The organism is Pseudaminobacter soli (ex Zhang et al. 2022) (assembly GCF_014595955.1).
GTDB lineage: Bacteria > Pseudomonadota > Alphaproteobacteria > Rhizobiales > Rhizobiaceae > Kumtagia > Kumtagia pseudosoli.
In genome coordinates, this window is record NZ_JABVCF010000013.1 from 62,676 (window position 1) to 176,079 (window position 113,404).

The window sequence follows — 113,404 nt, forward strand, 5'->3', positions numbered from 1 at the left end:
ACATCCGTGCCCATCACCACCGCCGTATAGTAGGCGAGCATTTGGATCGGCAGCGCATAGATGATCGGCGCGATGATCTCCGGGGTGTCGGGCAGCACGATCGTTTCCAGCGTATTGATCGTGGCGTTCTTGGCGCCCTTCTCGTCCGTGATCAGGATGACCTTGCCGCCGCGAGCCGCGACCTCTTGCATGTTCGAGACCGTCTTCTCGAAGATGTGGTCGTGCGGCGCAATTACGATCACCGGCATGGTTGCGTCGATGAGGGCGATCGGCCCGTGCTTCAGTTCGCCTGCGGCATAGCCCTCGGCATGAATGTAGGAGATTTCCTTGAGCTTGAGTGCGCCTTCCATGGCGAGCGGGAAATTGGTGTCGCGGCCGAGATAGAGTACGTGACGGTAATTGGAGAGTTCGCGCGCCACCTTCTCGATCTGCGGCGCGAGCTTCAAGGCCTGACTGGCGAACCGAGGCGTTTCGGCAAGCTCGCGAACCAGTTCCTTCTCCCGTTCCGGCGAGATCGTCCCGCGCTCCACGCCTGCCCGTACGGCGAGCGATGCGAGGACCGAGAGCTGGCAGGTGAAGGCCTTGGTCGAGGCGACGCCGATCTCCGGCCCGGCCAGCGTCGGTAGCGTGACGTCGGATTCGCGGGCGATCGTGGAGCCTCTCACATTGACGACCGCACCGATTGGGAGTCCCTCCCTGCGGCAATAGCGCAGCGAGGCCAGCGTGTCGGCCGTCTCCCCCGATTGCGAGATGAAGAGTGCCGCGCTGTCCTTCGAGAGCGGCATCTCGCGATAGCGGAATTCTGAAGCGATATCGATATCGACCGGCAGGCGCGCGAGCCGTTCGAACCAGTACTTGCCCACGAGCCCGCTCAGATAGGCGGTGCCGCATGCCGAGACCGCCAGGCGATCCAGAGCCTTCCAGTCGAAAGGCAGGTCGAGCGCCCGCGTCGTCCCGGAGTTGAAGTCGAGATAGTTCGACAGCGTATGAGCGATGACCTCCGGCTGCTCATGGATCTCCTTCTCCATGAAATGCCGATGGTTGCCCTTGTCGACCATCAGGTTGACGCCGAGCGAGGTCTGCCGCTCGCGCTGCACCTCGCGGCCTTCCATGTCGTAGACGACAAAACCATTGCGCCGCACGACCGCCCAATCGCCATCTTCCATGTAGGTGATCGAATCGGTGAACGGCGCCAGTGCGGTCGCGTCGGAGCCCAGGAACATCTCGCCCTCGCCATGACCGACCGCGAGTGGCGGACCATTGCGGGCGCCGATGATGAGGTCCTCGTCCTTCTCGAACATGACCGCGATGGCGAAGGCTCCACGCAGCCGCTTCAATGCGCCGTGGGTTGCCGCGACCGGGTCCTTGCCCAGCGCCGTCTCGCGCGCGATCAGATGCGCGACGACTTCGGTGTCGGTCTGCGACGAGAACGTGTAGCCGTCGGCGATCAGTTCCTCGCGCAATTCGGCAAAGTTTTCGATGATGCCGTTGTGGACGATCGCCACGCCCTCCGAGAAATGCGGATGCGCATTGGTCTCGTTCGGGACCCCGTGGGTTGCCCAGCGGGTATGGCCGATGCCTATGCTGCCGCCGAGCGGTTCGGCCTGCAGCTTGCGCTCGAGATTGACGAGCTTGCCTTCCGCGCGCCGGCGGCCGAGCCGGCCTTTCTCAAGGGTGGCTACGCCGGCCGAGTCATATCCCCGGTATTCGAGCCGCTTGAGCGCGTCCACGATGAGGGGCGCGACCGACGACTGGCCCACGATCGCTACGATGCCACACATCTCCCACCCCCTGACCTCTTCCGGGCATTCCAAGATGCACCCATAGGCGGTTCAAGCAAACCACCCAAAATCAAATTCAGTATACGAAGATTGCAGCCGAAAGGTCTGCGACGGCCCTGCCGCTTCTAGCGCCTTCTACTCCGCCGCGTCCCGCTGCTTCTTGGCCGAAGAAAGGCGCGCCCTCAGCCTCGGCGCGTATTCCGGCAAGGTCTTCTGCCGCGCCCTGCCGAAGGCGAGCCCATCTGCCGGGACGTTGTCGGTGATCACGCTGCCGGCTGCGATATTGGCCCGGTCCCCAATCGAAACAGGGGCGACCAAGGCGGTGTTGGAGCCGACGAAGACGTCCCTGCCAATGTCGGTATAATGTTTTCCGAAGCCGTCATAGTTGCAGGTGATCGTACCCGCGCCGATATTCGATCCGGCTCCGATCCGCGCATCGCCGATATAGGTCAGGTGGTTGACCTTGGCGCCGGGCTCCACCGCCGCCTTCTTGATCTCGCAGAAGTTGCCGACCTTGGCCTTCTCGCCGATATCGGCGCCGGGCCGCAGCCGCGCGAAGGGCCCGATCTCGGCCCGCGGCCCGACCTCCGCGCCCTCAACGTGGCTGAAGGCGTGGATGATGGCGCCCTGTCCGACGCTGACACCGGGCCCGAAAAAGACATTCGGCTCAATCAGTGCGTCGGCGCCGACCTCGGTGTCGTGCGAGAAGAAGACCGTCTCCGGCGCAAGCAGCGTCACACCGGCGAGCATCACCTCGCGACGGCGGCGGCGCTGCCAGATCGCCTCGGCTTCCGCAAGCTCGACCAGCGTGTTCACGCCGAGCGTGCTTTCGAACGGAGCTTCGGTCGCCGCCACCTTGAGCCCGGCTTTTCGCGCGATCTCGACGATGTCGGTCAGATAGAATTCGCCCTTGGCGTTGTCGCTACCCACCTGATCCAGTAGCGCCAAAACATGCTCGCCGGAAATCGCCATCAAGCCGCTATTGCAGAACGTGATGAGCCTTTCGGCCGGAGAACAATCTTTCTCTTCCCTGATCGCCTGAAGCTGACCGTTTTCCTCGATCAGGCGACCGTAGCCGGTGGGCGCATCGGTGCGGAAGCCGACCACGGAAACGGCATTGCCTTCCGCAAGCCGGCCGCGCGCCACCAGCAACGAGCCTGCATCGACCAGCGGCGTGTCGCCGAACATGATCAGCACGTCCTGGTAGCCGCGCGCGATCGCTTCGCGTGCGGCGAGCACCGCATGCGCGGTCCCCAGCCGGCGCTCCTGCACGAACACTTCAGCGTGGGACGAGTACTTGGCCGCGGCCGCCCTCACAGCATCGCCTTCATGCCCCACCACGACCGCAATGCTGTCCGCACCGGCTTCATCAGCCGCGCGGAAGACGTGAGCGAGCATTGGAAGGCCAGCGATCTTGTGCAGCACCTTCGGCGTGCTGCTTTTCATCCGCGTACCCTCACCCGCGGCAAGGATAATGGAGAGGCAGGTTCTCGAGGTCATGGAACTCCGGGGCAGAGGCAAGGGATTCGGGCTGTTCTAGCACTGTAGAGGCGCGGGTCCAATGTGCGTCCGCGTTGCGGCCGTCATCCTTCTCCCCGCGTGCGGAGAGAAGGTCCCGGCAGGGGGATGAGGGGCAGCACAAACCTCCTTCATCCTGAGGTGCGAGCGCTCTTCGCCATCGAAGTTGCTCGTAAGGCGTTCGTGCGCGAGCCTCGAAGGACGCACCAAACGTGCCGAGCCCCCGGGTCCTTTCAGACCCACCCCATTCAGGCGTTCAGCACCCGGCCGTAGGCGTCGAGCACGCTCTCCTTCATAGTCTCCGAAAGCGTTGGGTGCGGGAAGATTGTGTGCATCAGCTCTTCCTCGGTGGTCTCCAGGTTCATGGCGACGACAAAACCCTGGATCAGTTCGGTGACCTCCGGCCCGACAAGATGCGCGCCCAAGAGCTGGCCCGTCTTTGCGTCGAAGATCGTCTTGGCGAGACCCTGATCCTCGCCGAGCGCGACCGCCTTGCCGTTGGCTGTGAACGGGAACTTTCCGACCCGCACCTCGTAGCCTGCTTCCCTGGCCTTCGCCTCGGTAAGGCCAACCGACGCCACCTGCGGGCTGCAATAGGTGCAGCCAGGGACCTTAAGCTTGTCGAGCGGGTGGATATTGGGCAGCCCAGCGATTTTCTCGACGCAGACCACGCCCTCATGCTCTGCCTTGTGGGCGAGCATCGGCGGCCCGGCGACGTCGCCGATCGCGTAGACGCCCGGCACAGTCGTGCGGCCGTAGCCGTCGATCGCGATGACGCCGCGGTCGAGTTCGACGCCGAGCGCCTCCAGCCCGAGCCCTTCGACATTGGCCTGCACACCGACCGCCGAGATTAACCGATCCGCGGTGATCTTCTGGACCTTGCCGTCCTTCGTCTCGACATGGGCCGTCACTGAGTCCGCAGACTTGTCGACCTTGGTGACCTTTGCCTCGAGCAGGAACTTCATCCCCTGCTTCTCGAACTGCTTCTTGGCGAAGGCCGAGATCTCGGCATCCTCGACCGGCATGACCTGTGGCAGTAGCTCGACCACAGTCACGTCGACGCCCATGCTGCGGTAGAAGGACGCGAACTCGATGCCGATGGCACCCGACCCGATGACCACCAGCGATTTCGGCATTTCCGGCGGAACCATCGCCTCGAAATAAGTCCAGATGAGCTTGCCGTCCGGCTCGATGCCAGGCAGAGCGCGCGGCCGCGCACCGGTGGCGATGATGATATGCTTGGCCGTGTAGGTGCCCTCGCCCAACGCATTTTTCGGAATCGGCCCCTGCGGCTCCATCGGCTTCTTCGAGGTGCTGGAGACGACGATCTCATTCGGCTTGGTGAACTTCGCCTCACCCCAAATGACGTCGACCTTGTTCTTCTTCATCAGGAAGCCGACGCCGTTGTTCATGCGCACGGCGATGCCACGTGAGCGGTCGACGATCGCCTTCAGATCCGGGGCGACGCTGCCTTCGAGCTTCAGGCCGAAGTTCTTGAAGTGCTGGGCGTACTGGAAAATCTCCGCCGACCGCAGCAGCGCCTTGGTCGGAATACAGCCCCAGTTCGAGCAGATGCCGGCCAGATGCTCGCGCTCCACAATGGCCGTCTTGAGGCCGAGTTGGGCGGCACGGATCGCCGCTACATAGCCGCCGGGTCCGGCGCCGATGACGATGACGTCGTAGGAATTCGCCACGTTAGCTCCTCGGTGATGTCGCTGAAATCGGATCGGCGCGCAGTTGCCCGGGTCACAGTGCCAGGGTGGCTCGAACCAGCGGCGCTATCCCCTGCCCGATGGCGCGCGTGTTCTCCGCGTCGAGATGGATGCCGTCCAGAGGCGTCGTCCGCGCCACGCTGCCCGCATCGAAGAAGCCGCAGCCGATCTCCTCGGCAAGCGCCGTGTAGTGACGCGCCAGATGGACGGAAGCCTCAATTGCCCCGGCGAATGCCGCTGCGAACTCGGCGTCGTTAGTCGGCGTGACCGGCGGAGGCGAGACGATGATGAGTTTTGGCGCGGGCGCATCCAGTTGGTAGGGATGGGTCCGAACGATCTGCGCAAGCCGCTTCATGCCGTTTTTCGAAACGAAGGCATTGCCATGGATCCAGGGCTTCATGTCGTTGGCGCCCAGCATGATGATGACCAGATCGAGCGGCGAATGGGTGCCCAGGACCAACGGCAACGTCCGGGCGCCGTTCCGGTCCTCGCCTGCAAGACCGTCGTCATAGGCCGTCGTGCGCCCGTTCAGCCCGTCCGCGATGACATGGGCCGCCGACCCGAGCTCCGCCTGCAGCACGCTCGGCCAGCGGTCCTCCAGCCGATGCCGCGACGGTCCGTCCGCATTGTAGCCCCAAGTCAGCGAGTCGCCGTAGCACAGTATGTTCTTCAAGCCTTGTCCCCCCAAGAAAGTCGAAGCGCGTTCAGGTGCTGCGCAGCCCGAACGTGATGAGCAGCAGGGAAATCCCGTTCGAGATGAGCTCGACAGCCAGTAGGATGCCGAGGATCGACGCCGCGGAAACCGGATAGTCGGCGAGGATCAGCACCCCGAGCAGCAGCGAGATCGCGCCCGAAAGGATCACCCAGCCCCATCCTTTCACCGGCCTCAGCGAGATGGCGTACATGATCTTCACGACGCCCAGCACCAGGAAAAGGATGGCCACCACCAAGGTGAGTGTGAGCGCGCCGGCCAGCGGGTTGTAGAGGAGCGAGACACCCACGGCCGCCGTGAGTACGCCGAGCAGCAACGCCCAGAGAAAGCCCGACCACGCACCGATGCTGAATGCCTGGATGACCTGCAGGATACCGAATAGCAGGAAAGTCCAACCTGCGAGAAGGACGGCGGCGAAAGTCGCAGCGAAGGGGTTGAACAGCGCGAACACGCCCCCGACCAAAGAAATCACTCCCAGGATTGCAAGCCATATCCACGACGACTTCAGTCTCTGAACCTGTTCAGCCGTAGCCATTTCAGCCTCCTGGCATGGGATCAGTGAAGTTACACCAGCATTGCGAACGGATTCTCCACGATGCGCTTGAACGCGCCCAACAGTTCCGCGCCGAGCGCACCATCGACCACCCTGTGGTCCGTCGAAAGGGTCACCGACATAATCGTCGCGACCTTGATCTCGCCGTTCCTGACCACCGGCCGCTGCTCGCCCGCCCCTACCGCGAGGATTGTCGCGTGCGGCGGATTAATGACGGCCGAAAAATCCTTGATGCCGAACATACCAAGATTTGAGACGGCTGTCGTGCCGCCCTGATACTCTTCCGGCTTGAGCTTGCGGTTGCGGGCGCGCGCGGCAAGATCCTTCATCTCGTTGGAGATCACCGACAGCGTCTTCTGCTCGGCCTTGCGCACGATCGGCGTGATCAGTCCGCCGGGGATGGACACCGCTACGCCGACGTCGGCGTGACGGTGCTTTACCGTCGCGCTCTCGGTCCACGAAGCATTGGCGTCCGGCACTTCCATCAGCGCCAGCGCCATCGCCTTGATAATCATGTCGTTAACCGACAGCTTGTAGGCAGGCTGCTCGCCATTGTCGGTCTTCTTGATCGGGGCGGCCGCGTTGAGGTCGCTCCGCAGCTTCAGAAGCGCGTCGAGCTCGCAGTCGAGCGTCAGGTAAAAATGCGGGATCGTGCTCTTCGCCTCAACCAGCCGCCGGGCGATGGTCTTGCGCATATTGTCGTGAGGGACGAGTTCATAGCTGCCCTCCTCGAACAGTTTCAGCACCGCCTCATCCGAAGTCTTCGCTACAGCAGGCGCAGCCGGCTGGGCGGCCGGGGCATGCATCGGCGCCCTTGCAGCAGGTTGCACGCCACCGCTCGCAGCGGCCTCGACATCGGCCTTGACGATTCGGCCATGCGGGCCGGAGCCCTGGACGGCCGAAAGGTCGATGCCGGCCTCCTTGGCGATGCGGCGTGCGAGCGGCGAGGCGAAGGCGCGTGCGCCGTTCGGCGATTGGCTGATTTCCCCATTTGAGGGGGAGATGGCCGGCACGCCAGAGGGGGGCAGCGATTGACGCTCACTTGTTGATTGGCCGTTGCCCTTTTGCGGAAATGAGGACGCAAGAGCGCCCTCCTGTGTCGGCTTGCCAGACCCCGCCGCCGTGGAGGCAGACATTGGCGCCGGACTTTGCGTCTTGGCAGCAGCCCCGGCATCCTCGCCCTCGCCCGCGAGCACTGCGATGACGGCATTGACCTTCACGCCCTCGGTACCGGCCGGCACGACGATCTTGGCCACTGTGCCTTCGTCGACCGCCTCGACCTCCATCGTCGCCTTATCGGTCTCGATCTCGGCGATGACGTCACCGGGCGCGACCTTATCGCCTTCCTTGACCAGCCACTTGGCGAGGTTGCCCTCCTCCATCGTGGGCGACAGGGCCGGCATGGTGATGTTGATGGGCATGCTATCGATCTCCGGCGTAGAGGGCCTGGGGGTCTTCATTGAAGCCGAGCGGCCTGTCGAGAGGCCAAAGATCGGCGAGCGAGAAGGAAATGGCGTCGAATGGCGGGGCTCGGACCTGATCGTCGGAGTTCCAGGCTCCGAATTTTGTCCAGCGCCCCTCGAGCAGTTCGAAGGTTTCCAGAATCTGCTGGCGAGGGTCGATAATCCAGAGATATGGAACCCCGGCCTCCGCGTAGATCCGCATCTTCACCGTTCGGTCGCGCCGCTCCGTTGAAGCGGATAGAACTTCGCAGACCCAGTCGGGGACAGTCTCGACATAGTTGGTTTTCGGATAGGTCGTCAGGCGATCACGCCGCCATGCAGCAATGTCGGGCACAAGGATTTGACTGCCCAATTTAAGTTCAGGCTCGGCGACGAAAATCCATCCCCCTGGACCGCCCGCACCCCCAAATTGGAAGGCATTGCCGAGCCGAATATTCAGCGCGCTCGCCGTCCCGCCGTGCCTGAACGACGGCCTTGGATGCGTCATCAACTCGCCGTCGATGATCTCGGCGACGAGATGCGGCGGCACCGCCTCGAGGTCGGCATACGTCGCAGTCTTCTTGCCTTGCTCCGCCATGGCGCCGTCGTCCTCCAGCCGCGCCTTCAGTTCACGATCGAACCCGAGCCGAGATCGGTCGGGTCGTCAAGCTCCGCCCGCATCAGCCGGACGATTTCGGACATCGCCTCGTGCTCGGAGCAGGCACTTCCATACTGTGCCATCGCGCGGGCAAGGTGGCGAGCGATGTCGACCACCATGATGCCGGCATGGGCAGGCAACTCGACCTGCGCAGGATCGATCCGCACGACCAGGCCGTCGTCCTCAGTCCTGAAGCACTGGATGAATGGCGCGCGCTCGGACGAGGGAGCCGCCGGCGACGCCTTCCTCCCGAACAGCGCCATGCCTCACCCCCGATACGTCACTGCCTTCACGGCCTCAACCACTTCCGCCACATTCGGCAGAGCGAGCTTCTCGAGGTTGGCCGCATAAGGCATCGGCACATCCTTGCCGGCGATCGTGATCACCGGCGCGTCGAGATAGTCGAACGCCCGCTGCGAGACTTGGTTGGCGATGAAGTCGCCTACCGACGACTGCGGAAAGCCTTCTTCGACGACGACCAGCCGGTTTGTCTTCTTGACGGACTCGATCACCGTCTCCAGGTCCATCGGCCGGATCGTCCTGAGATCGATGATCTCCGCGTCGATTCCGAGCTTGGCCAATTCCGGCTCGGCCTTGGCCAGATAGGTCATGCCGATGCCGAAGGAGACGAGCGTCACGTCCTTGCCGGCCTTGTGGACACGCGCCTTCCCGATCGGCAGGACGAAATCGTCGAGCTTGGGAACCTCGAAGGACTGGCCGTAGAGGATCTCGTTCTCGAGGAAGATCACCGGATTGCGGTCGCGGATCGCCGCCTTGAGCAGGCCCTTGGCGTCGGCGGCCGTATAGGGCTGTATGACCTTCAGCCCCGGGATATGGCTGTACCAGGCGGCATAGTCCTGGCTGTGCTGCGCGGCGACGCGCGCAGCCGCGCCGTTCGGGCCGCGGAAGACGATCGGCGCGCCCATCTGGCCACCGGACATATAGAGCGTCTTCGCCGCCGAATTGACGATCTGGTCGATCGCCTGCATGGCGAAGTTGAAGGTCATGAACTCGACGATCGGCTTCAACCCGGCCATCGCCGCACCGACGCCGACGCCGGCAAAGCCGTGCTCAGTGATCGGCGTGTCGACGACGCGCCTGGCGCCGAACTCCTGCAGAAGCCCCTGGGTGATCTTGTAGGCGCCCTGGTACTCCGCGACCTCCTCGCCCATGATGAAGACCTCCGGATCGCGGCGCATCTCCTCGGCCATGGCGTCCCGCAGCGCCTCGCGAACGGTGATCGTGACCATTTCCGTCCCGGCAGGTATGTCCGGGTCGGATACGGCTGCGGCTTTCGGGGCGGCCGGAGCTTTCGCGGTCTCGGTCTTCGCGCTTGGTTCTTCCCTCGATTCGCGCACCTTGCCGCCGGCATCGTCGGCAGCCTGCCTCGGGGTCTCGGAATCATTCGCTTTCTCGGCAACCGAAGCGGCAGCGGCGTTCGATGCATCGCCTCCCTTGCCGAGGTCGCCGGCGCTCTCGCCGTCCTGCAGGAGCATCGCGATTGGCGTGTTCACCTTCACCCCTTCACTGCCTGCCGGGATGAGGATCTTCCCGAGCGTGCCCTCGTCGACGGCCTCGACCTCCATCGTCGCCTTGTCGGTCTCGATCTCGGCGATCACATCACCCGGCGCGATCTTGTCGCCCTCGTTCTTCAGCCATTTGGCAAGGTTGCCCTCTTCCATGGTGGGCGAGAGGGCGGGCATGAGAATCTCGATCGGCATGTCCGTTCCCTTCTCAGTGCACCACGTCCGTCCACAACTCGGACGGATCCGGCTCCGGATCGGTCTGGGCGAAATCTGCCGAGTCGGCGACGATGTCGCGCACCTCCTTGTCGATCGCCTTCAACTCGTCCTCGCTGGCCCACTTCTTCTCCAGCACGCGCGCCCTCACCTGCTCGATCGGATCGTGCTCGGAGCGCATCTTCTGCACCTCTTCCTTGGTGCGGTATTTCGCCGGGTCGGACATCGAATGGCCACGGTACCTGTAGGTCATCATCTCCAGGATGATCGGCCCATTGCCGGAGCGCGAATAGTCGAGCGCCATCTCGCCCGCCGCCTTCACGGCGCGCACGTCCATGCCGTCGACCTGGATGCCCGGGATGCGGAAAGACACGCCGCGATGGGAGAAGTCGGTCTCGGCGGACGAGCGCGCGACCGAGGTGCCCATGGCGTAGCGGTTGTTCTCGATGATGTAGACGACCGGCAGCTTCCACAGCGAGGCCATGTTGAAGCTCTCGTAGACTTGGCCCTGGTTGGCGGCGCCGTCACCAAAGAAGGTCAGCGACACGGCGCCGTTTTCCCGGTAGCGGTTGGCGAAGCCGAGGCCAGTGCCGAGCGACACCTGCGCACCGACGATGCCGTGGCCGCCATAGAAATTCTTCTCCTTGGAGAACATGTGCATGGAGCCGCCCTTGCCCTTGGAGTAGCCCCCGCGGCGTCCGGTCAGTTCCGCCATCACCCCGCGCGGCGACATGTCCATCGCCAGCATGTGGCCGTGATCGCGGTAGGCGGTGATCATCTGGTCGCCTTCCACCATCGCCATCTTCAGGCCGGTGACGACGGCCTCCTGGCCGATATAGAGATGGCAGAAGCCGCCGATGAAGCCCATGCCGTAGAGTTGGCCCGCCTTCTCCTCGAAGCGGCGGATCAGAAGCATGCTGCGATAGGCGGAAAGCTCTTCTTCCTTGCTGAACTCCGCCGGCTTTGGCGTGGTCAGACCTTGGGCTTTGCCGTCCGCCTTGGATTTGGCGGACGCTTTGCGGGCGGCGGCCTGCGCCATGAACTCACTCCCTCGAACTGTCTCTTGCCGGACATGGTGGGCCGACTGGCTCCGATGATTAGCTAGGCTAGCATGCGGCTTTGGACAGGGCCATGCGCAAAATGCATGGCAGGCATGAAAGTAGATGAAGATGATTTCTGTTAATGTGCTGTTTTCGCTAGGCTTTTTGTTGTTAACTTGAATTGAGTTAACCACCTGATCGCAGCATGATCGTCACTTCGTCGGGATGCGAGAGATTGAGCGCGCGGCGCGCCTGCTCGTCCAGCATGTCCTTGTCGATGGTGCCGTCGCGCAGCATCCGCACCCGCCCCTCAAGATCGGTACGCTGGACGCGAACCTTGTCCAACTCGGCCTGAAGCACCACGGCGCGCTCGCGAAGCTGCGCCTTCGAATCGATGCCGAATTCGCCGTGGTAGACATGATAGCCGAAATAGGAGAGCACGACGGCGGCAACGGCCGGCACGATCAGGCGGCCGGTCTTGCGAGGGCGGTGCTGGCGTGTCCACATCGGGCGAATCCTCTAAGCCGGATCATCTCGCCCGATTGTGCTTAACAGCCGGTTACAGGGCCGGCGAAGTCGCTGTCAGGCCTTGAGAATCCCTTTGCCCGCATAGCGCGCCTGCTTGCCCAGTTCCTCCTCGATGCGGATAAGCTGGTTGTATTTCGCTGTGCGGTCGGAACGGGCGAGCGAGCCGGTCTTGATCTGCCCGCAGTTGGTGGCGACCGCGAGGTCGGCGATGGTCGAATCTTCCGTCTCGCCGGACCGGTGCGACATCACCGCGGTGTAGCCCGCCTTGTGCGCGGTCTCGACCGCGTCCAGCGTTTCCGACAGCGAGCCGATCTGATTGACCTTGACCAGGATGGAGTTCGCCACGCCCATCTTGATGCCGTCGCGCAGTCGGGCGGTGTTGGTGACGAAGAGGTCGTCGCCGACGAGTTGGACCTTGCCGCCGATCAGGTCGGTGAGCGTCTTCCAGCCTTCCCAGTCGTCCTCGGCCATGCCGTCCTCGATCGAGATGATCGGATAGTCGGCCGCGAGCTTCGCCAGGTACTTCGCCTGCGTCTTTGGATCGCGCGTCTTCCGCTCGCCTTCGTAGACGTAGTTGCCGTCCTTGAAGAATTCGGTGGCGGCGCAGTCGAGTGCCAGCGCCACCTCGTCACCCGGCTTGAAGCCGGCCTTCTCGATCGAGTTCATGACGAAGTCGAGTGCGGCCTGGGCGCTCTTGAGATTCGGCGCAAAGCCGCCCTCGTCGCCGACATTGGTGTTGTGCCCGGCTTCCTTGAGGCCCTTCTTCAGCGTGTGGAATATCTCGGATCCCCAGCGCACCGCTTCCTTGAGGCTCGGCGCGCCGACCGGCATCACCATGAACTCCTGGAAGTCGATCGGATTGTCGGCATGGGCGCCGCCATTGACGATGTTCATCATCGGTACTGGAAGGACGCGCGCATTGACGCCGCCGACATAGCGGTAGAGCGGCAGGTCGGCAGCCTCCGCGGCGGCCTTGGCGACGGCGAGCGAAACGCCGAGGATCGCGTTGGCGCCGAGGCGGCCCTTGTTCGGCGTGCCGTCGAGCTCGATCATGGTGGCGTCGATCGCCGCCTGATTCTCGGCCTCCATGCCGCCGATCGCCTCGAAGATCTCGCCGTTGACGGCCTCGACAGCGCGTTCCACACCCTTGCCGAGATAGCGCGGACCGCCGTCGCGCAGTTCGACCGCTTCGTGCGCGCCGGTAGAGGCGCCGGACGGGACGGCGGCGCGGCCCATCGAGCCGTCCTCCAGCACCACGTCGACCTCGACGGTCGGGTTGCCGCGGCTGTCGAGAATTTCGCGCGCAATGATGTCGACGATCGCGGTCATGGGCTGCCCTCTTCCGTGGATTGTTTGAGATCGCGATCGTCTTAGCCAAAGCGGGCGAAAAGGCAATCCGCCGAGCCGCGGTTGAGTACTCAAGCGTGTAGCAAGCGCCCACATTCAGGCGATCAGTATGATGCCGGTGACCACGAGGGCCGCGATCCAGATGAGATCGAAATTGATCCAGCCCCGGCGCAGATTCGAAAGGCCGACCCACTCGTAAACGGAAACCGAGATGACGAGGATCACCGCCAGCATCGCCGCCATATGCGTCCCGATCGCAGCGAACACGACTGGCAGCGAACCGGAAGCCGTGAGTTCCCGAGCGGGCGTAGCGGCGAGGCAGAGCGGGATGAGCACGGGCACCAGCATCAGGCCCGCGCCATGAGCGGTGGCCATTAGGAACGACCAGGCGCCCAGCCCGACCATTCCCGTGGTCATACCGACGCGGACACGATGACGGTGGCCATAGGCGGCGTGGTAGGCCGCCCAACCTATCAGCAGCAGGCCGGCCGCAATCTCCAGCAGGCGCTCATCGACGACAAGGCCGAGCAGCAACACCGTCGCCGCCACGATGGCGATCGAGACGGCATGCCCGATCGCAATCGGAAGGAGCGAGCGCACGACGACCGCGCGGCTCTTGCGATGCAGGCCGAGCGCGACCGCGAACAGCCAGCCCATCGCGGGATTGACGCCGTGGAAAGCGCCGAGGCCCGCAAGCACCAGCCAGGGCGAAACGGACATCATTGCGCCCGGCTGGCCGCCTCCGCCCTGGTCGGCATCACGGATAGCAGTAGGAATCCGACGAGCAGTCGCCTCCCTCCAGCCGCACCTGGTGGGGCCGATGGCCCTTCGGCCAGTCGACGAAGAACTTTTCGTCGAAGGCGATGCCTCCATTCTCGCCAACGTCGAGCTTCACCATCCAGCCGTCGATCCCTTCCGGATAGAATTGCTGGTCGATGGCTCCATAGAGGGAGTTGGTGAAGTAGACGCGCTTGCCGTCGCGGCTGATCTCGACCATCTGCGGCCCGCCTCTAAGCGCACCGTTCCTTGCGCCGGGATGCGTCGCGCGCGAGACGATGCCGCCGATCCGCACCCGGCCCGTCTCAAGCGGCTTGAACGGGTCGGACACGTCGTACTGGATCATGTCGCCGGTGCCCCAGCAGGACACGTAGAGGAAGCGGTCGTCCATCGACAGGTCGATGTCGGTCACCAGCGGGGCAACCGCACCAAAACCCTTCAGTACCGGCGGCAAGAGGTCAGGATCAGCGGGCTCGGCCGGGATCTCGATCACCTTCTTCACCGCCCACTGGCTTCCGTTGCGGTACCAGGTCCAGATCGAGGCCGACAGGTCCTTGAGGCTGACGACGCAGCCGACGAAACCGTAGGCCTTGGTCGGATCATGTGCGGGCCTGAGTTCGAACACGAGTTGGTGCTCCTCGCCGAGATCGATCTCCTGCAGATGCTTGCGCTTCTGCAGATCCCAGAAATGCAGCCGGCGGCCGTACTTGCTGCCGAGGAGGACCTCCGGGACCAGGCCGTTCTCGAAGGTGTCGGCAGTGCCCCACTCGCTCGTCACCATGGTGTCGTGGCCGAGGTGCCACCAGAAGTCATAGGCGAGCTTTTGCGGACCGCGATCGATTTCCCATTGCCCGAGAACCTCGAAGCTCTCGGGGTCGAGCAGGAAGATGCCGCCGGGCGCATTGCCCTCCGCATCACCAAGCGCGTTGACGTAGATGCCCTCGGGCCCGCAATGTACCGTGTGCAGTCGCGAATAGCCGGCTCTTTCGGCAATCTCCTCCGGCTCGATGACCTTGACGATCTCGGGGTTCCTGGGGTCCGACTTGGTGTCGACGATGTGAAGCCGCGACGACCTTAGCCCCGGCACGACGAGATAGCGGCGCTCCATGTGCGGATGCGGCGCATTGGGGCACAGGCACGAGGAACAGGCGTTCCAGCCGAAGTGGTGCAGTTCGTCGCCGGTGTTCGGCATCTCGGTCCGGCCGACGATCTGCGAATAGGTGGAAGATTTCGGATTGAGGTCGACCACGGCGATCGCGTCGGGCGTGGTGCGATCAGGATCGAAGCTGGCGACATAGGCCAAGGTCTCGTGCGGCGCCTTGGCGGCCATTCTGGGGGATGGATAAAATGAAGGATCAGGACGCCAACTGGCCATGTGGTTCCTCCTTTGGATGGATCAGTCTCTTCCTGCGAACCCCCCGTGTTTTGCTTGACAGGTGATATTTGCACGACAGACCGCCCCCGTATAGCGGGTGTTTGGTGGCATCGACGGGTCTCTTCTCCCCTCCGTCTCCTGCAAGGGCGGAGGACCAGGAACCAGGCTGGACGCCTCTCTCCGCCCTTTGAGGGGGCTCTTTGGCCAAAGGGCCAGAGGGGTCATTGCGACCGCGCTAGCGGACCATAGCCACGGACCGGCCAGCGTACATCTCCCGGCCGCCAAGCTGAGCAGTACAATTGCTGCCGACGTTGGAGTTGCCGGTCAGTTCGATGGTCTTGCCGACCAGGCGCAGGCAATCCGGCGTCCCCATGGCATTGTTGCCGGCGTAGATGATATGGGCGTCCGGCGCGTAGATGAAGCCAGAGACGCGCGAGCCGGCGGTGCCTAGGAAGCTCACCGTGTTGGTGTTGCCCTTAGCCTGATAGACGGCGATCCCGGCATAGGGGCCGGTGGTGGGCGGCGACAGGTTCACGGTCTGGTTCGCCCCGATCGAGAACTTGGCGCCTTCCATTAGGAATATGGTGACGCCATTTCCGGTCAGCTTGCCGTTGCCGCCCAGATCAACGCTGCCGCCGCGCAGGATATAGGTGCCCGGGTTCATCGTGATCTCGCCCTTCAGCTTTTCGTTGCAGAAGGTCATCGGGGAGGCTCCCGGGGAGAGCGTATACGTGTTGGAGTTCGGCACCTTCTCGCACGCCGTGTAGTTGGGAGGGCTCACGTTACGCAGCGGGTCGGGCGTGGGCGGCTGCTTCACCAGCGGCGCCTCGCACGCGGTCTTCACGCTGGGCGATGGAAGCCCCGCAACTCCTCCCGAGGAGATGATGCACTCCGACTCCAGGATCGCAGATCCGCCACGAGAGAAGGCGCTCTCCGACGTCGAGTTCGTCGCCACGACGCAACCGACGAAGGCATTCTGGGTCGAGCCCTGGACCTTGATAGCCGCCGACGCGGTGGGATCGAGCGCAAGCACGCAGGCCGGCTTGCCCTTGGACACGCGCACAATCGCGCGGCGATTGATGTCCCAGTTGCCCGCAAACCTCAGGATGGGCTTATGAATGATTTCTGCTTCCGCCATGACGAACTCGGCCGTGCCAAGCCCGCCCTTGGAGAACTGTGACCAGATCGGCAGGGAGGCATCGATCGCCGTCCCGGTGATCGTCCAACTGTTCAGGCCAAGGCCAAGCCCCGCGGAGTTGCTGCTGAGGAAGTCCTGCCCGGCTTGGCTGATCTGGCTGGCCGACTTACCATCCATATGGGCTTGCGCGGCCGCCAGTGCGGCGGTGTCCACGGCGTTCTGAAGTGCCGAGGCCTTGTTCGCCGCGTCGAAATAGTCGATGGCGCCCCCGACCGCCGCCATCAGCGGCAAGCTGGCCAAAACGAAAGTGACGGCGACATTTCCTTTTGCATTCTGGAGAAAGCGGCGCAGCGTATCGCTCATTCTTCTCACACAGCGTTAGTACCCCCGATCCGCCTAATTACCGCTGATCAATTTAAGGAAGCCGGAATGCCGTCGATAAAATTTTAGCAATCTATATCGTCGCCCAGTTTTGACGAGAGGGCACCTCGCCAATCACAAGCACCAGGCATGAATCGATGCTTTCTGTCCTTGTGAATACTGCCGAGTCTCGAAGGATTCAGCCATGTCGCGTGGTCGACACCGAGTCGTTTCGGGACCATGCCGGCAATGCATCTGCATGAGGCTAGATTTTAGACTTCACGACGCGATCAGTGCGCATCTGTTTATTCACCGGTTGCCACCCACGACAATCACCGTGGCAAGCCGGTTATATTTCAGCCTTAGAATCGGGCTCCACGAATAAAGCCACGTCGTCGGCGCTGCCGGATGATAACTCCCCCCGCGGCTTCAGCGCCACCCTCCCCCCAAGGGGGAGGGAAACTGGCGCCCGGGCACCGGCGCGTGGCCGGCCGCTACTCCTCGTCGTAGTCGCCGCCCCCGCCACCGCCACCGCCGCGGCTGTCGATGAAGAACTCTCTGATGTCCTCTTCCGTTAGGTAGCCCTTCTGATCCTTGTCCATCGCCCTGAAGATGCGGGCATGGAAATCGTTGATCTCGTCCAGTGTCAGCCGGCCGTCCCCATTGGAATCCATGACGGCGAAAAAGATCTTCAGGCCGACGCCCCTCATCATCCACGGCGGGCCGTGCCTGTGCCCGCGCATGTGACCGCGCCAGCCGCCCCGGTCGCCCTCCTCCCGCATCTCGGCGGCCCGTTCGCGCAGCCTTTCGCGCATCATCCCGCCTCTCTGCCCCATCATCTCGCCTCCGGGCTCTTCCGGCCCTCCCTGCTCCTGCATACGCTGCATCATCATCTCGCGGACTGCCTGGCGAATCATGTCGCGCATTTGATCGGGGCTAATTTGGCCCTGAGGCCCGCCCTGCTGGGCCATTATGACGGGCGCATCGCTCTGCGCGAAGCTTGGCGCCGCCGGCAGCGCCACCATCAGTCCGACCGTCGCAATACCCGCCAACATCTTGACGCGTGTCATCATCGTCACTCCTCAGCCGTTGAAACTCGAGAGTTCTGCGTTCGTAAGGGTGGTGGTTCGTAAGGGTGGTGGTGAGCCGATGGCTCAATGCGGCCAGAGTGGGACGGGTTCCGGCGAAAGTCATTGACCGGGATCAATGGCAGGTTGCGTGAACCCAGCACTGCCCGATCTGTGCTGTGTCTGCAGGCTCACAAGAATGCGAAGCGGAACGCGCGCCCTCTCCGCCCTTGAAGGGGAGATGGCCCGAAGGGCCAGAGGGGGACATTGCGGCCGCGTCGGAGTCTTCTTGTGCAGCCTTGGAGGGAAAATGGCGTCGCGCCTCTCAATCGAGCGCCCCCTCCCCGATCCGCTTCGCTTCCTCGCTCTACGCTTTGGCTCCGGGCGGTCGTCACTCGAAAAGCCAGGTCGCTGGCTTTTCGTCCGCTTCGCGGACCGCTCCTCGCCCCCTCAAGGGCGAGGGTGAGGCGCCCGCGCTCCAGGCGGCGCTAGACCAGCCGGCTCTGTTCGATCGCTGCGGCGATGAAGGAGGCGAAGAGCGGGTGCGGCTCGAGCGGGCGGCTCTTCAATTCCGGGTGATACTGCACGCCGATGAACCAGGGATGGTCTGGATATTCAACAGTCTCGGGTAGCACGCCGTCGGGCGACATGCCGGCGAACACCAGGCCGCACTCCTCCAGCCGCTGCTTGTAGTCAATGTTGACCTCGTAGCGATGGCGGTGGCGCTCGGAGATCGTGGTGTCGCCGTAGATCTCGGCAATCCGCGAGCCGGACTGAAGCCGCGCCTCATAGGCGCCGAGCCGCATGGTCCCGCCGAGATCGCCCGCTGCCATGCGCTTCTCCAGCATGTTGCCGCGCAGCCATTCGGTCATCAGGCCGACCACCGGCTCCTTGGCCGGGCCGAACTCGGTGGAGGATGCTCCCTCGATGCCCGCGAGCGAACGGGCTGCCTCGATGCAGGCCATCTGCATGCCGAAGCAGATGCCGAAATACGGCACTTTTCGCTCACGCGCGAACTTGGCGGCGAGGATCTTGCCTTCGGAGCCGCGCTCGCCGAACCCGCCGGGCACGAGGATGCCGTGCACCTTCTCCAGGAAGGGCGCGGGATCCTCCTTCTCGAAGATCTCGCTCTCGATCCAATCCAGTTTCACCCGCACATTGTTGGCGAGTCCGCCGTGGGAGAGCGCCTCAATGAGCGACTTGTAGGCGTCCTTCAGCCCGGTGTACTTGCCGACCACCGCGATGGTGACCTCGCCTTCCGGGTTGTGGATGCGTCGCGCAACGTCCTGCCAGGCCTCCATGCGCGGTTTTGGCGCGGGCTCGATGCCGAAGGCGGCGAGCACTTCTCCGTCCAGACCTTCCTTATGGTAGGCCATTGGCACGTCATAGATGTGGCCGACGTCCAGCGCCTGGATGACGGCGCTCTCGCGCACGTTGCAGAAGAGCGAGAGTTTCCGACGCTCCTCATTCGGAATCGGACGGTCGGCGCGCACCAAGAGGATGTCGGGCGCGATGCCGATCTCGCGCAATTCCTTCACCGAATGCTGCGTGGGCTTCGTCTTCAGTTCCCCGGCGGTGGGGATGTAGGGCATCAGGGTCAGATGCACGTAGACAGCGCCGTTCCTCGGCAGGTCGTTGCCGAGTTGGCGGATCGCCTCGAGGAAGGGCATCGCCTCGATGTCGCCCACCGTGCCGCCGATCTCGCAGAGCACGAAGTCGTAGTCCTCGTTGCCGTCGAGGACGAAGTTCTTGATCTCGTCGGTGACGTGCGGGATCACCTGCACGGTCGCGCCCAGATAGTCGCCGCGGCGCTCGCGCTCGATGATGTTCTTGTAGATGCGGCCGGTGGTGATGTTGTCGGACTGGTTGGCGGAGCGGCCGGTGAAGCGCTCGTAATGGCCGAGGTCGAGGTCGGTCTCGGCGCCGTCGTCGGTGACGAAAACCTCGCCGTGCTGGTACGGGCTCATCGTCCCCGGATCGACGTTGAGATAGGGATCGAGTTTCTTGATCCTGACGCGGTAGCCACGCGCCTGCAGGAGCGCTCCGAGAGCCGCTGCCGCTATGCCTTTGCCGAGTGAGGAGACCACGCCGCCGGTGATGAATACGTATCGCGCCATGGGAATTATCGCTTACTTTGCGCGGAATGATTCCGCTAGTCAAAAAACGTCGTCCCGACCTTACGTGGCGTGAGGTGGAGCCGAGCGGGCAAATGAAAAGGGCCGGCGCGACCGCCGGCCCCAGGAATCGTTCCGGATCGGGCTCTAGAGCACGACGACAGGCATACCCATCCTCACCCGGTTATACAGGTCGATGACGTGCTCGTTGACCATGCGGAAGCAGCCGTTGGACGAATTGGTGCCGATCGACTGCGGCGCGATGGTGCCGTGGATGCGCAGATGCGTGTCCTGCTTGCCCTGATAGAGATAGATCGCACGCGCGCCGAGCGGGTTCTCGCCACCGCCGGGCATGCCTTCCGCATAGCGGGCGTATTTGGCGGGCTCGCGCTGCTGCATCTCCTTGGTCGGGATCCAGCGCGGCCATTCCTGCTTGTCGCCGACCGCCACCGTGCCCTTGTACTGCAAGCCGTCGCGTCCAACCGCAATGCCGTAGCGGCGGGCGCGATTGGAGGACTCGACCAGGTAAAGGAAGTGGTTGGCGGTATCGATCACGATCGTGCCGCGTGGATACCCGGAGAACTCGACCACCTGCATCTCGTATTCCGGCTTCAGGCGGAATTTCTTCTTCTTGTCCAGCACCGTGTCCAGCGCGCGCGTCTCGGGCAGCAGGGAGGCGGTGGTCGCCGGCTCGTCGCCGAAGAGGATTTGCAGGAAGCCCGCGTTGCGGGTCGCAACGTCGCCGCTGCGCAGTTCACCATTGTTGCCGGCCCGCAGGACCTCGTCGGCGCCGACCCGTGCCGCTTGCTGCGCGGCGACGCGCTCCTTGGTGAGGCCGGTGACCGGAACGGCCGCCGTGGTGAGCGATGCGGGAGCCGAACCCGCGCTGGCCAAAGTGAAGAGCTTCGCCCCCTTCTTGTTGGGCTGGGGGTCGTCTTCCGCCACCTCGACCGACTGGCTCTTCCCGCGGGCAGCCTCACGGCGGGCTTCGGCGTCAGCCTTGGCCTTGGCGCGCAGCGCCAGCAGCTTCGCCTGCCGCGCCTTCTCGGCCGCCTCGGCCTTGAGCTTCGCCTTCTCCTCAGGGGTCAGCTTGGCGACTTCCTCCTTGCCCTTCTTCTGGGAGGACTTCGAAGCAGACTTCTTGGTCTGCTTCTCGGCCGCGGCCTTCGGCTCGTCCGCTTGCTTGGACTTGGAGGGAAAGAGGACGGATTTCTGCGGCTTGGCGACTTCCGCAACGGCAGGCGTCGCCACTCCAAGGGCCGCGCAAAGGCCCATCAGTATGAGACTGCGAGAGTACATTTCTTGTCGATCCCGAAAGATGAATGCGACAGCCGCAGCGGAGCAATTCTCCGCGACACCCCAATCCCGCGGCCGCCGTTCAAAGCGATTTATATGCGCAGCAGGGGCGCCGCTCAAGCGGCGCCCCTGCTCGGTCGACAGCGATTCCGCTCGGTCTAGTCAGCATTTAGCCGACTGTGACCGAACGGGCACAGAATATGGTTACTGATTTGGAACCTGGGCGGGAGCAGCCGGCGCAGGCGCCTCGCCGCCGCTCGGGGTTGTGGCAGCGCCACCATCCGAGGGAGGCGTAGCGGGTGCCGACTCGGCCGGGGCCGCCTCCGAAGCCGGCGACGTCTCGCCAGCAGGAGCGGCCGGCGCCGGAGCCTGGCCGGCAGGCGCTGCGGGAGCCTCATCAGTGGGCACCGCGGGGGCTTGGCTGGCTGGTGCAGCCGGGGGCGGCGTATCGGAGCCGCCGAGTTGGTCGAGCACGCCGGAGCCCTGGCCCTGCTGCGTCGGCACGCGGTCTAGAATATCGAGCGGACGCTCGCCGTAGCGCGCCATCAGCGACAGACCAAGCGATGTGGCGAAGAAGGCGGCAGCCAGGATCGCAGTCGCTCGAGTCAGCGCATTGGCGGCACCACGGGCGGTCATGAAGCCGGAGCCACCGCCGATGCCGAGCCCCCCGCCCTCCGATCGCTGCAGGAGCACGACGCCCACGAGGGCGAGCACGATCATCAGATGGATGACGATGACGACGGTTTGCATGACTTCTCCGGCGGGAATTCGGGCGGGCTCGCCCTGCCGGGCGGCTCATTACATGGCTTTGGCTGGATTTCCAAGTCTCCCGCATATGGGGAGCAAGTGGGGAGGCGCAAGAGAAATGGTGAAACGTCGCAACTATGATCTCGTACCTGGACCAAGCAGCGGCGGCTTCCTATTCTCGTCACCGGCTAATGGACATGATGTGGACCAGCAGCCGCTTCCTGTCTCACGAAATCAAGAAGCCAATCCTTGAAGAAGCGGTCGATCTCATTCCCTGCAAGTCTCGCCAGGGCTACTCTCAGGGTCTGCTCGATGAGGCACTCGGCATCGCGCTGGCTTTGCGTCCTCATTCGTGCCGAGTAGATCAATTCAGGCAGGAAGCTCACGAGGTCGATCGATGTGGTTTCCGCCTGCGCTACGCAAGACTGTTCCGGCAACGTCGAGGGACCGAGCCTTGGCGGCTGGATGATTTCCAGCTCCAGCGGTGGCGGTCGCATGTCCCAGTCGATCGCCCGGATGCCGTCCTTGAGAGCGCGGCAAGCGATCAGTTCAGCAAGTTCGCTATCCAAGAGTTCGCAATGCGGGATGATCGACCGGACGCTTCGGACCGCATCAGCAAGGGAAAGCACCTGCCCCTTCCGACATTCCTTCAAGACGGTCGCTATTACGTCCGGGCTGCTACGCGCTCTCACATGCCGTCCCCCCAAGCCCACCCTAGGAGATACTTACACGCATGCATTAACTTTTGTTAATGGAAATATCACGAACGGATGAGCCAAGGACACCGATCCGACTGCAACCGTCCTCGCTCGCCCAAAGCCACGACCGGGTTATGTAAGTTGAAGCCGTCGTAGCGGGCAAGAATTTGCCCGCCACGCGTTCGAGCGGACTCGCGGCCGGAGAATGTCAAAACGTCCGATAGGCGTCGGCGATGCTCAGGAAATCCTTGGCCTTGAGGCTGGCGCCGCCAATCAACGCGCCGTTGACATTGGCGATCGACAGCAACTCGGCGGCGTTGGAGGGCTTCACCGATCCACCGTAGAGAATGCGCATGCGGGCCGCTTCCGAGCCGATGCGGCGCTCGAGCTCGGAGCGGATGTGGGCATGGGCATTCGCCACGTCGGCGGGGCTCGGCGTCAGCCCCGTCCCGATCGCCCAGACCGGCTCATACGCGACGATGGTGTTCGCCGGAGAAGCCGCCGCGGCGATCGAGCCTTCGATCTGGCGCGACAGCACCGCATTCGTCTCTCCGCGCTCGCGCTGATCCCTCGTCTCCCCGATGCAGACGATGGCGCAGAGCCCGGCGCGCCAGGCAGCCTCCGCCTTGGCATTCACCTCGGCGTCGCTTTCGCCATGATCGATCCGGCGCTCGGAATGGCCGACTATGACGTGGGTCGCGCCGGCGTCCTTCAGCATCTCGGCAGAGATGTCGCCAGTGTGGGCACCGCTTTCGAATGCATGGCAGTCCTGCCCGCCGATGCGCACGGGATTGCCCTCGATCGCGGCGCAGGCACGGGTGATCAGCGTCGCAGGCACGCAGACGACCGCGTCGGCCGCCAGTTCCAGCCCGCCCATAAAGCCGCGGCCGATCAACCTGAGCTCGACCAGGGACTCGGCCGTCCCGTTCATCTTCCAGTTTCCTGCAACGAGCGGGCGAATGGCGGCAGTCATGAGCATCTCCTGTGGCGGCGTCCCCCCGTACCAAAATCAATCGACAAAGCAATCGACACTTGCGGCCAAGGGCGCTATTGCCGTTCTTGAACGGGATTTCCCGCACTAATCGCCTGCAACGGACTTGTGATGCTCGACTCTTTGCGAAAAGCGGCCGGCACCTGGATCGCCAAACTCCTGCTTCTACTGCTGGTCGTCAGCTTCGCGGTCTGGGGCATCTCCGGGCAGCTCCACAGCGGGCTTGGCGGCAACAAGGTGATCACCGCCGGCGGCACGTCCGTCTCCCCGATGGAGTATCGGCTGGCCTATGACCGTCAGATCAATCTCCTGTCGCAACGGTTCGGCCAGCGACTGACCCGCGAACAGGCGACCTCGCTCGGGGTGGACAATCAGGTGCTGGGCCAACTCGTTTCGGGTGCGGTACTCGACGAGCAGGCGCGCAAGCTCGGCCTCGGCCTGTCGAAGGACCGGCTTGCTGTGCTGACCGCGCAGGATCCCGCCTTCCAGGGTCCCGACGGGGGTTTCGACCGCCAGCGCTTCGATTACGTGTTGCGGCAGATCGGCATGCGGCCGGAGGACTATCTGAACAGCCGGGCGCAGGTCGCCGTGCGCCAGCAGATCGTCGAGGCAGTTGCGGACGGGATCAAGGCGCCCGACGCGCTGCTGCGCGCCGTGGCGCTCTACCAGGGCGAGGACCGTACCGCAGAATACCTGACCATTCCCCGGAGCGTGGTGGAGCCGGTCGAGCCGCCGTCCGATGACGTGCTCTCGGGCTGGTTCGAGGAGCACAAGAAGCAGTATGCCGCGCCGGAATACCGCAAGATCAGCTATGTCAGGCTCAACGCCGAGGACATCGCCGATGCGGCGGCAGTCTCCGAGGATCAGGTGAAGGCCGACTACGAGAAGAACAAGGCTCGTTTCACGACGCCCGAGACGCGCGCGATCCAACAGCTTGTCTTCCCCAGCAAGGAAGCCGCCGAAGCGGCTGTGGCGGCGCTGAAGAACGCAACCCCCTTCGAGAAGATCATCGAAGAGCAAGGCAAGACGCTTGCCGATGTGCAGTTGGGCGAACTCACGAAAGAGAATGTCCCCGACAGGAAGGTGGCCGACGCGGCCTTCTCGCTCAACGAGAACGAGGTGAGCGGGGTCGTCGAGGGTAGCTTCGGGCCGGTACTGGTGCGGGTCACCAAGATCAATCCGGAAGTGGTGAAGCCCTACGAGGCGGCGAAGGACGAGATCCGCAAGGATCTGGCGCTGGGCGAAGCGCACCGGGTGCTGCTCGACGTGCACGACAGCTACGAGGACGCCCGCGCCGGAGGCGCCACAATGGCCGAGGCTGCGGAGAAGATGAGGCTCAAGGTGGCCACGATCGACGCAGTCGATCGCGCGGGACAGAGGCCCGACGGAACGATGGTCAACGACATCCCTCAATCCAGCGAGGTGTTGCGCGCCGCCTTCGACAGCGAAGTGGGCGTAGAGAACGCCGCGATCCCGAGCGGCAAGGACGGCTACGTCTACTACGAGGTTGAGGGCATCACGCCGGCGCGCGACCGCACTTTCGATGAAGTGAAAGACAAGGTGGCGGCCGACTGGACCAAGGCGGAGGCCGAGAGGCGGCTCACCGACAAGGTCACCGAACTGGAAAAGCGCCTGAAGGACGGGACGCCCCTGGAAACGATCGCGGCCGAGCTGACGCTTGAAAAGCAGACCAAGCGTGGCCTGAAGCGCGAAGCCGAGGACGCCGACTTTGGCCGCGACGGGGTCGACGCCGTGTTCAGCGTCGCCCTGAACGGCGTAGGCTCGTTCGCCGCGCCAGCCGGCGACGCACGCGTCCTCTTCAAGGTCACCGAGGTGTTCGAGCCCGCCGCCTCGGGGCCTGACGCGCTGCCCGAGAACATGCGCAGGCAGTATGCCTCCGATCTCGCGGACGATCTGCTCGACCAGTTGGTCCTCAAGCTGCAGACCGAGTACGAGGTGCGTGTCGACCGGAACGCGATCTCCCAGGCTTTGGCGTTCTGATCCATGAGCACGCTGAAATCTTATATCGCAAAGGTTGCAGGGGGCGCCGTTCTCTCCTTCGAGGAGGCAAAGGACGCCTTCGACATCATCATGTCCGGTGAGGCGACTCCGGGCCAGATAGGCGCCTTCCTGATGGCGCTGCGCGTGCGCGGCGAAAAGGTGCCGGAGATCTCTGGCGCGGTCGCCACCATGCGCGAAAAGATGCTGACCGTGGAAGCGCCGTCCGAGGCGATCGACATCGTCGGCACCGGCGGCGACAATTCGCACAGCGTGAACATCTCCACGGCTTCCGCCTTCGTCATCGCAGGCAGCGGCGTTCCTGTCGCCAAGCACGGCAACCGCGGCCTCTCGTCCCAGACCGGCGCGGCCGACGTGCTGATGGCACTCGGCGTGAAGATCGACCTCTCGCCCGAGGCGATCGCGAGTTGCATCCGCGAGGCAGGCGTGGGCTTCATGTTCGCGCCGGCGCATCATCCCGCCATGCGCCATGTCGGGCCAGTACGCGCAGAACTCGGCACGCGCACGATCTTCAACATCTTGGGGCCGCTCTCGAACCCCGCCGGGGTGAGGCGGCAGATGGTCGGGGTGTTCTCGGCCGAATGGTTGGTGCCGGTCGCGGAGACGCTGAAGGCGCTCGGCACCGAGCGCGCCTGGGTGGCCCACGGCGACGGGTTCGACGAGATCACGACCACCGGCGAGACCCACGTCACCGAACTGGTCGACGGCGAGGTCCGCAGCATGGTGATCACCCCGGAGCAGGTCGGGCTGTCGCGGTTCCGCCACGAGGATCTTCGCGGCGGAGATGCCGCCTTCAACGCATCGGCGCTGCGCGCTACATTGGAGGGCAAGCCCGGCGCCTATCGCGATACGGTGCTGATGAATGCGGGAGCCGGGCTGGTGATCGCCGGCAGAGCTGCAGATCTGAGTGAAGGCGTGCGCATGGCCGCCCAAACGATCGACGAGGGGCGCGCCGTGCATGTGCTCGACCAGTTGGTCGTCGTGTCGAACGAGTAGCGCTTATGGCCGACATTTTACGAAAGATCGAGGAATACAAGCGCCGCGAGATCGCCGAGGCGAAGCAGCGCGTCCCGATCGAGGAACTCAAGGACGCAGCGCGCGACGCCGACCCCGTGCGCGGCTTCGCGGAGGCTCTGTGGTCGAAACGAAGCAGCGGCGGGTACGGCCTGATCGCCGAGATCAAGAAGGCGAGCCCCTCGAAAGGCTTGATCCGGGCCGACTTCGATCCCCCTGCCCTCGCCCGAGCCTACGAGGCGGGCGGCGCGGCCGGCCTCTCGGTATTGACGGATGCGCCGTCCTTCCAGGGAGCGCCTGAGTTCCTGACGGAGGCCCGCAACGCCACGCGGCTCCCCGTGCTGCGAAAGGACTTCCTCTACGATCCCTACCAGGTCTACGAGGCGCGCGCCTGGGGCGCGGACGCCGTGCTGATCATCCTGGCGGGGGTCGATGATGACACCGCCTTCTCCATCCACGACACGGCCGAGCAGCTCGGCATGGATGTTCTGGTGGAGGTGCATAACGAGCAAGAAACTGAGCGCGCGCTCGCCATGCCATCGCCGCTGATCGGCATCAACAATCGCAACCTGCACACCTTCGAGGTCGATCTCGCCGTTTCCGAACGGCTGGCGCGGATGATTCCACCAGAGCGGCTGCTCGTCGGCGAAAGCGGCATCTTCACGCATGACGATTGCCGCCGCCTCGCGGAGGTCGGCATCGAGACCTTCCTCGTCGGCGAAAGCCTCATGCGCAAGCAGGACGTCGAGGCCGCGACACGCGCCCTGCTCTTCGGCGAACAGGCCGCGGCGGTGGAGTTGGGCTGATGGCTTCGCCCGCTGCCGGGCTCACGCATCTTGGTGCCGACGGCCAGGCCAACATGGTCGACGTCGGGAACAAGGCCGAAACGGTACGGACCGCGATCGCCGAGGGTGCGGTTGCCATGCAGCCCGAAACCTTGAAGGTGATCCTGGCCGGCGACGCCAAGAAGGGCGACGTCATCGGCACCGCGCGAATCGCCGGCATCATGGCGGCGAAGCGCACGCATGAACTCATCCCGCTCTGCCATCCCCTGCTGCTGACGAAGGTGGCGGTGGACATCGTACCCGACGATGAACTGCCCGGATTGCGCATAACCGCACTTGCGCGTGTCACCGGCAAGACCGGCGTGGAGATGGAGGCGCTGACGGCGGCATCGGTCGCCTGCCTCACCATCTACGACATGGCCAAGGCGATCGACCGTGGAATGGTGATTTCCGGCATCCGCCTGGTGGAAAAGACTGGCGGCAAGTCCGGCGATTACAGGGCGGGCTGACATGGCTCTGCTGCCCGTCGAAGAGGCCCTTTCGCGCCTGCTGGACGGAGCCGGAGCACTATCCCCCGAGCGGGTACCGATTTCGGATGCTTCCGGCCGCGTGCTTGCCGAACCTGTCAAGGCGCTCCGAACGCAGCCGCCCTTTGATTGCTCCGCCATGGACGGCTATGCCGTGCGCGCCATGGACGTCGCGGACGTGCCCGTGAAGCTTACTCTGATCGGGACGGCAGCCGCCGGCCGCGGTTTCAACGGGACCGTGGGGGAGCGGGAAGCGGTGCGCATCCTGACCGGAGCTCCCCTGCCGGCCAGCGCCGACACGATCATCATCCAGGAAAATGCCCGGCGCATCGACGATCGCGCCATCGAGGTGCTGGAGACCGTCGCCAAGGGCAGGCACATCAGGCGCCGCGCCCTGGATTTCGCCGAGGGCGACATCCTGCTGGAAGCGGGCCGGGAACTCGATGCCGGGGCACTCTCGCTCGCAGCCTCGGGTAACCACGCTGAGCTCGACGTCGTCTCACGACCGCTCGTCGCGATCATCGCCACCGGAGACGAACTGCTTCCTCCGGGCAGCGAGCCCGGGCCGGATCAGATCATTGCGTCAAATTCCTATGGCGTGGCTGCGGTCGCCGCATCCGTGGGCGCCCGTGTGCTCTACCTCGGGATCGTCCGCGACGACGCCGCGGCGATAAGGGAGAAGCTGGCGGTTGCTGCTGAGGCGGGAGCCGACGTCATCGTGACCTTGGGCGGCGCGTCGATCGGAGATCACGACCTGGTGCATCAGGTCCTCACTGGCGACGGCGTCCAGATCGACTTCTGGAAGATAGCCATGCGCCCCGGCAAGCCGCTGATGTTCGGACGCAAAGGCGCTACGCGCTTCATGGGCATGCCGGGCAATCCGGTGGCAAGCTTGATCTGCGCACATATATTCCTGAAGCCGCTGGTTGCCCGCTTGGGCGGAAGAACCGTTGAACATGACATTCGCCGTGCGGTTCTCGGAGCGCCGTTGCAGGCGAACGATCTCAGGCAGGATTATGTACGGGCGCGGCTGGACTATGTGCAGGCAGACTTGACCAGAGAAGAGGACACCACGCTGATTGCGACGCCGTTTGAGGTTCAGGACTCCTCAATGCTGCGCACGCTCGCCGAATCGCGTTGTCTCATCATACGCGAGCCCTTTGCATCCGCTGCAGAAACTGGCGCCCTCTGCACGGTACTGATCCTGCGCTGACCCGGTTTATAATAGTAGAGCAGCGGCTTTCCAGCGCCGCGAGTAACCCGCATCCATCATTGCGACCACCTGCTCGCCGCGAACCTGCACGTGCCACAGCCGTCGTGGCTGAGATGCAATCCTGATCTCTACTCCAAAAAAGAAGAACCCGGCGATTGCTCGCCGGGTTCACTGTCAATCGGTCAAGACCGATTAGAAGTTGCGCTGGAAGCGGACGTTCACGCCCCAAGCATCGGAGTCGTCGACGTCGAAGTTGTCGACGTAGTCGACTTCCGGGGTGATCACGAAGCCGGGGACCAACTCGTAGGCGATGTTGGCGGCCACCGAGAAGTTCTCGGCCTCGTCCCAGCCGATTTCGGCGTTGAAGGTCGCCTTCTCGTTCAGCTTGATCGCCGTGCCGGCCCAGAGAGCCCAGTCGCCGTCCCAGGGAGCGTAGAAGTTGGTACCCTGGTCGAAGACGCCGTTGAAGTCGTTGCCGCCGGAGTCCCAGGCAGCCATCACGAAGGCCGAGGCGGTCTCAGTGAAGTTCACGTCAACGCGGCCCTTGATGGCGACCTCTTCTTCCCAGCTGTCGTAGCCGGCGACAATGCCGACCTTGCCCCAGCCCTGGGTCAGCGACACGCCGCCCACGACATACGGTGCGTAGTCTTCGGTGATGCCGCTGGCGCCTTCACCCTCGTCCTCGTCGCCCTGCTCGAGAGCGATTGCTGCCGAGAAGCCGTTCGGGCCGGTATAGGTGTAGGCGATCTGCAGGGTGGCGAACGGACCGTAGGGGATCAGACCGTCGTTCAGGACGCCCGACGAGTAGTCGGTGAAGGTCGAGAACAGCGAGTCGGTCTTGCCGATGCGGAAGCCGCCGAGTTCGATGTAGGCGTGATCGATGCCGAAGGAGTCGTCGTTGTCGTAGAAACCGGTCTGGACCGTTCTGTCGATGTCGCCGTCGCCATCGTCGTCAACGCCCACGAACGAGCCATTGCCAGTACCCTGGTAGTTGAAGTTGACGGCAGCGTAGGAGCGCAGGGTGCCGAGTTCGGTCTCAGAGCGGGCGTCAGCACGCAGCTGGAAACGGGCACGGTTGTTGTAGGTCTCCTCATTGGCGTTGCTGGTCTTGCCGAGGAGATCGCCGCCACGAATGTCGACGCGGACGTAGCCGCTGATCTTGAGGCAGGTCTCGGTGCCCGGCAGATAGAAGAAGCCGGTGCCGTACACGTCGCAGACACGCACGTATTCCACGGGCTCCGGCTCTGCCGCAACCACCATGTCGGCCGCCCGTGCGCCTGAGACTGCGACGAGAGCCGCAGCGGAGCCGAGAAGCAGGCTCTTGATGTTCATTTCTGACCTCCAGTCAAAAAATACAGGAATGTATTTCGAGTCTTTGCCTTCCAACACCGTCGCCTTTGCCAACCCTGACGAGTCTTCACCCCTCCGGCAAAAGACGAACGTTGCTAACCCTTCTGGACCATACCCGAGTTGCTTGACTGTTCAATCTCTCGCTTAGGTTCCAGCAGCTTCATCGATCATGTTCTGCCCTTCCTGTGGCACAAAGGACACGACTCTGAGTGCTGCCACCGATCATTCTCCAGACGTATACATAAGCTGTTAATAGTCCCATCTACGAACACCGCCCCTCCCTGGTCATTCGAGCAAGGAACGACTGACGACCTTTTTTGCACTGCGAAGCTGCCGCGTGAAAGTACAGTTTGTTTGTAGATTTTGTTGACGACTGGCACGCTGGGCGTCGCAGGCATCAGGAGCGGCTCGCTAACCGGATTTTTATGGATTGCAGAACACAACTGGAACATGTAGGTTTGTTCTGGTTTTGTTTTGCTCAGTCGGGACGGAGCAGATGCTGACACGCAAGCAACACGAATTGCTGCTGTTCATTCACCAGAGGCTGAAGGAAAGCGGCATCCCGCCTTCGTTCGACGAGATGAAGGAGGCGCTGGATCTTGCCTCGAAATCGGGGATCCATCGGCTGATCACCGCACTCGAGGAGCGAGGCTTCATCCGGCGACTGCCCAACAGGGCCCGCGCGCTGGAGGTGATCCGGCTGCCTGATTCGATCGCGCCCGGCCTGAACGCCGCGAAGAAGTTCTCCCCGAGCGTGATCGAGGGCAGCCTTGGCAAGCGGGGGACAGCCGAACCGGCACGGCCCCGGGTGGCGAGCAACGACGACGACGCCACTCAGGGCGTGGTGGTACCGGTCATGGGTCGAATCGCGGCGGGCGTGCCGATCGATGCGATCCAGCATCGGACCCATTCCGTAACGGTTCCTGCCGAAATGCTGGCCGGCGGCGATCATTTCGCGCTCGAGGTCAAGGGTGATTCGATGATCGAGGCCGGCATCCTCGATGGCGACACCGTCGTCATCCGTCAGATGAGTTCGGCGACACCGGGCGACATCGTGGTGGCGCTTGTCGACGACGAGGAGGCTACCCTCAAGCGCTTCCGGAGAAAGGGTGCCTCCATAGCACTCGAGGCCGCGAACCCCGCTTACGAGACGCGCATCTATGGACCGGACCGGGTGAGGGTCCAGGGGAAACTGGTCGGGTTGATTCGGCGGTATTAAATCGTTGGCGACTGCTTCCGGCGAGGTGGCCTCTCCGATTCGCGGGGCCGTTTCGGCTCAGGCAAAAGTCTAGAGGCTCTGGCCACAAGAGTATCCTGCCTAAAAGGGTACTCAGGGGCTGGTCTCCGTCGCAGACTGACTGGAGGCGCCGATCCTCCTGGCCGCAGCGACGTTCGTTCTCGCCTTCGGTGGTCGTGGCGTCAGCCCCCGTGCCTCGCGTGAGAATACGCGATGGGCATGCCAAGGCCGGCTTGATGTCGAAACGGCGTATTCGACGTGCGGCCGCAAGGGACCAGCATCCGAAGCAGCGCTTCCGTTTGCGGGATTGGCGCGCCCGAGATAGACCGCCGCGCTTCCCTTACGCGCGAGCTCCCGCGCAGTGATCACTAGAACCGAGTGCTCAGCGCAATGCAGCGGCGTGGTGGCGTCCGTGAGTACGATGATGCCGGCATAGGAACATGCGCGCCTGCCCTCCTCCGCATCGGACGTGAAAACGACGTTGGAGCCTGCAGGGTGTCTGGCCGCGCAAACTGTCCCTGCGCATGAGAATCCGACCTCGATAGCCGCGAGGCCCGGTACGTCTGCAGTGTCATGGATCGCTGCATCGGCCTTCGCCACCTCGTCACCAACGCCTGTTCGACCGGCGAGTAGCGCAGCGTCGAGGCGCCTCGGCTTCACAACCGAGTCGGCGCGAAGCGCTCTTTGCCAGTTCTGTACGGTGAAGGCATTCGGACGAGGCAGATTGACCGCGAGTACGCCCTCCTGCGTAACCAGACCGATGAGTTTAGCATCCTCCGAAACTAGGACGTCTGGAACCGGCGTGGCGTCCAGTGTGAACAATCCCGCCAACGCCAGGGGTACGCTCACCAACCTCAGCCAGGTGGTGGCTATGGCGACGGCCGTCAGGGAGAGCGTGAAGAGGATCACCGACAAGCCGGAGATCATGCCTACAACATCGATGGGCGATCTCTCGGAGAACCAGGTGGCAACGCCAAGCATCGCCGAGATGCCAAAGCCCATCAAATCGAGACACGGTCCTTCTATGCCGAAGGGCATGAAGATCGCTGCGGCCACCCCAGCCGGGACCACCACTGCCGAGACGATGGGCATTGCGAACAGATTGGCCGCAAGGCTGAGAGGCGCGACGCGTTGGAAGTGATAGACGCCGTAGGGTGCAGTGGCGAGACCCGCGATCAGCGAGGTGAGCACCAGGCCGGCGATGAGCATCGCCGCCCGCCGGCTGATCCGGCCTGCGAACCCGATCCTTTTTGGCGTGCGCCCTGCCGATTTGGAGCGCCGCTCGTTCCAGAATGCATAGGCCGCCACCAGCGCGGCAGTAGCGGCGAAGGACATCTGGAAACTGGGGCCCACCACTTCGTGCGGTGTAAGGGCCAGCACGACCAGAGCCGATAGCGCGAGGTTGCGCATCGTCAGCGCTGCGCGGTCGAAAAGGACCGCGGTCAGCATGATCGCCAGCATGATGAAACTGCGCTGCGCCGCAACCTCGCCGCCGGAAATCAGCAGGTAGAAGGCGATAGCCGCGAGGCCGGCAACCGCCGCCACCTTTCGAACGGGCCAGCGCGAGGCGAACCCGGGAAAAAGCGCAAGCAACGCCCTCATCGAGCCGATCACTGCGCCGGCGACGAGTGCCATGTGAAGGCCGGATATGGAGATGATGTGATAGAGGCCGGTGCGTCGCAGCGATTCGCTGATCTCTTCGGGGATGCCGGCGCGCACCCCCACCATCAAGGCGGCCGCGATCTCGCCCTGGGCGCCGCCAATGCGATCACGTATCCTGGCTGCGATCGCATTGCGTGCGTTCTCGATGAAGTAGGAGAGGCGCCCGAGAATGCCGGCCGAAGAGGAGGTCATGCGCTCGGGGCGGCTCAGGAAGAAGCCGCTGGCGCCGATCCCGTCGAAATAACTTTCGAAGGAGAAGTCGTAGCTATCGGGGCGCACCGGTCCGGGCGGCGGTCGCAGCCGCACCAGGCCGGAGACGACGTCGCCGGCGTGAACGTCGGTCGGAACACTTCGGCCAGTCACGCGCACCCGGCCAGGCGCGTAGCGCAATTTCGGCCGCTCCGTCGTCAAGACGTCAAGCGTAAGCCGCACACGCTTTTCAGAAAAGGCATCGATCCCGATCACGCGTCCGGTGATCCGCGTCGTCACCTCCCCGCCGAGCATAGCCGTTCCGGCGCGCAGGGCCTCGACCTTTCCGAGCAGCACGCCGAGGACGACCAGCAAGGTGGCGACCGCCGTATAGTGCGGGAGCCGGCCACGGGGTGTCAGTAACGCCGCGGCGCCTACCGCCGCGGCCACCGCGATTGTCACGAGCAAGTCCGGCTCGAAGGAAAGACGGAAATAGGTGAAGGCGCCGATCGCCAGGAGTACCGGACTGAGCAGGAATGGTGTCCCCCGCTCCACTTCCAGCACCACGGCCTGGTAGAAGGCGTGCTTCGCGTGCCGAACGACTATCCCGAGTGCGGGACCGCGCGGGCGCGCGCGCCAGGAATGTTTTAGCCACTCCCGCCACCCATGACCCGGGGTCGGGTCGGTTGAAGGCACGCCGACTTCGGCCCGCTCGCCTCGGCCGAGCAGGAGCCGCTCGTCACTCTCTCGCGATGACGTCCCCGCCATCTCCCCGCCCGCTGCGGCAAAGCTTGCCGTGCCCATGCCGAAGGGATTTCTTCGGCTTGCGCCTCAGACCCTCTATGCTACAGGAACGCCAGCCTTTTTCTACGCCCGGCGTCGCGCGCGTCGCCTCCTATCTCGACCCCGGAAGTTCCGATGTCCAAGCAAGTCGTTACGCGTTTCGCTCCTTCGCCCACCGGATACCTGCATATCGGTGGGGCGCGCACCGCGCTGTTCAACTGGCTCTATGCCAAGCATACCGGCGGCAAGATGCTGCTGAGGATCGAGGACACCGATCGCGAGCGCTCGAGCGATGCTGCGACCGCCGCGATCCTCGATGGCTTGAGCTGGCTCGGTCTAAACTGGGACGGCGAACCGATCTCCCAGTTCGAGCGGGCTCCGCGCCACCGCGAAGTGGCCGAGGAACTCGTCCGGATGGGCAAGGCCTATTATTGCTACGCCACGCCCGAAGAGCTGAACGAGATGCGCGAGAAGGCGCGCGCCGCGGGCCTTCCGCCCCGTTATGACGGACGCTGGCGCGACCGCGACCCGTCCGAGGCGCCCGCCGGCGTCAAGGGCGCGATCCGCATCAAGGCTCCGACCGAGGGCGAGACGGTCGTCCACGACCGGGTGCAGGGCGAAGTCCGCTTCCCGAACAAGGATCTCGACGACTTCATCATCCTGCGCTCGGACGGTAACCCGACGTACATGCACGCCGTGGTGGTCGATGATCACGATATGGCGGTCACGCACATCATCCGCGGAGACGACCACCTGACCAATGCGGCGCGGCAGACGGTCATCTACCAGGCGATGGGATGGGACGTGCCGGTCATGGCGCATATCCCGCTGATCCACGGTCCGGACGGAGCAAAGCTGTCGAAGCGGCATGGCGCGCTCGGCGTCGATGCCTACCGCTCCATGGGCTACCTGCCGCAGGCGCTGCGAAACTATCTCGTCCGGCTCGGCTGGAGCCACGGCGACGACGAAGTCATGAGCCTGGAGGACATGATCCGCTGGTTCGAGATCGAGGACGTCAACCGCGGCGCGGCGCGTTTCGATTTCCAGAAGTTGGAGGCGCTGAACGGGCTCTACATTCGCCAGACGGGCGATGCGGAACTCACCGAACTGTTCGTCGAGACCTTGCCGCACCTGGCTGCGCCGAAGGAACTGGCGGCTGGTCTTGACGACGCTCAGAAGGCGAAGCTGCTGGCGGCGATGCCCGGCCTGAAGGAGCGTGCGAAGACGCTGGTCGAGCTTGCGGACAACTCAGCCTATCTTTTCGCCACGCGTCCATTGGCGATCGACGACAAGGCAGCCGCTATCCTCGGCGACAAGCCACGAACCGTGCTCTCGGGCGCCTGGGCGGCGCTGAAGAGCATCGACGGCGACTGGAACGCACAGTCCACCGAGGCGGCGATTCGCGAATTCGCTACGTCACAGGGCTTGAAGCTAGGCGGTGTGGCCCAGCCGTTGCGAGCGGCGCTCACGGGCCGCAGCACCTCGCCAGGGGTGTTCGATGTTCTCGCCGTGCTGGGCAGGGAAGAGAGTCTCGCACGGATTGGAGACCAAATCGATTAGGATGAGGTTGGCCTAGCGGAGAGTGATTGAAACCTGTCTGTTGCGGTGCAACATTGCGCACCACATCACGGGTACCGCGCTGTGCGGTGAAGTCGGCGAGTACTCGTGTGTCGCATCCGCGAGTCTGGAACAGACAATCGAGGATACGGATTGGATAATAAAGGGGTAGCGCATGAGCGAATCGACAGCCAGACTTGAGTACAAGGGCAAAGTCCACGAGCTGAAGGTTCGACTAGGTACCGTCGGTCCGGAGGTGATCGACATCGCCTCGCTCTACCGCGATACCGGCGCCTTCACCTACGATCCAGGGTTCACTTCGACCGCCAGCTGCGAATCGGAGATCACCTTCATCGACGGAGATGCCGGCGTGCTGCTGCATCGCGGCTATCCGATCGATCAACTCGCCGAGCACAGCGATTTCCTGGAAGTCTGCTACCTGCTGCTCTACGGCGAATTGCCGACCAAGGCGCAGAAGGACGATTTCGACTATCGCGTCACGCGCCACACGATGGTGCATGAGCAGATGTCGCGCTTCTTCACCGGCTTCCGGCGCGATGCGCACCCGATGGCGGTCATGGTCGGAGTGGTCGGAGCCCTATCGGCCTTCTATCACGACTCGACGGACATCTCCGACCCGTACCAGCGGATGGTCGCGTCGATGCGGCTCGTCGCCAAGATGCCGACGATCGCGGCCATGGCCTACAAATACCACATCGGCCAGCCGTTCATTTATCCGAAGAACGACCTCGGCTACGCCGCCAACTTCCTGCACATGTGCTTCGCGGTGCCCTGCGAGGAATACAAGGTGAACCCCGTCCTGGCGCGGGCGATGGAGCGCATCTTCATCCTGCACGCCGACCACGAGCAGAACGCTTCAACGTCGACGGTGCGCCTCGCCGGCTCTTCGGGAGCAAACCCGTTTGCCTGCATCGCGGCCGGCATCGCCTGCCTGTGGGGCCCGGCGCATGGTGGCGCGAACGAAGCGGCGCTCAACATGCTGGCCGAAATCGGCACGGTCGATCGAATCCCCGAGTTCATCGCGCGCGCCAAGGACAAGAACGACCCGTTCCGGCTGATGGGCTTCGGTCATCGCGTCTACAAGAACTACGATCCGCGCGCCAAGATCATGCAGAAGACGACGCATGAGGTGCTGGGCGAACTCGGCATCAAGGACGATCCGATGCTCGACGTGGCAATCGAGCTGGAGCGGATCGCCCTGACCGACGAGTACTTCATCGAGAAGAAGCTCTACCCGAACATCGACTTCTACTCGGGCATCACCCTGAAGGCGCTGGGCTTCCCCACCACCATGTTCACGGTGCTGTTCGCGGTGGCGCGTACCGTCGGCTGGATCTCGCAGTGGAAGGAGATGATCGAGGATCCGAATCAGAAGATCGGCCGTCCACGCCAGCTCTACACCGGCCCGGCGCCGCGGGATTTTGTGCCGATCGCGAAGAGATGAGGTAGTCGGGAGTAGGCAGTCGGAACGGGAGCAAAGCAGTTCAAACCGGCCGACTGCCTACTGCCGATTGCCGGCTGCCTTCAACACAATTTCTCCCGCCAACTCTCCCGCCGGCCGTTCCGTGTGCATGCGGCGAGCGACCTCGGCAAAGCCATCCTTCTGCCAGGCGCGCATGGCGGTATCCTCGAACAGCGCCTCGAGGTCGCGCGCCAGATGCTCGGGCCGGATGTATTCGTGGTAGAACTCCGGCACGATCACGCGGTCGGCGATGATGTTCGGAAGGATCGCCGACCAGACGGTGACTAGACTTTTGAATAGCTGCCCCACCGGATCGAGCTTGTAGCAGGACACGAATGGCACCCGCGCAAGCGCCAGTTCGAGCGATACCGTGCCCGAGGCGATAATCGCGGCGTCGGCCTCGCCAAATACCTGCCATTTCCGTTCGGGATCCAGGACGATCTCGGGCTTCTCCGCCCAGCTTGCGGTCGCTTCCCGCACCAGTGGAGCGACATGCGGCACCGTTGGCAGGGCAAGCTTGAGGCGGTGGCCGCGGGCCCGCAGCTTTGCCATGGTCTCGCCGAATGAGCCGATCAGACCGCTGACCTCACCCCGGCGCGAACCCGGCAGGACGAGGATGTTGCGGGGCTGTCCGGGCGGCGAGATCCCCCTTTCAGCCTGCATGCGCGCCGCCTGCAGGATCCCGCGATCGGTCGCTAGCCTGTGGCCGACGAACGTTCCGGGCGGGCCGCCCAGCCGCTTCAGTTCGTCCGGTTCGAAGGGCAGCAGGCATAGAACGTGATCGACATAGGGTCGCATCGCCGCGGCGCGGGAAGGCCGCCAGGCCCATACGGAGGGGCAGACATAGTGCACGATCGGAATGCCCGGATCGGCTGCCCGGACCCGCTTGGCCACTCGCAGCGAGAACTCCGGCGTGTCGATGGTGACCAGGCAATCCGGGCGCGCGGCCACGATAGCGCGCGCGGCCTGCCCGATCCGCCGCACCAGCCTCGGTAGGTCACGAAGGATGGCTCCGATCCCCATCAGGGAGATTTCTGATGAATCGAAAAGCGGCTTGAGGCCGAGCGAAGCAAGGTGGCGGCCACCGATGCCGACAAGCTCGACGTCGCGGCCAGCCATGCGCCTCAGCGCTTCAATGAGGTCGTGGCCGAGAAGGTCGCCGGACTCTTCGCCGGCCACCACGGCAATCCTGAGCGGCCGGCCGGCGTTCATGTCGGCCCCCCGGCAGGAAGGCCGACGACGAAGATGCCGAGTTCATCCGCGAGGCGCACCATCTCGGCGCCTTCCAGGATGAGCGAATGGTCGGCTTCGGCTCCGATGCCGGCCAGCCCGGCGGCGTGCGCCATCTCCACAGTCTTGGGCCCAATGGCCGGCAGGTCGGCCCGCAACTCCTGGCCGGGCTTGGCACATTTGACCAGGACGCCCCTGCCCTTTCCCGCTAGACGGCCATGACCCCGCATTTCCCGGACCCGCTCGAGAAGGCCGTCCGTGCCCTCTATGCCTTCGACTGCTATGACGCGACCGCCGACCGAGACCGCGCCCTGCCCTATGTCCAGCGCACCGAGTGCCCGCGCCGCCTTGTAGGCGGCCTTGAGATCGCTCCAATCGCCGCTCTGCGGCCGTCCCACGCCGATCGACCCTTCAGGCGTCAACAGGTCTGGCACGATCTGATGTGCACCCACGACCTTGATCCCCTCTTGCTCGAGGGTGCGGACCACGATGGAGAGCAGGCCGTCGTCGCCCCGGGCCAGTCCGGCGACAGCCTTGGGGAGATGACGGAGCAGCGAAAAGCCGAGCTTTAGCTCGCTGAGGCGCGGGCGCCGTGAGATGCCGCCCGCGAGCACGAGATGGGTGATGCCGAGACGCTTGAGCCGCCCGATCAGTGCGCCGAAGGCGCCCAGCCTGATTGGCTCGACGTCGAAGCAGTCAAAGCTGGAGTCGACTTCGCCCTGCACGGCCAGGACGAGAGCAGAATGTCCCTGCTTCGCCAAGCCCTCGGCGACATCGACCGGCAAGCGGCCGCTACCGGCGACGATCGCGACCCTGTCGCCAGGACCCAGCGTGATTCGGCTATTCCTGGTCGTCGTCGCTGTCATCGATCCCGCCCTTGAGCGGCGGAAGGGTGAAGCTTCTCCTGCCCCGCGCAACCATGAAGTCGATGACCTGCATGGCGTAGGGGGAATCAGCGAACTCCGCACGAACGAGTTCGATGTTCTCGGCCATCGTGCGGGAGCGATCGAACAGCGTCTTGTAAGCCATCCGCAGCCGCAGCCTGTCGGAGCGGGGAACCCCAGCCCGTCGCATGCCCACGACATTCATGCCGCGCAGCTCGGCCCGGTCGCCGCTGGCCAGTCCATAAGGCACCACGTCGCCCAACACCATCGAGCCGCCGGCGACGAACGCCTTGTCACCGACGCGGACAAACTGATGGAGGGCTGTAAGCCCACCGATCCCGACAGAGTTGCCGATGTCGCAGTGGCCGCCTAGCGTCACGCCATTCGCGAACGTCGCGTTGTCGCCGATCGAACAGTCATGCGCGATATGCACATAGGCCATGAAGAGCCCGTCATTGCCGACGGTCGTGGCGCCGCGGCTGTTGTCTGTACCGCGGTTCATCGTCACGAACTCGCGGATCACGCAGCGGTCGCCGATGGTCAGCGTGGTACGCCCGCCCTTGTGAGACGTGCTCTGCGGCGCGCCGCCCAGAACCGCCTGGGGATGAACCGTACAGTCGCTGCCGATGGTGGTCGCGCCTGACACTACGACATGGCTCATCAGCGTCGTCCGGTCACCGACAACGGCGTCTGCGCCGACATGGCAGAACGGCCCGATGCGCGCGCCGGCACCAATGCTTGCCCCTGGCTCCACTACGGCCAGGGGATGAATAAGGGTATCAGCCGTCATCAGCACGATCACACCGGCTGCGTCGCGATCATCGCGGAGATCTCGGCCTCGGCTACTTTGGCGCCGGCGACCTGAGCCTCGCAGCCGAAGCGCCAGATCGTGCCGCGCTGCTTCAGCTTCCGGACATGGATGGCAAGCTGGTCGCCGGGCACGACCGGCTTGCGGAACTTCGCGTTATCAATGGTCATGAAATAAACGAGCGCCGGGCTCTCGCCTCCGTTCTTTCGGATGCAGATCGCGCCAGCCGTCTGGGCCATCGCCTCGATGATGAGCACGCCGGGCATGACCGGCTGGCCGGGGAAATGACCCTGGAAATGTGGCTCGTTGAAGGTGACGTTCTTGATTCCCACGGCCGAGTTGTCGCCGTCGATGTCGACGATGCGGTCGACCAGCAGGAAGGGATAGCGGTGCGGCAGGAGCTTCATCAACTCCTGAATATCCATAGCCTCAAGGGTCGCCGCCGGGGCCTCAGCCATTGTCTCTGTTCCTTGCCTTCGACTTTGCCAGTTTGCTCAGCGTCGCAAACTCGCGCATCGTCTGGCCGATCGGCTTGGCCGGATAACCTGCCCAGACCTCGCGCGCGGGAACGTCATGCATGAAGGCGCTGCCCGCCGCAAGCTGTGCGCCGTCTCCGATGGTCAGATGATCGGCGATGCCGACAGCACCGCCCATCATGACGTTGTCGCCGACCGTAACCGACCCGGAAATGCCGGTACGCCCGGCAATCACGCAGTTGCGACCGAGGCGCACATTATGGGCGATCTGCACCAGATTATCGATCTTGGTATTCTCGCCGATGACGGTATCGCCAAGGGCGCCGCGATCCACGGCCGTGTTCGCCCCGATCTCCACATTGTCCTGGATGATGACACGCCCGATCTGCGGAATCCGCTCCGGGCCGGACTTGCCGAAGGTGAAACCGAAACCGTCCTGGCCGATCGTTGCGCCGGCGTGGATGACGACCCCGTCACCGATCAGCGCGTACTGGATGACGGCATTCGGTCCGACGAAGCAGTCGCGGCCGATCTTGCAGTTCCTGCCGATCGTGGCGTTGGGCGCAACGATGGTTCCCGAGCCGATCGCCACACCGGGGCCGATCACCGCGCCGGCTTCTACAACCACGCCCGGCTCCAGCACCGCCGAGGGGTCGACGGAAGCCCGCTGCGACACGCCGGTTTCACCGGTTACTGTGACGGGCGTCGCCGCCTCAGGATAGAGAAGCCGTCCAACGGTCGCGAACGCATATTGCGGACGCGGTGTCACCAGCAGCGCCACTTCCGCCGGAACGCGCTCGGCGAGATCAGCAGTCGTCAGGACCGCAGCCGCATGCAAGCCATCGAGGAGTGCGGCATTGCGCTTGCCCTCGACGAATACGAGCGCTCCCTCGCCGCCAGCCAAAGCCGGGGCGATCCAGGTAATCTCGACATTGCCAAGATCGGGCCGAGTGAGTTCGGCGCCGATCAGAACGGCAATTTCCGCCGCCGTGATGTGCCGCGACGGCGGAAAGAAACAGGTTTCAGACATACGTATGTTCGGCCGGGGCGGTGGCCCGCCCCGGTCTCTTCCTTGCGTTAGAAGCGCGTCGAGATGCCGAAGTTGAAGTTCTGCACCTGGTCGTTCTCCTGCTTCACGACCGGGACAGCGTAGTCGACGCGGAGCGGACCGAACGGCGAAGCCCAGATCAGCCCGGCGCCGACGGAGGCACGCCATTGCATGTCAGCGCCCTGGACGTCGATGCCAGGAGCACTCACCGAGTTGCCATAGAGTGTCGCGGCATCGGCGAACACCGCGCCCCGCAACCCGAGGCTCTCCGGAATGACCGGGATCGGGAACTGCGCCTCGGCGGAGGCATTGAAGTAGGTCGTGCCGCCGAGATGATCGTTGTCGTCGGTCGCCGCGTCGTAGGGACCGATGCCGTTGTACTCAAAACCGCGGATCATGCGGTCGTTGCTCTGGAACTGATCGAAGATGCGCAGGTGCTCTTCGCTGCCGTAGCCCGTGATGTAACCCGCGCCGCCCGTAAGGAGACCGACGACGTCGTGCTCTTCGGAGAGGGTGTGATAATAAGTGCCACGAGCGGCCAGCTTCACATATTGGGCATCGCCGCCAAGGCCTGCGAGTTCGACCGTGCCGGTGGCGAAGAACCCGGAATGCGGATTCTTCATGTCGTCGATCGTGTTGTAGGTCAGCGTCTGCGAGATCGCCGACTTGTCCCAAGGGCTCTCCTCGATCGCCTGCTTGACCGCGTTCGAAACATCGCAGTCCCCCAGGTTGCCATCGTCGTTATCGTCGCAGCTACCGCGGTACTCATACTCTTCCCGCGAGAAGGTATAGGCCGTCTGCGTAGAGAGCGACTGCGTGATCGGCAGACCGAAGCGCACCGTCGCGCCGGTGCTCTCGCTGCTATAGTCGTCATAAGTCCGCGTGCGACGGAACACGTCGAAGCCGGCGGCGATGCGGCGACCCAGGAAGTAGGGCTCGGTGAACGAGAAGGTGAAATCGCGTGAATTGCGGCCCGCGCCGGCGGCCAGACGAATGAACTGGCCACGACCCAGGAAGTTCCTCTCGGTGACCCCACCCTCGAGCGACGGCCCGGGCGTCTCGCCGCCGGTCGTGTAGCCGGCACCGATCGACAGTTCGCCGGTCGACTTCTCGACCAGGTCGATGACCAGGATAACCTGGTCCGCCTCGGCACCCGGCGCCGTCGAGATGTCGACCCGCTCGAAGAAGTTGAGCGCCTCAAGCCGGCGCTTCGCACGCTGGATGAGGACCTGATTGAAGGCATCGCCCTCGCTGACGTCGAATTCGCGGCGAATCACATAGTCGCGGGTGCGAGCATTGCCGCGGATCTCGATGCGCTCGATGTAGGTGCGCGGACCCTGGTCGATCGCGTAGTTGACCGCGATCGTGTGGTTCTCGAAATTGCGATCGCCGCGAGGGGTCACCTGGGCGAAGGCATAACCCTGCCCCGCCAGTTCCTCGGTCAGCGCGATGATCGAATCCTCGACATTCTTGGCGCTGTAGTTGCTGCCCGTGCGGGTCTTGACCAGCGACTGGAGCTTTGCCGTGTCGACGTCCGGAATGCTGCTGTCGATGGTGATGTCGCCGAAGTTGTAGCGCTGACCCTCATCGACCGCGATCGTGATCGTGTACTGATTCGACGCCTCGTCGAGTTCGGCATTGGCCGATACGACCTGGAAATCGGCATAGCCGCGATTGTAGTAGAAGCGGCGAAGCAACTCCTCGTCGGCGCGCAGGCGATCCGCATCGTAGATGTCGTCGCGCAGCAGGAAGGACAGAACGTTGGAGCGCTTGGTCGCAATGACGTCGGCCAGGCGGCGATCGCCGAAGGCATTGTTGCCGACGAAATTAATGGCTGCGATCTTGGTGCGATCGCCCTCCTGGACATTGTAGACGACATTCACGCGGCCCTCGCCGAGATCAATCGTCTGACCAGTCACCACGGCATCGTCGCGCCCGATTCGCGAGTAGGCGGCCTTGATCGCCTCGACGTCGGCATCCATCGCCTCTTGCGAGAACGTGCCGCGCGGCTTGAGTTGCACGCCGCCCGAAAGGGCAGCGTCCTTGATCTTCTTGTTGCCCTGGAAGAGCACCTGGTTGACGATCTTGTTCTCTGCCACATCGACCACCAGGGTCGAGCCCTGCTGATTGATGCGAACGTCGGAGAACAGGCCCGTTCCGAACAGGCGTTTCACGGCCTCGTCGATGTCGGCGCTCGAGAACGACTGGCCGGGCGCGATGCCAATCTGGCGGCGAATCGTGTCGGCTTCGACGCGCTGATTGCCGCGAACCTCGATTCGATTCACCACGGCGGCCTCGGCCACCTGAATCGACGCGAACTGGACGACGACTGCACCTGGAACAGCGATTGCCGTCGACAGGGCAATCGCGGACGCGGCGCCCAGAAGATGAGATACTGCCTTCATCGGGCTCAAATTACCTTTTTCTCGAAGTCCCCACGGCGAGAAAACCGGACTGCGCGGACATTTGCAGGTACGGTATTAACCGGATTTTCCCTATACGCAAGGCTCCCGGTTAAGAGCCGTTTACTTCCCACTCAGGCGTGGCATTGGCGTCACGCCAATCCGTCCCCATGGTAAACGAGGCGTAACAAACCCCGCCATCCCACGGTTTTAGCGAGAGAATCAGCAGCCGAAAAGGTCGTTCCAGAAGACGAAGCCCATGAATGCCAGGACCAGGAACATGCCGGTCCGGTACACCGCTTCCATCATCCGCTCAGAGACAGGGCGGCGAACAACCGCCTCATAGGCATAGAAAACGAGGTGTCCGCCATCCAGCGGGGGAATCGGCAGAAGGTTGAGAATGCCTATTCCCACCGACAGCAAAGCAACGAGTTGAACCAGCCACTCGAAGCCGGCCTTCGCCGCCTTTCCGGCCATGTCGGCGATGCGCACCGGCCCGCCGAGTTGGCAGCGATCCTCTCGGCCAACGGCGAATCGCTGCAGGAACTGTCCTGTGCGTGCGATGATATGGCCCGTCTCGCTGACCGCCTGGACGAGCGCTTCACCGGGATTGTAGGTGATATGCCGCGGCTGCCCCATCGACTCATTGTTGACGACGCCGATAGCGCCGATTCTGACCGTATTGCCGAGGGCGTCCTTCTGCTCCATGACCTCAGGAGTGGCCTTGAGCGTCACCTCGTTGCCGCCCCGCAGAATGACGAAGGTGATTTCGTCTCCCGCCCTGCCAGAGACGATTCGCTGCACGTCGGAAAATGTTTCGACACGCGACCCGTTCGCCAGGACGAATCGGTCTCCGGGCAGAAAGCCCGCCTTCTCTGCCGGGCTGCCGGCCCTCACCTCCGCCACCATCGGCTCGATGACGTAGCGGCCATAGGCCGTGAACAGCACGGCGAAGACTACGATTGTAAGCAGGAAATTGAATGCAGGGCCTGCAAAGACGGTCAGCGCACGTTTCCAGACGGGCTGGGTATGGAATGCGACCCGGCGCTCCTCGGCGGAGAGGTTGCGGTCCGCCTCGGCGTCAGGGGAACTCGTGACCCCCATATCGCCAACAAACTTCACATATCCGCCGAGCGGAATGGCGGAGATTTTCCAGCGCGTGCCGTTGCGGTCGTTGAAGCCGACAATCTCCGGCCCGAAGCCGATCGAGAAGGCCTTGACGCCGATGCCGCACCAGCGGCCGACCAGATAGTGACCGAGTTCGTGGACGAACACGACGACCGCGAGCACAAACAAGAAGGGCACGACGGTTCCGAGGAGCAAGCCGTCCGTGTTGAAGAAAGCCGATGCGATCTGGTCCAAATCCTGCCTCGATGCGGTGCGCTAGGTCACCGTTGATAAGTCTACTGCGCTCGCTGCCTGCAATTCCAGGTTAACCCGACCGCTGCGCCGGTTTTTGCGATCACTATCCCTGGAACAGCCCGTGCGCAGGTTGGTCGGCACCGCCCAGCGCCCAACCAATGAGGTAAAGAGCGAAAGCAGCCGCTACAAGGGCGTCGACGCGGTCCATCACGCCGCCGTGACCTGGAATGACGGTGCCCGAGTCCTTGAACCCATGGCGACGCTTGACCCAGGACTCGAACAGGTCGCCGACCTGAGAAACGATCGAAAGCAGCGCGGCGGTGATGCCGAGCACCAGCAGGCTCGAGTGACCGGCCAAATGGCCGAACAGGAGCGCTGCCAAAACGGCGGAGACGAGGCCGCCGAGCGCGCCACTTCGGGTCTTGCCGGGGGAGATGGAGGGTGCAAGCTTCGGCCCGCCGAGCGCCTTGCCGACGAAATAGGCCAGAATGTCAGTCGACCAGACGACCGTGAAAAGGAAAACAATCGCCAGGAGGCCAGCGCTATCGTCGCCACGCAGCAGCGCGAGTGAGAGACCGGACAGGGAAGCGTAGACGAATCCGGCCGTCTCCCACTGGTCGCCCGTCCGAACGGCAGAGAGAATCCCGAGCACAGCCGTCAGAATCACGATCAGGGCGAGCGTCCCCAGAACTGGGGCGCCGACCACAACAGCCGCAGCAACGACCAGCATGAAGAGCCCCGGCAGGAAGCCGAGGCTATCTCTCGTCTGCACATCCTGGTGTCCTCCTCGAGACATGCGCGACCACTCGTAGAAGATGCCGAGAGCCATCGCGGCCGAAAACAGCCGGAAGGGCAAGCCGCCGAGCCAGGTGAGGACGAGCACGGCAGTCGCCATGACAACGCCGGAGATCAACCGAAGTTGAAAGTTGCTCATCCGCTCAGGCGCTGCTTGAGACGACATCGCGTTCCACTCGGCCAAACCGCCGTTCTCGCGCCCGGAACTGGCGAAGCGCCTCTTCGAAATGCGCAGATGTGAAGTCCGGCCAGTAGCAGGGCAGGAACACCAGTTCGCTATAGGCGGACTGCCACAGGAGGAAGTTCGAGAGGCGCATTTCGCCGCTGGTGCGGATCACCAGATCCGGGTCAGGAATTTTGGCGGTATCCAAGGCGTCGGCGACAGTCCGCTCCGTGATCGCCGAAATCGCCAAGCGGCCCTCGGCCACATCAGTGGCGATCCGGCGGACCGCGCGCGCGATCTCGTCCCGGCCTCCATAGTTGAAGGCGATATTGAGGTTAAGTTTACGATTGTCCTTTGTCAGGGACTCGGCCTCTTCGAGAAGAGCCCGGATATCGGGCTGAAGGCCTTCGCGCTCGCCGATCACCCGGACCTTGACGCCTGAGCGATGCAGTTCAGCGAGATCGCGGCGAATGAACAGCTTCAGCAGGCCCATCAAGTCGCTGACCTCGGATTGAGGGCGCGACCAGTTCTCGGAAGAGAAGGCATAGACGGTGACCCAGTCGATGCCGAGGCCGCCAGCCGCACGTACCGCCTGGCGCAACGCCTCGACGCCCGCCTTGTGGCCGGCAACGCGGGGAAGGCCCCTCGCCTTCGCCCAGCGGCCATTGCCGTCCATTATAATCGCGACATGCGCGGGGGTGGACATCGGAGCGCCTTCTGACCTCCGATCAGACCTGCATGATCTCGGCTTCCTTGCTCGAAAGCAGGCTGTCGATGTTCGAGATGGTGTCGTCGGTCATCTTCTGGACGCGCTCCGACTGCTTGCGGTGGTCGTCCTCGCTGATGAGGTGGTCCTTCTCCGCTTTCTTGAGGTTGTCCATGCCGTCGCGACGCACATGCCGAACGGCCACGCGGGCGTTCTCGGCATATTCATGCGCCTTCTTGACCAATTCCTTGCGGCGCTGCTCGTTGAGCTCCGGCAGAGGGATGCGCAGCGTGGTGCCCTCGGTGATCGGATTGAAGCCCAGGTTGGACTCGCGGATGGCGCGGTCGACGGCCGAAACCAGCGACTTGTCCCAGACCGAGACCGAAATCATTCGCGCCTCAGGCACGGAGACCGTCGCCACCTGGTTGATCGGCATCGCGCCGCCATAGGCGTTGACCACGATAGGATCGAGCAAGTTGGCAGAAGCGCGGCCGGTCCGCAGAGACGCGAGGTCGCTCTTGAAGGCCGCGATGGCGCCATCCATGCGGCGCTGGATATCGGTGAAATTCACACCCTCGGTCATCATTCTACTCCTTGATCCAACTGGAGAAAGGCTGCTTCAATCGGCAACGATCGTACAATGGCCGCCGCCTTTGAGGATCTCACCAAAACCGCCCTTTTCGTGGATCGAATATACAATTATCGGTATGTGGTTTTCGCGCGCAAGCGCAATCGCGGCGGTATCCATGATGGCGAGCCCTTTTTGGATCACCTCGGCATGCGTGATGTGCTCGTAGCGAACGGCGCCCGGATCCTTCTTCGGATCGGCGGAATAGACGCCATCGACCTGTGTACCCTTGAACAGAGCGTCGGCTCCGATCTCGGCGGCGCGCAACGCCGCCGCCGAATCGGTGGTGAAGAAGGGATTGCCGGTGCCGCCGGCAAAGATGACCACCTTGCCCGCATTCATGTAGGCAGTGGCCTGTCGCTGCGAGAAGCTCTCGCACAGCTCAGGCATGGCGATCGCCGACAGCACCACGGCGTCGACGCCGATCTTGACCAGCGAGTTCCGGAGCGCCAGCGAATTGATCACGGTCGCCAGCATGCCCATGTGGTCTCCGGTGACGCGGTCGCCCCCCTTGGACGCCACCGCGACGCCGCGGAAGATATTGCCACCGCCGATCACGACCCCGACCTCGACGCCGAGTTCGCGCGCTTCGGCGATGTCGGATGCGATGCGGTCGACGACCGAGACGTCGATGCCGAAATGCTGTTCACCCATCAGCGCTTCGCCGGAAGCCTTGAGAACGACACGTCGGTATCGGGGCTTGGCCGTCATGAAGATCCTCGTTCGCTTACTGCAAGGCCGGCCGCCGTCGCCGGAATGTCAGCGCTGCCGGAGCAGGCGAGCGCAGGCGGCATGGCGATACACGAAGGGCGCCGCGATGTCACGCGACGCCCTGTCGATTCACTAAAGATGTAGAGAAACCTACTTCTTAACGGCAGCAGCGACTTCCGCGGCGAAGTCGCTCTCTTCCTTCTGGATGCCTTCACCCAGAGCGAAGCGGACGAAGCCGGTGATCTTAGCCGGAGCGCCGATATCCTTCTCGGCGGCCTTCAGGGCGGCGTCGACCGTCAGGTCCGGATTGATCACGAAGGCCTGCTTCAGAAGCACGGACTCCTCGTAGAACTTGCGCAGCCGGCCTTCGACCATCTTCTCGATGACGTTGTCCGGCTTGCCCGACTCACGGGCCTGCTCGACGAAGATCGCCCTTTCACGAGCGACGACGGCCGGATCGACCTCCTCGGGGGTCAGCGCGAGCGGATTGGTGGCAGCGACGTGCATGGCCACCTGGCGTGCGAAGGAACGGGCGGCATCAGCATTGCCAGTAGTCTCGATGGCAACGAGGACGCCGAGCTTGCCGAGGTTGTCGGTAACCGCGTTGTGCACATAGGTGGCAACCGCGCCGGCGCCGACCGACAGAGCCTTGGAGCGGCGGAACGCCATGTTCTCGCCGATGGTGCCGACGGCGTCCTTGATCGCATCCGTGACGCTCTTGTCGGAGCCCGGGTACTTCGCGTTGGCGACCGCCTCGGTCTCGCCACCCACCTCGAGCGCGACCTTCGCGACGTTGCGGACGAGTTCCTGGAAGGCCTCGTTGCGCGCCACGAAATCGGTCTCGGAGTTGACCTCGACGACGACCGCGCTGGTCGCGGCGCCGGCGACGCCGATCAGGCCCTCGGCAGCGGTTCGGCCAGCCTTCTTGTCCGCCTTGGAGATGCCCTTGGCGCGCAGCCAGTCGACCGCAGCCTCGAGGTCGCCATTGGTCTCGGCCAGAGCGGCCTTGCAATCCATCATGCCCGCGCCGGTCATCTCGCGGAGCTCTTTAACCTGTGCAGCAGAAATGCTCATCTTTGCCTCTTCGTCTCAAAACACGCGGGCGCACCATCGGATCATCGACGATGCGCCTGACGCCGGCACGACATGCGTGCCATCAAGGTATATGCGGCCCCTATGAAGGACCTGTTGCAGCTCAGGCCTGCGGCTGATCCTCGGCGGGTGCCGGAGCCTCTTCGAGAGCCGGCTCGACCGGGGCTTCCTCGGAAGCGCCGATGTCCATGCCCAGTGCACCCTGCTGGCGGGCGATGCCGTCGACGGCCGCCTTCGCGATCAGGTCGCAATAGAGCTGGATGGCGCGGGCCGCGTCGTCATTGCCGGGGATCGGGTAGTCGATCAGGTCTGGATCGCAGTTGGAGTCGATGATCGCCACGACCGGGATGCCGAGGCGCTTGGCTTCGAGGATGGCAATCGCCTCCTTGTTGGTGTCGATCACGAACATCAGATCGGGGGTCGAGCCCATGTCCTTGATGCCGCCCAGAGCCTTGTCGAGCTTCTCGCGCTCGCGCTGCAGGTTGAGCAGTTCCTTCTTGGTGAAGCCCTGGCCGCCTTCGCCGGCGAGCAGGTCGTCGAGCTTGCGCAGGCGCTGGATCGAGTTCGAGATCGTCTTCCAGTTGGTGAGCATGCCGCCGAGCCAGCGGGAGTTGACGTAGTACTGGGCCGAACGCTGTGCAGCGTCCGCCACGATGTCGGAGGCCTGACGCTTGGTGCCGACGAACAGCAGACGGCCGCCGCGCGACACGACGTCGGAAACCTGCTTCAGCGCCTGATGCAGCAGCGGAACCGTCTGCGACAGGTCGATGATGTGGACGTTGTTACGGGCGCCAAAGATGTAGGGCGCCATCTTCGGGTTCCAGCGGTGGGTCTGGTGGCCGAAGTGAACACCAGCTTCCAAAAGCTGGCGCATGCTGAAATCGGGCAGTGCCATTCTAACTTCCTTTCCGGTTTGCCTCCACGGACGCAGGCGATCAGTCTCGCCACCGGGGGTGTCAGCCGGATTTCTCCCGGGCAGGCACCAAAGTCCGTGTGTGGAATGGCGCGGCATATAGGGGCAGATCGCAGGAAATGCAACCCGCCTCGCGGCGGCCGACGCGCTGAGCAACTCGCCGACTACGGCAACTATGCTCCCTAACTACAAACGTGCTAGCACCGCCGGCAACCTAACGCCACCCGGACGCACCCGTGACAGTTGTAGATCGGTTCACTGATTGGCTCGGCAACGCGAAGCTTGGGCCGCTGGATGCGGCGCCGGCGCTCGCCGTGCTCTACTTCCTGTTCCAGGCCGTCAGCCTCGCTCTCATCGCTTACGTGTCTGGAGCCGGCGTCGGTATCGATGACGCCGAGCAGTTGATCTACCTGCCGCATCTCCAAGCCGGATATGGGGGCTCCCAGCCGCCGGTCTACAATTGGATAACCTGGCTCGCCGCACAGGTCGGCGGCACGAACGTCTTCACGCTCAAGGCCGTGAAGTATGCGATGCTGATCGTGGCGGCAGCATCGGTCTACGCCGCACTCCGCCTGCTCGGCTATAGCCAATCTGCAGCCAGCGCCGGCCTGCTGTCGCTCATGGTGATTCAGCAGGTCTTCTGGGGGGCGCAGTCCGGGCTCTCGCATACTCTCGCCGCCATCGCATTCACCGCATTGTCGTTCTGGGCGATGGTCAACCTGATCAAGCAGCCCAAGCCAATCTCATATGTCGTCTTCGGCCTCGCGGCCGCCGCGGCCATCCTGGCGAAATACAACTGCGCGCTGTTCATCGCCGGGCTTTTGGCGGCGGCTCTTTCCCTGCGCGACGCGAGACAGGTTCTCCTGACCAAATGGTTCGCGGTGTCGCTGGCGGTCGCGCTGGCAGCGATGATGCCGACCCTCATCTGGAACATCGAAAACCTCGACGCCCTGCTGGCGCGCACCAACAAGTTCGACATGCAGGCCGCGGATTCAGCACTGCCAGGCGCGGCAGTGAGTTTCCTGGAATTCATGAGGGCCTGCCTGAGCTTCCTGGCCCTTCCGGCTGTTGTATTGGCCATTGGAGCGCTGGCGGCACGGACGGCACCGCGGGATTGGCGACATGCGGCGACCGGCGGCGACCGCTTGCTGTGGCGCACGGTCGGCTTCGGAGCGCTTTTTGCCCTCATTCTGGTACTTGCGGCCGAGGTGACCACCCTGCGCGAGCGCTGGATGCTTCCCGTGCTGCTCATGATGCCTGTCGCGATGGCCGTCTGGACCGACGGCATGCAGAAGGGCGGAGCGCAGGTTCGGAAAGTTGTGATGATAGCGGGGGTCGCATGCGCGATCGGAGCGATGCCGGTGCTCTGGTACATCCATCTGGCCGGCGGAATGGGCCTGGGCCGCAGCGGACGGCTCGACTATCCGGCACTCTACCAGGAGATCCAAAGCGCCGCCGATGTCCGAACTGTGGTATCGGACCAATCCTGGATCGGGAATTTCCGCCTGCTCGATCCGGATTTGACGTTGCTGACGGACGAGGTGCCGCACTTCATCGAACAGATCGAGGGTCCGGCCGTCCTGATATGGCTCGATGACAAGACCCCCAAGGGGAATGTGGCGGATCTGCTTCTCGAAGCCGGCTACAAGCTCGGCGACGTCCGCTCCCTCGACGTGCCGATGCGCTTTGGGAGAACGCGCATGGTCTCTTTCGCCAGGCTGGAGCGGGAGTGACCTTGTCAAACCAAATGAAAAAGGCCGGCTCGATGAGCCGGCCTTTTTCATTTCTTGGATGTCCTCAGCCCTTGCGCGGAAGCTGCGGGACGAGGCTGCGCTTGCCTGCATCCTTGGCGGGCGGAAGCAGTTTCGGCTTCGCCGCTTTCGGAGCACTCTTGCGAGGAGATTTCCGCGTGGAAGCCTTGGTCGGGTCTTCCTTCTTCGGCTTGACGGGAGCTTCGTCGGCCAAGGCCTCCAGTTTGAGGCCCTTCTCGCCGGTCTCCCTGGTCTCGACGCTGACGCGAACCGTTCCGCCCTTCTTGAGCTTGCCGAAGAGCACCTCGTCCGCCAACGGCTTCTTGATGTGCTCCTGGATGACTCGGGCAAGCGGACGCGCGCCCATGCGCTCGTCGTAACCCTTCTCGGCCAGCCAGGCGATGGCCTCCGGCTGCAGGTCGAAGGTCACGCCGCGGTCGGCAAGCTGCGCCTCCAACTGCATGACGAACTTCTGCACCACCTGATGGATTACCGGCACCGGCAGCGAGCCGAAAGGGATGATCGCGTCGAGACGGTTGCGGAACTCCGGCGTGAACAGCCGGTTGATCGCCTCCATGTCGTCGCCCTCGCGCTTCGACGAACCGAAGCCGATCGCCGACTTCGCCATGTCCGACGCACCCGCGTTGGTCGTCATGATCAGGATGACGTTGCGGAAGTCGATCTGCTTGCCGTTGTGGTCGGTCAGCTTGCCGTGGTCCATGACCTGCAGCAGGATGTTGAACAGATCCGGGTGCGCCTTCTCGACCTCGTCGAGGAGGAGCACGCAGTGCGGATGCTGGTCGACGCCGTCGGTGAGCAGGCCGCCCTGGTCGAAGCCGACATAGCCGGGCGGCGCGCCGATCAGGCGGCTCACGGTATGGCGCTCCATGTACTCAGACATGTCGAAGCGCAGCAGTTCGACCCCGAGCGACGCGGCAAGCTGCTTGGCCACCTCGGTCTTGCCGACGCCGGTCGGGCCGGAGAACAGGTAGCAGCCGATCGGCTTCTCGGGCTCGCGCAGGCCCGCCCGCGCCAGCTTGATCGCCGAGGCTAGCGCCGAGATCGCGGTGTCCTGACCGTAGACGACGCGCCGCAGCTCGGCGTCGAGGTTTGCCAGCACCTGCTCGTCGTCGGCCGAGACCGTCTTCGGCGGGATGCGCGCCATGGTGGCGATGGTCACCTCGATCTCCTTGACGGAGATCGTCTTCTTGCGCTTGGCCTCGGGCAGCAGCATCTGCGAGGCGCCCGTCTCGTCGATCACGTCGATTGCCTTGTCGGGCAACTTGCGGTCGCTGATGTAGCGGGCTGACAGTTCCACCGCCGCCTTGAGGGCGTCGTTGGTGTACTTCACCTGGTGGAAGTCCTCATAATAGGGCTTCAGGCCCTTCATGATCTCGATCGTGTCCTCGATCGACGGCTCCTTCACATCGATTTTCTGGAAACGACGAACGAGCGCCCGGTCTTTCTCGAAGAACTGGCGGAACTCCTTGTAGGTGGTCGAGCCGATGCAGCGGATCGCGCCGGAAGAGAGCGCGGGCTTCAGCAGGTTAGACGCATCCATGGCGCCGCCGGATGTCGCACCGGCGCCGATGACGGTATGGATCTCGTCAATAAACAGGATGGCGCCGGGGAACTCCTCGAGTTCCTTGACCACCTGCTTCAGCCGCTCCTCGAAGTCACCGCGATAGCGGGTACCGGCGAGCAGCGTGCCCATGTCGAGCGCGAAGATAGTCGCGCCGGCCAGCACCTTCGGCACCGAACCTTCGACGATGCGCTTGGCCAGGCCTTCCGCAATGGCAGTCTTGCCCACGCCCGGATCGCCCACATAGAGCGGGTTGTTCTTGGAGCGCCGGCACAGGATCTGGATGGTGCGGTTGATCTCGTCGGCTCGGCCGATCAGCGGGTCGATCTTGCCCGAGCGGGCCTTCTTGTTGAGATCGATGCAGTAGGCGGTCAGAGCGTCCTGCTGCTTCTTCTTGCCGCCGCTCTCCTCCGCATCGTTGCCGGCCTGCGAGCCGGACTGATCCTCCTCAGTGCCGCGCGGCGTACGGCTTTCGCCGGCGCCGGGACGCTTGGCGATGCCGTGCGAGATGTAGTTGACCGCGTCGTAGCGGGTCATCTGCTGTTCCTGCAGGAAATAGGCGGCATGGCTTTCGCGCTCGGCGAAGATCGCGACAAGAACGTTGGCGCCGGACACTTCGTCGCGCCCGGAGGATTGGACGTGGATCACGGCGCGCTGGATGACGCGCTGGAAGCCGGCCGTCGGCTTGGAATCCTCGTCGTAGCCAGTGACGAGATTGTCGAGCTCGGTGTCGATGTAGTTGAGAACCGTGCGGCGGAGCTCTTCGAGGTCGACGTTGCAGGCACGCATGACCGCCCCCGCTTCGGCGTCGTCGATGAGCGCCAGGAGCAGGTGCTCGAGGGTTGCGTACTCGTGGTGCCGCTCGTTGGCGAAAGTCAGCGCCTGGTGCAGCGCCTTTTCGAGCCCTGGTGAGAAAGCCGGCATTAAGACCTCACTTCTTCTCCATCACGCATTGCAGCGGATGTTGGTTCTGACGGGCGAAGTCCATGACCTGAGCCACCTTCGTCTCCGCCACTTCGAATGTATAGACCCCGCATTCTCCAACGCCGTGGTTATGGACATGCAGCATAATGCGTGTGGCGGTTTCCCGATCCTTCTGGAAAAAACGCTCCAGAATATGGATCACAAATTCCATCGGGGTGTAGTCGTCATTGAGGATCAGAACACGGTAGAGGCTCGGCTTCTTGGTGCGTGGCTTGGTCCGCGTTATTACCGCAGTGCCCCGTCCCGGTCCCTGCCGATCCGAGTCGCCGCCCTGCATCGTCACTGACTGCCGCCCTTTCGCTGCCCCGCCTTTCAACCACTGTTCCTTTCCTTTCACGGGCATTCCCCGCCGGTCACATGTAGGTCTCGCCGACGCGATTTTAAGCCCTTCTTTCGGGCTGACAATATGGAAGCGGACGCGCATCGCACCCTCACCTACGATTGATCAACCAAGCAACGAAAAGCCCGGCTGCTGACCAGCCGGGCTGCGAACGGATCAGAACTGGAGAAGTTCGCCTACTTCGGCTTGGCGACCATCGACTCGAATGGCTTATACGCCTCCTTGGCCATATCGGCGTAGAGGCTGCTCAGCTTGGCAGACTCCGCGACAAAGCCCTCATAGGCCTTCCTGGCATAGTCGGTCTGGATCTCGAACGCCGTTTCGAGCGACCTCGCCGCAGCGAGTTGCTCGAGGGTGGCGGCGCCAGCTTCGTACGATCGTCGGGTATAGTCGCTCGTCTCGGCGACGATCGCCTGCGCTGCCTGGGAAAGGGAGGCGAAGCTCTTCACGCTCGTGTCTACGAACTCCTTGCCGAACATGTTGGCACCATCGAACATGGGGGTCATGGGGGATCCTCCCGGTGAATGGTAATCGGCTATCCGCCTATTTGATGTGCAATGCACAAACCGTCAAGTGAGCCGGCTCATTCGACGCAGGCTCTCGCCCGGGGCCAGGACCAATAAAAATTGTCTAAAGCCGCCCCGAAATCCTGAACGATCTGGTTACCATAAACCTCTTGGTAACGACGGCGCCCTTAGTGTGCACGGTCGAGGCCGGACCTTTGCCGCCTCGCCGAGTCAATGAAAACTCAAAGGGTGTCAGCAGTGCGTCAGGCGACCTACGTCCGCTTCTTCCGAGCCTTCCTCGCCACCAGAACTCTCGCCGCGCTGCTCGCCCTCTCGATGAGCATGATCGCAAGTGAGGCCGCCGCAAACTCGCGCTATGCAGCGATCGTGGTTGACGCCAATACGGGCAAGGTCCTGTTCTCCGCAAACGCCGGCGCCCGGCGCTATCCGGCGTCGCTCACCAAGATGATGACGCTCTATCTCACCTTCGAGGCGCTGAAGGGTGGGCAGATCACGAAGAACACGCCCGTTCCGTTCTCGGCCCAGGCCGCGGCGCAGGCCCCGACGAAGCTCGGCGTGCGCGCCGGGGGCTCCATCACGGTCGAGACCGCCATCTACTCGCTGATCACGCGCTCCGCCAACGATTCAGCCATGGCTTTGGCGGAACTGCTCGGCGGCTCCGAAGCGAAGTTCGCCCGCATGATGACCGCCAAGGCCCGCGCGCTCGGCATGGAGAATACGGTGTTCCGCAACCCGCACGGGCTGCCGGATACTGGCCAGTTCACCACCGCCCGCGACATGGCGACGCTGGGTCTCGCGCTGCGCGAGCATTTCCCGGAGTACTATCCCTATTTCTCGACCCGCTCGTTCAAATACGGCAAGCAGCAGATCGCCAACCACAACCGCCTGCTCGGACGCATCAAGGGCGTCGACGGCATCAAGACCGGCTACATTCGCGCCTCGGGCTTCAACCTGGTCTCGTCGGTCGATGACGGCAACCGGCGCATCGTGGGGGTTGTGATGGGTGGCGCCAGCGGGGCAAGCCGCGACAAGCACATGGCCGAACTGATCGCTCAGTACCTGCCGAAGGCGAGCCCGCGCAAGGGCGGGCCGCTTGTCGCCTCGGCGACCGGTCCCTCGCTCACGCAGACAGCAAAGGCGATCCTGCCGACGCATAATGTGCCGACGCCCAGCGCCCGTGACGACGAGGATCAGGATCAGGAAGTCGCGGACATCGTGGAACGCACCGAAGAAGCCGGGCCGCAGGTCGAGACAGCGACGATGCGGATCGAGCAGGCCTTCGCCGACCCCGCCCCTCGCCCGTCCGTCGCCCTCGATCAGTTGAAGACCGCGTCCGTCGAGCCGTCGGGCTGGGTGATCCAGGTGGCGTCGTCGCCGAGCAAGGCGGAAGCCACGGCGAAGCTGGCGGCGACCACCCAGAGGGCGTCGTCCATTCTTTCGTCCGCATCCGGGTATACCGTTCCCTTCCAGAAGGACGGCGTTACCTACCACCGGGTGCGATTTGCCGGGTTCTCGTCCAAGACGGCGGCCTGGAAGACCTGCGACCGGCTCAAGAAGAAGAACATAACCTGCTACGCCGTCCAGAACTGAGCGGCTTCAGCGCATTCCGACTGTGTGCCTCGTATCGGGAGATCAGTGGTGTTTGGCGAGAAGGACGTCCTTGGCTTCGTTGATCCGCGCGGCGAGGAAAGAGGTTCCACCGAGGTCGGGGTGCAGGCGCTGCATCAGGCGGCGATGCGCCTGGCGGATATCCGCAGGGGTGGCCCCCGCTTCAAGACCAAGGATCTTGTAGGCCTCCTGCTGAGTCATGGCGCCCGTGCTTGGCGCAACTCGCTTCCCTTTGCGATGACCAGGCTTCGCGTGGTCACGCCAGATGGGAAAACGGCCGTCAAGATACGTCTCAAGTAGCTGGCGGCTTTCCGCATCGTGGCGTAGGTCCTCATGGACCTCGCGGAGTTCACGCAAGCTCATGGTGCCAAGCACGCGCTGTTCATGCCGCCCGGCAAGAACAAGGCCTTCCAGAGCGCCGGTTTCATGGTCCAGTTCCATCTCCAGCGCAGCGGTGCGGACGTTGGAACGCTTGCCCGGCGACTTCGGTCCGGCGGCGGAATGAAGGCGCGAAGCACCGTACCAGCCCAGTGCGGCCGACAGCAGAAGACCGCCCAGCCCCGCCCGGCCGACCAGCAACATTGCAAGCCCAGCCGCACCCAAGAGCATGGGACCGGCGAAGCGCAGGCTGCGCGCGAGCTTGGCCGGATCCGTCTTCACGAACACGACCATCAGCAAGGCAAGGCCGATGACAAGGCCGAGGCCGCCCATCACGTAGGTCATGGCGGCGCACCGCCCGGCACGTTCTCGATCAAAGGCGTGTCCTCCGGAAGATGGAGTGCGGGAGAAGCCGGCTGCGCATTGCGTCGGACTCCCGAGAAATCGGGCGCTCGACCGGCACTGCCGCAGCGGTATCCTCCCTGGACATGAGAACAAGATGTGTCGGCAAAAAGGCGGATGCAAGGGTTCCCATGGTGGCGTCGGGAAGTCGCACCGCCCCTCACCTGCCGTGGCCCGTGGCTTCTATACGCAGAGACCCAATCTGGGCCGTCTAGCGATGGCGATGCCGGTCTAGAGGAGCCCGAGTTCCGCCAGTTCCTGCCTGAGTTGCGGCGGCATCTCGAGCAGCGCCGCGCCGGCCCGCCCAAGATCCGCCGGTGCATCGGCTGGGGTGAGGTAGCGCCAGCCCTGGAAGGCCCTGCGCGGCTGCCACTCAGTGCGGATCACAGTCGGGTCAAGGATCATATGGCAGCGACCTATGCCCTCGCCATCGGTGAAGGGCCGGATGTCGAGAATGCGCTGGCGGCACTGCACCTGCGCCTTGATGACCCAGTAGAGTGAGCCTCCATCAAGGATCTCCGCCGAGCGGGTGGGCACCATGCGGGTGGTGTGAAACTGTTCGGCAGGCTCGCCGGCGCGGCGACGCTCATCGAGACGGAAGGCGATCCACTCTTCCAGATCCTCGACGCTGTCGCAGCCGACGCAGAGCTTTATGAGATTGAGCGGCATCGGGCGAAGGTTTAGCGCGCCCATCGGCACGGTCAACGGCAGAGGCGGTTCTCCACAGGACGAGGAGCGGGATCCGCTTCAATTGTCCGTGGTCTAGGTCTCCAGCCTTCCTGGCCCGCATCGCGCCCATTTCGGCCTTGTTCGGAAGAGATCAACTTTCCAAAATACCGGAAACAAAGGGGCCGCCGTGCGTTCGGACCAGCGCGCCATGGCGCAAGAGGCAGGAGGAATCCATGACAGTTGCCAAGAACACCGAGATCACCGCCTCGGGTCCGACCATCGAGGAGGCGATTGCGCACGGCGTCGAGCGTGCCTCGGCCACGCTGAAGAACGTGCGGCAAGTCTGGGTGAAGGAAATCGTCGGCAAGGTCGACGGCGGAAAGGTGTCGGAATTCCGCGTCGACATGAAAGTCACCTTCGTGCTCGACGAGGCTTGAGGCTCAGCACTCCACCACGTTAACGGCGAGACCGCCGAGGCTGGTCTCCTTGTAGCGCTCGTTCATGTCGAGGCCGGTCTGGCGCATCGTCTCGATCGCGGCGTCCAGCGGCACGAAATGCGTGCCGTCGCCCTTGACCGCCAGCGAGGCGGCGGTGACCGCCTTGACGGCGCCCAGCGCGTTACGCTCGATGCAGGGCACCTGGACCAGGCCGCCGACAGGATCGCAGGTCATGCCGAGATGATGCTCGAGCGCGATCTCGGCGGCGTTCTCGACTTGTGCCGGGGTGCCGCCCATGACGGCAGCCAGGCCGGCAGCGGCCATAGCGGATGCGGAGCCCACCTCCCCCTGGCAGCCGACCTCGGCGCCCGAGATCGACGCATTGGTCTTGATGATGCCGCCGACCGCGGCCGCAGTCAGTAGGAAGTCGCGGATGCTCGGCTGGTCCGCTTCTGGGTGGAAGTGCAGCCAGTAGCGCATGACGGCCGGAACCACGCCGGCGGCACCGTTGGTGGGGGCCGTGACGACGCGGCCGCCCGCGGCATTCTCCTCGTTGACCGCCATGGCATAGACGGACAGCCAGTCATTGGCGAGAAGCGGGTTGGGACGGTTCTGCCGCCACTCCTCATCGAGCTTCTGGTGCAGCATCTTGGCGCGGCGGCGCACTTTCAGGCCGCCCGGCATGATGCCCTCCTGGCTGAGCCCGCGCTCGATGCAGCCGCGCATCGCGGCCCAGATCGCGTCCAGGCCGGCGTCCAGTTCGGCGCGCGACATCTGCGTCTCCTCGTTGGCGCGCTTCATCTCGGCGATCGACAGCCCGCTCTTGGCCGCCATCGCGAGCATCTCTTCGGCCTTGGCGAAGGGGAAGGGCACTGTCGCGCCGGGTTTCCTGGCCGCGCCCTTCGAGCGCTGCAACTCCTCCTCGGAAACGACGAAGCCGCCGCCGACCGAGTAATAGACCCGGCGCAAGATTAGATGATCGTCGACGTCATAGGCATAGAAGGTCATGCCGTTGGCATGCCCCGGCAGGGGCGTCTTGCGGTCGAGCACGAGGTTCTTGTCGGGATCGAACAGATAACCGGGGTGGCCGGGCGGGGTGACCCGCTTTGCCGCCCTGATCGCCTCGATCTGAGCGTCGGCCTTGTCGGGGTCAACGGTAGTCGGGATCTCGCCGGCCAGGCCGAGGATGACCGCCCTGTCCGAGCCATGGCCGATGCCGGTATAGGCGAGCGAGCCATGAAGGCTGGCGCCGACGCGACCTACCTTCGTTCCGGCCGGGCGGGGCCAGTCGTTGCCGGCAAGCTCGTCCAGGAAGCGGCGGGCAGCTGTCATCGGCCCCATCGTGTGGGAACTCGAAGGCCCGATGCCGATCTTGAAGAGGTCGAAAACCGAGAGAAACACCAAACGCTCCTACCCTGACGCGACGCCCTTAGACCACGAGTCGCGACTGCCTCTCATCATATCGGCATTTCAGGGTGCTGCCGCTAGACCGGCCGCGAAGTCGGCTCTTCCGGGCGCGACATGCTGACAAAGCAAAAGGCGCGGTCGCCCGCGCCTTTTACGATTGCCCTACCGTGGCCCGGATCAGCCTGCGACAAGAACCGCGGCGGTCTCCCCGCCGCCAATCAGCCAGGTCAGAAGGAGAATGCCTGCGAAGCCGAGAACTGCCTTGGCGGTTACGCCCCAGCAGGACTTCTGAATTGGTTCGTCCATGATCACCCTGTGAATACGGATCCGGAGCGCTGTTCGCGCTGTTGCAGCCGGATCACGGTGAGGCGATGAATATGCCGCCGGGTGCGCCTTGGCAACGACGAAAGTGGCAACAAAGTGGCAGACGCCCCGCGCACCTTTGCCGTGATCGGAGAGAACTTCCACTAAACCAATGGGTTCTATGGAGTTCTGCATAAATTGATTCTTAGCTGGTGAGGCGGCTTTGTGTCGGCTCCTCGCTCGCTGCCGAAAACAGGCTGATGCTGCACATTTGCTACACGCCGGGTCGACGCTAGGCTTTCGACGATGCTCGATTCGCTGATTCTTTCGCCGACGGACTTCGCCGCGCTCGCCTACTTCCTGGCCGCCTGGCTGGTGCACGGGCTTGCCGCATCGGGCCGGCTGGTGAGCCGCGTGTCGCTCAGCCAGGCGATGAACGCCCAGCGCGCCGCCTGGATGCGCGGCATGGCAAGGCGGGAACTACGCATGATCGACACAGGGATCATGGTCGGCCTGCAGCAGGGCACCGCCTTCTTTGCCTCAAGTTCTCTGATTGCACTCGGCGGCTGCTTCGCGCTGCTGAATGCGTCGGCCCAGGTGGCGCAGATCGTGGCCGACATGCCCTATGCAGGGCCGTATTCGCGACAGGCCTACGAGATCAAGGTGTTCGGCCTAATCGCCATCCTCGCCTACTCTTTCTTCAAGTTCGGCTGGTCGTACCGCCTGTTCAATTACTGCTCGATCCTGATCGGCGCGGTCCCGATGGCCAGCGACCCGGGCTACGAGCCGAAGGAAATTTGGGCGGCGGCCGACCGCGCTGCGCGCATGAACATGCTGGCAGGATCGCACTTCAATTCCGGGCTGCGCGGCATCTTCTTCTCGATCGGCTATCTCGGCTGGTTCATCAACCCGCTGGTGTTTGCGCTCACCACATCCCTGCTTCTGGCGGTGCTGGTGCGTCGCCAGTTCTTCTCGGAGGCGAGGCTGGTGGCGCTGAGTGAGGGGAGTAGGGGAATAGGGGACTAGGCAGTCGGCAGTCGGCAGTCGGCAGTCGGCAGTCGGCAGGGCGAGCTTGCGCTCGGCCGAACTCAATGACTTATTCCTTCATTTCCCGACTGCCGACTTCCTATTGCCCCCTACTCCGGAAACGGCGTCTCAATCCGCCCTGAGATCCAGTAGGCAAACAGCCCGATCCATTCGCGGATCGCCAGCGTGGTCGCCTGGAGGGAGTCGATCGCGTTGTCGCCGAAGAAGAGGCTTTCGCGGCCCGTCGTGCGGTAGTCGACCGGCCAGGGCACCACGTCAAAGCCGGCCTTGCGGAAGAGGGCCATCGACCGGGGCATGTGGAAGGCCGAGGTGACGAGAAGCCATGTCTGGCCCGGATCCGGCGAGACCATCCTCTTGGAGAACAGGGCGTTCTCGTAAGTGTTGCGCGACTCGTTCTCCAGGACCAGCCGGCTCTGGTCGACACCCAGCGCCGTCAGCAGGCGCAGCGCTGTAGCGGCGTCGCCCTCACCTTCCAGCAGCAGCGAGCCGGATCCGCCACTGACCACGACACGCGCCTGCGGGTAGCGCCGCGCCAGCACGGCAGTCTCGATGAACCGGTCGCCGGCGGCATTCAGTTCGTAACCGCCGCGCACGAGGTTGATCGCACCTTCCAGCCCGCCGCCGAGCACGACGATGCCGTCGACCTTCTCCGGCGCGGGATCCGGCCTGGAGATACGATCCTCCAGCGGCTCAAGGAGGCTCTGACCGAGCGATGTCCACGTCGCCGAGCCGAGAATGAGGAAGGCGGCCGCCATGGTGGCGATGGTCAGCCGTTTGCGGCGCAACGCTGCAGCGACCAGCCCGGCTAGGAGCAGGAAGATGGAGAGGTTCAGCGGCTGGATGAAGAACCAGAAGATTTTTGACACGTAGAAGAACATGCGGGTCCGCGCCTTGAGCCAAGGCTAAGGTGTGTAGCAGATTCCCGGCCTGTTAAACCGCTTGGCGGCAAGCCACCTTGGAGTGTCGAGTGCGGCGCTCGCCACTCCCTCCCCCTTGTGAGGAGGGATAGAGGGTGGCGGTAAATTGCGGACCTAGTGGTGATGAATAACGGCGGGAAGACGCGTTTCGAGAAACCCTCGAAGACCTTCACCCTGTATCCCTCCCCACAAGGGGCAGGGGGTCGCCAGCGCCGCGCTCTAGTTTCTACCACCACTTCTCCGGTTCGAAGCGGCCAGCCGCCTGCTCGATGACGTGCGCCGTCTGGAAAAGCGTCTCCTCGTCGAAGGGGCGGCCGATGAGTTGCAGGCCGAGCGGCAGGCCGTGCCCATCCAGGCCGGCGGGAACGGCGATGCCGGGCAGCCCCGCCATGTTCACCGTCACGGTGAAGATGTCGTTCAGGTACATCTTCACCGGATCGGCGGCCATGTCCTCGTCGGCGATGCCGAAGGCGGCGGACGGCGTCGCCGGGGTGAGGATCACGTCGACGCCACTGTCGAAGACGTTCTCGAAATCGCGCTTGATCAGCGTCCGGACCTTCTGAGCCTGCAGATAGTAGGCGTCGTAGTAGCCGGCCGAGAGCACATAGGTGCCGATCATGATGCGGCGCTTCACCTCGCGGCCAAAACCCTCGGCGCGGCTCTTCTCGTACATCTCGACGATGTCGCGCCCCGGCACCCGAAGGCCGTAGCGCACGCCGTCATAGCGCGCGAGGTTCGAGGAGGCCTCGGCCGGGGCGACGATGTAATAGGCCGGCAGGGCGTATTTGGTGTGCGGCAGCGAGATGTCGACGATCTCGGCGCCGGCATCCTTGAGCCAGGCGATACCCTTTTGCCAGAGCGCCTCGATCTCCTCCGGCATGCCCTCGACGCGGTATTCCCGGGGAATGCCGACCTTCATGCCCTTGACCGAACGCCCGAGCGCGGCCTCGTAGTCGGGCACGGGGCGATCGACCGAAGTCGTATCCTTGTCGTCAACCGACGCCATCGACTTGAGCAGGATCGCGGCATCGCGGACGTCGCGCGCGATCGGTCCGGCCTGATCGAGCGAGGAGGCGAAGGCGACGATGCCCCAGCGCGACACGCGGCCATAGGTCGGCTTGATGCCCACAGTGCCGGTGAAGGCGGCGGGTTGGCGGATCGAGCCGCCGGTGTCGGTCGCGGTGGCGCCGGCGCAGAGGAACGCAGAGACCGCAGCCGCCGAGCCGCCGGACGATCCGCCTGGCACCAGGCGCATGTTGTCCAGCGTGCGCGCCTGCGTGACGCCGCCGCCGGAGTGGACAAAACCGCCCTCGCCCATATGGGTGGACGGCATCAAGCTCGGCTCCTCGCGCGAACGGCGCCAGGGATTCACGACCGGGCCATAGTAGGATGACTCATTCGACGAGCCCATGGCGAACTCGTCCATGTTGAGCTTGCCCAGCATGACAGCGCCGTCGGCCCACAGGTTGGCCGTGACGGTGGACTCGTAGCGCGGCTTGAAGCCGTCGAGGATGTGGCTGCAGGCCTGGGTGTGGACGCCCTCGGTGGCGAAGAGATCCTTGATGCCGAGCGGAATGCCCTCAAGCGCACCGCTCTCCCCGCGCGCGAGCCTGGCATCCGAGGCCTTGGCCATCTCCCGGGCCCTGTCCGGGGTCACGGTGACATAGGCATTGAGCGTATCGTTGGCGGCGTGGATCGCGGCCAGATAGGACTCGGTCAGTTCGCCCGCGGTGATCTCCTTGCCCCGCAGCTTGTCGCGCGCGTCGGCGATCGTCAGTCTGGTCAGGTCGGTCATGGTCACTCGCTCAGGGCCTTCTCGTAGAAGACCGAATAGGTGGAATCCGGATAGTCGAGCACCGGGCCGCAACGCCTGAAGCCCGCCTTATCGTACACGGCCCAGGCCGCGGGGTGGCGATCGCCGGTCTCCAGCACAAGCCGGGTCAGGCCCTCCTCGCGGGCGAGCCGCTCGACCTGCCCCACGATCTCGATGCCGATCCCGCGGCCACGGTGCGAGGGCCGCGTGTACATGCGCTTCACCTCGCCGAGGCCGCCGACGTGCCGCTTCAGGGCCCCGCAGGCGATCGCGGTACCATTGTCGCGGGCGATGAACACCGTGGTGGCCGGCTCCGCCATCTCCTCCACGGTCATGTGGAAGCAGTATTCGGGCGGCGTGAGTTCCAGCAAGGCGGCATTCAACTCGCCGATAAGCGCTCGCACCTCGTCCTGCAGCGGGCTTTCGACGGCGATCTCGATCGCCATGGACCCTACTCCACCACCTTCGGCACCAGGAAGAAGTTCTCGGCCGAAGCCGGGGCATTGGCGACGATGTCCGCCGCCTTGCCGCCGTCGGTGACGACGTCCTGCCGCTTCTTCATCGCCATCGGCGTCACCGAGGTCATGGGCTCGACGCCCGCGACGTCGACTTCGTTCAGTTGCTCGACGAAGCCAAGTATCGCATTGAGCTCACCGGTCATGCGCTCGGCGTCCTCGTCGGTCACGGCGATGCGGGCGAGCCGCGCGACGCGTTTTACTGTTGCTAGATCGACGGACATTCTTGCCTCGGCGGAGTTTCGGGAGGGCCGAGGCCGCTATAGCGGCGCCGCGCCGCTGGCGCAACGGTCGCCGACCGGCCTCCAAGCGCGAAGGCCTTAACATCTGTATGCAAACGCCGTTCGCAAGCGTTCAGTGCCGAGGCAGTCACGCTACGGGGCGGTCAGGCCTTCACAGAGGAAAAATGTGCCACCATTGTCGATGGCGCCGGATTCCGGCTCATCCAGCTTCACCGAGACGACATCGAGCTGACCAGCCATACGTTCCGTGACCGTCAGCACGTCCGGCCAAATGTAGTCCGGCTCTTCGCATACGGCATCCACGAGCCAGGTCGGGATGCGCGAGGCCCGCGTCACCTGCACGAATTCGCAATTGTATTCGATCGCGTCGATGCCGCGGGCGGACAGCATCGCATTGCCGGCCTCGATCACCGCCTGCAGCGATTCTTTGCGAGCCTGCGCGCAGAGATCCTGCGACCTGAGATAGACCCCTTTGGGGAGGTCCGCCGCGGCCACGGGCGCGACCATCATCAACATGGCAGAAGCAACTGCAGCACGCACCAACATGGCAGGCCCTCTCCCGTTCGATTCTGCGCGCCCCCGTTACTGCGGCCTCAGAGACTGTGCTCAGATGTCCTCGGCTTCTCCGATCTTCGGAATGACCACGTCGAGGCCGCTCCCCTCCAGGCCAGTCACGAACTTGTCGGCGGTCTGGTCGACGAGACCGAAGCTGGCGTAGTGACAGGGGATCACCTTCTTGAAGTTGAAGAAGCGCCGGCAGGCCAGCGCCGCCACCGCGCCACCCATGGTGAAGCGATCTCCGATCGGCACGATGCCGATCTCCGGCTGGTGCAACTCGTTGATCAGCGCCATGTCGCCGAAGATGTCCGTGTCGCCCATGTGGTAGAGCGAGCGGCCATCGGGGAAATGCAGCACCAGCCCGAGCGGGTTGCCCAGATAGGTGTTCGAGCCGTCATCGTTCCCGAATGACGAGGAATGGTCCGCCCGAACGAAGGTGGTAGTGAACCCGCCGCAGTCGACGGTGCCCCCGGTGTTGCCGGGGTTGATCTTTTCGCCGCTGACGCCCTGGCCGACGAGGTACATGCAGACCTCGAAGCTGGCGACCAGCATGGCGCCGGTCTTCTTCAGGATGGCGGCCGAGTCGCCGATGTGGTCGCTGTGGCCGTGCGTGAGAAGCACGTGGGTTATACCCTCGGCCGGGCCTTCACAGCCGCCGGACCAGGACGGGTTGCCGGTGAGGAAGGGGTCGATCAGGATCCTTGCGTTTCCGCTCTCGACGCGGAACGCCGAATGGCCGTACCAGGTGAGTTTCATTGCCTTGTCGCCTCGATCTTAGTGCGGCCCAAGGATAGAACGCGGCACGGCAAGAGCAATACTACAGAAAGGTGAGGCCTGTTTTGACTGTCGTTTCCATCGAGGAGCTTCCGGGCCTTCTTGCCGGCGGCCGGGTGCTCGCCGGCCTAGACCTCGGCGAGAAGACGATCGGTGTGGCGGTCTCGGACCGAGGCCTCTCCTTCGCTCATCCTCGGCCGGTCATCATACGCAAGAAGTTCACCGCCGACGCCGAGACGCTGCTGAAACTGCTATTGTCCGAGGACGTGGCGGCTGTCGTCGTCGGCCTGCCGGTGAACATGGACGGCAGCGAGGGACCGCGCGTCCAGTCCACCCGCGCTTTCGTCCGCAATATCGAGAAGCTGACGCCGCTGCCCTTCGCCTTCTGGGACGAGAGACTGTCCACCGTCGCGGCCGAGCGGACGCTCATCGAGATGGATTTTTCCAGGGCGCGCCGCAAGACGATGATCGATTCAGCCGCCGCGGCCTTCATCCTGCAGGGCGTCTTGGACCGGCTTCACCGGCTGGGCGTCGACCCTGGAACGGGTTCACCCGAGTAGCGGGCCCGGCGAAGCGCGAAGCGAGAGCGGACTTCATTGCGCGCCAGCCATGCGCGCAGATTGCGCCGACGGCGGAAGGCCCAAATGCCGAGAAGGATGAAGGTGTCGAAGACGCAGGCCTTGGCAACCAGCGAGGGGATCGTAACCGGATCGATCCCGAGGATCTCCCCATAAAGCTGGAAGATGAGTTCGTGCGCCTCCCGCGTCAGCAGGACGTAGCCGAAATTCATGTCGTAGTAGGAAAGCCCGAACCAGCCCCAGAAGGCCAGGAGCGGTGCCGCCCACAGTGCGAGAATGATACGCATCAGCGTTCCGCGCTCCGTCCGCCGTCGAAGCTGGCCACGAAGCGATAGAGCCTCGCTGTCTGCGACGCGTCATGGCCCCTAACACGCGCTGCCTTCGCGGAGCGGCGCTCGCCGAGTTTCTGTCCCGTCCCGATCGCGGCGAACGAGGCGATCAGGGCCGCGAAATGCGCCGCCATGGCGCCAAATACACCGGACGGAGCCTTGAGCGAGCCGATGATGAGCATCACCGTCATCAGACAGCAGGCCCCTGCAAACGCCAACCGAAGCACCTCGTCCGCAACGGCTGCGCTGCCCAGTAAGGCCGTGACAAGCGACCACCAGAACAGAACGGCGCAGATGGCGAAGCCGAATGCCACCGCCGCCTTCAAAGCCGGGAACCCTGCTAGCAGATGGTCGGCGCCGGATAAGATCGCACCGAAGAAGCTGAAACCGCTGCTCAAGCCGCCCTCGTCTCCAAACAGAGCAAGACCGGCAAGCAGCGAGAACACAGCCGCCCAGTGCAGCAACAGGAACAGTGTGAGTATCCGCGACATCGCGCCTCCGTTCCGGCCAAATTGGAGCGGCAGGGCGGCGCGTGCAACGTAAACCATTTGTTAAGGTTAACGAGTTTCGTAAGGTAAGAATTTTGGCCGGCAGGGTGACCCGTCGCGATGATCCGCCGGTCCGGCAAGTCCTGACAACTGTGGACAGCGCCGCCCGTCGAACACCCGTTGTCGATCTAACAAGTTTAGCCGATACTTACGGCGCGATGCCAACCTCAATCGCCCACGAGAACGGGAGTGAAACATGAAAATTCATGCGTTGCCGGCCGCTTACGGCCTCGCCTTCACGCTTCTTACGACGTCCTCATCTTTTGCCGTCACAGAGATTTCCTGGTGGCACGCCATGACAGGCGCCAACAACGAGGTCGTGGAGCAACTCTCGAAGGAGTTCAACGAGAGCCAGAGCGACTACAAGGTCGTACCCGTTTTCAAAGGCACCTATCCTGAGACCCTGAACGCCGGCATCGCCGCATTCCGCGCCAAGCAGCCGCCGCACATCATGCAGGTCTTCGACGCCGGGACCGGCACCATGATGGCCGCCGAAGGCGCGATCAACCCGGTCGCGGAGGTGCTCGAACTTGGCGGCCAGCCGTTCGACAAGAGCCAGTACTTGCCAGGCATCGTTTCCTACTATTCCAAGCCGGACGGCACCATGCTGTCGTTCCCCTACAACTCCTCCTCGCCAATCCTCTACTACAACAAGGACATCTTCCAGAAGGCCGGCCTCGACGCGGACAACCCGCCGAAGACCTGGAACGAGGTCTGGGACGCCGCCAAAAAGATCAAGTCGTCAGGTGCCGCGCCATGCGGCTTCACCTCCACCTGGCTGACATGGATCCATACCGAGAACTTCGCCGCCTGGAACAACTACCAGTGGGGCACCCAGGAGAACGGCATCGCGGGACCCAATGTCGAGCTCACGATCAATTCCGAGCCCTTCGTGAAGCACTTCCAGGAGCTCGCGGATCTCGCCAAGGACGGCACGTTCAAGTATGGCGGCCGCACTTCGGAGGCCAAGCAGATCTTCCTCGCCGGCGAGTGCGGCATCTTCACCGAATCCTCAGGCGGCCTCGGCGACGTCGTGAAGTCCGGCATGAACTACGGCACCGGCATGCTGCCCTATGACACCGAGCCGCAGAACACGATCCCCGGCGGCGCATCGCTCTGGGTATTCGCCGGCAAATCGGACGAGGAGTACAAGGGCGTCGCGGCCTTCTTCAACTTCCTCTCCCAGACCGACATTCAGGCGCGCCTGCATCAGGTGTCCGGCTACCTTCCGGTGACGCTCGCGGCCTATGAGAAGACCAAGGCCGACGGCTTCTATGAGAAGAACCCGGCGCGCGAGATCCCGATCAAGCAGATGCTCGGCAAGGCGCCCACCGAGAACTCCAAGGGCGTGCGACTGCCCAACCTGCCACAGGTCCGCGACATCATGAACGAGGAGTACGAGAAGATGCTGGCGGGCGACCAGACCGCCCAGCAGGCACTCGACAACGCGGTCCAGCGCGGCAACGCGGCGATCAAGGAAGCCAGCAACTGAGCTGCGCTGGTGACTTCTCCCCCCCTTGAGGGGGAGATGGCCGCGCAGCGGCCAGAGGGGATACGTGCGGCCGCGCTCCGGCGCGGTTTGGCCGAAGCAACGGAGGCAATGCATTTGAGAAGCGACCCCTCCCCGCGGGCTGTGCCCGCCGACCTCCCCTCAAGGGGGAGGTTAGCGCGGAGTCCGTCATGACACCCCGCGTTGTCTTCCCGAACAAGATCCTGCCCTACCTGCTGGTCGCGCCGCAGCTCGCGATCACGGCGATCTTCTTCTACTGGCCCGCCAGCCAGGCGCTCTATCAGTCGATGCTGCGGGAAGACCCGTTCGGCCTGAAGAGCAGCTTCGTCTGGTTCGCCAACTTCAGGAAGGTGCTGGCGGACCCCAATTATCTGAATTCGCTCAAGGTCACGGCCATATTCTCGGTCTCCACCGCGGCGGTTGCCATGAGCGTGGCGCTGCTGCTCGCCGTCATGGCCGACAAGGTCGTGCGCAGTCGCGGGCTCTATCGCACGCTGCTGATCTGGCCTTATGCGGTGGCGCCGGCGATCGCCGGCATGCTCTGGCTGTTCCTGTTCAACCCGTCTATCGGCAGCCTCGCCTACCTGCTGCGTGCCGCGGGAATTGCCTGGGACCCGCTCCTCAACGGCACGCAGGCGATGGTGCTTGTCGTGGCGGCGGCAGCCTGGAAGCAGATCAGCTACAACTTCCTGTTCTTCGTCGCCGGGCTGCAGGCGATCCCGAAAACGCTGATCGAAGCTGCGGCCATTGACGGCGCCGGCGAGACCAAACGCTTCTGGACGATCGTGTTCCCCCTGCTCGCGCCGACCACCTTCTTCCTGCTGGTGGTCAATACCGTCTATGCCTTCTTCGACACCTTCGGCATCATCCACGCCGTCACCGGCGGCGGGCCGGGTAAGGCTACGGAGACGCTGGTCTACAAGGTCTACAACGACGGCTTCGTCAACCTTATCCTCGGCGATTCGGCCGCCCAGTCGGTGATCCTGATGGTCATCGTGATCGCGCTCACCGCGGTGCAGTTCCGCTATGTCGAGAGGAAGGTGCATTATGGCTGAGCCGTCGATGCTTCCGCCCGCAAGCGGACATGACAAGCTGATGATCGGGCAGTCGGCTGCAGGTATCTATCTGGCGCACGCCGTGCTGATCCTCGGCGTCGTGATCGTCGCGTTCCCAATCTACTACACCTTCGTTGCCTCCACCCACACGCTGCAGACGATCCTGCGGCCGCCGCTGCCGCTGGTCCCGGGCAGCGAGGCGGTGGCGAACTATTCGGAGGCGCTGTTCGGCGGGATCGGGCGCATAGGCGGGGTCGGCGTCGGCACCCTGCTCTTCAACTCGACGGTGACGGCGCTCGGAATCGCCCTCGGAAAGATCGTGATCTCGATCCTTTCGGCCTATGCGATCGTCTTCTACCGGTTCCCGCTGCGGATGACCTTCTTCTGGCTGATCTTCATCACTCTGATGCTGCCGGTCGAGGTCCGCATCCTGCCGACCTACAAGGTGATGGTCGATCTCGGCCTGATCGACACCTATGCCGGCTTGATCGTGCCGCTGATCGCCTCGGCCACGGCGACGCTGCTGTTCCGTCAGTTTTTCCTTACGATTCCGGGGGAGTTGGTCGAAGCGGCGCGCGTCGACGGCGCCGGCCCGTGGAAGTTTTTCAAGGATATCCTGTTGCCGCTGTCGCGCACCAACATCGCGGCGCTGTTCGTCATCCTCTTCATCTACGGCTGGACGCAGTATCTGTGGCCGCTGCTCGTCACCAACCGCAATGACATGAACACGATCGTCATCGCCCTGAGGAAGATGATCTCCTTCGCCGATGCTGACACGGAGTGGCATCTGGTGATGGTGACCGCGATCCTGGCGATCCTTCCGCCGATCCTGGTGGTGGTGCTGATGCAGCGCTGGTTCGTGCGCGGACTGATCGAGACGGAGAAGTGATGCGCGTCGGTCGTTTTTCGTGGGTCGTCGGTCGTGCCCTCGCCGCCTGCGCGTTCGCGACCGACGACCCATCACCCACGAATAACGGACATAGATAATGGCCACTGTCGATCTGAAGGACGTGCGCAAGACCTATCCGAGCGGCGTCGAGGCGGTGAAAGGCGTATCGATCGCCATTCACGACAAGGCACTCTGCGTGCTCGTCGGCCCGTCCGGCTGCGGAAAATCCACCCTGCTGCGCATGATAGCAGGCCTGGAGGCGATCACGGACGGCGCCATCGCCATCGAAGGCAAGGTCGTGAACGCGATCGGGCCGGCCGAGCGCGACATTGCCATGGTATTCCAGAACTACGCGCTCTATCCGCACATGAGCGTCTACGACAACATGGCCTACGGCTTACGCAACCGCGGTACGCCGCGGGACGAGATCGACCGTCGCGTGCGCGCGACCGCCAAAACGCTGGAACTCGACCATCTCTTAAAAAGGCAGCCGCGCGAACTTTCCGGCGGCCAGCGCCAGCGCGTCGCGATGGGTCGGGCGATCGTGCGCAACCCAAAAGTCTTCCTCTTCGACGAGCCGCTTTCAAATCTCGACGCAAAACTGCGCGGGCAGATGCGCGTCGAGATCAAGAACCTGCAGCGCGCGCTCGGCGTCACCAGCGTCTACGTCACGCATGACCAGCTCGAGGCGATGACGCTGGCCGACGTGCTTGTTGTCATGAATGCGGGCGTGGTGGAGCAGATCGGCGCGCCGCTGGACGTCTATGAGAGACCGGAAACCACCTTTGTGGCGAGCTTCATCGGCGCGCCTCCGATGAACCTGCTGCCCGTGGCGGCCCTGCCCTCCTCCATCACGAGCGCCGCTCCGGCCGGTGCGGCGACGCTTGGCTTCCGGCCGGAGGACGGCACCTTCTCCGACCACAGTGAGCAATCCCAGCTATCGCTTGCCGCCGAGGTGGAGGGTGTCGAACCAGTCGGCGCCGAGAGCTTCCTCTATTGCCGTCACGCCGACAACCGCCTCATCCTGCGCGCGTCCGGTCGGACTACGGTCGAGCCCGGAGCCCGCCTTGCCGTCACGATCGCGCCCGAAAAAATGCACTGGTTCGATGGCGAGGGGAAAAGGCTGAGTTAGCGGGGCCGTGGTGTTCTTTCGGCCCTGTCCTGCCGGACATCTCAGAGACCGGCAGCTTCAGCTGCTGCGCTCAAGCAGCTGGGTAGAGCGTGTCCAGGATCAGCACCGGGTCGTGGCGCGGGGCGAGGATGCCATAGGTCGAGCGCCACTGCCCGGCGAGCCGCGTCTCGACGAATGCATCCGCTATGCGGCCTGCACCCAGGCGCCGCAGTTCGGCGGCCGCGGCCGACAGCGCCAGCTGCTCGGTGAGCACTCGGGCGGAGCCCTCGTCGGAGCTTGCGACCTGCATGGCAGCCCGCAGCACGCTGGCCGTACCCGCGCCGCTTGCGCCGAGGTCACGTGAAAGAAGCTCGAGCACATCGTCGAACAGCGCCGGCCCCTTGCTGAGTACGCGAAGCACGTCGAGCGCCATCACGTTGCCGGACCCTTCCCAGATCGCGTTGACCGGGGCTTCGCGATAGTATCTGGCGAGCGGCCCCTCCTCAACGTAGCCGTTGCCACCCATGCACTCCATCGCCTCGGCGAGCAGCGTGGGCGCCACCTTACACACCCAGTATTTCACCACCGGGGTCATCACGCGGGCGAAGGCAGCTTCCGCACGACTATTAGCGGCTTCGTCGAAGGAACGGGCGAGGCGGAATGCGAGCGCCGTCGCTCCGGCCACGTCCAGCGCCATGTCCGCGAGTACCCGCTGCATCAGCGGCTTCTCGATCAGGCTGGAGCCGAACACCTGGCGGTGACGGCAATGGTGTACGGCTTCAGCAAGCCCAGCGCGCATGAGCGCCGCGGAGGCAACCGCGCAGTCCAGCCGCGTCAGCGTCACCATGTCCATGATGGTGCGGATGCCCGCCCCGAGATCGCCGACCGGCTCGCCGATCGAGGCCTCGAACTCGACCTCCGAGGAGGCGTTCGAGCGGTTGCCGAGCTTGTCCTTCAGCCGCTGGAACCGGAAACCGTTGCCGGTGCCGTCGCCCAGAATGCGCGGCACGAGGAAGCAGGTGAGCCCCTCCCCCGCCACCGCGAGTACGAGGAAGGCGTCCGACATCGGCGCCGACATGAACCATTTGTGGCCGGTGATGCGGTAGAAGCCGCCTCCTGCCCGCTCGGCCCGCGTGGTGTTGGCGCGAACGTCGGTTCCGCCCTGCTTCTCGGTCATGCCCATGCCGAGCGTGAGGCCGGATTTCTGAACGGGCGGTTTTTGGGACTGGTCGTATTTGCGCGAGGTAATGCGCGGCGCCCATTCGCGGAAGAGCTTCGTGTTGGCCATCAGCGCCGCGAGCGAGGCGCTGGTCATCGTCAGCGGGCAAAGGTGCCCGGCTTCGAGTTCGGCCGTCAGGTAGAAGCGCGCGGCGCGAACCTGATGCCGGCGGCCGGCCTCCTGCGGGCTGTTCTCCCAGATCGAGGAATGGAGCCCGTTGGCGACGCCGCGGCGCATCAGCGCGTGATAGGCCGGATGATACTCGACTAGGTCGATGCGCCGGCCCTGGCGATCATGGGTCCTGAGCTTCGGCGTCTCGGTGTTGGCGAGGCGGGCGAGGTCCTGAGCCTCCTGGCTCAGAACGAAGCGGCCGTGGGCGTCGAGTTCCTTGCGGACGGGCTCGGAAAACTCCTCGCCGATCTGCACCAGCAGCGGATCGCCGCGCCAGGCGTTGGTGCCGGTCAGCGGCGGCGGCTGATTTGTAACCTCGTGCGTCACGTCGGAATTCCCGCTCCCGCCAACGCGCCGCTCGACCCGCGACGCTCACGACAGCTTATAGCCGAAGCATAGCGGCATGCGCGATGAAAATGGAACTCTGCGGCGATTGGGCAATTCGATTCCCGGTTGCCCGCGAGGAGGCCGCGAACCATGGGGAAGAAGCCGTCGCTCTTCTTGCGGCAGCAGGGCTGGGGGCCTATAGCAGCCGCTTGAGATGACCGACGCTCAGCCACTTTTACCCCACCGCCATCTGCTCGGCATTCGCGATCTTTCTCCTTTCGACATCGCGTTGCTCCTCGACCGCGCCGACGCGGCGGTCGCCATCTCGCGGCGCAACGAGAAGAAGACCTCGACGCTGCGCGGGCGCACGCAGATCAACCTCTTCTACGAGGCGTCCACCCGCACCCAATCCTCGTTCGAGCTCGCCGGAAAAAGGCTCGGCGCCGACGTCATGAACATGAGCGTCGCCTCCTCCTCGGTGAAGAAGGGCGAGACGCTGATTGACACAGCCATCACCCTCAACGCGATGCGGCCGGACATCCTGATCATCCGGCATGCCTCGGCCGGCGCGGCCGCCCTGCTCGCGCAAAAGGTCGGCTGCTCGGTCGTCAATGCCGGCGACGGCGCGCACGAGCATCCGACCCAGGCCCTGCTCGACGCGCTCACCATCCGCCGCGCCAAGGGTCGCCTAGCCGGGCTGACTGTGGCGATCTGCGGCGACATTCTGCACTCACGGGTGGCGCGCTCCAACATCCTGCTTCTCAACGCCATGGGCGCGTTCGTCCGGGTGGCGGCGCCTTCCACGCTGCTGCCGTCCGGCATCGAGCGCATGTCGGTCGAGGTGTGCCCGACGATGCGGGACGCTCTGCGGGGCGCCGACGTGGTGATGATGCTGCGCCTGCAGCGCGAGCGCATGGCTGGCGCCTTCGTACCGTCGACGCGCGAGTACTTCCGCTACTACGGGCTCGACGCCGAGAAACTGAAGGAGGCCAAGGAGGACGCGCTGGTGATGCATCCCGGGCCGATGAACCGCGGCGTGGAGATAGCTTCAGGCATCGCCGACGGGCCGCAGAGCGTGATCCAGGAACAGGTGGAGATGGGCGTCGCGGTCCGCATGGCGGTGATGGAGGCGCTGCTCGACCCGCGCCGCAACCCGGAGGGGGCGGCAGCATGAGCACCACCGTCTTCACCAACGCCCGCATCGTCGACCCCTCGCGCAATCTCGATGAAATTGGCAGCGTCGTCGTCCAGGACGGGCGCATCGCAGCGGCGGGCGCTTCGGCGCTGAACCAGGGCACGCCCGGCGGAGCGGAGGTCGTGGACTGCACGGGAATGGCGATCACGCCTGGCCTCGTGGATGCCAGGGTGTTCGTCGGTGAACCGGGCGCAGAACACCGCGAGACGATCGCTTCGGCCAGCCGCGCCGCAGTTGCGGGCGGCGTGACCTCCTTCATCATGATGCCGGATACGGACCCGGTTATTGACGACATCGCGCTGGTCGAATTCGTGCTGCGCACCGCGCGGGAGACCGCCGCCGTGAACGTCTATCCGGCTGCCGCGATCACCAAAGCGCTGGAGGGGCGCGAGATGACGGAGTTCGGCCTGCTGCGCGAAGCCGGCGCGGTCGCCTTCACCGATGGACGGCGGTCGATCGCAAGCTCGCTGGTGATGCGCCGCGCCCTAACCTACGCGCGCGACTTCGGTGCGGTGGTCGCGCACGAGACGCTCGACGCAGACCTCGCGGCCGGCGGCGTGATGAACGAAGGCCTGTTCGCCAGTTGGCTCGGCCTACCGGGGATTCCACGCGAAGCCGAACTGATCCCGCTCGAGCGCGACCTCTCGCTCGCCCGGCTGACCGGCAGCCGCTATCACGCCGCCAAGATCTCGACGGCGCTCTCCGCCGCAGCGGTGGCTCGCGCCAAGTCGGGCGGTGCGGACGTGACCGCCGGCGTCTCGATCAACAACCTGTCGCTCAATGAGAACGACATCGGCGAGTACCGCACCTTCTTCCGTCTTTCGCCGCCGCTGCGCTCCGAGGAGGACCGGCTGGCGATGGTCGAGGCTCTGCGCGACGGCACGATCGACCTCATCGTCTCCTCGCACGACCCGCAGGACGTGGACACCAAGCGCCTGCCCTTCGCCGACGCCGCCGACGGCGCAATCGGCCTGGAGACGCTGCTTGCCGCCGCGCTCAGGCTCCACCACAACGGCGACGTTCCGCTGATGCGGCTGATCGAGGCGCTCTCCACGGCACCGGCCAAACGGTTCGGGCTCCCCGGCGGCACCCTGCGGCCGGGCGCCCCTGCCGATCTCGCGGTGGTCGATCTCGACGAGCCCTGGATCGTGCGCGAGGACGAGATTCTGTCGCGCTCGAAGAACACCTGCTTCGAAGGTGCGCGCTTGCAGGGCCGGGTGAAGCGTACGCTGGTTGCCGGCAGGACGGTTTTTCAGGCATAGTCCGGCGGGGCCGGCCAACGAGCCGAGGGGTCATGACGCTCAACATCATCGCCGCGCTGGCGTTCGGATATCTGCTGGGGTCGATTCCCTTCGGCCTGCTGATCACGCGCGCCGCCGGCCTGGGTGACGTGCGCAACATCGGCTCGGGCAATATCGGCGCCACCAACGTCTTGCGGACAGGCAGGAAGAGCCTCGCCGCTCTCACGCTGCTGCTCGACGCATTGAAGGGCACCGCAGCGGCCCTGATCGCCGGCCGGTTCGGCCTCGAGGCCGGCATGGCGGCCGGCTTCGCTGCCTTCATCGGCCACATCTTCCCGGTCTGGCTGGGTTTCAAGGGCGGCAAGGGCGTGGCGACCTACATCGGCGTCCTGCTCGGGCTTGCCTGGCAGGCGGCACTGGTGTTCGCCGGCGTCTGGATCGTCGTCGCCCTTCTCACACGCTATTCGTCCCTGTCCGCGCTGGTAGCGACGATCGCCGTACCCGTGTTCCTGTGGGCCACGGGAAGCACTGAGATCGCGGCGGTCCTTGTCGTTATGTCGGTGATCGCCTGGATCAAGCACCGCGCCAACATTGCGCGGCTGCTCGCCGGGACAGAGTCCAGGATAGGGTCCAAGGGATGAGCGAAGCCGGGCCGCGCCTGTCCGAACGGCAGCGGCTCGCATGGCTGAGACTGATCCGCACTCCGAACGTCGGGCCCGCCACGTTCCGCGATCTGATCAACCGCTTCGGGTCGGCGGAGGTGGCCATCGAACGGCTGCCTGAACTGCTGCGCAATGCGGGTTCGCAGCGCGCGCCGCGCGTGCCGTCGGTCGCGGCGGCTCAAGCCGAGATGGAGACGGCGGCCCGGGCGGGCGCCCGCTTCGTCGGGATCGGCGAGGCGGACTATCCGCCGCTGCTGCGGCGCATGGAGGCTCCTCCGCCGCTTATTGCCGTCAAGGGCAATGCTGCGGTGTTCTCGCTTCCGACGGTCGCGATCGTCGGCGCGCGGAACGCCTCGCTGGCCGGGATGAAGATGGCGCGCAGGCTCGCGACCGCACTCGGCAAGGAAGGCTATGCTGTCGTGTCGGGCCTGGCACGGGGCATCGATACGGCTGCACATGACGGCAGTCTCGATACCGGGACGGTGGGCGTGTTCGCCGGCGGACTTGACCGGCCCTACCCTCCTGAGAACCTCAATCTCTGCGAAAGCATCACGAAGACCGGCGCGATCGTCTCGGAAATGCCATTCGGCTGGGAGCCACGAGCCCAGGATTTTCCCCGCCGCAACCGGATCGTCGCAGGCATGTCGCTCGGCCTCGTCGTGGTCGAGGCGGCGCGCCGCTCCGGTTCGCTGATCAGCGCCCGGCTGGCGGGAGAAATGGGGCGAATCGTGTTCGCCGTGCCAGGGTCTCCGCTCGACCCGCGCGCGGAAGGCACGAACCGGCTGCTCAAGGACGGCGCAATACTCGTCACGGAGCCCGACGACATATTGGCAGCGTTGGCGCCCCTCGCCCGGACCCCTGCCCCGACCAATCTCGCCGCAGAGGAGCCGCCCGACTTCTCGGAAGCACCGCCGTCTGCCGATTCCGACCGCGCCAAGATGCTGGAGGCGCTTAGCCCGGTTCCCTGCGGGGTCGACGAGATCATCCGCCACACCGGCCTGCACCCGGCGCAGGTGTTCATGCTCCTTCTTGAACTCGATCTCGCCGGACGGCTGGAGCGCCACTCAGGAGGCGCTGTCTCGCTTCTCTTTCCGGACACTTAGCGGCGAGTCGCCTTGGATGATGTCATGCACCTCCAGATAGGCCATCTCGATCAGGTAGGCGAGCATGTCGCAGCGTTGGGCCCTGGCCATGGTGCGAAGTTGCCCCAACATCGTCTGGATATAGTCCAGCGTTTCCGTGCGACCGGCATGAGGTGGCATCGGTCCCCCGATCAGGCTGGCCGGAGACGCGCCAGTGCACGCTGCCGGCGAAATTCGCCTACCAATGTATGCAATCGGCAGACGTGGTTTTCATATCATAATAACCTAGGATTGCAAGAAATCCTCGCCTATCCCCTTGGTTGTAGCAGGTGCCACCTCAACGCCAGATGGGGTCCACCCTTGACCTGACCGCTTTCCACAGCCATGTGACGGACCCGACTCTACCGCGAACGGCTTTCGCCTAACCGCGGCCCCACTCGCCAAGCGCACAAATGGACATCAATGGACGTCGTCGTCGTTGAATCGCCTGCGAAGGCAAAGACCATCAACAAGTATCTCGGCCGCAACTACAAGGTGCTGGCCTCCTACGGCCATGTCCGCGATCTGCCGGCCAAGGACGGATCGGTTCGCCCGGATGAAGACTTCGCCATGTCCTGGGAGGTCGACGGCCCCTCCTCCAAGCGGCTCAGCGAAATCGCCAAGGCGGTCAAGGAAGCCGACGGCCTGATCCTGGCGACCGACCCGGATCGCGAGGGCGAGGCGATTTCCTGGCACGTCCTGGAGGTGCTGCAGCAGAAACGCGCGCTGAAGGATAAGCCGGTCAGCCGCGTCGTGTTCAACGCCATTACCAAGCAGTCTGTCCTCGACGCGATGGCCAATCCCCGTCAGATCGATGCGCCGCTGGTGGAGGCCTATCTGGCGCGCCGTGCGCTCGACTACCTGGTCGGCTTCACGCTTTCGCCGGTGCTGTGGCGCAAGCTGCCTGGGGCGCGCTCGGCAGGGCGCGTCCAGTCGGTGGCGCTGCGGCTCGTCTGCGACCGCGAAGCCGAGATCGAGCGCTTTGTCCGCCAGGAATACTGGCAGATCGCCGCCACGTTGAGCACGCCACGGGCCGACACGTTCGAGGCGCGGCTGACGGGCTTCGAAGGCAAGAAACTGCAGAAGCTCGACATCGCCAACAAGGAGATGGCGGACAACATCAAGGTAATGCTGGAAGGCGCCAGCTTCCGCGCGCTCTCCGTCGACGCCAAGCCCACCAAGCGCAATCCGGCGCCGCCCTTCACCACCTCCACCTTGCAGCAGGCGGCTTCGTCGCGGCTCGGCTTCCCGGCGGTCCGAACCATGCAGGTCGCTCAGCGGCTCTACGAAGGGCTGGACATCGGCGGCGAGACGGCCGGCCTGATCACCTACATGCGAACCGACGGCGTGCAGATGGCGCCGGAGGCGCTGAGCGCCGCGCGATCGGCGATCTCCAAGGAATTCGGCGACCGCTACCTGCCAGAAAAGCCGCGCTTCTACTCGACCAAGGCCAAGAATGCGCAGGAGGCGCACGAGGCGATCCGCCCGACGGACTTCTCGCGCACGCCGGCTTCGGTGCGCCAATATCTCGATGCCGACCAGTTCAGGCTCTACGAGATGATCTGGAGGCGCGCCATCGCCAGCCAGATGCAACCTGCGGAGATCGAGCGCACGACCGTCGAGATCGAGGCGGTCAACGGCAGCCGGACGGCAACTTTGCGCGCGGTCGGCTCGGTGATCCGCTTCGACGGCTTCATCGCCGCTTATACCGACCAGAAGGACGAGGATGCGACCGACGACGAGGAAGGTGGCCGGCTGCCTGAAATCCGCGCCGGCGAGGCACTCGATCGCAAATCGATCCAGGCGACCCAGCATTCCACCGAGCCGCCGCCGCGCTATTCCGAGGCTTCGCTGATCAAGAAGATGGAAGAGCTCGGCATCGGCCGTCCTTCCACCTACACGGCCATCCTGAAGACGCTCGAGGACCGCGACTACGTCACCATCGACAAGCGCAGGCTGATCCCGCAGTCGAAGGGCCGGCTGCTGGCGGCGTTCCTGGAAAGCTTCTTCGCCAAATATGTCGAGTACGACTTCACCGCCGACCTCGAGGAGAAACTCGACGAGATCTCCGACGGCAAGCTCGTGTGGAAGGACGTCCTGCGGGATTTCTGGCGCGATTTCTCGGCTGCAATCGACGAGATCAAGGATCTGCGGGTCGGCGACGTGCTGGACGCGCTGAACGAGGAGCTTGCGCCGCTGATCTTCCCGCCGCGCGGGGACGGGTCGAGCCCGCGCGCCTGCCCCAAATGCGGATCGGGTACGCTGTCGCTCAAGCTTGGCAAGTTCGGCGCCTTCATCGGCTGCTCGAACTATCCCGAATGCGGCTATACGCGCCAACTCGGCGAGGCGAACGGCGACGGCGAGGCCGGTGCCGCGGAAGACGGCACGAAGGTGCTCGGCAACGACCCCTACACGGCTGAAGAGATCACGCTGCGCAACGGTCGCTTCGGCCCGTATGTGCAGCGGGGCGAAGGCAAGGAGGCCAAGCGCTCGAGCCTGCCCAAGGGCTGGACCGCCGACACGATCGACCACGAGAAGGCGCTGGCGCTGCTTTCCCTCCCACGCGACGTCGGCAAGCACCCCGAGAGCGGCAAGATGATCTCCGCGGGCCTCGGCCGCTATGGTCCGTTCCTGCTGCACGACGGAACCTACGCAAATCTGGAGAGTATTGAGGACGTGTTCTCGATCGGCCTCAATCGCGCGGTCTCCGTCATCGCGGAGAAGCAGACCAAGGGTAGAGGTGCACGCGGCGGTACGCCGGCGGCGTTGAAGACGCTCGGGGACCATCCGGACGGCGGCGCGGTGACGGTCCGCGACGGCCGCTACGGCCCTTATGTGAACTGGGGCAAGGTCAATGCCACGATCCCGAAGGGCAAGGACCCGGCCTCCGTCACGCTCGAGGAAGGGCTCGCCCTGGTCGCGGAGCGCGAGGCCAAGACAGGCGGAGGCAAGAAGGCGTCGGCCAGAAAGCCTGCCGCGAAGGCGAAGGCAGCTTCGGCCAAGGCCAAGAAGCCGGCGTCGCAAAAGAAGAAGGAATGACGTCCTTTGGCGCGCAGATCGGGTTCCGAGAGGGATGAACGAGGCAAGGCTCCGGCTTACGGACCCGGCGCGCACCCCAGAACCGCAGGCGACTACCGCCCAACCCGCGACCAATTGCTCGCCTATATCGAGGAGAACCCCGACAGCGGCAAGCGCGAGATCGCACGCGCCTTCTCCCTGAGGAGCTCAGATCGCATCTGGCTGAAGGACACGCTCGCTGAACTGCAGGACGAAGGAGTGCTGGAGCGCAAGAAGAAGCGCGTCAGCCGCAGGGGCGCCCTGCCCCCGGTCGCGGTCCTCGACATCTTCTCGCGCGATACCGACGGCGTGCTGCTCGCCCGTCCCACCGAGGGCAATGACGGCTCGGAGGTTCCGATCGTGGTGGCGATCCGGACCGCCAAGAACGCCCGCGGCCCGGCGCCGGGCGTCGGCGACCGGGTCCTGGCGAAGACCTTCCGAAACAAGGACGAACACGGCGTCGCCTATACCGGCCGCGTCATGAAGGTGTTCGAGAAGCGCGCCAATCTCGCGCTCGGCGTGCTGCGCGAACTCTCCGGCGGCCGCCTGCGGGTGGTGCCGGTGGAGCGCAACAAGCCTGAATTCGAACTCGCGGAAGAGCACAGGGGCGATGCTCGGGACGGCGACCTCGTGGAGGTCGAGACGGGACGCTCCACCCGTTACGGGCTGCCGCAGGCGAAGGTTATGTCGGTCGTCGGATCGCTTACTTCCGAGAAGGCGGTCTCGATGATCGCCATCCATGCGCATGGAATCCCGCACGTCTTCCCGAACGAGGCGCTCGCCGAAGCCGAAGCCGCACAGCCGGCAGGCATGGAAGGCCACGAGGACTGGCGCGAACTGCCGCTGGTCACAATCGATCCGGCCGACGCAAAGGACCATGACGACGCGGTCCATGCCGCGCGCGACGACGATCCCCGCAATTCGGGCGGCGTGGTCGTCACCGTCGCGATCGCGGACGTTGCCTCCTATGTGCGGCCGGGCAGCGCGCTCGACCGCGAGGCGCTGAACCGGGGCAACTCGGTCTATTTCCCCGACCGGGTCGTTCCGATGCTGCCGGAGCGCATCTCCAACGATCTCTGTTCTCTCAAGGAGGGCGTCGACCGGCCAGCACTCGCGGTGCGCATGGTGTTCTCGGCCGAGGGGCAGAAGCTGCGCCACAGCTTCCATCGGATCATGATGCGCTCCGTTGCGCGCCTCTCCTACAGCCAAGCGCAGGCGGCGATTGACGGCGCTGCCGACGAAAAGACGGCTCCCATCCTGGACAGCGTGCTGAAGCCGCTATGGCAAGGCTATGACGTGCTTCACCGGGGGCGCGAGAAGCGCCAGCCGCTCGAACTGGATCTGCCGGAGCGCAAGATCCTGCTACGCCCAGACGGCACGGTCGACCGCGTCATCGTCCCGGAGCGCCTCGAGGCGCACAAGCTCATCGAAGAGTTCATGATCCAGGCCAATGTGGCTGCCGCCGAGACCCTGGAGGCCAAGCGGCAGAAGCTGGTGTACCGGGTCCACGACTCGCCGTCGCCGGTGAAGCAGGAATCGCTGCGCGAGTTCCTGAAGTCGATCGGCATCTCTCTAGCGCGCGGCGCGGACCTCAGGACCTCCAGTTTCAACAATATCCTGGACCGCGTGCGCGACAGCGAGCATGAAGCGCTGGTCAACGAGATCGTACTGCGCACGCAGAGCCAGGCGGTCTATTCGCCGGACAATCTCGGCCATTTCGGCCTGAACCTGCACCGCTATGCGCACTTCACCTCGCCGATCCGCCGCTATGCGGACCTGATCGTCCACCGCGCGCTGATTTCGGCGCTGCGACTCGGCAAGGACGGCCTCACGCAGACTGAAGAGGAGCGGCTCGACGACATCTCCGAACTGATCTCCGCTACCGAGCGGCGGGCGATGGCCGCCGAGCGCGAGACGGTCGATCGCCTGATCGCGGCGCATCTTGCCGAACAGATCGACGGAGAGTTCGACGGCCGCGTTTCCGGCGTCACCAATGCGGGACTATTTGTCCAATTGCCGCAGTATGGCACGGACGGTTTTATCCCTGTGGCGACTCTCGGGGACGACTACTATGTATTCGACGAGACGAGACGGGCCCTCGTGGGCCAGCAGTCGGGGACGGGATACCAACTGGCAGACCAGGTCAGGGTGAAACTTGTGGAAGTGGCGCCGCTCGCGGGCGCGCTGCGCTTCGAGATGCTGAGCGAACCGAAACCATTGCCGGGCGCGAGGCGTTCGTTTCACAAGGCCAAGGTGGCGCAGAGGCGCCAGCGCGGATCGTCGCCGAAACCGGGACAACGCCGCAGGAGATGATCATGGAAGAACAAGTTTTCGGCGGCGAGCACCATTCCGGCCGTCCTGCGCGCTCGCTAGGGACCGCGATGAAGCGCGGAATGCTCGGATGCTGCCCGAACTGCGGCAAGGGCCGGCTCTTCCGATCCTTCCTCAAGATCGTCGACCATTGCGAAGTCTGCGGCGAGGCGATGCATCATCATCGCGCCGACGACCTGCCGGCCTATCTGGTGGTCGTGATTCTCGGCCATATCATCGTCGCCGCCGCCATGACCGTCGAGCAATCGACGACGCTGTCACTGCCGCAGCACCTGGCGATCTGGATACCGCTGACGATCGTGCTCTGCGTGGCAATGCTGCGCCCCGTCAAAGGTGCGGTGGTGGGGCTGCAATGGGCGCTCTACATGCACGGATTCAGCGGCCGTGCCGACGCGCTCGATTCGCATCCGGAGATCGAGCACCGGTAACCGAAATTCACGGGTACATCTGCCACATTGCCTGATTAGGAAGCCCGAATGGACGGGATGACCAGAAGCGAGGTGGACAGAGCGGACGCGAAGGATTTCGCCTTAGGCGCGGGGCCATTGCGGCCGCGCGACGCCGCCACGTTGATTCTGCTGGACCGGGAAGACGGCGAGACGCGCGTGCTTCTGGGCCGCCGGCACGCCCGCCATGCCTTCATGCCTGGAAAATTCGTGTTTCCCGGCGGGCGCACCGACCCCGACGATGCCCGGGTGCCGGTCAGCGAAGGCTTGCACCCCTCGGATGCGGCCAAGCTCTCCGCCGGCCGGACCACCCCTGCCCGCGCCCGCGCCATCGCGCTTTCCGCCATTCGCGAGACCTATGAAGAGGCCGGTCTGTTGATCGGGCGAAGAACCTCGTTCGAGACGACAAAGGCAGGCTGGCGAGGTTTCGTCGAGCATGGCGTGGCGCCTTCGCTCTCCGGGCTGCGCTATGTCGCCCGTGCGATCACGCCGCCCGGCCGCGTGCGCCGGTTCGACACCCGCTTCCTGGCCGCCTGGCGCCACGACGTTGCCGTAGAGCTCGCGCAAGGAGGGCCGGCAGAAGAACTCGAGGAACTGGCCTGGATGCCTATAGAGGAGGCCATTGAAGCCGACGTACCGGCGATCACGCGAACGATCCTGGGCGAACTTCGCGAGCGCCTCGCGGCCGATCCCCTGCTCGTGCCGGGGGCTCCCATACCATTCTACCGAATGGTACGGGGCCGCTTCGTGCGCCACGTCCTGTAACTTTGAAGCTGCCGTTCGAGTCAAATGCCAGACGACGCTCACATTGTCGCCAGCAACAAGATTGAAGGTGAACACGCCGGCACCCGCTGGCTGGCGCTGACGGCAGCAATCGCCTCGATCAGCGTGGTCGGCATCGCCATTGGGCTCGGCATGCCGCTGCTCAGCATCATTCTCGAGAATCGCGGCCATTCGGCGAGCATGATCGGGCTCAACACCGCCGTCGCCGGGCTTGCCTCGATCGCAGGCGCCCCCATGGCCACGCCGCTCGCAATGCGTTTCGGCACGGTCTGGACGATGGTCGCCATGATCATCGTAGGGGCGCTCGCCTTCATGGGCTTCTACTTCGCGACCGCCTTCTGGATGTGGTTCCCGCTGCGCGTGGCGCTGCATATTGCGCTGACCATCCTCTTCATCCTCTCCGAATTCTGGATTTCCTCCTCCGCCCCGCCGCACCGACGCGGCTTCGTCTTGGGCATCTACGCAACCGTGCTCTCGCTCGGCTTTGCGGCCGGCCCCTGGCTGTTCTCGCAGATCGGCAGCAGCGGCTTCGCGCCGTTCGGAACAGTTTTCGTGCTGGTTATGGTTGCGGTGATCCCTGTCGCCGCCGCCTGGCGCGAGAGCCCGGTGCTGCACCCCAGCGGCGACGAAGGGGGACATTTCCTGCGCTACATCTGGCTGGTCCCGACCGCGACCGCCGCGGTGCTGGTGTTCGGCGCCGTGGAGACTGGGGGCTTTGCGCTCTTCCCCGTCTACGGGTCCCGGAGCGGCTATTCGGAAGGCGATGCCGCCCTGCTGCTCACCATGATCGGATTGGGCAACGTGCTGCTGCAGATCCCGATCGGCATGCTCAGCGACCGCATCGGCGACAGGCGATATCTTCTGCTCGTTTGCGCGATCGTCGGCCTGATGGGGATGCTGCTTCTTCCATCCATCGCGCACAACTGGCATCTGCTGGCAGCGGTGCTGTTCGTCTGGGGCGGCGTTGTTGCGGCGCTATACACGATCGGACTGGCGCATCTCGGATCGCGTCTGTCCGGCCATGAGCTTGCAAACGCCAACGCCGCCTTCGTTCTGTGCTACGGGCTCGGAATGGTGATCGGGCCTCAGGCGATCGGGCTGGGCATGGACATGTTCGGCAAGGAGGGTTTCGCCTGGGCGCTGGCGTCGATGTTCGTCTTCTACATCGTCGTTGCCTGCTGGCGCATCTTCGGGCGGGCCCGCAGCTCTTGACATTCCGGCCATGACCTTTATGTGTCCGGCCTGATTTCCGCGCCGGGGCCGCCGCCCTTCGAGGCGGTCAAACCCAGTCAGTCGAACGGAAGAAAACGATGGCAAAAGCCGCGAACATCAAGATCAAGCTGCTGTCCACCGCAGACACCGGCTTCTTCTACGTGACCAGCAAGAACAGCCGTACCAAGACCGAGAAGCTCTCGTTCCGCAAGTACGACCCGATTGCGAAGAAGCACGTCGAGTTCAAGGAAACGAAGATAAAGTAATCTTCGCATCCGCGACCGAAGCCGTTGAGCCGCCGCAAGGCGGCTTTTCGCGTTTCTGGGGAGTGCGTAGAGAGGCGAGCCTCTTCCGCCAGTCGTAGCGACTTTCGCCACTAGCCAAGTCCGCCCATGCATTCGTCATCCTCGGGCTTGACCCGAGGATCCATGCCGGAACCAAACGGCTGTGCGCTGGCGTCGCTGATCAGGACGGAATGGAAAGCAACGCGCAGCTGCCCGTTTCCTTCCACGCAGGAGCGCTGCCGGACAGTCACGGCATAAATCCTGGGGTCTCCGCGACGCCGCTACGCGGCTGCTCCGCCCTAAGATGACGATGGAGAGGGAAAATTCGGGGGCCGGTCGGCAATCTGGCAGCGGTACGAGGAGGCCACTATGCGCCAGTGCCGACCGGCCGACCCCACGGACCCAGGAGATGCGGCGGACCTGAGCATCATGGGGTAACTGGACGATTCAGCTGGTATCGGGGCGGTCCCAGCCCCTTCTGCTCTGAGATCATCGTCGCTCAGCAACAGTGGAAAATCAAGGAATTCTTAACCAATCCTCCCGAATCAATCCGAATAAGGTAAACGGTAGCGGGCCGATTGTGGCCCGAAGCGGGCGGAATCACGCTAGCTCCTCAGGATCAGGGTTCTTGGCGGGGTTTCACAGATTAGTGCGCCCAGACACACTGAACTTTTCGGCCATTGTTCAGGCGGCTTTCGCGACCACCCGATTGCGGCCGCCTGTCTTGGCTTCGTAGAGCGCAAGGTCGGCGCGCTTCATCAACTGCTCGACGCTGTCGACACCGCGCAGGATCGAGGACACGCCGACGCTGACGGTGACGTTGAGCAACTGGCCGCTGCTGCCGATCTCAAACGGATGGCGCTCGATCTCGGCGCGGATGCGCTCGGCGACCTTCTCGGCGATCATCGCATCCGTATCCGGCATGACCACCACGAATTCCTCCCCGCCGAAACGGCAGGCGAGATCGATGCCGCGGACGTTCTTGCGCAGCCGGCGAGCGAACTCGCGCAGCACGTCGTCGCCGCCGTCGTGCCCGTAGGTGTCGTTGATCGACTTGAAGCGATCAAGGTCGGTGATCATCAGCGACAGCGGCCGCCGGCGCGACACCGCCCTGTCGAACAGGGTGTTCAGATGGCTGTCGAGATAGCGCCGGTTGTGCAGGCCCGTCAGGCCGTCGATCACCGCCATCTCGATGGTCTCGGTGACGCTGGCGCGCAGCTGATCGTTGTAGCGCTTCCGCTTCACCTGGGTGCGAAGCCGGGCGATCAGTTCGTGAGGGTCGACGGGCCGCATGAGGTAGTCATTTATGCCGAGTTCCAGCCCGCGGATGATGCGTTCCTCCTCGCCGACATTGGCCAGGAGAATGATCGGCAGGAATCGCGTGCGGTCGAGCGAACGGATCTGCGAGCAGAGCCGCAGCGGGTCGTAGCTCGAGAAGGCTGTCGAGATCAGGACACATTCGTAGGGCGCTGCGGCGGCTTCGAAGAAGCCGGCCTGCGGATCGTTGACGACCTCCAGCACCGCGTGGTCGCGCAGATGGCGGGCGATGCGATCGCAGGAGGACGGGCGCTCGTCGATCAGCAGCACCTTCGGCACCGCCTGCTCCTCTGGCAGCCGTCGTGAAAGCAGTTCCTCGATGCCGATGTCCCGGGTGGTGGCGGCGCGCAGCCGCAGTTCGTCCGTCAGCGTCTTCAGCCGCACGAGGCTTTTCACCCGCGTCATCAGCTGCAAGTCGTTGACCGGCTTCGTCAGGAAATCGTCCGCCCCTGCCTCGAGACCGCGGATGCGGTCCGAGCCTTGGTCGAGCGCGGTGATCATCACGACCGGGATGTGGGCCGTGGCCGGATCGCCCTTGAGGCGGCGGCAGACCTCGAAGCCGTCCATCCCCGGCATCATGACATCGAGTAGAACGACGTCCACCTTGCCGTTCTCGCAGGTCTCGATCGCGTCTTCGCCGTTGGATGCGGTGAGCACCTCGAAATATTCGGCGAGCAGCCGCACTTCCAGCAGCTTCACATTGGCTGGCACGTCATCGACGACGAGAATGCGCGCGGTCATCGGCTGCAGCAGCTCCGGGAAACTGAATGGTCGTGCATCATGCGTCGCCCAGATAGGATTTGATGGTCTCGATGAAGCGCGGGACCGAGATGGGCTTGGAGATGTAGGCCTCGCAGCCACCCTGGCGGATGCGCTCCTCGTCACCCTTCATCGCAAAGGCAGTTACGGCGATGACCGGAATGGTGTGCAGGTCGTCGTCCTGCTTCAGCCACTTGGTGACCTCGAGCCCGGAGACTTCCGGCAACTGGATGTCCATGAGGATCAGGTCAGGGCGGTGCGTGCGCGCGAGTTCCAGCGCTTCGAGCCCGTTTCGGGTGCGCACGGTCTCGTATCCGCTCGCCTCGATCAGGTCGCGGAAGAGCTTCATATTGAGCTCGTTGTCCTCGACGATCATTACCTTCTTTGCCATTTCACATCTTCCCGGAGCGGAGCGGTCATGCCCATCTTCCGCGCCCCATAGCCACATCGCGCCGAGCTTGAAGCCAAGCCTAGCCGAAGAACATTGACGAAACGGAAACTCCACCCGCTCAACGTGACAGCACCCGTCCCGGCTTGCTCCTGACGCGACCCTTCACTACTCAAGCCGGACAGGAAGATGAAGGGACGGTCGTAAGATGGCGAAGGGAAAGGCACTGTCGAGGCAGGATGCAGAGGCGCTGGCGATCGGCGCGCTGTCCTACGTCGCCGCAGACCCCGTGCTGTTGCCGCGCTTCCTTGCGCTCACGGGCATCGAGGCGACGAGCATCCGCCATGCCGCGCAGGAGCCGGGATTTCTCGCCGGCGTACTTGGTTTCGTTGCGGCGCATGAGCCAACGCTGATCGGCTTTGCCGAACATGCCGGCGTGGAGCCTGCCATGGTCACCGAGGCGCTGAATACGCTTCCGACGGGCGACGCGCGCTATGACCGCTCGACCTGAGGTACGTTGAGAAAAAGATTCAGCTTCGGCTGACAAGCGTCTGGCTCAAAGGGTTTTTCTGCATCTTATTCCCCGTCACAGCGCGAACGGGAACGTGTCGGGCGTGTGCGCCCGGTCGGGCGGAGGCGCGGGTAGCGGTGTGACCGCTTTGGTGCGCTGGAACCAGACATAGGCGTCGAACTGCTTCGATAGCGACGCCTCGGCATAGTGGCTCAAGAGTTCCGTCTCGGGCCGATAGATCACGCCGATGAACCGCTCGATACGCGGCGCAATCAGCGCTTCGGCCAGTTCGGAGTCGTTAGCCATGTCGAGCAGGAAGCGCGGCTTGCCGCTCTCGAGGCACAGGCGCTCATAGCTTTCCGCATGGGATGGCCGGACATCCTTGATTCGCATCTCTCCATCCCAGTCGTCGGCGGCGGCCACGGTGCCGGTGTCCGTGCCGAAGCCGATCAGCGCAGCCTGGTTGCCGAATCGTTCGCGGCAAAGCTGGCCGATGTTCAGTTCGTCGCGGATCCAGCCCATCTCGGTCTGCCGCGCGTCGCCGATGTGGGAATTATGGGCCCAGACCACCGCCTTGGAGCCGGGGCCGCGCGCTTCGAGCACGTGCTCCAGCGTCTCGAACATATGCCTGTCGCGCATGTTCCAGGTCTCGGCACCAGCGTAATACATGACGCGGTAATACTCCTCGGCGCTCGCAACGACGCGGGCGCTCTGAGCGGCATCGAGGAAGGCGTCGCCGTCCTGTCGCGCGTATTCCAGTCGCTTAGCCAGCAATTCGCGGCATTGCCTGACCACCGCCTCCTCACAGGCTTGGTAGCGTGAGCGCAGGATGGCGCGGCCGTAGGTGGAAGGCTCCTTCTGCCAGGGTGTCAGGCAGCCGTAGCGTTCCCGGGCGACCTTGGCCGCGTCCGGGTCGACGCGGTCGAGATAGGCGAGCACCGCCGCGATCGACCCGCTCATGTTGTAGAGGTCGAGCCCATAAAAGCCGGCGCGCTGCCGGGGCTCCGCGACACCCGCATTGTGCTGGCGCATCCATTCGAGGAACTCCGCCACCTCGGCGTTGCGCCACATCCAGGTCGGGAAGCGCTGGAAGGGCGGCTCGGTGCCCTTCCGAAGCGGCAGGCCCCGGACCCAGCGGTCCATGATGGCGGCGTCGGGCCAGTCCGCCTCGACCGCGACGATGGTGACGCCGTGCTTCTCGATAAGACGCCGGGTGATCGCAGCCCGCGCCCGGTAGAACTCGGAGGTGCCGTGGCTCGCCTCCCCCAGCAGCACGACTCGGCGGTCGCCAAAGCGGTCGAACATCGCGCCGAATGCGGGATCGTCCAGATCGGGCAGATCTTCCGCCGCATCCGCGATCATGGCAGGCAGCGACCGTCCCGGCGCGCGGTGGACTGCGGGTGCCTTCTCGTCCGGCGTCCAGCCGTGCTCGCCGATGAGCGGCACGAACATGACGGCGCCCAAATCCTCTTCCTCGAATTTTGTGGCGGCAACGCGCATGATGCGCATCAGCCGCTGCATACGCGGCTCCTCGCCGATCGGGATGACCAGGCGGCCGCCGATCTCGAGCTGTTCCTGTAAGGAGACGGGAACCGAAGGTCCGCCGGCCGCAACGATGATCGCATCGAACGGTGCCTGCTCCGGCCAGCCCTTCGTGCCGTCGCCGACGCGCACTTCGACATTGCGGAAGCCATTGGCGGCAAGCCTGTCCTCGGCCAGTCGCGCCAGATCCTCGTGGCGCTCGATCGAATAGACCCTGGAGACGATACGGGCCATCACGGCAGCCGAATATCCCGAGCCGGTCCCGACCTCCAGAACCTTGTCGGTCGGCTCCAACTCAGCCGCTTCCACCATGTGCGCCACGATGTAAGGCTGCGAGATCGTCTGCCCCCCGGCTATGGGCAGCGGCGAGTCCTCGTATGCGAACTCTTCGAACCCCTCCTGCACGAATTTCTCGCGCGGCACCGAGCGCATGGCATCCAGCACGCGCTGATCGCGCACGCCACGCCTTGCGATATGCGCCTCGACCATGTGGTGACGGGCGTGCTCATAGTCGAGCATGTCAGCACCTCCTGTCTCCGAACGAGCGAGGCCGGGCGGGAGTTCCGCCGCGATGCTCGGCAGGCCTGATCGTGAGCCGCCAAGGAACAAAGCTTCCCACTTACGGTTGGACGAGGCGCTCAAGATGGAGACGATGGTGCCACCTGAGATTTCGTCCGGAATGGACGCGAGATCTGCGACCACAGCCGCGCGGCAGGAGTATTCACCTCAGAAGCTGCCTGCAGAACGAGACAAGATGGGCAGCGTTCGACCCGCAGGCGCGGCATGAAAGTCCTGGTTGCGGGGGCGACGGGCCTGATCGGGTCTTCGATCTGCGCCAGGTTGGCCTCCGAGGGCCATCAGGTGATCGGCGTCTCGCGTGGCAGACCGAAGTCAGCCTTGGCCCCGACCGAATTCGTCCCGCTCGACATAGCCCGTGCCGTCGAGCCGGAGGACTGGCTACCCCATCTGAGAGGCGTCGATGTCGTGGTGAACTGCGCGGGCGTGTTGCAGGACAGCGCGCGTGAGAAGACCCGGGAAATCCACCGGGATGCTGCGCTGGCCCTGTTCATGGCTTGCGAGCGCGCCGACGTGCGCCGGGTCATCCATTTCTCCGCGATCGGTGTCGACCGCGCGCAGCCCTCGTCCTTCTCCACGACGAAGCTCGAAGGCGACGAAGCGCTGATGGCCCGGGATCTCGACTGGGTGATCCTGCGTCCGTCGGTCGTGCTGGGCCGGCCGGTCTATGGCGCCAGCGCGCTCGTCCGCGGGCTCGCGGCTTTGCCGATCCTGCCTTCCATGCCCGGCACCGGCCGACTGCAGGTCGTCCAACTCGACGATATCGTCTCCACCGTCAGCTTCTTCCTGGATGCGGACGCGCCCTCAGGCGTCGCCATCGAACTGGCCGGGCCGGAAACCATGACCATGGACGAGGTGGCAGGCGTCTATCGCAAGTGGATGGGTTGGCGGCCGGCGAAGCTGTTGCGCCTCCCCGACTGGGCGGCTTCGATGCTTTACCGGCTGGGCGACTTCGCCAGCCTGTTCGGTTGGCGCCCGCCCATGCGCACCAATGCCGCGAAGGAGATCACGCGCGGAGCCGTCGGCGATCCTTCCCGGTGGACGGCGCTCACGGGTATCCGCCCCCGCAGCCTCGCAGCCGCATTGGCGGCGCAGCCGGCGACCGTGCAGGACAAGTGGTTTGCAAAACTCTACTTCGTCAAGCCGGTGATGTTCGTGATCCTTCCCATCTTCTGGATCGGAACGGGCGTCGTTTCGCTCACCATCGGTTGGGGCACGGGCGTGGGTCTGATGCAAAGCACCGGGGCCGGCGTGCTGTCGGGGCCGGCGGTGGTCGCGGGCGCGCTGGCGGACATGGTGGCGGGCGCGCTGATCGCCTGGCGCCCGACGGCGCGACTCGGGCTCCATGCCGCCATTCTGATCTCGCTCTTCTACCTCATCACCGGGTCGATCCTTCGCCCGGACCTCTGGTACGAGCCGCTTGGACCCCTCCTGAAAATATTCCCCATTCTGGCCTGCCATTTTGCCGCGCTGGCGATCCTGGACGAACGCTGATGCTCTACTTCTTCCTCAAATACCTGCACCTGATCGGAGCATCCGTTCTTCTCGGAACTGGCGCGGGCATTGCCTTCTTCATGCTGATCGCGCACCTCACGGGCAAGGCCGAGACGATCGCGGCCGTCGCCCGCATCGTCGTCATCGCCGACTTCGTCTTCACCGCGACCGCCGTCGTCGCGCAGCCCGTCACCGGCGTCGCCCTGGCCTGGTCGGCGGGCTATTCGCTTTGGGAAGGCTGGATCGTGCTGTCGATCGTGCTCTATCTCGTCACCGGCGCGTTTTGGCTGCCGGTGGTCTGGATGCAGATGGAGATGCGCAATCTGGCCAAAGCCGCCGCGGCGATGGGGGTGGCACCGCCGGCGCGATATCACCGCCTGTTCTGGCTCTGGTTCGCCTTCGGCTTTCCGGCCTTTGCCGCGGTGCTCGGCATATTCTGGCTGATGATCACCCGGCCGGTGCTCTGGTAGACTGCCCAATGACAGCGCGTCGGCAAGCGGGAACCTGCAGCCGATGCGCTGCGCTTCACGCTGAGCCAATCCGCCCCTAGGGCAAACCGCCCGTGACTGGATTGTTCTCGCTATCGTTGGCGCCGCCAGAGCCAGTCATAGGCGAAACGCCGGATCCGGAGGTCCGGGATGTGTTCCCGCTGCCGGACTGCGAGCCGGAGCTATCGGCGGCCGATTGCCGTGCCAGTTCGCGCTCGACGGTCTCACGCGATCCTTCCGCAGGCTCGGAGGTTTGGGGCGTCCGGGGAGCCGACGACCTGCCCGTCTTCGCTGCCCGGCTAGCACGTCCGTTTCCAGCAGCGGATGCGCCACGAGTCGCTCTGCCCGCCCGCTTCAACTCGCGCTTGATGACGCCGCGGGACCCTTCGGCCGGTTCCTGGCTATGGGCGCCGCGCCCTCGCGTCCTCGACACCCCGCCTTTCGACATTCCTTTGGCCGCAGTTGCGGTAGCGACAGGAGAGGCGCTGCCCATGAAGTCCTCCGCGACCGAACTCGATGCGGTCCGCTTGGCCGAGGCACGCGGGCGGAGTTTCTGGGCGGCGGCGCTGGTCTCTTCCGCGCTGGTCCTTGCTTCGGTACCTGATGAGGCGCTCCCACGGTCGAAGGACATCCGACCCGCGGCCGTCTGCCCGCGAAGAAACCTGCTGCCCGCCCTGTAGGCTGCGTAGCCCACAACTGCACCCGCCAAAAGTAGCCTGAACATCGTAACCTCTCGTTGATTGGTTTGTCGGTGAGCCAGTAGGCGCGACATGCGGCCAGCACTGGCTTTGAAGAAGCTCTTCCACTTCCAGTTCAACCCGGTAGTCCAACCAAGGTTCCGGCGTCAGGCAATACTCGCCCGGCAGGTAGAAGCTCGGAACCTGATGCGTAGCGGCGAGTTAAGCGCCGGTACCCCACGCCGATTTCACTCTGAGGAGATGCGACAATGGCCGAGAAGAAACTCGAAGACCTTTTCCACGAGACCCTCAAGGACATCTATTACGCCGAGCGCAAGATCCTGAAGGGGCTGCAGAAGATGGCACGCGGCGCACAGGACGAGAAGCTGAAAGCCGCGTTCGAGAAGCATCGCGACGAGACCGAGACGCAGATGGAGCGCCTGCAGCAGGTTTTCGAGATCCTGGGCAAGCGGGCCCAGGGCAAGACCTGCCCGGCCATCGACGGTATCCTCGAGGAAGGCGAGGAGATCCTCGAGGAGTTCAAGAAGAGCCCCGCCCTCGACGCCGGCTTGGTGTCGGCCGCGCAGGCGGTGGAGCATTACGAGATCGCGCGCTACGGCACGCTGAAGCGCTGGGCCGAGGAACTCGGCATGCGGGACGCCGTGAAGCTGCTCGACCAGACGCTCTCGGAAGAGAAGCGGACGGACGAGGATCTGACCAAGCTCGCCGACGCGGCTGCGAACCAAAAAGCCAAGGCGGCCTGAGCTTCAACGTGGCCGTCGACCCCGGCCCGGCGGCCACGTACCGGAGGAAAAATGTCTCTTCCAGACGACGAAAACCACCGCGAGACGGGTGGCCGTATTCCCATCGCCAGACCGAGCGAGGCTGACCGCGACAAGGCCGGCCTCGAAAGGGCAAAACATCGCTCGTCCGGGCTTAGGCAGTCGGCCGAGGAGACGATGGAAAAGACGCGGCAGTCCGATTCCGCGGATCAGGCGACCCTCGGTCCCGATGGGGAGGACCTGCCGGAAGCCGGACGACGCAGAAGCGGCTAGTTGGGCCGACAGAGCGCGGACGAGGCCGCGCCCTGCGAACAGCTACAGCCTATGCTGCCTGCATGGCAGCTTTCACAGCCGCGATCGCCTCTGCCGAACGAGACGCATCCGTGCCGCCGGCCTGGGCCATGTCCGGCCGGCCGCCCCCACCCTGCCCGCCGAGCGCGGACGAGGCGACCCGCACGAGATCGACGGCGCTGAAGCGGCCGGTCAGGTCTTCGGTGACGCCGACCACGACGCTCGCCTTGCCGTCCTCACCCGCACCGACGAAGACGACCACGCCCGAGCCCAGCGACTTCTTGCCGGCGTCGGCCAGCGGCTTCAGGTCCTTCGGCGAGACCCCCGTGACCGACTTGCCAAGGAAGCCGACGCCTGCGACCGATTCCTTCTCGCCGCCGGCATCGCCGCCGCTACCGCCGAGTGCCAGTTTCTTGCGCGCATCGGTGAGTTCGCGCTCGAGCTTGCGGCGTTCGTCCACCAGCGCCTCGACGCGCGCAACCGCGTCGACAGGCGACACCTTGAGCAAGCCGGCGATGGTCTTCAGGCGTCGCTCCTGCTCGTCGAGATGGCGCCGCGCCGCCTCGCCGGTCAGAGCCTCGATGCGGCGAACACCGGCCGCAACAGCGCCCTCCGAGACCAGCCGCACCAGGCCGATATCGCCCGTGGCCCTCACATGCGTGCCGCCGCACAACTCGGCCGAATAGGGTTTTCCGACCTTATCGCCATGAAGCGCGGTGCCCATCGAGACCACGCGCACTTCATCACCATACTTCTCGCCGAACAGGGCCATCGCACCCTCCGCGATCGCGTCGTCGACGCTCATCAGCCGCGTCGACACCGGCGCGTTCTGCAAGACGATCTCGTTGGCGTAGTCCTCGATGGTTTCGAGTTCTCCGGCCGAGATGGGCTTCGGATGTGAGAAGTCGAAACGCAGCCGGTCCGGCGCAACCAGAGAACCCTTCTGCGCGACATGGGTGCCCAGCACTTCGCGCAGCGCCTCATGGATCAGGTGGGTGGCCGAGTGGTTCGCGCGAACGGCGGTCCGGCGGGCGTGATCCACCTTCAACTCGACCGCCGCGCCGACCCGCACGGTGCCCTCGGCGACCTTGCCGAAATGAACGAACAGGCCCTCGCCCTTCTTCTGGGTGTCGGTGACCTCGAAGCGGAATCCTTCGCCGGAGATCGTGCCCGTGTCGCCGACCTGGCCACCCGACTCGCCGTAGAACGGGGTCTGGTTGACGACGAGGCCGACGGTCTCGCCGGCCGATGCCGCGTCAACCGACGCACCATCCCTTACCAACGCCTGGACGACGCCTTCGGCCTGTTCGGTGTCGTAGCCCAGGAACTCGGTCGCGCCGGTCTTTTCGCGCACCGCGAACCAGACCGCCTCGGTCGCCGCCTCGCCGGAGCCCGCCCAGTTGGCGCGTGCCTCCGCCTTTTGACGGGCCATCGCCGCATTGAACCCGTCGAGGTCCACGGCGATGTTGCGCTGCCTGAGCGCATCCTGGGTGAGGTCGAGCGGGAAGCCGTAGGTGTCGTAGAGCTTGAAGGCCGTCTCGCCATCGAGACGATCGCCACTCGAAAGGGACTCGCTCGCCTCCGCCAGGAGCCCGAGGCCGCGCGCAAGCGTCTTGCGGAAGCGCGTCTCCTCCAGCCGCAGAGTCTCCGTGATCAGCGCCTCGCCGCGGACGAGTTCGGGATAGGCCTGGCCCATCTCGCGCACCAGCGCCGGCACCAGCCGCCACATCAGCGGCTCGGCCGCTCCGAGCAGTTGGGCATGGCGCATGGCGCGGCGCATGATGCGGCGAAGAACGTAGCCGCGCCCCTCGTTCGAGGGCAGCACGCCGTCGGCGATCAGGAAGCTCGACGCGCGCAGGTGATCCGCGATCACACGGTGGCTCGCGCGGTTCTTGCCCTCGGCCCTTGTCGATGTCGCCTCTTCGGAAGCGCGGATCAGCGCCCTGAATAGGTCGATGTCGTAGTTGTCGTGGACGCCCTGGAGGACGGCGGCGATGCGCTCAAGGCCCATGCCGGTGTCGATGGACGGACGCGGCAGTTCGATGCGCTCGTCCTTCGTGAACTGCTCGTACTGCATGAAGACGAGGTTCCAGATCTCGATGAAGCGGTCGCCGTCCTCGTCGGGGCTGCCCGGAGGCCCGCCCGGGATCTCCTCGCCGTGATCGTAGAAGATCTCCGAGCACGGGCCGCAAGGGCCGGTGTCGCCCATGGCCCAGAAATTATCGCTGGTCGGAATGCGGATGATCTTCTGGTCCGGCAGGCCAGCGATCTTCTTCCAATAATCCGCGGCCTCGTCGTCGGTATGATAGACCGTCACCAGCAGCCGGTCGGGCCCGAGCCCGAACTCCTTGGCAATCAGGTTCCAGGCAAGCTCGATCGCGCGCTCCTTGAAATAATCGCCGAAGGAGAAATTCCCCAGCATCTCGAAAAAGGTGTGATGGCGGGCGGTATAGCCGACATTGTCGAGATCGTTGTGCTTGCCGCCGGCGCGCACGCATTTCTGCGCAGTCGCCGCGCGCGAATAGTTGCGCTTCTCCAGTCCCGTGAAGACGTTCTTGAACTGCACCATTCCGGCGTTCGTGAACATCAGGGTCGGGTCGTTGCGGGGCACGAGCGGGCTCGATGGCACGACCTCGTGACCGTTCTTCCTGAAATAGTCGAGGAAGGTCGACCGTATCTCGTTGACGCCGCTCATCTCGTAGCCTTCGGTAGGGAAGCCGTGCCCGGGGAAAATGGAGAGCCGCCTTTTAGCGGCCGTCATTCCACCTGTCCACAAGACGGACCGGTGGCCGGGCCGGCGAACTCAAGTAACGCCATATTTCGCCCCTCTCCGCCCCGCTTCGCTCGGCACCTATCCCACGTCCGACGGGAGGAGAGGACGTGACGGCCGCTAGCTTGGCGCTACGGCTTTGCTACAACCCGGGGCCAAATGCATAAACGAAACCGCCGGCACATGGCCGGCGGCGAATAATTTTTTGAAGCTTTCGAAGCCTTACATTTCCGCGGCGTCGTCGAAGCCGCCTTCCGATCCGTTCTCCAGCAGGCGCTCGGCGATCAGCCCGGCGTTCTGGCGAAGCGCCATCTCGATCTCGCGCGCCGTGTCTGGATTGTCGCGGAGGAACATCTTTGCGTTCTCCCGACCCTGCCCCAGACGCTGCGAATTGTAGGAGAACCAGGCGCCGGATTTCTCGACCACCCCAGCCTTGACGCCCAGGTCGATCAACTCGCCGGTCTTGGAGACGCCCTCGCCATACATGATGTCGAACTCGACCTGTTTGAACGGCGGCGCCAGCTTGTTCTTCACCACCTTCACGCGGGTCTGGTTGCCCACCACCTCGTCGCGGTCTTTCACCGAGCCGATGCGGCGGATATCGAGGCGCACGGATGCGTAGAACTTCAGCGCGTTGCCGCCGGTGGTGGTCTCGGGCGAGCCGAACATCACGCCGATCTTCATACGGATCTGGTTGATGAAGATGACCATGGTGTTGGAGCGGGAGATGGTCGCGGTCAGCTTGCGCAGCGCCTGGCTCATCAGCCGCGCCTGCGCGCCGGGCAGGGAGTCGCCCATCTCGCCCTCGATCTCCGCGCGCGGCACCAGTGCCGCCACCGAGTCGACCACCAGGACGTCGATGGCTCCGGAGCGTACCAGCGTGTCGCAGATCTCCAAAGCCTGTTCACCGGTATCGGGCTGCGAGATCAGCAGGTTCTCGAGATCGACGCCGAGCTTGCGGGCATAAACGGGATCGAGCGCGTGCTCGGCATCGACGAAGGCACAGATGCCGCCCTTCTTCTGCGCCTCCGCAACAGTGTGCAGCGCCAGCGTGGTCTTGCCCGAACTTTCCGGACCGTAGATCTCGATGATGCGGCCGCGCGGCAAGCCGCCGACGCCAAGCGCGATGTCCAGGCTGAGCGAGCCGGTGGAGACCGTCCCGATCTCCACGACTTGCTCGTTCTGGCCGAGCCGCATGATCGAGCCTTTGCCGAACGCCCGCTCGATCTGGGATAGCGCAGCATCCAGGGCCTTTGATTTGTCCACCGATCTGTCCTCAACAAGCCGCAATGTGTTCTGCGCCATGATACATATCCCTTGAGCGTCTATGAAGGCCGGCGTTTTCGATATCCCTGGCACTTTGTACTCTTTTTGTTCTTACCTGACAAGAGGGGCTCTACGCCTGTTCTCATTTAGGAATTCGGCTTCCGTTCTCTTTGCGTTCCCGGCGTTCCGACCGGAACCGAAACGCCGCAGGCCTTGGCGAGATCGGCTATCGCGTCATCAAGGCCAGCTACATCGAACACGGCCTGTCCCTCGCCGGAGAAGAGACCGAATCGCCACGAGAGATCGAATCGTCGCGCTCGCGCAAGCCGCGCCAGCGCCTGCTCGCCGTCCATGTTGAGCGAGCGATTGTAATCACCCAGCGTCCAGACGTCCTCAAAAGGGACGCCGTTGTCGTAGCGCATGGTCACCGGAATGCCGCCCTGCCCGGAAATCGCACGCCTGATCAGAATGGACGCACGCCACACGGGGTAGCGCGAGGCCTTGCAGGAGATCACCAGGGCCGCGCGATACTCGATCGTCCGGGCTGTCGTGGATAGCGTGTTGATGCTGTAGGTCGTGGCGGTGGCCGCCCCCTCGCCCCGGCCGATCTTCCATCGGTCGGCGGCCAGCGCGGCAGTCGCACCCAGCAGTTGGATGGCGGCGCAGACGACCGCCATCACCGCTCCGGCGAACCGCATAACTGAGTTCCGCACTTCCCGCCCCATGCACTGCCGCAGTCAGTTTCCCCGGCATTGGCATCAGAAGCAAGAGGCGGGGTTTGACGCCGGGCTGCCACAGCGGCGTCAAACCCCGGTCGGGCGCGGATCACATATATGGATAGAGCGGGAAACGTTCGGTCAGCGCCATCACTTTCTTCTTCACGGCAGCCTCGACGGCGGCGTTGCCCTCGTCGGAATTCGCCACCTTCAGTCCGTCCAGAACCTCGGTGATCAGATTGCCGATCTCCTGGAACTCGGCGGTGCCGAAGCCGCGGGTGGTGCCGGCCGGCGTGCCCAGCCTGACGCCGGAGGTCACGAACGGCTTTTCCGGATCGAAGGGGATGCCGTTCTTGTTGCAGGTGATGTTGGCGCGACCGAGTGCCGCTTCCGCGCGCTTGCCGGTCGCGTTCTTCGGCCTCAGGTCGACCAGCATGAGGTGGTTGTCTGTGCCGCCCGAGACGATGTCGAGGCCGGACGACTTCAGGCTCTGTGCGAGCGTGCGGGCATTCGCCACGACGTTCTCTGCATAGGTCTTGAACTCCGGCCGCAACGCCTCGCCGAAGGCGACCGCCTTGGCGGCGATGACGTGCATCAGAGGTCCGCCCTGCAGACCGGGGAAGACGGCCGAGTTGATCTTCTTGGCGATGTCCTCGTCATTGCAGAGGATCATGCCACCGCGAGGGCCGCGCAGCGATTTATGCGTCGTGGTGGTAACCACATGGGCGTGCGGCAGCGGCGAGGGATGCACGCCGCCCGCCACGAGGCCGGCGATGTGCGCCATGTCGACCATAAGATAGGCGCCGACCGCGTCGGCGATCTCGCGGAACCGCTTCCAGTCCCAGATGCGCGAATAGGCGGTGCCGCCGGCAAGGATGAGCTTTGGCTTCGCCTCGTGCGCCTTGCGCTCCACCTCGTCCATGTCGAGCAGTTGGTCGTCGCGGCGCACGCCATAAGAGACGACGTTGAACCACTTGCCGCTCATGTTGACCGGCGAGCCGTGGGTCAGGTGGCCGCCCGAATTGAGGTCGAGCCCCATGAAGGTGTCGCCGGGCTGCAGCAGCGCCAGGAACACGGCCTGGTTCATCTGGCTGCCGGAATTCGGCTGGACGTTGGCGAAGTTGCAGCCGAATAGCTTCTTGGCCCGGTCGATCGCCAGTTGCTCGGCGACGTCGACGAACTGGCAGCCGCCATAATAGCGCTTGCCCGGATAGCCTTCGGCATATTTGTTGGTCATCACCGAGCCCTGTGCATCGAGCACGGCGCGGGACACGATGTTCTCCGATGCGATCAGTTCGATCTCGTGCCGCTGACGGCCAAGCTCGTCGCGTATGGAGTCAAAAACCTCGGGATCGGTGTCGGCCAGAGTGGCCGAGAAGAAGGAATCCGTTCCGCGGGCGGCAGCATCTGCCATGTCGACCCCCTGATATGCCTGTTCTGGTGGCTAGAGTTGGGTGCGGGCTCTAACACACTCGTCCGGGCGCCGCCATGCGACACGCGAAGTTTGGTGGCCGCTCTGCGTCACATGCTTGGCAGGAGGCCGAGGCGGCAGCTTAGCGCTCGCAGATCCGCCGCGGGCCGCGATAAGGCTGGTAGGTGCAGTCGGAGGGCCGGAATGAGCGGTAAAAGCGCGAGCAGACCTCGTAGTTGCAGGCCGGTACTGACTGCTGGCCGTCCAGGCCGGGAAAGCCCTCCATGTCCGTCGCCGTGCTTGAGACCACTTCGTCCGATACGTTCGGGTCGGACTCCTCGTGGGACGGCAGGAGTTCCTCCTCCTGCTGGGGCAAGACCTCCAGAGTGTTTTCGGGCGCGACATCGGTCGCATCCAGTACGGAACGCGCCTCCAGCAGGAACTCGCGCCAGATATGTGCGGGCAGCTTCCCACCGGTGACTTCCTTCATCGGCGTCTCGTCGTCATTACCCACCCAGACGCCCACCACGAGACAATCGTTGAAGCCGACGAACCAGGCATCACGGAAATTCTGACTGGTGCCCGTCTTGCCCGCAGCGAATTCATCGAGTTGAGCCTCGCGGCCCGTGCCGCGCTCGACAACGAGCTCAAGGAGGCTGACCAGATCCGGCTGGTAGGCGCGGATATCGGTGCGCGGCGCCTCAGGCGGCCCGACCCGAAACGCCTGCGGCTGACCATCGGCATGGAAGGAGGCGATACCCCAGGGCTGCACCGGCGCAGCCCCCGCCCGCACCGAAGCGTAGGCGCCGGTTAGGTCGAGAAGGGTCACTTCGGACGTGCCAAGCGCAAGGCTAGGCGTCTCGACCAGCTTCGCGTCGATGCCGAGTTCGCGTGCGGCCGCGACGGTCTTATCGATGCCGATCTCCGTCGCGAGACCTACGGTCGCGGCATTCAACGAGCGGGCGAAGGCCTCGGCCACGCGCACCCGACCGAAATAGCGCCCGCTGTAATTTTCGGGCGACCAGCCGTTGATCTCGATCGGCTCGTCGTTGACCCAATCCCACGGAGAGATACCCGCCTTGATGGCGGCGTAGTACGGGAAAAGCTTGAACGCAGAGCCCGGCTGCCTTTGCGCGTTCACCGCACGGTTGAACTGGCTGGCCTGGTAGTCCCTTCCCCCGACCAGGGCCACGACCGAGCCGTCCGGTCGCATCGCAATGAGCGCCGCCTGGGAGGCGTTGCTGCGCTTGCCTTCGCGATCGAGCGCCTGCTTCACGACGTGCTCGGCGATCTCCTGGAGCCGAGGCATGAGCGTGGTCCTCACCCGGATCGTGCCGCTATATGGGGCGGCCAGGTCATTGGCCTGCGGCGTAACCCAATCCAGGAACCAGTTGCCCGGCTGGGCGATGCGGCCGACGGGCTCGAGGGTCGCCAGACGCGCCTTGGCATCCTTTGCGGCAGCCTCGTCCAACTTGCCGCTTTCGCCGAGAGCATCAAGCACGAGATCGGTGCGAGCGCGCGCCGCATCGAGATTGGTCAGTGGGTTGAGCTGCGACGGCGCGCGAATGAGAGCCGCCAGCATCGCCGATTCGACGACGTCCACATCACGTAGGTCCTTGCCGAAATAGACCCGTGCGGCAGCCGGCATTCCGGTCGCCCCCGCTCCCAGATAGACGGAGTTGAGATAGCGGGTAAGAATTTCGTCCTTGGGCAGCCTGCGGTCCAGCCACAGCGCGACGACCGCCTCCTGGATCTTGCGTTTGAGGGTACGGCCGCTGTCGAGATAGAGGATCTTGACCAACTGCTGCGTGATCGTGCTGCCGCCCTGCTCGACGCCTCCGGCGGCCATATTGCGGAAGGCCGCGCGGGTGATGGCGCGGAAGTCCAGGCCTTCGTGTTCGTAAAAACGCCTGTCCTCCGCTGCGATGACCGCATCAACGAGGTGCTGCGGAAAGTCGTCGCGCGAGGCATAGGCCGCCCGCGGCGAGCGCGGGTCCATGAGAGGCTGGCCGTCCGCGGTCTCGAGCACGACAACGGGCTGCAGCGTGCCGTCGGCGATCTTCTGCCAGGGCACGTCGGCCAGAGCCCAAGCCATCACGCCGCCTATGCCGGCTAAGCAGAGAAGGACCACGGCAGCCGCCGCTCCCAAGAAAGCGCGCCTTCTGCTGCGTCGACGGATGGGAGGCGGAACAACTCCTCCATTCATAGGGGCGCCTCTCCGGGTGCTCTCGGAGCGCTCAGCCAGACGTGCGTTGACGGGTCCGGCTTTTCGGACGTTCCTGGCGCGCCGATTTTTAAAGCGAGCGGCGAGCCGCCCGGCGGATCGCGAAACGTCTCGCCGAAGCGCCTGGAAAAGCAGCGCGGCCGCCGACGCGGTCTGGCCGAACGCTCTGGATTCGCCTTCCTCGGGCCGCGCGTGATCGCTTGGCGATGGCTTCGGTGCTACGCCCTCAGTGTCGGCCATAGCCGCGTCCCACCTTCACTCGTCCATGTTCGGTTGATCAACCGGGTCCTGAGCACGCCGACCCCATTGGCGTTCAACTCGGATGGCGCGCGGCGGTTCCCGCAGGGCGGTCAGAGAAGATGGTGGGCCAAAGAAAAAGGCCGCCCCGGCGGGACGGCCTCTCTACGCTTCGTAGTCTTGGGGAGCTATAGGGCCGACGTGAGTTGCAGTTCGTCGACGCCGTCGCGCGCATAGATGTCGTCGCGGAAGTGAACGACCCCCTCGCCGGTCGACCAGGCGGAGACGTAGGTGAAATACACCGGCACCGGATCGGTGACGGCAACCGGTGTGTTGACGCCGGACTTGATGGTCTGCTCGAATGTCTGGCGATCCCAGCCGGGCGTGTCGCGCAAGATCCAGGTGACCAGGTCCCGGACGTTCTGCACGCGCACGCAGCCCGAAGAATCGAACCGCATCAGTTTGTTGAACAGCCCCTGCTGAGGCGTGTCGTGCATGTAGACGTTTTCCGGGCTCGGGAAGTTGATCTTCACCGAGGCCATGGCGTTGATCGCGCCGGGATCCTGCCTGAAGCGGAACTTTGCGGCGTCCTCCGTCGACCAGTCGATGCTCTGCGGGTCGATCTCGCTGCCGTTCGGTCCGAAGATGCGGATACTATTGTCCTTGAGGTAGTTCGGGTTCTTGCGCATTAGCGGAATGATGTCCTTGCGGACGATCGATACCGGCGCTGTCCAGTACGGATTAACGATGATCTCGTTGATTTTCGAATTGAGGAGCGGCGTCTGCCGGTCGATCTTGCCGACGATGGCGGTGTGCCTGGAGACGACACGGTCGTTCTCGACCGCCTCGATCTGCGCCGCGGGGATGTTCACCACCACATAGCGGTTGCCGAGGAACCCGGACATGGAGCGCAGCCGCACGAGATTGGTCTCGAGCTGGCCGAGGCGCACCGGCGCGGATACGTTCATCATCTGGTAGGTGTACTGGCCCAGGACGCCGTCCGCCGGGAGTCCATGACGCGCCTGGAAGCGCTTTACGGCGGCATCCACATAAGTGTCGAAGGCCGGCGAGATGCCCGCATTCGGCGACAGATCGCCCGATACCATCAGCCGCTTGCGCAGCACCTCCACATCGCCATCGGCGACGCCCAGCTTCAGCTTCTTGCCGGCGGGAACCATCGGCCAGCCCCCGGCCGAGACGATGCCCTGATACTGACCGATAGCGGCCTCGACGTAAGTCGCGGTCATTGGACTGAAGATCGGCACGTGCGAAGCCACCTTGGCTGCGCCGGTGACCTTGGCGTCGAACTGATCGTCCCAATTGCCGCGACGCGAAGAGCGAAGGACGTCGCCGATGAAGTCCTGGGCGTGAGCGTGGCCTGCTGCGAAGCTCGCTGCGACGGCAGCGGCTCCGGATAGAAATGAACGGCGGCTGGCGGTGATTGGCATCCAGTCTGCTTCCTACTTTTCAAACTCGGACATCGTGTCCGGATTCTAGATTGGCCACCCTTAACAATTGACCAACCATGACGCACGACCACGCCCCTGCCGCGGACAGCTTCCGCAGCAGGACAATGCAGGACGTGCATCGAAGAAGCTTCCGAATGTTCACTCGATTATGGCGGCAGCGTGACCGCGAGCAGCCGGTCCACAGCATGCCACCAGGTGTTGCATTTTAGCATCGGCCGGTCATCCCGGACCGGCACCAACCTTCCGCAGGCTCTCGGCCCGGCCGTGCTCGCGTCGGTTTACATCCGGTACGCGATCGTGTCGTTCCAGAAGCGGTCGAGCCGCTGCAGCGCCTTGTTCATCTGCTTGAACTCGTCGGCGTTGATGCCGCCGACCTGCTCGATCGAGCCGACATGGCGTTCGTAGAGCCCAGCAACGACCTCCGCTACCTCCTGGCCTTTCGGCGTCAGGCTCACCCGCACCGAGCGCCGGTCGATACGCGAGCGCTGATGGTTGATGAAGCCGAGGTCGACCAACTTCTTCAGATTGTAGGAGACGTTGGAGCCCAGATAGTAGCCGCGGGAGCGCAACTCGCCGGCGGTGAGCTCGGAATTGCCGATGTTGAAGAGCAGCAGCGCCTGGATGGCGTTGATGTCGTTGCGGCCGTTGCGCTCGAATTCATCCTTGATGACATCGAGCAAACGCCGGTGTAGTCTCTCGACCAGTTGAAGTGATTCCAAGTAGAGCGGGCGGATCGCCTCACGACGTTCATCGGGTGCAGCCACGGCCTTCGCCGCCTGACGCAGGTTGTTCATCATTTTCGCCTCTCGTTTGTCGCCAGGTGATGTTTTTTGTCTTCTCACCTTGTCCCGGACGTTATCGAATGCGGCTAAAATTCGACTTAAACGTCGCGCTTAACAAGAGGTTAAAAGCAGAGGTTTCGGAACAGCGTTAACAAGAGGTTAACGGCGCAAACTTTTTTAACCTTCGGGCTGCGCGCGCTGCTGCATGGCAAGGACGACGCGAAACGCGAGGTAGAGCAGCGCCGCGAAGGCGTGCGAGGCCACGATCAGGTAGTGGGAGCCGAAGAAGCCGTCGAAGGCGAAAAACATCACTGTCTCGGTGGCGGCGCATATGAACCAGATCACTGGCCCCCACGAAGCCAGCATCCACAGGCCAGCCGCTGCGAACGGAAAAAAGACGGCGAGTGTCATGGTCGCCACCTGCCAGTGCGGCGGCATCAGGTCGAGGCGCCATAGCGGCGCGTCGTAGTAGCCGATCAGCCGCACCCAGTAGAATAGCCCCAGCAGCATGCAGTAGACGGCGATGATGCGCTGAAACCAGCCGAACAGGACCTCGACGGCACTCGGACTGAACAGCTGGCGCCCGGCTGGGATGTCGCTCATACCTCCAGGTCTCCGCCGGGAAGCGGGGCGAAGTAGGCGTCGACGGCAGGCTCCGACAGTTCCGCTAGCGAGGGCGGCCGCCATTTGGGCGCGCCGTCCTTGTCGATGATCACCGCCCTTATGCCTTCCGGGAAGTCGTGACCTGCCAGCATTCGGTTCAGGATGCGAAATTCCATGCGCATGCAATCGTCCATTTCCAGCATCGCGCCCGTGTTGATCTCCCGGAACGCAACGGCGACGCTCGTCGGCGAGGCCTTTTCGATAGCGGCAAGGGCGCTATCGGCGATAGCCTCCCCTTCGTCGCGGGCCTGCCGAAGTCCCAGCAGGAGATCGTCCAGCCGGTCGCGCGAGAACAGCCGCGCTATGGCGAAGAGCGTGCCTTCATCGGTCTCGCAGTCAGGTCTGCTGGCGAAAGGCCTTAGCACCCGGTCGGGCGATGTGCCCTTGCATAACCCTTCCAAAATTTCGTCCAGGCTCGCCGAGGACACGACGTGTGTGGCGATCCCGGCGCGGCACGCGTCGCCGGCGCGGATACGCGTGCCGGTCAGCCCCAGATACATTCCGAAGCTGCGCTTCAGGCGCGACAGCAGGAAGCTTGCGCCGACATCGGGGAAGAAGCCGATGCCCACCTCCGGCATGGCGAACAGCGCCTTTTCGGTCATGACCCGGTGCGAGCCGTGGCAGGAGACACCGACCCCTCCCCCCATGACGATGCCGTCGATGAGCGAGACGCAAGGCTTCGGGAAGCGCGCAAGAGCCGCGTTCAACCGGTATTCGTCAGCAAAGAAGTCCAGAGGCGGATTGCCTGTCCGCATTCCGTCATAGGCATGCGCCAGATCCCCGCCGGCACAGAACGCCCTGCCCTCGGCCTTCATGACGACCAGCGCGACCGCCTTGTCCTGCTCCCAGGCCGCCAAGGCTTTTGCGAGCGCCCGGATCATCCCGTGCGTGAGCGCATTGAGAGCCTTTGACCGGGTGAGCGTAACGACGCCCGCCACGCCGCGACGCTCGAAGCGGATCTCGTCTCCTCCGCCGAACTCCATCGCGTCCGAATCCTCTCGCTGCGCCCGAAACACCAAGTGCTAGATGACGCCGGCCGGGCACGTCAACAATGGTGCCGCGCAAGTGCCGGGAGTTTGAAATCCGGGCCTCATTGCTGCACCTTGCGGTCGATCATTCGTCGCGCATCTGCAGGACGCCGATGCGACGGAACAGGGCCGCAAGCAGAAACGCAGAGACGACGAGCGCCACACCGCCCTGCAAATGAGCATCGAAGCCATGAGCTGCGGTTCCGGCCTCTGCCGCCAGAAGGAAGCACATGTTTGCGTCCAGCCCCAGCAATGCGCTGCGGGGATGGCTGCGCAACGCAGCACCGGCCGCCATGAAGGGCATGGCAAGGATCAGCGCCAGGCCGGCCAGGTCGGGCAGCATCATGTCCACGCCACGATAGGCAAGCGCTGCCAGCACGCCGATTGCGGCACCGGGCGGCATGTAGGTCAGTATCGGTTCCGGGTTGCGGCTCGAACCGATGATCAGGCTGAAGATGCACAGCGAGAGTGCCGCCGCCACGCCTGCAGGTCCTCCGACGAGCAGCGCGAGCACCCCGCCAACCAGAGCCGTCGTGCCGGCGATCATCCCGTGCAGGACGACCAAACGCATGGCAGGCGGATGACGGGGTAGTGGCGGCCCGCCTCGGTGCGGCGTGAACGGGAAGGTGATTGCTGTGACCGCCACAACGCCGATCAGCGTGCACCCGATGCGGTCCAGCGCAAGGGCGACCGCATCGACCGTACTGTTCATCGCCGGGACCAGCACCACCGCGACCGTGATCGCCGCAAGCAGGACACCGTAGCTGTAGACCGTGCCGATCCAATAGGTCGCGGCGGTTCCGATCCCGATCGCAAGCGCAAGTACAAGGATGCGCGTGCTGGTGTCGGGCAGCAGCTTCAGCGCCGACCAGCCAAGGGCAGCGCCAAGAACTGTGCCTGCTACACGAAGCACGGCACGAACCAGGAGATCCTCCCGATAGGGCTGTACCACGACCCAGACCGGCATCGCTGCCCAAAAAGGATTGTGCAATCCCAGTTGGACCGCCACAACCAGCGAGATCGCCGCAGCAGAGAAAAGCTGCAAGGCCCGCAGTGTCCAGGGTGAGACAGGGTTCATCGCGCGGTCATCGATTTCATGGCGAGGCCCGCTTCGATCCTATTGCTGCAGATGCTTTTCGAACGCAATCGCACGTCGTCCATACAGGTTTCTTTGTCGGCGTCGGCCCAAAGCGCGCGGGAGAACCAGCCTGGTTCAGTTGAAACGCGGTCGGCGACCATGAAGCGGCCGGAATTGGGCGTTCCTTGATCCTGTCTCTTTGCCCGAATCGTGCGAACCTGTGATCGATCCCCCTGCGAGCACCTGATACATGGCCAACCTGCTAAAACACATGATGGTACTCCTGATCGGCCTCCTGGGCGTCGGGGCAGGCCAGGCGCAGACACTCAATCTCACCGAACTCTACACCACCAAGGCGATCGTGACAGGCACTGGAGAAGTCAACAGGAAGCCGGGGCTCGAGGAGTGCTTTCGCAAGGTTCTCGTCAAGGTCTCCGGCGACCAGACCGTGCTCACGGATGAGAGACTTGCCTCTCTCCTGCCGAAAGCCGGCTCGGCGATAAGCGAGTTCCGCTACCGCGATCGGCTGGAGGGCAGGCCGATCCACGACGAGCAGGGCACGTACGACCGGCCGCACGATCTTACCTGCGTCTTCGACCGCGAGCGGGTGGATTCCCTGCTCGAAAGTCTTGATCGCAAGCCATGGCTCGAGGAGCGGCCGCACCTAATCGTGTTCCTTTCCGTGAAGCAGGCGGGCAAGGCCTTCGTGCTGGCCCGGAATGGCGCGGATGGGCCCTACATGCGCCAGTCGCTAGCACAGGCGGCAGACACCCTGGCACTTCCGGTCGAGTTGCCGGACAGCGCGACGCTATCCTCCGCCGCCCTCAACGCGGCCACCCTGCCCAAGGTCGAGATGGGGGACCTAGACACGATCGCCGCGCGATACGACGGCGCCAAGGCGCTCGCCGGCAGTCTCGTCTGGAGCGACCGGGAGCATGGCTGGATCGCTGACTGGCGGCTGGACCGCGGCGACAAGATTTATGAATGGCAGGTGCGCGGCGTCGGATTCGACGAAGCCTTCCGCAATGCGGTGGCAGGGAGCCTGCAGGTTCTTTCGGGGAACGGCCAGCCCTGATCTGTAAGGCCCTCTGCCGCATTGTGCTTCATGCCGGACGTGATAGAGCAACACGCATCGGCCGGAGGAAAGATCATGGACAAGCAGACGACCCCGCTTAGCGGCCGCAGCGTCGATGAGATCACGCAAGGGCGGCGCCTGCGCCGGATGCGCAAGGCCGATTGGTCGAGGCGGCTCGTCCAGGAAAACCGGCTGACTGTCGACGACCTGATCTGGCCCATCTTCATCATCGATGGCGAGAACCGTCGCGAAGCCATTCCGGCCATGCCCGGCGTGTTCCGACTCTCGGTCGACATCGCGGTCAAGGAAGCAGAACGGGCGGCGAAGCTCGGCATCCCGGCGCTCGCGACCTTCCCCAATGTGGACATGGCGCTGCGCGACCAGAGCGGATCGGAGATCCTCAATCCCGCCAATCTGATCAACCGGGCGACCCAGGCCATCAAGGCCGCTGTGCCGGAGATCGGCGTCATCACCGACGTCGCGCTCGACCCATTCACCAGCCATGGCCACGACGGCATCCTGCGCGAGTGCATCATCGTCAATGACGAGACGGTCGCCCAGGTCGCGGCAGCGGCGGTGCTGCAGGCGGCCGCCGGCTCCGACATCATTGCGCCTTCCGACATGATGGACGGCCGCATCGGCGCCATCCGCGAGGCGCTCGACGCCAACGGCTTCCAGCATGTTGCCATCATGTCCTACGCGACCAAGTTTGCCTCGGCCTTCTACGGCCCCTACCGCGAGGCGATCGGCACGCAGGGGCTGCTGAAGGGTGACAAGAAGACCTACTACATCGACCACGCCAATTCGGACGAGGCGGTGCGCGAGGCGGAGCAGGACGTGCTGGAAGGCGCGGACATGCTGATGGTGAAGCCCGGCCTGCCCTACCTCGACATCATCCGGCGGCTGAAGGACGAGTTCTCGCTGCCCACCTTCGCCTATCAGGTGTCGGGCGAGTACGCGATGATCAGGGCTGCGGCCGCCAATGGTTGGCTCGACGGCGAGAAGGCGATGCTGGAATCGCTCATCGCCTTCAAGCGCGCCGGCTGCGACGGCATCCTGACCTATTTTGCGCCCGAGGTGGCGGAAATGCTGAAGGGCTGAGACCGTGCCGGGCTCCTTGTCGCTGGCCGAACGCATCCTGATTGCAACTGGCGGGCTGGCCGGCGCGGCCGGAGTAGCGCTGTCGGCCGCAGCGGCGCATGCCGGCGGAGCCTTCACCGGCACGGTCGCCACCATGCTTCTCGTCCATGCGCCCGCGCTGCTGGCGATCGGGCTTCTCGGGGGCGCATTCGGAGGCAAGCTCCTGCGGCTCGGCGCCTATTGCCTTCTTATCGGCCTCCTCCTCTTCACTGGCGATTTGCTGGCGCGCGATTATGGCGGCCAAGCCCTGTTCTCCATGGCTGCGCCCACCGGCGGAACCCTGATGATTCTGGGCTGGCTCATCGTCGCGGCGGCAGCTTTCATGCCGGCGCGCACCCGCTGACGGAGCACTTGCCGGCCCGCTTCGCAGGCGGAACAAACCCATCCATGCAGGGTTGGGGTGGTTCAACACGGCTTCGAAGGGAGGCCCAGATGAGACCCGCATCCATACCTCATACCTTCGTGACTGCAGCGGCGGCTCTCGCACTCACTGCCGCCGGGCTCAGCCCTGCCTTCGCCGAAAGCGGCAAAAAGTTCATCCAGCATGCCGTCCAGGGCGACAACGCAGAAATCGATATGGGACGCCTCGCCACCCAGAAATCCGGCAATCAGCAGGTTAAGGATTTCGGGAACATGCTGCTCAACGACCACACCACCGCCAAGAACCAAGCGACCGACGTGGGCCGCCAGATCGGGGTGAAACCGTCCGACGGGATGCCGCGGGCGGCACGGCGCGAGGAGCACAAGCTGCAGGGAATGTCAGGCGCCGCCTTCGACAAGGAATTCGTCAACTACATGATCAAGGATCACCAGAAGGCCATTTCCGAATTCCAGCGTCAGGCAAAGGCGAGAGACAAGGCCACTGCCGATCTGGCCAAGCAGCAGCTACCCACGCTGCAGAAGCATCTCGAGATGGCGCAGTCGCTGAAATCGAAAATGTGAAGCGAAGGTGCTCGCCGGGACCTTCTACTCGCCCGTCCACTCGGGCTCGCGCTTATCGATGAAGGCGCCAATTCCCTCCTCGGCATCGCGCGCGAGCATGTTCTCCACCATGACCCGGGCGGTGTAGTCGTAAGCCTCGGCAAGCCCCATCTCGGCCTGATTGTAGAAGGCCTCCTTGCCGATCCTCAGCGTCAGTGGCGACTTCGACGCGATGGTCTCGGCATACTTCGCCACCACCTGGGCCAGATATTCCCGCGGCACGACCCGGTTCACCAGGCCGAACTCCCGCGCCGTCTTGGCGTCGATCGCCTCGCCGGTCAGCAGCATCTCCATCGCATGTTTTCGCGACACGTTGCGGGACAGCGCGACCATCGGTGTCGAGCAGAACAGGCCGATATTGACGCCCGGCGTGGCGAAACTCGCATGATCGGTGGCGATGGCGAGATCACAGGACGCGACCAACTGGCACCCTGCCGCGGTCGCGACGCCGTCGACCTCGGCGATCACCGGCTTGGGGCAACGTACGATCGTCTGCATGAGGGTGGCGCAGGCGGCCATCGTCTCCTCGAAGAAGGCCCTGCCCCGGTCCACGTCGGCGCGGTGTGCCGTCAGTTCCTTGAGGTCGTGCCCGGCGCAAAACACCTTTCCGGTCGCACAGATCACCAACACGCGGATCGCTGCATCGTCGCGGGCCCGGTCGATCTCAGCCTGGAGCGCCGCCATCATCGCGATCGACAAAGCGTTGGCCGGAGGGCTGGCGAGCGTGATGCGCAGGATGCCGCTCTCCAGATGCGCCTGCACGGGTCCTTCGCTGGCGGTTTTGCG

The 113,404-nt window shown here is 64.2% G+C and carries 104 protein-coding genes (1 of these 104 running past the window's edge); 37 read left to right on the forward strand and 67 right to left on the reverse strand.

Features of this window, described 5'->3' with window-relative positions:
- From glmS to tpiA, 21 genes are all read right to left on the reverse strand, one after another.
- On the reverse strand, positions 1–1,781 hold a 1,781-nt coding region (gene glmS, locus HUI96_RS22120), incomplete at its 3' end, for a glutamine--fructose-6-phosphate transaminase (isomerizing) (RefSeq protein ID WP_188257012.1).
- 135 nt (positions 1,782–1,916) lie between these two features.
- On the reverse strand, positions 1,917–3,281 hold the full coding sequence (gene glmU / locus HUI96_RS22125) for a bifunctional UDP-N-acetylglucosamine diphosphorylase/glucosamine-1-phosphate N-acetyltransferase GlmU (protein WP_188256877.1): 1,365 nt from the start codon (positions 3,279–3,281) through the stop codon (positions 1,917–1,919).
- Positions 3,282–3,547: 266 nt separating this feature from the next.
- On the reverse strand, positions 3,548–4,993 hold the full coding sequence (lpdA, locus tag HUI96_RS22130; RefSeq protein WP_188256878.1) for a dihydrolipoyl dehydrogenase: 1,446 nt from the start codon (positions 4,991–4,993) through the stop codon (positions 3,548–3,550).
- A 52-nt stretch (positions 4,994–5,045) separates the two neighbouring features.
- Positions 5,046–5,684, reverse strand: coding sequence for an SGNH/GDSL hydrolase family protein (locus tag HUI96_RS22135; protein ID WP_188256879.1), 639 nt, complete (start codon positions 5,682–5,684; stop codon positions 5,046–5,048).
- Positions 5,685–5,715: 31 nt separating this feature from the next.
- The gene (locus tag HUI96_RS22140; protein ID WP_188256880.1) at positions 5,716–6,258 is read right to left on the reverse strand and encodes an HdeD family acid-resistance protein; all 543 of its coding nucleotides are present in this window, start codon (positions 6,256–6,258) and stop codon (positions 5,716–5,718) included.
- Positions 6,259–6,287: 29 nt separating this feature from the next.
- On the reverse strand, positions 6,288–7,697 hold the full coding sequence (locus HUI96_RS22145; protein ID WP_188256881.1) for a pyruvate dehydrogenase complex dihydrolipoamide acetyltransferase: 1,410 nt from the start codon (positions 7,695–7,697) through the stop codon (positions 6,288–6,290).
- 1 nt (position 7,698) lies between these two features.
- Positions 7,699–8,316 carry a Uma2 family endonuclease gene (locus HUI96_RS22150; protein WP_188256882.1) on the reverse strand — a complete coding sequence of 206 codons (618 nt, stop codon included), beginning with the start codon at positions 8,314–8,316 and terminating at the stop codon, positions 7,699–7,701.
- Positions 8,317–8,342: 26 nt separating this feature from the next.
- A complete protein-coding gene (locus HUI96_RS22155; RefSeq protein ID WP_188256883.1) occupies positions 8,343–8,639 on the reverse strand; it encodes a DUF5076 domain-containing protein in 297 nt (98 codons plus the stop codon).
- A 3-nt stretch (positions 8,640–8,642) separates the two neighbouring features.
- Complete coding sequence (locus HUI96_RS22160) at positions 8,643–10,097, reverse strand: pyruvate dehydrogenase complex E1 component subunit beta (RefSeq protein WP_188256884.1); 1,455 nt, start codon at positions 10,095–10,097, stop codon at positions 8,643–8,645.
- 13 nt (positions 10,098–10,110) lie between these two features.
- Positions 10,111–11,154, reverse strand: coding sequence for a pyruvate dehydrogenase (acetyl-transferring) E1 component subunit alpha (gene pdhA / locus HUI96_RS22165; protein ID WP_188256885.1), 1,044 nt, complete (start codon positions 11,152–11,154; stop codon positions 10,111–10,113).
- Positions 11,155–11,341: 187 nt separating this feature from the next.
- Positions 11,342–11,662, reverse strand: coding sequence for an FtsB family cell division protein (locus HUI96_RS22170; RefSeq protein ID WP_188256886.1), 321 nt, complete (start codon positions 11,660–11,662; stop codon positions 11,342–11,344).
- Positions 11,663–11,737: 75 nt separating this feature from the next.
- Entirely contained in the window at positions 11,738–13,012 is a 1,275-nt protein-coding gene (eno, locus tag HUI96_RS22175) for a phosphopyruvate hydratase (RefSeq protein WP_188256887.1), read from the reverse strand.
- A 114-nt stretch (positions 13,013–13,126) separates the two neighbouring features.
- Positions 13,127–13,753, reverse strand: coding sequence for a hypothetical protein (locus HUI96_RS22180; protein WP_188256888.1), 627 nt, complete (start codon positions 13,751–13,753; stop codon positions 13,127–13,129).
- Positions 13,754–13,787: 34 nt separating this feature from the next.
- On the reverse strand, positions 13,788–15,182 hold the full coding sequence (locus tag HUI96_RS22185) for a selenium-binding family protein (RefSeq protein WP_188256889.1): 1,395 nt from the start codon (positions 15,180–15,182) through the stop codon (positions 13,788–13,790).
- A gap of 235 nt (positions 15,183–15,417) precedes the next feature.
- On the reverse strand, positions 15,418–16,683 hold the full coding sequence (locus HUI96_RS22190) for a TadE/TadG family type IV pilus assembly protein (protein ID WP_188256890.1): 1,266 nt from the start codon (positions 16,681–16,683) through the stop codon (positions 15,418–15,420).
- Between the two features lie 491 nt (positions 16,684–17,174).
- On the reverse strand, positions 17,175–17,753 hold the full coding sequence (locus HUI96_RS22195; protein WP_188256891.1) for an EF-hand domain-containing protein: 579 nt from the start codon (positions 17,751–17,753) through the stop codon (positions 17,175–17,177).
- A 482-nt stretch (positions 17,754–18,235) separates the two neighbouring features.
- Complete coding sequence (locus tag HUI96_RS22200) at positions 18,236–19,864, reverse strand: CTP synthase (protein ID WP_188256892.1); 1,629 nt, start codon at positions 19,862–19,864, stop codon at positions 18,236–18,238.
- A 144-nt stretch (positions 19,865–20,008) separates the two neighbouring features.
- Positions 20,009–21,160: a L,D-transpeptidase gene (locus HUI96_RS22205; protein WP_188256893.1), complete on the reverse strand. Its 1,152-nt coding sequence runs from the start codon at positions 21,158–21,160 to the stop codon at positions 20,009–20,011.
- Positions 21,161–21,361: 201 nt separating this feature from the next.
- Complete coding sequence (secG, locus tag HUI96_RS22210) at positions 21,362–21,907, reverse strand: preprotein translocase subunit SecG (protein ID WP_188256894.1); 546 nt, start codon at positions 21,905–21,907, stop codon at positions 21,362–21,364.
- A gap of 185 nt (positions 21,908–22,092) precedes the next feature.
- Complete coding sequence (locus tag HUI96_RS22215) at positions 22,093–22,533, reverse strand: hypothetical protein (RefSeq protein WP_188256895.1); 441 nt, start codon at positions 22,531–22,533, stop codon at positions 22,093–22,095.
- Positions 22,534–22,810: 277 nt separating this feature from the next.
- Positions 22,811–23,575 (reverse strand): triose-phosphate isomerase, encoded by a 765-nt coding sequence (tpiA, locus tag HUI96_RS22220; RefSeq protein ID WP_188256896.1) that lies wholly within the window; start codon positions 23,573–23,575, stop codon positions 22,811–22,813.
- Between the two features lie 129 nt (positions 23,576–23,704).
- Here tpiA and HUI96_RS22225 point away from each other — a divergent pair, with 129 nt between their 5' ends.
- Genes HUI96_RS22225 through glp form a run of 5 tightly spaced genes read left to right on the forward strand, consistent with a single transcriptional unit; the run spans position 23,705 to position 29,151 of the window.
- On the forward strand, positions 23,705–25,594 hold the full coding sequence (locus HUI96_RS22225; RefSeq protein WP_188256897.1) for a SurA N-terminal domain-containing protein: 1,890 nt from the start codon (positions 23,705–23,707) through the stop codon (positions 25,592–25,594).
- 3 nt (positions 25,595–25,597) lie between these two features.
- Positions 25,598–26,608, forward strand: a complete 1,011-nt coding sequence (gene trpD, locus HUI96_RS22230; RefSeq protein WP_188256898.1) for an anthranilate phosphoribosyltransferase — start codon at positions 25,598–25,600, stop codon at positions 26,606–26,608.
- Positions 26,609–26,613: 5 nt separating this feature from the next.
- The gene (gene trpC / locus HUI96_RS22235; RefSeq protein WP_188256899.1) at positions 26,614–27,432 is read left to right on the forward strand and encodes an indole-3-glycerol phosphate synthase TrpC; all 819 of its coding nucleotides are present in this window, start codon (positions 26,614–26,616) and stop codon (positions 27,430–27,432) included.
- Positions 27,432–27,920: a cyclic pyranopterin monophosphate synthase MoaC gene (gene moaC, locus HUI96_RS22240; protein WP_188256900.1), complete on the forward strand. Its 489-nt coding sequence runs from the start codon at positions 27,432–27,434 to the stop codon at positions 27,918–27,920. The genes trpC and moaC overlap by 1 nt, the downstream gene beginning before the upstream one ends.
- Position 27,921: 1 nt before the next feature.
- On the forward strand, positions 27,922–29,151 hold the full coding sequence (gene glp, locus HUI96_RS22245; RefSeq protein ID WP_188256901.1) for a gephyrin-like molybdotransferase Glp: 1,230 nt from the start codon (positions 27,922–27,924) through the stop codon (positions 29,149–29,151).
- Between the two features lie 192 nt (positions 29,152–29,343).
- Here glp and HUI96_RS22250 read toward each other — a convergent pair whose 3' ends face one another.
- The gene (locus HUI96_RS22250; RefSeq protein WP_188256902.1) at positions 29,344–30,483 is read right to left on the reverse strand and encodes a porin; all 1,140 of its coding nucleotides are present in this window, start codon (positions 30,481–30,483) and stop codon (positions 29,344–29,346) included.
- A gap of 514 nt (positions 30,484–30,997) precedes the next feature.
- Here HUI96_RS22250 and lexA point away from each other — a divergent pair.
- Positions 30,998–31,720 carry a transcriptional repressor LexA gene (gene lexA / locus HUI96_RS22255; protein WP_188256903.1) on the forward strand — a complete coding sequence of 241 codons (723 nt, stop codon included), beginning with the start codon at positions 30,998–31,000 and terminating at the stop codon, positions 31,718–31,720.
- Between the two features lie 111 nt (positions 31,721–31,831).
- Here lexA and HUI96_RS22260 read toward each other — a convergent pair whose 3' ends face one another.
- A complete protein-coding gene (locus HUI96_RS22260) occupies positions 31,832–34,393 on the reverse strand; it encodes a ComEC/Rec2 family competence protein (protein ID WP_188256904.1) in 2,562 nt (853 codons plus the stop codon).
- Between the two features lie 114 nt (positions 34,394–34,507).
- Here HUI96_RS22260 and gltX point away from each other — a divergent pair, with 114 nt between their 5' ends.
- Both gltX and gltA read left to right on the forward strand, forming a co-directional pair.
- Positions 34,508–35,932: a glutamate--tRNA ligase gene (gltX, locus tag HUI96_RS22265; RefSeq protein WP_188256905.1), complete on the forward strand. Its 1,425-nt coding sequence runs from the start codon at positions 34,508–34,510 to the stop codon at positions 35,930–35,932.
- A gap of 172 nt (positions 35,933–36,104) precedes the next feature.
- The gene (gene gltA / locus HUI96_RS22270; protein WP_188256906.1) at positions 36,105–37,394 is read left to right on the forward strand and encodes a citrate synthase; all 1,290 of its coding nucleotides are present in this window, start codon (positions 36,105–36,107) and stop codon (positions 37,392–37,394) included.
- Between the two features lie 57 nt (positions 37,395–37,451).
- Here the strand turns inward: gltA and lpxB are convergent, their stop codons facing one another.
- The 13 genes from lpxB to rpsB all read right to left on the reverse strand — a co-directional run bounded on the left by lpxB (position 37,452) and on the right by rpsB (position 50,612).
- Entirely contained in the window at positions 37,452–38,624 is a 1,173-nt protein-coding gene (gene lpxB / locus HUI96_RS22275) for a lipid-A-disaccharide synthase (protein WP_188256907.1), read from the reverse strand.
- Entirely contained in the window at positions 38,621–39,508 is an 888-nt protein-coding gene (locus tag HUI96_RS22280; protein WP_188256908.1) for an LpxI family protein, read from the reverse strand. Before HUI96_RS22280 ends, lpxB begins: the two co-directional genes overlap by 4 nt.
- Positions 39,483–40,316 carry an acyl-ACP--UDP-N-acetylglucosamine O-acyltransferase gene (gene lpxA, locus HUI96_RS22285; RefSeq protein ID WP_188256909.1) on the reverse strand — a complete coding sequence of 278 codons (834 nt, stop codon included), beginning with the start codon at positions 40,314–40,316 and terminating at the stop codon, positions 39,483–39,485. The genes HUI96_RS22280 and lpxA overlap by 26 nt, the downstream gene beginning before the upstream one ends.
- 8 nt (positions 40,317–40,324) lie before the next feature.
- Positions 40,325–40,792 (reverse strand): 3-hydroxyacyl-ACP dehydratase FabZ, encoded by a 468-nt coding sequence (gene fabZ / locus HUI96_RS22290; protein ID WP_188256910.1) that lies wholly within the window; start codon positions 40,790–40,792, stop codon positions 40,325–40,327.
- Entirely contained in the window at positions 40,785–41,840 is a 1,056-nt protein-coding gene (gene lpxD, locus HUI96_RS22295; protein ID WP_188256911.1) for a UDP-3-O-(3-hydroxymyristoyl)glucosamine N-acyltransferase, read from the reverse strand. Before lpxD ends, fabZ begins: the two co-directional genes overlap by 8 nt.
- 47 nt (positions 41,841–41,887) lie before the next feature.
- Complete coding sequence (gene bamA / locus HUI96_RS22300) at positions 41,888–44,263, reverse strand: outer membrane protein assembly factor BamA (protein WP_188256912.1); 2,376 nt, start codon at positions 44,261–44,263, stop codon at positions 41,888–41,890.
- A gap of 219 nt (positions 44,264–44,482) precedes the next feature.
- Positions 44,483–45,622 (reverse strand): RIP metalloprotease RseP, encoded by a 1,140-nt coding sequence (gene rseP / locus HUI96_RS22305; protein WP_188256913.1) that lies wholly within the window; start codon positions 45,620–45,622, stop codon positions 44,483–44,485.
- A gap of 103 nt (positions 45,623–45,725) precedes the next feature.
- Entirely contained in the window at positions 45,726–46,556 is an 831-nt protein-coding gene (locus tag HUI96_RS22310) for a phosphatidate cytidylyltransferase (protein WP_188256914.1), read from the reverse strand.
- A 4-nt stretch (positions 46,557–46,560) separates the two neighbouring features.
- Positions 46,561–47,286, reverse strand: a complete 726-nt coding sequence (locus HUI96_RS22315) for an isoprenyl transferase (RefSeq protein ID WP_188256915.1) — start codon at positions 47,284–47,286, stop codon at positions 46,561–46,563.
- Positions 47,287–47,308: 22 nt separating this feature from the next.
- Positions 47,309–47,869, reverse strand: coding sequence for a ribosome recycling factor (frr, locus tag HUI96_RS22320; RefSeq protein ID WP_188257013.1), 561 nt, complete (start codon positions 47,867–47,869; stop codon positions 47,309–47,311).
- 36 nt (positions 47,870–47,905) lie between these two features.
- Positions 47,906–48,625, reverse strand: a complete 720-nt coding sequence (gene pyrH, locus HUI96_RS22325; RefSeq protein WP_188256916.1) for a UMP kinase — start codon at positions 48,623–48,625, stop codon at positions 47,906–47,908.
- A 150-nt stretch (positions 48,626–48,775) separates the two neighbouring features.
- Positions 48,776–49,699 (reverse strand): translation elongation factor Ts, encoded by a 924-nt coding sequence (tsf, locus tag HUI96_RS22330; RefSeq protein ID WP_188256917.1) that lies wholly within the window; start codon positions 49,697–49,699, stop codon positions 48,776–48,778.
- A gap of 121 nt (positions 49,700–49,820) precedes the next feature.
- Positions 49,821–50,612 carry a 30S ribosomal protein S2 gene (rpsB, locus tag HUI96_RS22335; RefSeq protein ID WP_188256918.1) on the reverse strand — a complete coding sequence of 264 codons (792 nt, stop codon included), beginning with the start codon at positions 50,610–50,612 and terminating at the stop codon, positions 49,821–49,823.
- 254 nt (positions 50,613–50,866) lie between these two features.
- On the opposite strand from rpsB, the gene HUI96_RS22340 reads away from it, so the two are divergent.
- Complete coding sequence (locus HUI96_RS22340; protein ID WP_188256919.1) at positions 50,867–52,363, forward strand: glycosyltransferase family 39 protein; 1,497 nt, start codon at positions 50,867–50,869, stop codon at positions 52,361–52,363.
- A 64-nt stretch (positions 52,364–52,427) separates the two neighbouring features.
- On the opposite strand, the gene clpA is transcribed toward HUI96_RS22340, so the two are convergent.
- The 3 genes from clpA to HUI96_RS22355 form a co-directional block, all read right to left on the reverse strand.
- Positions 52,428–54,887, reverse strand: a complete 2,460-nt coding sequence (clpA, locus tag HUI96_RS22345; protein WP_188256920.1) for an ATP-dependent Clp protease ATP-binding subunit ClpA — start codon at positions 54,885–54,887, stop codon at positions 52,428–52,430.
- A 7-nt stretch (positions 54,888–54,894) separates the two neighbouring features.
- The gene (clpS, locus tag HUI96_RS22350; RefSeq protein ID WP_188257014.1) at positions 54,895–55,224 is read right to left on the reverse strand and encodes an ATP-dependent Clp protease adapter ClpS; all 330 of its coding nucleotides are present in this window, start codon (positions 55,222–55,224) and stop codon (positions 54,895–54,897) included.
- Between the two features lie 239 nt (positions 55,225–55,463).
- Positions 55,464–55,793 carry a phasin family protein gene (locus HUI96_RS22355; RefSeq protein ID WP_188256921.1) on the reverse strand — a complete coding sequence of 110 codons (330 nt, stop codon included), beginning with the start codon at positions 55,791–55,793 and terminating at the stop codon, positions 55,464–55,466.
- Between the two features lie 234 nt (positions 55,794–56,027).
- On the opposite strand from HUI96_RS22355, the gene HUI96_RS22360 reads away from it, so the two are divergent.
- A complete protein-coding gene (locus HUI96_RS22360; protein WP_188256922.1) occupies positions 56,028–57,404 on the forward strand; it encodes a serine hydrolase in 1,377 nt (458 codons plus the stop codon).
- A gap of 42 nt (positions 57,405–57,446) precedes the next feature.
- Here HUI96_RS22360 and HUI96_RS22365 read toward each other — a convergent pair whose 3' ends face one another.
- Positions 57,447–58,145, reverse strand: coding sequence for a DnaJ domain-containing protein (locus HUI96_RS22365; RefSeq protein ID WP_237684295.1), 699 nt, complete (start codon positions 58,143–58,145; stop codon positions 57,447–57,449).
- Positions 58,146–58,433: 288 nt separating this feature from the next.
- Positions 58,434–58,871, reverse strand: a complete 438-nt coding sequence (locus HUI96_RS22370) for a DUF1489 family protein (RefSeq protein WP_188257016.1) — start codon at positions 58,869–58,871, stop codon at positions 58,434–58,436.
- 233 nt (positions 58,872–59,104) lie between these two features.
- On the opposite strand from HUI96_RS22370, the gene HUI96_RS22375 reads away from it, so the two are divergent.
- Positions 59,105–59,308, forward strand: coding sequence for a dodecin family protein (locus HUI96_RS22375; RefSeq protein WP_188256923.1), 204 nt, complete (start codon positions 59,105–59,107; stop codon positions 59,306–59,308).
- A 3-nt stretch (positions 59,309–59,311) separates the two neighbouring features.
- Here HUI96_RS22375 and HUI96_RS22380 read toward each other — a convergent pair whose 3' ends face one another.
- Both HUI96_RS22380 and HUI96_RS22385 read right to left on the reverse strand, forming a co-directional pair.
- A complete protein-coding gene (locus HUI96_RS22380) occupies positions 59,312–60,709 on the reverse strand; it encodes an L-serine ammonia-lyase (RefSeq protein WP_188256924.1) in 1,398 nt (465 codons plus the stop codon).
- A gap of 183 nt (positions 60,710–60,892) precedes the next feature.
- Complete coding sequence (locus tag HUI96_RS22385; RefSeq protein WP_188257026.1) at positions 60,893–61,213, reverse strand: hypothetical protein; 321 nt, start codon at positions 61,211–61,213, stop codon at positions 60,893–60,895.
- Between the two features lie 111 nt (positions 61,214–61,324).
- On the opposite strand from HUI96_RS22385, the gene HUI96_RS22390 reads away from it, so the two are divergent.
- Positions 61,325–62,044 carry a DUF599 domain-containing protein gene (locus HUI96_RS22390; protein ID WP_188256925.1) on the forward strand — a complete coding sequence of 240 codons (720 nt, stop codon included), beginning with the start codon at positions 61,325–61,327 and terminating at the stop codon, positions 62,042–62,044.
- 110 nt (positions 62,045–62,154) lie between these two features.
- Here the strand turns inward: HUI96_RS22390 and HUI96_RS22395 are convergent, their stop codons facing one another.
- From HUI96_RS22395 to HUI96_RS22420, 6 genes are all read right to left on the reverse strand, one after another.
- Entirely contained in the window at positions 62,155–62,943 is a 789-nt protein-coding gene (locus HUI96_RS22395; RefSeq protein WP_188256926.1) for a YdcF family protein, read from the reverse strand.
- 265 nt (positions 62,944–63,208) lie between these two features.
- A complete protein-coding gene (locus HUI96_RS22400; RefSeq protein WP_188256927.1) occupies positions 63,209–64,777 on the reverse strand; it encodes an amidase in 1,569 nt (522 codons plus the stop codon).
- A 2-nt stretch (positions 64,778–64,779) separates the two neighbouring features.
- A complete protein-coding gene (locus HUI96_RS22405; protein ID WP_188256928.1) occupies positions 64,780–65,241 on the reverse strand; it encodes a GNAT family N-acetyltransferase in 462 nt (153 codons plus the stop codon).
- A 5-nt stretch (positions 65,242–65,246) separates the two neighbouring features.
- Positions 65,247–65,534 carry an Asp-tRNA(Asn)/Glu-tRNA(Gln) amidotransferase subunit GatC gene (gene gatC / locus HUI96_RS22410; RefSeq protein WP_188256929.1) on the reverse strand — a complete coding sequence of 96 codons (288 nt, stop codon included), beginning with the start codon at positions 65,532–65,534 and terminating at the stop codon, positions 65,247–65,249.
- 150 nt (positions 65,535–65,684) lie between these two features.
- On the reverse strand, positions 65,685–66,098 hold the full coding sequence (locus HUI96_RS22415; RefSeq protein WP_237684296.1) for a hypothetical protein: 414 nt from the start codon (positions 66,096–66,098) through the stop codon (positions 65,685–65,687).
- Positions 66,099–66,158: 60 nt separating this feature from the next.
- A complete protein-coding gene (locus HUI96_RS22420) occupies positions 66,159–66,866 on the reverse strand; it encodes a metal-dependent hydrolase (protein ID WP_188256930.1) in 708 nt (235 codons plus the stop codon).
- An 83-nt stretch (positions 66,867–66,949) separates the two neighbouring features.
- On the opposite strand from HUI96_RS22420, the gene ruvX reads away from it, so the two are divergent.
- A complete protein-coding gene (ruvX, locus tag HUI96_RS22425; RefSeq protein WP_188256931.1) occupies positions 66,950–67,444 on the forward strand; it encodes a Holliday junction resolvase RuvX in 495 nt (164 codons plus the stop codon).
- Here ruvX and HUI96_RS22430 read toward each other — a convergent pair.
- Together HUI96_RS22430 and HUI96_RS22435 are read right to left on the reverse strand one after the other, a co-directional pair.
- On the reverse strand, positions 67,402–67,749 hold the full coding sequence (locus HUI96_RS22430) for a DUF6105 family protein (RefSeq protein WP_188256932.1): 348 nt from the start codon (positions 67,747–67,749) through the stop codon (positions 67,402–67,404). The two genes, ruvX and HUI96_RS22430, sit on opposite strands and share 43 nt — an antisense overlap.
- Positions 67,749–68,282, reverse strand: coding sequence for a hypothetical protein (locus HUI96_RS22435; RefSeq protein WP_188256933.1), 534 nt, complete (start codon positions 68,280–68,282; stop codon positions 67,749–67,751). The genes HUI96_RS22430 and HUI96_RS22435 overlap by 1 nt, the downstream gene beginning before the upstream one ends.
- A 253-nt stretch (positions 68,283–68,535) precedes the next feature.
- On the opposite strand from HUI96_RS22435, the gene ugpB reads away from it, so the two are divergent.
- From ugpB to ugpC, 4 genes are all read left to right on the forward strand, one after another.
- Positions 68,536–69,831 (forward strand): sn-glycerol-3-phosphate ABC transporter substrate-binding protein UgpB, encoded by a 1,296-nt coding sequence (ugpB, locus tag HUI96_RS22440; protein WP_188256934.1) that lies wholly within the window; start codon positions 68,536–68,538, stop codon positions 69,829–69,831.
- A 188-nt stretch (positions 69,832–70,019) separates the two neighbouring features.
- The gene (gene ugpA, locus HUI96_RS22445; protein ID WP_188256935.1) at positions 70,020–70,904 is read left to right on the forward strand and encodes a sn-glycerol-3-phosphate ABC transporter permease UgpA; all 885 of its coding nucleotides are present in this window, start codon (positions 70,020–70,022) and stop codon (positions 70,902–70,904) included.
- A gap of 40 nt (positions 70,905–70,944) precedes the next feature.
- Positions 70,945–71,793 carry a sn-glycerol-3-phosphate ABC transporter permease UgpE gene (ugpE, locus tag HUI96_RS22450; RefSeq protein WP_188257018.1) on the forward strand — a complete coding sequence of 283 codons (849 nt, stop codon included), beginning with the start codon at positions 70,945–70,947 and terminating at the stop codon, positions 71,791–71,793.
- Positions 71,794–71,890: 97 nt separating this feature from the next.
- On the forward strand, positions 71,891–72,925 hold the full coding sequence (gene ugpC, locus HUI96_RS22455; RefSeq protein ID WP_188256936.1) for a sn-glycerol-3-phosphate ABC transporter ATP-binding protein UgpC: 1,035 nt from the start codon (positions 71,891–71,893) through the stop codon (positions 72,923–72,925).
- Positions 72,926–72,995: 70 nt separating this feature from the next.
- On the opposite strand, the gene HUI96_RS22460 is transcribed toward ugpC, so the two are convergent.
- On the reverse strand, positions 72,996–74,621 hold the full coding sequence (locus HUI96_RS22460; protein WP_188256937.1) for an acyl-CoA dehydrogenase family protein: 1,626 nt from the start codon (positions 74,619–74,621) through the stop codon (positions 72,996–72,998).
- Between the two features lie 214 nt (positions 74,622–74,835).
- Between HUI96_RS22460 and HUI96_RS22465 the strand changes: the two genes are divergently transcribed.
- From HUI96_RS22465 to dprA, 4 genes are read left to right on the forward strand one after another with little or no spacing between them, the layout of a single operon-like run.
- Complete coding sequence (locus tag HUI96_RS22465; protein WP_188256938.1) at positions 74,836–75,795, forward strand: aspartate carbamoyltransferase catalytic subunit; 960 nt, start codon at positions 74,836–74,838, stop codon at positions 75,793–75,795.
- A complete protein-coding gene (locus HUI96_RS22470) occupies positions 75,792–77,078 on the forward strand; it encodes a dihydroorotase (protein ID WP_188256939.1) in 1,287 nt (428 codons plus the stop codon). Before HUI96_RS22465 ends, HUI96_RS22470 begins: the two co-directional genes overlap by 4 nt.
- A gap of 32 nt (positions 77,079–77,110) precedes the next feature.
- On the forward strand, positions 77,111–77,698 hold the full coding sequence (gene plsY, locus HUI96_RS22475) for a glycerol-3-phosphate 1-O-acyltransferase PlsY (protein WP_188256940.1): 588 nt from the start codon (positions 77,111–77,113) through the stop codon (positions 77,696–77,698).
- Positions 77,695–78,822, forward strand: a complete 1,128-nt coding sequence (dprA, locus tag HUI96_RS22480) for a DNA-processing protein DprA (protein ID WP_188256941.1) — start codon at positions 77,695–77,697, stop codon at positions 78,820–78,822. Before plsY ends, dprA begins: the two co-directional genes overlap by 4 nt.
- Here the strand turns inward: dprA and HUI96_RS29125 are convergent.
- The gene (locus HUI96_RS29125; RefSeq protein WP_210320282.1) at positions 78,784–78,981 is read right to left on the reverse strand and encodes a hypothetical protein; all 198 of its coding nucleotides are present in this window, start codon (positions 78,979–78,981) and stop codon (positions 78,784–78,786) included. The two genes, dprA and HUI96_RS29125, sit on opposite strands and share 39 nt — an antisense overlap.
- A gap of 282 nt (positions 78,982–79,263) precedes the next feature.
- On the opposite strand from HUI96_RS29125, the gene topA reads away from it, so the two are divergent.
- From topA to rpmG, 6 genes are all read left to right on the forward strand, one after another.
- Positions 79,264–81,879: a type I DNA topoisomerase gene (topA, locus tag HUI96_RS22485; protein ID WP_188256942.1), complete on the forward strand. Its 2,616-nt coding sequence runs from the start codon at positions 79,264–79,266 to the stop codon at positions 81,877–81,879.
- Positions 81,880–81,885: 6 nt separating this feature from the next.
- Positions 81,886–84,210: a ribonuclease R gene (gene rnr / locus HUI96_RS22490; protein WP_188256943.1), complete on the forward strand. Its 2,325-nt coding sequence runs from the start codon at positions 81,886–81,888 to the stop codon at positions 84,208–84,210.
- 2 nt (positions 84,211–84,212) lie between these two features.
- Complete coding sequence (locus HUI96_RS22495; RefSeq protein ID WP_188256944.1) at positions 84,213–84,656, forward strand: DUF983 domain-containing protein; 444 nt, start codon at positions 84,213–84,215, stop codon at positions 84,654–84,656.
- Between the two features lie 48 nt (positions 84,657–84,704).
- The gene (locus tag HUI96_RS22500; protein WP_188256945.1) at positions 84,705–85,439 is read left to right on the forward strand and encodes an NUDIX hydrolase; all 735 of its coding nucleotides are present in this window, start codon (positions 84,705–84,707) and stop codon (positions 85,437–85,439) included.
- Positions 85,440–85,463: 24 nt separating this feature from the next.
- Positions 85,464–86,669, forward strand: coding sequence for an MFS transporter (locus HUI96_RS22505; RefSeq protein ID WP_188256946.1), 1,206 nt, complete (start codon positions 85,464–85,466; stop codon positions 86,667–86,669).
- 98 nt (positions 86,670–86,767) lie between these two features.
- Positions 86,768–86,935 carry a 50S ribosomal protein L33 gene (rpmG, locus tag HUI96_RS22510; protein WP_188256947.1) on the forward strand — a complete coding sequence of 56 codons (168 nt, stop codon included), beginning with the start codon at positions 86,768–86,770 and terminating at the stop codon, positions 86,933–86,935.
- Between the two features lie 702 nt (positions 86,936–87,637).
- Here the strand turns inward: rpmG and HUI96_RS22515 are convergent.
- Entirely contained in the window at positions 87,638–89,011 is a 1,374-nt protein-coding gene (locus tag HUI96_RS22515; protein ID WP_188256948.1) for a PleD family two-component system response regulator, read from the reverse strand.
- Between the two features lie 37 nt (positions 89,012–89,048).
- Positions 89,049–89,405, reverse strand: a complete 357-nt coding sequence (locus tag HUI96_RS22520; RefSeq protein WP_273033208.1) for a response regulator — start codon at positions 89,403–89,405, stop codon at positions 89,049–89,051.
- Positions 89,406–89,625: 220 nt separating this feature from the next.
- Here HUI96_RS22520 and HUI96_RS22525 point away from each other — a divergent pair, with 220 nt between their 5' ends.
- Positions 89,626–89,928, forward strand: a complete 303-nt coding sequence (locus HUI96_RS22525) for a DUF3572 domain-containing protein (RefSeq protein WP_188256950.1) — start codon at positions 89,626–89,628, stop codon at positions 89,926–89,928.
- A gap of 75 nt (positions 89,929–90,003) precedes the next feature.
- Here the strand turns inward: HUI96_RS22525 and HUI96_RS22530 are convergent, their stop codons facing one another.
- Entirely contained in the window at positions 90,004–91,989 is a 1,986-nt protein-coding gene (locus HUI96_RS22530) for a protein-L-isoaspartate(D-aspartate) O-methyltransferase (protein ID WP_188256951.1), read from the reverse strand.
- Positions 91,990–92,253: 264 nt separating this feature from the next.
- Between HUI96_RS22530 and HUI96_RS22535 the strand changes: the two genes are divergently transcribed.
- From HUI96_RS22535 to HUI96_RS22555, 5 genes are all read left to right on the forward strand, one after another.
- On the forward strand, positions 92,254–93,540 hold the full coding sequence (locus tag HUI96_RS22535; protein ID WP_188256952.1) for an SDR family oxidoreductase: 1,287 nt from the start codon (positions 92,254–92,256) through the stop codon (positions 93,538–93,540).
- The gene (locus HUI96_RS22540) at positions 93,540–94,010 is read left to right on the forward strand and encodes a DUF2269 family protein (RefSeq protein WP_188256953.1); all 471 of its coding nucleotides are present in this window, start codon (positions 93,540–93,542) and stop codon (positions 94,008–94,010) included. The genes HUI96_RS22535 and HUI96_RS22540 overlap by 1 nt, the downstream gene beginning before the upstream one ends.
- A gap of 509 nt (positions 94,011–94,519) precedes the next feature.
- Positions 94,520–94,708, forward strand: a complete 189-nt coding sequence (locus tag HUI96_RS22545; RefSeq protein WP_188256954.1) for a hypothetical protein — start codon at positions 94,520–94,522, stop codon at positions 94,706–94,708.
- Positions 94,709–94,974: 266 nt separating this feature from the next.
- Complete coding sequence (locus HUI96_RS22550) at positions 94,975–95,469, forward strand: ferritin-like domain-containing protein (protein ID WP_188256955.1); 495 nt, start codon at positions 94,975–94,977, stop codon at positions 95,467–95,469.
- Between the two features lie 51 nt (positions 95,470–95,520).
- The gene (locus HUI96_RS22555; RefSeq protein ID WP_188256956.1) at positions 95,521–95,760 is read left to right on the forward strand and encodes a hypothetical protein; all 240 of its coding nucleotides are present in this window, start codon (positions 95,521–95,523) and stop codon (positions 95,758–95,760) included.
- Positions 95,761–95,809: 49 nt separating this feature from the next.
- On the opposite strand, the gene alaS is transcribed toward HUI96_RS22555, so the two are convergent.
- The 10 genes from alaS to HUI96_RS22605 all read right to left on the reverse strand — a co-directional run bounded on the left by alaS (position 95,810) and on the right by HUI96_RS22605 (position 109,422).
- A complete protein-coding gene (gene alaS / locus HUI96_RS22560) occupies positions 95,810–98,473 on the reverse strand; it encodes an alanine--tRNA ligase (RefSeq protein ID WP_188257019.1) in 2,664 nt (887 codons plus the stop codon).
- Between the two features lie 297 nt (positions 98,474–98,770).
- Positions 98,771–99,853 (reverse strand): recombinase RecA, encoded by a 1,083-nt coding sequence (gene recA, locus HUI96_RS22565; RefSeq protein ID WP_188256957.1) that lies wholly within the window; start codon positions 99,851–99,853, stop codon positions 98,771–98,773.
- A gap of 107 nt (positions 99,854–99,960) precedes the next feature.
- Complete coding sequence (locus HUI96_RS22570) at positions 99,961–100,512, reverse strand: hypothetical protein (RefSeq protein ID WP_188256958.1); 552 nt, start codon at positions 100,510–100,512, stop codon at positions 99,961–99,963.
- A 127-nt stretch (positions 100,513–100,639) separates the two neighbouring features.
- A complete protein-coding gene (gene glyA / locus HUI96_RS22575; RefSeq protein ID WP_188256959.1) occupies positions 100,640–101,944 on the reverse strand; it encodes a serine hydroxymethyltransferase in 1,305 nt (434 codons plus the stop codon).
- Between the two features lie 139 nt (positions 101,945–102,083).
- Entirely contained in the window at positions 102,084–104,405 is a 2,322-nt protein-coding gene (locus tag HUI96_RS22580) for a PBP1A family penicillin-binding protein (protein ID WP_425299273.1), read from the reverse strand.
- A gap of 185 nt (positions 104,406–104,590) precedes the next feature.
- Positions 104,591–105,844 (reverse strand): L,D-transpeptidase family protein, encoded by a 1,254-nt coding sequence (locus tag HUI96_RS22585; protein ID WP_188257020.1) that lies wholly within the window; start codon positions 105,842–105,844, stop codon positions 104,591–104,593.
- 305 nt (positions 105,845–106,149) lie between these two features.
- The gene (gene ldtR, locus HUI96_RS22590) at positions 106,150–106,665 is read right to left on the reverse strand and encodes a transcriptional regulator LdtR (RefSeq protein WP_425299275.1); all 516 of its coding nucleotides are present in this window, start codon (positions 106,663–106,665) and stop codon (positions 106,150–106,152) included.
- Positions 106,666–106,830: 165 nt separating this feature from the next.
- Positions 106,831–107,256 carry a DUF6163 family protein gene (locus HUI96_RS22595; RefSeq protein WP_188256961.1) on the reverse strand — a complete coding sequence of 142 codons (426 nt, stop codon included), beginning with the start codon at positions 107,254–107,256 and terminating at the stop codon, positions 106,831–106,833.
- Positions 107,253–108,299: an enoyl-CoA hydratase/isomerase family protein gene (locus HUI96_RS22600; protein ID WP_188256962.1), complete on the reverse strand. Its 1,047-nt coding sequence runs from the start codon at positions 108,297–108,299 to the stop codon at positions 107,253–107,255. The genes HUI96_RS22595 and HUI96_RS22600 overlap by 4 nt, the downstream gene beginning before the upstream one ends.
- A 130-nt stretch (positions 108,300–108,429) precedes the next feature.
- Positions 108,430–109,422: an FUSC family protein gene (locus tag HUI96_RS22605; RefSeq protein WP_188256963.1), complete on the reverse strand. Its 993-nt coding sequence runs from the start codon at positions 109,420–109,422 to the stop codon at positions 108,430–108,432.
- A 250-nt stretch (positions 109,423–109,672) separates the two neighbouring features.
- On the opposite strand from HUI96_RS22605, the gene HUI96_RS22610 reads away from it, so the two are divergent.
- The 4 genes from HUI96_RS22610 (at position 109,673) to HUI96_RS22625 (ending at position 112,579) form a co-directional block, all read left to right on the forward strand.
- On the forward strand, positions 109,673–110,497 hold the full coding sequence (locus HUI96_RS22610; RefSeq protein ID WP_188256964.1) for a DUF2066 domain-containing protein: 825 nt from the start codon (positions 109,673–109,675) through the stop codon (positions 110,495–110,497).
- A gap of 75 nt (positions 110,498–110,572) precedes the next feature.
- On the forward strand, positions 110,573–111,598 hold the full coding sequence (gene hemB, locus HUI96_RS22615; protein WP_188256965.1) for a porphobilinogen synthase: 1,026 nt from the start codon (positions 110,573–110,575) through the stop codon (positions 111,596–111,598).
- A 4-nt stretch (positions 111,599–111,602) separates the two neighbouring features.
- Positions 111,603–111,980, forward strand: a complete 378-nt coding sequence (locus HUI96_RS22620) for a DUF423 domain-containing protein (protein WP_337918587.1) — start codon at positions 111,603–111,605, stop codon at positions 111,978–111,980.
- An 89-nt stretch (positions 111,981–112,069) separates the two neighbouring features.
- Positions 112,070–112,579 (forward strand): DUF4142 domain-containing protein, encoded by a 510-nt coding sequence (locus HUI96_RS22625; RefSeq protein ID WP_188256966.1) that lies wholly within the window; start codon positions 112,070–112,072, stop codon positions 112,577–112,579.
- Positions 112,580–112,603: 24 nt separating this feature from the next.
- Here the strand turns inward: HUI96_RS22625 and HUI96_RS22630 are convergent, their stop codons facing one another.
- On the reverse strand, positions 112,604–113,404 hold the 3' portion of the coding sequence (locus HUI96_RS22630) for an enoyl-CoA hydratase (protein ID WP_188256967.1). It continues 21 nt past the right edge of the window; 801 of the gene's 822 nt are visible here — the last part of the coding sequence; its start codon lies beyond the right edge, outside the window — the gene reads right to left on this strand; its stop codon occupies positions 112,604–112,606.

What these genes read in the sequence shown, in the direction of transcription:
- HUI96_RS22470 (WP_188256939.1), top strand. Translation starts at nt 75,792, where the DNA reads ATGAGCACCACCGTCTTCACCAACGCCCGCATCGTCGACCCCTCGCGC.
- bamA (WP_188256912.1), bottom strand. Translation starts at nt 44,263, where the DNA reads ATGAAGGCAGTATCTCATCTTCTGGGCGCCGCGTCCGCGATTGCCCTG.
- gltX (WP_188256905.1), top strand. Translation starts at nt 34,508, where the DNA reads ATGTCCAAGCAAGTCGTTACGCGTTTCGCTCCTTCGCCCACCGGATAC.
- ugpA (WP_188256935.1), top strand. Translation starts at nt 70,020, where the DNA reads ATGACACCCCGCGTTGTCTTCCCGAACAAGATCCTGCCCTACCTGCTG.
- HUI96_RS22555 (WP_188256956.1), top strand. Translation starts at nt 95,521, where the DNA reads ATGTCTCTTCCAGACGACGAAAACCACCGCGAGACGGGTGGCCGTATT.
- HUI96_RS22385 (WP_188257026.1), bottom strand. Translation starts at nt 61,213, where the DNA reads ATGCAGAACTCCATAGAACCCATTGGTTTAGTGGAAGTTCTCTCCGAT.
- HUI96_RS22550 (WP_188256955.1), top strand. Translation starts at nt 94,975, where the DNA reads ATGGCCGAGAAGAAACTCGAAGACCTTTTCCACGAGACCCTCAAGGAC.
- lpxB (WP_188256907.1), bottom strand. Translation starts at nt 38,624, where the DNA reads ATGAACGCCGGCCGGCCGCTCAGGATTGCCGTGGTGGCCGGCGAAGAG.
- lpxA (WP_188256909.1), bottom strand. Translation starts at nt 40,316, where the DNA reads ATGACGGCTGATACCCTTATTCATCCCCTGGCCGTAGTGGAGCCAGGG.
- glp (WP_188256901.1), top strand. Translation starts at nt 27,922, where the DNA reads ATGGCTCTGCTGCCCGTCGAAGAGGCCCTTTCGCGCCTGCTGGACGGA.
- HUI96_RS22360 (WP_188256922.1), top strand. Translation starts at nt 56,028, where the DNA reads ATGAAAACTCAAAGGGTGTCAGCAGTGCGTCAGGCGACCTACGTCCGC.
- HUI96_RS22525 (WP_188256950.1), top strand. Translation starts at nt 89,626, where the DNA reads ATGGCGAAGGGAAAGGCACTGTCGAGGCAGGATGCAGAGGCGCTGGCG.
- HUI96_RS22530 (WP_188256951.1), bottom strand. Translation starts at nt 91,989, where the DNA reads ATGCTCGACTATGAGCACGCCCGTCACCACATGGTCGAGGCGCATATC.
- HUI96_RS22505 (WP_188256946.1), top strand. Translation starts at nt 85,464, where the DNA reads ATGCCAGACGACGCTCACATTGTCGCCAGCAACAAGATTGAAGGTGAA.
- HUI96_RS22400 (WP_188256927.1), bottom strand. Translation starts at nt 64,777, where the DNA reads ATGACCGACCTGACCAGACTGACGATCGCCGACGCGCGCGACAAGCTG.
- HUI96_RS22190 (WP_188256890.1), bottom strand. Translation starts at nt 16,683, where the DNA reads ATGAGCGATACGCTGCGCCGCTTTCTCCAGAATGCAAAAGGAAATGTC.
- HUI96_RS22435 (WP_188256933.1), bottom strand. Translation starts at nt 68,282, where the DNA reads ATGTCGCGGATACTCACACTGTTCCTGTTGCTGCACTGGGCGGCTGTG.
- HUI96_RS22605 (WP_188256963.1), bottom strand. Translation starts at nt 109,422, where the DNA reads ATGAACCCTGTCTCACCCTGGACACTGCGGGCCTTGCAGCTTTTCTCT.
- HUI96_RS22395 (WP_188256926.1), bottom strand. Translation starts at nt 62,943, where the DNA reads ATGTTCTTCTACGTGTCAAAAATCTTCTGGTTCTTCATCCAGCCGCTG.
- HUI96_RS22420 (WP_188256930.1), bottom strand. Translation starts at nt 66,866, where the DNA reads ATGAAACTCACCTGGTACGGCCATTCGGCGTTCCGCGTCGAGAGCGGA.
- HUI96_RS22310 (WP_188256914.1), bottom strand. Translation starts at nt 46,556, where the DNA reads ATGAGCAACTTTCAACTTCGGTTGATCTCCGGCGTTGTCATGGCGACT.
- HUI96_RS22600 (WP_188256962.1), bottom strand. Translation starts at nt 108,299, where the DNA reads ATGGAGTTCGGCGGAGGAGACGAGATCCGCTTCGAGCGTCGCGGCGTG.
- ugpC (WP_188256936.1), top strand. Translation starts at nt 71,891, where the DNA reads ATGGCCACTGTCGATCTGAAGGACGTGCGCAAGACCTATCCGAGCGGC.
- HUI96_RS22375 (WP_188256923.1), top strand. Translation starts at nt 59,105, where the DNA reads ATGACAGTTGCCAAGAACACCGAGATCACCGCCTCGGGTCCGACCATC.
- alaS (WP_188257019.1), bottom strand. Translation starts at nt 98,473, where the DNA reads ATGAGCGGCGTCAACGAGATACGGTCGACCTTCCTCGACTATTTCAGG.
- HUI96_RS22200 (WP_188256892.1), bottom strand. Translation starts at nt 19,864, where the DNA reads ATGGCGCGATACGTATTCATCACCGGCGGCGTGGTCTCCTCACTCGGC.
- HUI96_RS22595 (WP_188256961.1), bottom strand. Translation starts at nt 107,256, where the DNA reads ATGAGCGACATCCCAGCCGGGCGCCAGCTGTTCAGTCCGAGTGCCGTC.
- HUI96_RS22465 (WP_188256938.1), top strand. Translation starts at nt 74,836, where the DNA reads ATGACCGACGCTCAGCCACTTTTACCCCACCGCCATCTGCTCGGCATT.
- clpA (WP_188256920.1), bottom strand. Translation starts at nt 54,887, where the DNA reads ATGCCGGCTTTCTCACCAGGGCTCGAAAAGGCGCTGCACCAGGCGCTG.
- plsY (WP_188256940.1), top strand. Translation starts at nt 77,111, where the DNA reads ATGACGCTCAACATCATCGCCGCGCTGGCGTTCGGATATCTGCTGGGG.
- HUI96_RS22625 (WP_188256966.1), top strand. Translation starts at nt 112,070, where the DNA reads ATGAGACCCGCATCCATACCTCATACCTTCGTGACTGCAGCGGCGGCT.
- HUI96_RS22545 (WP_188256954.1), top strand. Translation starts at nt 94,520, where the DNA reads ATGAAGTCCTCCGCGACCGAACTCGATGCGGTCCGCTTGGCCGAGGCA.
- HUI96_RS22430 (WP_188256932.1), bottom strand. Translation starts at nt 67,749, where the DNA reads ATGCGTATCATTCTCGCACTGTGGGCGGCACCGCTCCTGGCCTTCTGG.
- rpsB (WP_188256918.1), bottom strand. Translation starts at nt 50,612, where the DNA reads ATGGCACTGCCCGATTTCAGCATGCGCCAGCTTTTGGAAGCTGGTGTT.
- HUI96_RS22205 (WP_188256893.1), bottom strand. Translation starts at nt 21,160, where the DNA reads ATGTACTCTCGCAGTCTCATACTGATGGGCCTTTGCGCGGCCCTTGGA.
- trpC (WP_188256899.1), top strand. Translation starts at nt 26,614, where the DNA reads ATGGCCGACATTTTACGAAAGATCGAGGAATACAAGCGCCGCGAGATC.
- rpmG (WP_188256947.1), top strand. Translation starts at nt 86,768, where the DNA reads ATGGCAAAAGCCGCGAACATCAAGATCAAGCTGCTGTCCACCGCAGAC.
- HUI96_RS22415 (WP_237684296.1), bottom strand. Translation starts at nt 66,098, where the DNA reads ATGTTGGTGCGTGCTGCAGTTGCTTCTGCCATGTTGATGATGGTCGCG.
- frr (WP_188257013.1), bottom strand. Translation starts at nt 47,869, where the DNA reads ATGACCGAGGGTGTGAATTTCACCGATATCCAGCGCCGCATGGATGGC.
- HUI96_RS22355 (WP_188256921.1), bottom strand. Translation starts at nt 55,793, where the DNA reads ATGACCCCCATGTTCGATGGTGCCAACATGTTCGGCAAGGAGTTCGTA.
- tpiA (WP_188256896.1), bottom strand. Translation starts at nt 23,575, where the DNA reads ATGACTGCCGCCATTCGCCCGCTCGTTGCAGGAAACTGGAAGATGAAC.
- hemB (WP_188256965.1), top strand. Translation starts at nt 110,573, where the DNA reads ATGGACAAGCAGACGACCCCGCTTAGCGGCCGCAGCGTCGATGAGATC.
- HUI96_RS22180 (WP_188256888.1), bottom strand. Translation starts at nt 13,753, where the DNA reads ATGATGTCCGTTTCGCCCTGGCTGGTGCTTGCGGGCCTCGGCGCTTTC.
- secG (WP_188256894.1), bottom strand. Translation starts at nt 21,907, where the DNA reads ATGCAAACCGTCGTCATCGTCATCCATCTGATGATCGTGCTCGCCCTC.
- HUI96_RS22535 (WP_188256952.1), top strand. Translation starts at nt 92,254, where the DNA reads ATGAAAGTCCTGGTTGCGGGGGCGACGGGCCTGATCGGGTCTTCGATC.
- fabZ (WP_188256910.1), bottom strand. Translation starts at nt 40,792, where the DNA reads ATGGCTGAGGCCCCGGCGGCGACCCTTGAGGCTATGGATATTCAGGAG.
- HUI96_RS22170 (WP_188256886.1), bottom strand. Translation starts at nt 11,662, where the DNA reads ATGTGGACACGCCAGCACCGCCCTCGCAAGACCGGCCGCCTGATCGTG.
- topA (WP_188256942.1), top strand. Translation starts at nt 79,264, where the DNA reads ATGGACGTCGTCGTCGTTGAATCGCCTGCGAAGGCAAAGACCATCAAC.
- HUI96_RS22610 (WP_188256964.1), top strand. Translation starts at nt 109,673, where the DNA reads ATGGCCAACCTGCTAAAACACATGATGGTACTCCTGATCGGCCTCCTG.
- trpD (WP_188256898.1), top strand. Translation starts at nt 25,598, where the DNA reads ATGAGCACGCTGAAATCTTATATCGCAAAGGTTGCAGGGGGCGCCGTT.
- lpxD (WP_188256911.1), bottom strand. Translation starts at nt 41,840, where the DNA reads ATGTCTGAAACCTGTTTCTTTCCGCCGTCGCGGCACATCACGGCGGCG.
- HUI96_RS22365 (WP_237684295.1), bottom strand. Translation starts at nt 58,145, where the DNA reads ATGACCTACGTGATGGGCGGCCTCGGCCTTGTCATCGGCCTTGCCTTG.
- HUI96_RS22225 (WP_188256897.1), top strand. Translation starts at nt 23,705, where the DNA reads ATGCTCGACTCTTTGCGAAAAGCGGCCGGCACCTGGATCGCCAAACTC.
- recA (WP_188256957.1), bottom strand. Translation starts at nt 99,853, where the DNA reads ATGGCGCAGAACACATTGCGGCTTGTTGAGGACAGATCGGTGGACAAA.
- pdhA (WP_188256885.1), bottom strand. Translation starts at nt 11,154, where the DNA reads ATGGCGCAGGCCGCCGCCCGCAAAGCGTCCGCCAAATCCAAGGCGGAC.
- HUI96_RS22280 (WP_188256908.1), bottom strand. Translation starts at nt 39,508, where the DNA reads ATGACAGCGACGACGACCAGGAATAGCCGAATCACGCTGGGTCCTGGC.
- HUI96_RS22155 (WP_188256883.1), bottom strand. Translation starts at nt 8,639, where the DNA reads ATGGCGCTGTTCGGGAGGAAGGCGTCGCCGGCGGCTCCCTCGTCCGAG.
- HUI96_RS22495 (WP_188256944.1), top strand. Translation starts at nt 84,213, where the DNA reads ATGGAAGAACAAGTTTTCGGCGGCGAGCACCATTCCGGCCGTCCTGCG.
- HUI96_RS22145 (WP_188256881.1), bottom strand. Translation starts at nt 7,697, where the DNA reads ATGCCCATCAACATCACCATGCCGGCCCTGTCGCCCACGATGGAGGAG.
- HUI96_RS22250 (WP_188256902.1), bottom strand. Translation starts at nt 30,483, where the DNA reads ATGAACATCAAGAGCCTGCTTCTCGGCTCCGCTGCGGCTCTCGTCGCA.
- HUI96_RS22315 (WP_188256915.1), bottom strand. Translation starts at nt 47,286, where the DNA reads ATGTCCACCCCCGCGCATGTCGCGATTATAATGGACGGCAATGGCCGC.
- gltA (WP_188256906.1), top strand. Translation starts at nt 36,105, where the DNA reads ATGAGCGAATCGACAGCCAGACTTGAGTACAAGGGCAAAGTCCACGAG.
- HUI96_RS22260 (WP_188256904.1), bottom strand. Translation starts at nt 34,393, where the DNA reads ATGGGCACGGCAAGCTTTGCCGCAGCGGGCGGGGAGATGGCGGGGACG.
- HUI96_RS22195 (WP_188256891.1), bottom strand. Translation starts at nt 17,753, where the DNA reads ATGATGACACGCGTCAAGATGTTGGCGGGTATTGCGACGGTCGGACTG.
- HUI96_RS22160 (WP_188256884.1), bottom strand. Translation starts at nt 10,097, where the DNA reads ATGCCGATCGAGATTCTCATGCCCGCCCTCTCGCCCACCATGGAAGAG.
- HUI96_RS22185 (WP_188256889.1), bottom strand. Translation starts at nt 15,182, where the DNA reads ATGGCCAGTTGGCGTCCTGATCCTTCATTTTATCCATCCCCCAGAATG.
- HUI96_RS22140 (WP_188256880.1), bottom strand. Translation starts at nt 6,258, where the DNA reads ATGGCTACGGCTGAACAGGTTCAGAGACTGAAGTCGTCGTGGATATGG.
- ugpE (WP_188257018.1), top strand. Translation starts at nt 70,945, where the DNA reads ATGATCGGGCAGTCGGCTGCAGGTATCTATCTGGCGCACGCCGTGCTG.
- HUI96_RS22580 (WP_425299273.1), bottom strand. Translation starts at nt 104,405, where the DNA reads ATGGCCGACACTGAGGGCGTAGCACCGAAGCCATCGCCAAGCGATCAC.
- clpS (WP_188257014.1), bottom strand. Translation starts at nt 55,224, where the DNA reads ATGCAGGGCGGCGACTCGGATCGGCAGGGACCGGGACGGGGCACTGCG.
- HUI96_RS22500 (WP_188256945.1), top strand. Translation starts at nt 84,705, where the DNA reads ATGGACGGGATGACCAGAAGCGAGGTGGACAGAGCGGACGCGAAGGAT.
- HUI96_RS22540 (WP_188256953.1), top strand. Translation starts at nt 93,540, where the DNA reads ATGCTCTACTTCTTCCTCAAATACCTGCACCTGATCGGAGCATCCGTT.
- HUI96_RS22570 (WP_188256958.1), bottom strand. Translation starts at nt 100,512, where the DNA reads ATGCGGTTCGCCGGAGCGGTGATGGCGGTCGTCTGCGCCGCCATCCAA.
- glmU (WP_188256877.1), bottom strand. Translation starts at nt 3,281, where the DNA reads ATGACCTCGAGAACCTGCCTCTCCATTATCCTTGCCGCGGGTGAGGGT.
- HUI96_RS22150 (WP_188256882.1), bottom strand. Translation starts at nt 8,316, where the DNA reads ATGGCGGAGCAAGGCAAGAAGACTGCGACGTATGCCGACCTCGAGGCG.
- tsf (WP_188256917.1), bottom strand. Translation starts at nt 49,699, where the DNA reads ATGAGCATTTCTGCTGCACAGGTTAAAGAGCTCCGCGAGATGACCGGC.
- HUI96_RS22405 (WP_188256928.1), bottom strand. Translation starts at nt 65,241, where the DNA reads ATGGCGATCGAGATCGCCGTCGAAAGCCCGCTGCAGGACGAGGTGCGA.
- HUI96_RS29125 (WP_210320282.1), bottom strand. Translation starts at nt 78,981, where the DNA reads ATGCCACCTCATGCCGGTCGCACGGAAACGCTGGACTATATCCAGACG.
- moaC (WP_188256900.1), top strand. Translation starts at nt 27,432, where the DNA reads ATGGCTTCGCCCGCTGCCGGGCTCACGCATCTTGGTGCCGACGGCCAG.
- gatC (WP_188256929.1), bottom strand. Translation starts at nt 65,534, where the DNA reads ATGTCCGTCGATCTAGCAACAGTAAAACGCGTCGCGCGGCTCGCCCGC.
- glyA (WP_188256959.1), bottom strand. Translation starts at nt 101,944, where the DNA reads ATGGCAGATGCTGCCGCCCGCGGAACGGATTCCTTCTTCTCGGCCACT.
- ldtR (WP_425299275.1), bottom strand. Translation starts at nt 106,665, where the DNA reads ATGAACAACCTGCGTCAGGCGGCGAAGGCCGTGGCTGCACCCGATGAA.
- HUI96_RS22520 (WP_273033208.1), bottom strand. Translation starts at nt 89,405, where the DNA reads ATGATCGTCGAGGACAACGAGCTCAATATGAAGCTCTTCCGCGACCTG.
- pyrH (WP_188256916.1), bottom strand. Translation starts at nt 48,625, where the DNA reads ATGACGGCCAAGCCCCGATACCGACGTGTCGTTCTCAAGGCTTCCGGC.
- HUI96_RS22515 (WP_188256948.1), bottom strand. Translation starts at nt 89,011, where the DNA reads ATGACCGCGCGCATTCTCGTCGTCGATGACGTGCCAGCCAATGTGAAG.
- HUI96_RS22370 (WP_188257016.1), bottom strand. Translation starts at nt 58,871, where the DNA reads ATGCCGCTCAATCTCATAAAGCTCTGCGTCGGCTGCGACAGCGTCGAG.
- dprA (WP_188256941.1), top strand. Translation starts at nt 77,695, where the DNA reads ATGAGCGAAGCCGGGCCGCGCCTGTCCGAACGGCAGCGGCTCGCATGG.
- HUI96_RS22390 (WP_188256925.1), top strand. Translation starts at nt 61,325, where the DNA reads ATGCTCGATTCGCTGATTCTTTCGCCGACGGACTTCGCCGCGCTCGCC.
- lexA (WP_188256903.1), top strand. Translation starts at nt 30,998, where the DNA reads ATGCTGACACGCAAGCAACACGAATTGCTGCTGTTCATTCACCAGAGG.
- ugpB (WP_188256934.1), top strand. Translation starts at nt 68,536, where the DNA reads ATGAAAATTCATGCGTTGCCGGCCGCTTACGGCCTCGCCTTCACGCTT.
- eno (WP_188256887.1), bottom strand. Translation starts at nt 13,012, where the DNA reads ATGACCGCGATCGTCGACATCATTGCGCGCGAAATTCTCGACAGCCGC.